The sequence below is a fragment of the Pseudomonas sp. PDM28 genome (assembly GCF_019219115.1).
GTDB lineage: Bacteria > Pseudomonadota > Gammaproteobacteria > Pseudomonadales > Pseudomonadaceae > Aquipseudomonas > Aquipseudomonas laurylsulfatiphila.
Genome location: NZ_JAHUWG010000010.1, coordinates 113790 through 229132, shown reverse-complemented (window position 1 = coordinate 229132; position 115343 = coordinate 113790). Strand labels below are relative to the sequence as shown.

At 58.2% G+C, this 115343-nt stretch carries 99 protein-coding genes and 6 pseudogenes (2 of these 105 cut by a window edge); 51 read left to right on the top strand and 54 right to left on the bottom strand.

The window, feature by feature from the left end; all coding sequences use genetic code 11:
- The 5 genes from KW841_RS23110 to KW841_RS23090 all read left to right on the top strand — a co-directional run.
- Positions 1 to 529 carry the 3' portion of a LuxR C-terminal-related transcriptional regulator gene (locus KW841_RS23110; RefSeq protein WP_218479920.1) on the top strand. The gene continues 1685 nt to the left of window position 1, outside the view, so the window shows 529 of its 2214 coding nt (coding positions 1686-2214); its start codon lies off the left edge, out of view; the stop codon is at positions 527 to 529.
- 131 nt (positions 530 to 660) lie between these two features.
- On the top strand, positions 661 to 2013 hold the full coding sequence (locus KW841_RS23105) for a coniferyl aldehyde dehydrogenase (protein WP_218479919.1): 1353 nt from the start codon (positions 661 to 663) through the stop codon (positions 2011 to 2013).
- Between the two features lie 28 nt (positions 2014 to 2041).
- A complete protein-coding gene (locus KW841_RS23100; protein ID WP_218479918.1) occupies positions 2042 to 3124 on the top strand; it encodes a Zn-dependent alcohol dehydrogenase in 1083 nt (360 codons plus the stop codon).
- A gap of 158 nt (positions 3125 to 3282) precedes the next feature.
- Complete coding sequence (locus KW841_RS23095; RefSeq protein WP_218479917.1) at positions 3283 to 4476, top strand: acyl-CoA dehydrogenase family protein; 1194 nt, start codon at positions 3283 to 3285, stop codon at positions 4474 to 4476.
- Between the two features lie 12 nt (positions 4477 to 4488).
- Complete coding sequence (locus KW841_RS23090) at positions 4489 to 5631, top strand: acyl-CoA dehydrogenase family protein (protein ID WP_218479916.1); 1143 nt, start codon at positions 4489 to 4491, stop codon at positions 5629 to 5631.
- Between the two features lie 38 nt (positions 5632 to 5669).
- On the opposite strand, the gene KW841_RS23085 is transcribed toward KW841_RS23090, so the two are convergent.
- The 3 genes from KW841_RS23085 to KW841_RS23075 form a co-directional block, all read right to left on the bottom strand.
- On the bottom strand, positions 5670 to 6284 hold the full coding sequence (locus KW841_RS23085; RefSeq protein WP_218479915.1) for a dihydrofolate reductase family protein: 615 nt from the start codon (positions 6282 to 6284) through the stop codon (positions 5670 to 5672).
- An 87-nt stretch (positions 6285 to 6371) separates the two neighbouring features.
- The gene (locus tag KW841_RS23080) at positions 6372 to 6806 is read right to left on the bottom strand and encodes an MAPEG family protein (protein ID WP_218479914.1); all 435 of its coding nucleotides are present in this window, start codon (positions 6804 to 6806) and stop codon (positions 6372 to 6374) included.
- Between the two features lie 78 nt (positions 6807 to 6884).
- Positions 6885 to 7838, bottom strand: coding sequence for a diiron oxygenase (locus KW841_RS23075; protein ID WP_218479913.1), 954 nt, complete (start codon positions 7836 to 7838; stop codon positions 6885 to 6887).
- A gap of 199 nt (positions 7839 to 8037) precedes the next feature.
- On the opposite strand from KW841_RS23075, the gene KW841_RS23070 reads away from it, so the two are divergent.
- The 9 genes from KW841_RS23070 (at position 8038) to KW841_RS23030 (ending at position 16878) form a co-directional block, all read left to right on the top strand.
- Positions 8038 to 8994 carry an AraC family transcriptional regulator gene (locus KW841_RS23070; protein WP_218479912.1) on the top strand — a complete coding sequence of 319 codons (957 nt, stop codon included), beginning with the start codon at positions 8038 to 8040 and terminating at the stop codon, positions 8992 to 8994.
- Positions 8995 to 9268: 274 nt separating this feature from the next.
- The gene (locus KW841_RS23065; protein ID WP_218479911.1) at positions 9269 to 10045 is read left to right on the top strand and encodes a transporter substrate-binding domain-containing protein; all 777 of its coding nucleotides are present in this window, start codon (positions 9269 to 9271) and stop codon (positions 10043 to 10045) included.
- A gap of 64 nt (positions 10046 to 10109) precedes the next feature.
- A complete protein-coding gene (locus KW841_RS23060; RefSeq protein ID WP_218479910.1) occupies positions 10110 to 10787 on the top strand; it encodes an amino acid ABC transporter permease in 678 nt (225 codons plus the stop codon).
- Positions 10784 to 11518: an amino acid ABC transporter ATP-binding protein gene (locus KW841_RS23055; RefSeq protein ID WP_305729910.1), complete on the top strand. Its 735-nt coding sequence runs from the start codon at positions 10784 to 10786 to the stop codon at positions 11516 to 11518. The genes KW841_RS23060 and KW841_RS23055 overlap by 4 nt, the downstream gene beginning before the upstream one ends.
- Positions 11519 to 11538: 20 nt before the next feature.
- Positions 11539 to 12774 carry a cysteine desulfurase-like protein gene (locus KW841_RS23050; RefSeq protein ID WP_218479909.1) on the top strand — a complete coding sequence of 412 codons (1236 nt, stop codon included), beginning with the start codon at positions 11539 to 11541 and terminating at the stop codon, positions 12772 to 12774.
- A 36-nt stretch (positions 12775 to 12810) separates the two neighbouring features.
- Positions 12811 to 13680, top strand: a complete 870-nt coding sequence (locus tag KW841_RS23045; protein ID WP_218479908.1) for a MurR/RpiR family transcriptional regulator — start codon at positions 12811 to 12813, stop codon at positions 13678 to 13680.
- A gap of 54 nt (positions 13681 to 13734) precedes the next feature.
- On the top strand, positions 13735 to 14631 hold the full coding sequence (locus KW841_RS23040; protein ID WP_218479907.1) for an allantoinase PuuE: 897 nt from the start codon (positions 13735 to 13737) through the stop codon (positions 14629 to 14631).
- A gap of 67 nt (positions 14632 to 14698) precedes the next feature.
- Positions 14699 to 16135, top strand: a complete 1437-nt coding sequence (gene hydA / locus KW841_RS23035; RefSeq protein ID WP_218479906.1) for a dihydropyrimidinase — start codon at positions 14699 to 14701, stop codon at positions 16133 to 16135.
- A complete protein-coding gene (locus KW841_RS23030) occupies positions 16132 to 16878 on the top strand; it encodes a fumarylacetoacetate hydrolase family protein (RefSeq protein WP_218479905.1) in 747 nt (248 codons plus the stop codon). The genes hydA and KW841_RS23030 overlap by 4 nt, the downstream gene beginning before the upstream one ends.
- Before the next feature lie 356 nt (positions 16879 to 17234).
- On the opposite strand, the gene KW841_RS29815 is transcribed toward KW841_RS23030, so the two are convergent.
- Positions 17235 to 17648, bottom strand: a complete 414-nt coding sequence (locus tag KW841_RS29815) for a hypothetical protein (RefSeq protein WP_256357928.1) — start codon at positions 17646 to 17648, stop codon at positions 17235 to 17237.
- 316 nt (positions 17649 to 17964) lie between these two features.
- Here KW841_RS29815 and KW841_RS23025 point away from each other — a divergent pair, with 316 nt between their 5' ends.
- Positions 17965 to 18729, top strand: coding sequence for a tetratricopeptide repeat protein (locus KW841_RS23025; protein WP_218479904.1), 765 nt, complete (start codon positions 17965 to 17967; stop codon positions 18727 to 18729).
- A gap of 178 nt (positions 18730 to 18907) precedes the next feature.
- Here KW841_RS23025 and KW841_RS23020 read toward each other — a convergent pair whose 3' ends face one another.
- The 5 genes from KW841_RS23020 to KW841_RS23000 form a co-directional block, all read right to left on the bottom strand.
- Positions 18908 to 19477, bottom strand: a complete 570-nt coding sequence (locus KW841_RS23020) for a hypothetical protein (protein WP_218479903.1) — start codon at positions 19475 to 19477, stop codon at positions 18908 to 18910.
- A 391-nt stretch (positions 19478 to 19868) separates the two neighbouring features.
- Entirely contained in the window at positions 19869 to 20246 is a 378-nt protein-coding gene (locus tag KW841_RS23015; protein WP_218479902.1) for a cytochrome c, read from the bottom strand.
- A gap of 161 nt (positions 20247 to 20407) precedes the next feature.
- A complete protein-coding gene (locus KW841_RS23010) occupies positions 20408 to 21520 on the bottom strand; it encodes a GlxA family transcriptional regulator (RefSeq protein WP_371319530.1) in 1113 nt (370 codons plus the stop codon).
- Between the two features lie 109 nt (positions 21521 to 21629).
- Positions 21630 to 23030, bottom strand: a complete 1401-nt coding sequence (gene gabP, locus KW841_RS23005; RefSeq protein ID WP_007974243.1) for a GABA permease — start codon at positions 23028 to 23030, stop codon at positions 21630 to 21632.
- A 467-nt stretch (positions 23031 to 23497) separates the two neighbouring features.
- Complete coding sequence (locus tag KW841_RS23000) at positions 23498 to 24667, bottom strand: PAS domain-containing sensor histidine kinase (RefSeq protein WP_218479900.1); 1170 nt, start codon at positions 24665 to 24667, stop codon at positions 23498 to 23500.
- A 537-nt stretch (positions 24668 to 25204) separates the two neighbouring features.
- Between KW841_RS23000 and KW841_RS22995 the strand changes: the two genes are divergently transcribed.
- Positions 25205 to 25507, top strand: a complete 303-nt coding sequence (locus tag KW841_RS22995; RefSeq protein WP_218479899.1) for a hypothetical protein — start codon at positions 25205 to 25207, stop codon at positions 25505 to 25507.
- A gap of 766 nt (positions 25508 to 26273) precedes the next feature.
- Here KW841_RS22995 and KW841_RS22990 read toward each other — a convergent pair.
- The 4 genes from KW841_RS22990 to KW841_RS22975 form a co-directional block, all read right to left on the bottom strand.
- Positions 26274 to 27296, bottom strand: a complete 1023-nt coding sequence (locus tag KW841_RS22990; protein WP_218479898.1) for a transketolase family protein — start codon at positions 27294 to 27296, stop codon at positions 26274 to 26276.
- A complete protein-coding gene (locus KW841_RS22985; RefSeq protein WP_218479897.1) occupies positions 27293 to 28141 on the bottom strand; it encodes a transketolase in 849 nt (282 codons plus the stop codon). The genes KW841_RS22990 and KW841_RS22985 overlap by 4 nt, the downstream gene beginning before the upstream one ends.
- An 18-nt stretch (positions 28142 to 28159) precedes the next feature.
- On the bottom strand, positions 28160 to 29458 hold the full coding sequence (locus tag KW841_RS22980; RefSeq protein WP_218479896.1) for an MFS transporter: 1299 nt from the start codon (positions 29456 to 29458) through the stop codon (positions 28160 to 28162).
- A 101-nt stretch (positions 29459 to 29559) separates the two neighbouring features.
- Positions 29560 to 30309, bottom strand: a complete 750-nt coding sequence (locus KW841_RS22975; RefSeq protein WP_218479895.1) for an SDR family NAD(P)-dependent oxidoreductase — start codon at positions 30307 to 30309, stop codon at positions 29560 to 29562.
- Positions 30310 to 30507: 198 nt separating this feature from the next.
- Between KW841_RS22975 and KW841_RS22970 the strand changes: the two genes are divergently transcribed.
- The 3 genes from KW841_RS22970 (at position 30508) to KW841_RS22960 (ending at position 33637) form a co-directional block, all read left to right on the top strand.
- On the top strand, positions 30508 to 31422 hold the full coding sequence (locus KW841_RS22970) for a LysR substrate-binding domain-containing protein (protein WP_218479894.1): 915 nt from the start codon (positions 30508 to 30510) through the stop codon (positions 31420 to 31422).
- Between the two features lie 119 nt (positions 31423 to 31541).
- Positions 31542 to 32168 (top strand): TetR/AcrR family transcriptional regulator, encoded by a 627-nt coding sequence (locus tag KW841_RS22965; protein WP_218479893.1) that lies wholly within the window; start codon positions 31542 to 31544, stop codon positions 32166 to 32168.
- 197 nt (positions 32169 to 32365) lie between these two features.
- Positions 32366 to 33637, top strand: a complete 1272-nt coding sequence (locus KW841_RS22960) for an OmpP1/FadL family transporter (RefSeq protein WP_218479892.1) — start codon at positions 32366 to 32368, stop codon at positions 33635 to 33637.
- Positions 33638 to 33772: 135 nt separating this feature from the next.
- Here the strand turns inward: KW841_RS22960 and KW841_RS22955 are convergent, their stop codons facing one another.
- Complete coding sequence (locus tag KW841_RS22955) at positions 33773 to 35233, bottom strand: efflux transporter outer membrane subunit (RefSeq protein WP_218479891.1); 1461 nt, start codon at positions 35231 to 35233, stop codon at positions 33773 to 33775.
- A gap of 171 nt (positions 35234 to 35404) precedes the next feature.
- Between KW841_RS22955 and KW841_RS22950 the strand changes: the two genes are divergently transcribed.
- From KW841_RS22950 to KW841_RS29810, 3 genes and pseudogenes are all read left to right on the top strand, one after another.
- On the top strand, positions 35405 to 36514 hold the full coding sequence (locus tag KW841_RS22950) for an efflux RND transporter periplasmic adaptor subunit (RefSeq protein WP_218479890.1): 1110 nt from the start codon (positions 35405 to 35407) through the stop codon (positions 36512 to 36514).
- Positions 36511 to 39600, top strand: coding sequence for an efflux RND transporter permease subunit (locus tag KW841_RS22945; RefSeq protein ID WP_218479889.1), 3090 nt, complete (start codon positions 36511 to 36513; stop codon positions 39598 to 39600). The genes KW841_RS22950 and KW841_RS22945 overlap by 4 nt, the downstream gene beginning before the upstream one ends.
- 27 nt (positions 39601 to 39627) lie before the next feature.
- Positions 39628 to 39825, top strand: a pseudogene (locus KW841_RS29810) (hypothetical protein); the annotation flags it as partial.
- Positions 39826 to 39934: 109 nt separating this feature from the next.
- On the opposite strand, the gene KW841_RS22940 reads toward KW841_RS29810, so the two are convergent.
- Complete coding sequence (locus KW841_RS22940) at positions 39935 to 40342, bottom strand: helix-turn-helix domain-containing protein (RefSeq protein ID WP_218479888.1); 408 nt, start codon at positions 40340 to 40342, stop codon at positions 39935 to 39937.
- 86 nt (positions 40343 to 40428) lie between these two features.
- Here KW841_RS22940 and KW841_RS22935 point away from each other — a divergent pair, with 86 nt between their 5' ends.
- Positions 40429 to 41283 carry an SDR family oxidoreductase gene (locus KW841_RS22935; protein WP_218479887.1) on the top strand — a complete coding sequence of 285 codons (855 nt, stop codon included), beginning with the start codon at positions 40429 to 40431 and terminating at the stop codon, positions 41281 to 41283.
- Between the two features lie 85 nt (positions 41284 to 41368).
- Here KW841_RS22935 and KW841_RS29805 read toward each other — a convergent pair.
- Both KW841_RS29805 and msrA read right to left on the bottom strand, forming a co-directional pair.
- A pseudogene (locus KW841_RS29805) lies at positions 41369 to 41518 on the bottom strand (hypothetical protein); the annotation flags it as partial.
- A gap of 186 nt (positions 41519 to 41704) precedes the next feature.
- Positions 41705 to 42211, bottom strand: a complete 507-nt coding sequence (msrA, locus tag KW841_RS22930) for a peptide-methionine (S)-S-oxide reductase MsrA (RefSeq protein ID WP_218479886.1) — start codon at positions 42209 to 42211, stop codon at positions 41705 to 41707.
- A gap of 371 nt (positions 42212 to 42582) precedes the next feature.
- On the opposite strand from msrA, the gene KW841_RS22925 reads away from it, so the two are divergent.
- Genes KW841_RS22925 through KW841_RS22910 form a run of 4 tightly spaced genes read left to right on the top strand, consistent with a single transcriptional unit; the run spans position 42583 to position 46824 of the window.
- Positions 42583 to 43734: an efflux RND transporter periplasmic adaptor subunit gene (locus KW841_RS22925; protein ID WP_218479885.1), complete on the top strand. Its 1152-nt coding sequence runs from the start codon at positions 42583 to 42585 to the stop codon at positions 43732 to 43734.
- A complete protein-coding gene (locus KW841_RS22920) occupies positions 43731 to 44417 on the top strand; it encodes an ABC transporter ATP-binding protein (RefSeq protein ID WP_218479884.1) in 687 nt (228 codons plus the stop codon). The genes KW841_RS22925 and KW841_RS22920 overlap by 4 nt, the downstream gene beginning before the upstream one ends.
- A complete protein-coding gene (locus KW841_RS22915; RefSeq protein WP_218479883.1) occupies positions 44417 to 45628 on the top strand; it encodes an ABC transporter permease in 1212 nt (403 codons plus the stop codon). Before KW841_RS22920 ends, KW841_RS22915 begins: the two co-directional genes overlap by 1 nt.
- Entirely contained in the window at positions 45628 to 46824 is a 1197-nt protein-coding gene (locus KW841_RS22910) for an ABC transporter permease (protein ID WP_218479882.1), read from the top strand. Before KW841_RS22915 ends, KW841_RS22910 begins: the two co-directional genes overlap by 1 nt.
- A 413-nt stretch (positions 46825 to 47237) precedes the next feature.
- Here KW841_RS22910 and KW841_RS22905 read toward each other — a convergent pair.
- Positions 47238 to 47510 (bottom strand): annotated as a pseudogene (locus KW841_RS22905) (tyrosine-type recombinase/integrase); the annotation flags it as partial.
- Between the two features lie 335 nt (positions 47511 to 47845).
- Between KW841_RS22905 and KW841_RS22900 the strand changes: the two are divergent.
- Entirely contained in the window at positions 47846 to 49360 is a 1515-nt protein-coding gene (locus KW841_RS22900; protein WP_218479881.1) for a DUF1254 domain-containing protein, read from the top strand.
- Between the two features lie 22 nt (positions 49361 to 49382).
- A complete protein-coding gene (locus KW841_RS22895) occupies positions 49383 to 50921 on the top strand; it encodes a DUF1254 domain-containing protein (RefSeq protein ID WP_218479880.1) in 1539 nt (512 codons plus the stop codon).
- Between the two features lie 158 nt (positions 50922 to 51079).
- Here the strand turns inward: KW841_RS22895 and KW841_RS22890 are convergent, their stop codons facing one another.
- Positions 51080 to 51634 (bottom strand): YdeI/OmpD-associated family protein, encoded by a 555-nt coding sequence (locus tag KW841_RS22890; protein WP_218479879.1) that lies wholly within the window; start codon positions 51632 to 51634, stop codon positions 51080 to 51082.
- An 811-nt stretch (positions 51635 to 52445) separates the two neighbouring features.
- Between KW841_RS22890 and KW841_RS22885 the strand changes: the two genes are divergently transcribed.
- On the top strand, positions 52446 to 56261 hold the full coding sequence (locus KW841_RS22885; RefSeq protein WP_218479878.1) for an S-layer family protein: 3816 nt from the start codon (positions 52446 to 52448) through the stop codon (positions 56259 to 56261).
- Positions 56262 to 56443: 182 nt separating this feature from the next.
- Here KW841_RS22885 and KW841_RS22880 read toward each other — a convergent pair whose 3' ends face one another.
- The 19 genes from KW841_RS22880 to KW841_RS22785 all read right to left on the bottom strand — a co-directional run bounded on the left by KW841_RS22880 (position 56444) and on the right by KW841_RS22785 (position 75345).
- A complete protein-coding gene (locus KW841_RS22880; protein ID WP_218479877.1) occupies positions 56444 to 56899 on the bottom strand; it encodes a GNAT family N-acetyltransferase in 456 nt (151 codons plus the stop codon).
- A gap of 122 nt (positions 56900 to 57021) precedes the next feature.
- Entirely contained in the window at positions 57022 to 57609 is a 588-nt protein-coding gene (locus KW841_RS22875) for an SMI1/KNR4 family protein (protein ID WP_218479876.1), read from the bottom strand.
- 225 nt (positions 57610 to 57834) lie between these two features.
- Positions 57835 to 58167, bottom strand: coding sequence for a hypothetical protein (locus KW841_RS22870; protein WP_218479875.1), 333 nt, complete (start codon positions 58165 to 58167; stop codon positions 57835 to 57837).
- Positions 58168 to 58223: 56 nt separating this feature from the next.
- Positions 58224 to 58592 (bottom strand): hypothetical protein, encoded by a 369-nt coding sequence (locus KW841_RS22865; protein ID WP_116582206.1) that lies wholly within the window; start codon positions 58590 to 58592, stop codon positions 58224 to 58226.
- A 33-nt stretch (positions 58593 to 58625) separates the two neighbouring features.
- Positions 58626 to 59207: a hypothetical protein gene (locus KW841_RS22860; protein ID WP_218479874.1), complete on the bottom strand. Its 582-nt coding sequence runs from the start codon at positions 59205 to 59207 to the stop codon at positions 58626 to 58628.
- 40 nt (positions 59208 to 59247) lie between these two features.
- Positions 59248 to 59748, bottom strand: coding sequence for an SMI1/KNR4 family protein (locus KW841_RS22855; protein WP_218479873.1), 501 nt, complete (start codon positions 59746 to 59748; stop codon positions 59248 to 59250).
- Positions 59749 to 59786: 38 nt separating this feature from the next.
- Positions 59787 to 61379, bottom strand: a complete 1593-nt coding sequence (locus tag KW841_RS22850) for a J domain-containing protein (RefSeq protein ID WP_218479872.1) — start codon at positions 61377 to 61379, stop codon at positions 59787 to 59789.
- Between the two features lie 3 nt (positions 61380 to 61382).
- Positions 61383 to 63080: a molecular chaperone HscC gene (locus KW841_RS22845; protein WP_218479871.1), complete on the bottom strand. Its 1698-nt coding sequence runs from the start codon at positions 63078 to 63080 to the stop codon at positions 61383 to 61385.
- A 567-nt stretch (positions 63081 to 63647) separates the two neighbouring features.
- The gene (locus tag KW841_RS22835; RefSeq protein WP_256357927.1) at positions 63648 to 64679 is read right to left on the bottom strand and encodes a serine hydrolase; all 1032 of its coding nucleotides are present in this window, start codon (positions 64677 to 64679) and stop codon (positions 63648 to 63650) included.
- Between the two features lie 417 nt (positions 64680 to 65096).
- On the bottom strand, positions 65097 to 65723 hold the full coding sequence (locus tag KW841_RS22830) for a TetR/AcrR family transcriptional regulator (RefSeq protein WP_218479870.1): 627 nt from the start codon (positions 65721 to 65723) through the stop codon (positions 65097 to 65099).
- A 69-nt stretch (positions 65724 to 65792) separates the two neighbouring features.
- Positions 65793 to 67127, bottom strand: a complete 1335-nt coding sequence (locus KW841_RS22825; protein ID WP_218479869.1) for an OprD family porin — start codon at positions 67125 to 67127, stop codon at positions 65793 to 65795.
- A gap of 152 nt (positions 67128 to 67279) precedes the next feature.
- Positions 67280 to 68599: an MFS transporter gene (locus tag KW841_RS22820; protein ID WP_218480017.1), complete on the bottom strand. Its 1320-nt coding sequence runs from the start codon at positions 68597 to 68599 to the stop codon at positions 67280 to 67282.
- Between the two features lie 47 nt (positions 68600 to 68646).
- A complete protein-coding gene (locus tag KW841_RS22815; RefSeq protein ID WP_218479868.1) occupies positions 68647 to 69594 on the bottom strand; it encodes a LysR family transcriptional regulator in 948 nt (315 codons plus the stop codon).
- 26 nt (positions 69595 to 69620) lie between these two features.
- Positions 69621 to 71045: an FAD-binding oxidoreductase gene (locus tag KW841_RS22810; RefSeq protein ID WP_218479867.1), complete on the bottom strand. Its 1425-nt coding sequence runs from the start codon at positions 71043 to 71045 to the stop codon at positions 69621 to 69623.
- 503 nt (positions 71046 to 71548) lie between these two features.
- Positions 71549 to 71848, bottom strand: coding sequence for a hypothetical protein (locus tag KW841_RS29800; protein ID WP_256357926.1), 300 nt, complete (start codon positions 71846 to 71848; stop codon positions 71549 to 71551).
- Between the two features lie 73 nt (positions 71849 to 71921).
- Positions 71922 to 72815, bottom strand: a complete 894-nt coding sequence (gene puuE / locus KW841_RS22800) for an allantoinase PuuE (protein ID WP_218479865.1) — start codon at positions 72813 to 72815, stop codon at positions 71922 to 71924.
- On the bottom strand, positions 72815 to 73687 hold the full coding sequence (locus KW841_RS22795) for a GNAT family N-acetyltransferase (RefSeq protein WP_218479864.1): 873 nt from the start codon (positions 73685 to 73687) through the stop codon (positions 72815 to 72817). Before KW841_RS22795 ends, puuE begins: the two co-directional genes overlap by 1 nt.
- A gap of 113 nt (positions 73688 to 73800) precedes the next feature.
- Positions 73801 to 74253 carry a thiol-disulfide oxidoreductase DCC family protein gene (locus KW841_RS22790; protein WP_218479863.1) on the bottom strand — a complete coding sequence of 151 codons (453 nt, stop codon included), beginning with the start codon at positions 74251 to 74253 and terminating at the stop codon, positions 73801 to 73803.
- Positions 74254 to 74364: 111 nt separating this feature from the next.
- The gene (locus tag KW841_RS22785) at positions 74365 to 75345 is read right to left on the bottom strand and encodes a LysR family transcriptional regulator (protein WP_218479862.1); all 981 of its coding nucleotides are present in this window, start codon (positions 75343 to 75345) and stop codon (positions 74365 to 74367) included.
- Positions 75346 to 75458: 113 nt separating this feature from the next.
- On the opposite strand from KW841_RS22785, the gene KW841_RS22780 reads away from it, so the two are divergent.
- From KW841_RS22780 to KW841_RS22765, 4 genes are all read left to right on the top strand, one after another.
- Entirely contained in the window at positions 75459 to 75818 is a 360-nt protein-coding gene (locus KW841_RS22780) for a cupin domain-containing protein (protein ID WP_218479861.1), read from the top strand.
- Between the two features lie 158 nt (positions 75819 to 75976).
- Positions 75977 to 77764 carry a choline dehydrogenase gene (locus KW841_RS22775; protein ID WP_218479860.1) on the top strand — a complete coding sequence of 596 codons (1788 nt, stop codon included), beginning with the start codon at positions 75977 to 75979 and terminating at the stop codon, positions 77762 to 77764.
- A gap of 176 nt (positions 77765 to 77940) precedes the next feature.
- Positions 77941 to 79404: a cytosine permease gene (locus tag KW841_RS22770; protein WP_218479859.1), complete on the top strand. Its 1464-nt coding sequence runs from the start codon at positions 77941 to 77943 to the stop codon at positions 79402 to 79404.
- 64 nt (positions 79405 to 79468) lie between these two features.
- Positions 79469 to 80581, top strand: a complete 1113-nt coding sequence (locus KW841_RS22765) for a class II histone deacetylase (protein ID WP_116582171.1) — start codon at positions 79469 to 79471, stop codon at positions 80579 to 80581.
- 87 nt (positions 80582 to 80668) lie between these two features.
- Here the strand turns inward: KW841_RS22765 and KW841_RS22760 are convergent, their stop codons facing one another.
- A complete protein-coding gene (locus KW841_RS22760; protein WP_218479858.1) occupies positions 80669 to 81586 on the bottom strand; it encodes a LysR family transcriptional regulator in 918 nt (305 codons plus the stop codon).
- 65 nt (positions 81587 to 81651) lie between these two features.
- Between KW841_RS22760 and KW841_RS22755 the strand changes: the two genes are divergently transcribed.
- Positions 81652 to 82269, top strand: coding sequence for a LysE family translocator (locus tag KW841_RS22755; RefSeq protein WP_218479857.1), 618 nt, complete (start codon positions 81652 to 81654; stop codon positions 82267 to 82269).
- Between the two features lie 76 nt (positions 82270 to 82345).
- Complete coding sequence (locus tag KW841_RS30135) at positions 82346 to 82633, top strand: MerR family transcriptional regulator (protein ID WP_371319534.1); 288 nt, start codon at positions 82346 to 82348, stop codon at positions 82631 to 82633.
- Here KW841_RS30135 and KW841_RS22750 read toward each other — a convergent pair.
- From KW841_RS22750 to KW841_RS22710, 9 genes and pseudogenes are all read right to left on the bottom strand, one after another.
- The gene (locus KW841_RS22750; protein WP_218479856.1) at positions 82619 to 82996 is read right to left on the bottom strand and encodes a cytochrome c; all 378 of its coding nucleotides are present in this window, start codon (positions 82994 to 82996) and stop codon (positions 82619 to 82621) included. The genes KW841_RS30135 and KW841_RS22750 overlap by 15 nt on opposite strands.
- A 116-nt stretch (positions 82997 to 83112) precedes the next feature.
- Positions 83113 to 83199, bottom strand: a pseudogene (locus KW841_RS22745) (isochorismatase family protein); the annotation flags it as partial.
- Positions 83200 to 83238: 39 nt separating this feature from the next.
- Positions 83239 to 83643, bottom strand: a complete 405-nt coding sequence (locus KW841_RS22740) for a DUF6632 domain-containing protein (RefSeq protein ID WP_218479855.1) — start codon at positions 83641 to 83643, stop codon at positions 83239 to 83241.
- A gap of 285 nt (positions 83644 to 83928) precedes the next feature.
- A complete protein-coding gene (locus KW841_RS22735; protein WP_218479854.1) occupies positions 83929 to 85062 on the bottom strand; it encodes an aminotransferase class V-fold PLP-dependent enzyme in 1134 nt (377 codons plus the stop codon).
- 335 nt (positions 85063 to 85397) lie between these two features.
- Entirely contained in the window at positions 85398 to 85805 is a 408-nt protein-coding gene (locus KW841_RS22730) for a hypothetical protein (protein WP_218479853.1), read from the bottom strand.
- Positions 85806 to 85876: 71 nt separating this feature from the next.
- Positions 85877 to 86218 carry a transcription initiation protein gene (locus KW841_RS22725; protein ID WP_218479852.1) on the bottom strand — a complete coding sequence of 114 codons (342 nt, stop codon included), beginning with the start codon at positions 86216 to 86218 and terminating at the stop codon, positions 85877 to 85879.
- Between the two features lie 249 nt (positions 86219 to 86467).
- Positions 86468 to 90883, bottom strand: coding sequence for a response regulator (locus tag KW841_RS22720; protein ID WP_218479851.1), 4416 nt, complete (start codon positions 90881 to 90883; stop codon positions 86468 to 86470).
- Between the two features lie 38 nt (positions 90884 to 90921).
- Complete coding sequence (locus KW841_RS22715) at positions 90922 to 92076, bottom strand: two-component system response regulator (protein ID WP_218479850.1); 1155 nt, start codon at positions 92074 to 92076, stop codon at positions 90922 to 90924.
- Between the two features lie 275 nt (positions 92077 to 92351).
- Positions 92352 to 93158 (bottom strand): lytic transglycosylase domain-containing protein, encoded by an 807-nt coding sequence (locus KW841_RS22710; RefSeq protein ID WP_218479849.1) that lies wholly within the window; start codon positions 93156 to 93158, stop codon positions 92352 to 92354.
- Positions 93159 to 93534: 376 nt separating this feature from the next.
- Between KW841_RS22710 and KW841_RS22705 the strand changes: the two genes are divergently transcribed.
- A complete protein-coding gene (locus KW841_RS22705; RefSeq protein WP_371319528.1) occupies positions 93535 to 95100 on the top strand; it encodes an arylsulfatase in 1566 nt (521 codons plus the stop codon).
- Positions 95101 to 95604: 504 nt separating this feature from the next.
- Entirely contained in the window at positions 95605 to 96003 is a 399-nt protein-coding gene (locus KW841_RS22700) for a DUF5329 domain-containing protein (protein WP_218479847.1), read from the top strand.
- A 53-nt stretch (positions 96004 to 96056) separates the two neighbouring features.
- Here the strand turns inward: KW841_RS22700 and KW841_RS22695 are convergent, their stop codons facing one another.
- A complete protein-coding gene (locus tag KW841_RS22695) occupies positions 96057 to 97091 on the bottom strand; it encodes a sensor domain-containing diguanylate cyclase (RefSeq protein ID WP_218479846.1) in 1035 nt (344 codons plus the stop codon).
- A 352-nt stretch (positions 97092 to 97443) separates the two neighbouring features.
- Entirely contained in the window at positions 97444 to 97803 is a 360-nt protein-coding gene (locus KW841_RS22690) for a hypothetical protein (protein ID WP_032829424.1), read from the bottom strand.
- 99 nt (positions 97804 to 97902) lie between these two features.
- Between KW841_RS22690 and KW841_RS22685 the strand changes: the two are divergent.
- Positions 97903 to 99329: pseudogene (locus KW841_RS22685) on the top strand (IS1182 family transposase).
- 310 nt (positions 99330 to 99639) lie between these two features.
- On the opposite strand, the gene KW841_RS22680 reads toward KW841_RS22685, so the two are convergent.
- The gene (locus KW841_RS22680; protein ID WP_218479845.1) at positions 99640 to 100524 is read right to left on the bottom strand and encodes a LysR family transcriptional regulator; all 885 of its coding nucleotides are present in this window, start codon (positions 100522 to 100524) and stop codon (positions 99640 to 99642) included.
- Positions 100525 to 100664: 140 nt separating this feature from the next.
- Between KW841_RS22680 and KW841_RS22675 the strand changes: the two genes are divergently transcribed.
- From KW841_RS22675 to KW841_RS22635, 9 genes are all read left to right on the top strand, one after another.
- Positions 100665 to 102428: an IlvD/Edd family dehydratase gene (locus KW841_RS22675; RefSeq protein WP_218479844.1), complete on the top strand. Its 1764-nt coding sequence runs from the start codon at positions 100665 to 100667 to the stop codon at positions 102426 to 102428.
- Between the two features lie 20 nt (positions 102429 to 102448).
- Positions 102449 to 103369: an NAD(P)-dependent oxidoreductase gene (locus tag KW841_RS22670; protein WP_256357924.1), complete on the top strand. Its 921-nt coding sequence runs from the start codon at positions 102449 to 102451 to the stop codon at positions 103367 to 103369.
- A 27-nt stretch (positions 103370 to 103396) separates the two neighbouring features.
- The gene (locus tag KW841_RS22665) at positions 103397 to 104434 is read left to right on the top strand and encodes an isocitrate/isopropylmalate family dehydrogenase (RefSeq protein ID WP_218479843.1); all 1038 of its coding nucleotides are present in this window, start codon (positions 103397 to 103399) and stop codon (positions 104432 to 104434) included.
- Positions 104435 to 104447: 13 nt separating this feature from the next.
- Complete coding sequence (locus tag KW841_RS22660) at positions 104448 to 105233, top strand: fumarylacetoacetate hydrolase family protein (protein WP_218480015.1); 786 nt, start codon at positions 104448 to 104450, stop codon at positions 105231 to 105233.
- Positions 105234 to 105377: 144 nt separating this feature from the next.
- A complete protein-coding gene (locus KW841_RS22655) occupies positions 105378 to 107018 on the top strand; it encodes an acetolactate synthase large subunit (RefSeq protein WP_218479842.1) in 1641 nt (546 codons plus the stop codon).
- Positions 107019 to 107077: 59 nt separating this feature from the next.
- Complete coding sequence (gene gabD / locus KW841_RS22650; RefSeq protein ID WP_218479841.1) at positions 107078 to 108526, top strand: NADP-dependent succinate-semialdehyde dehydrogenase; 1449 nt, start codon at positions 107078 to 107080, stop codon at positions 108524 to 108526.
- 203 nt (positions 108527 to 108729) lie between these two features.
- The gene (locus tag KW841_RS22645; protein WP_218479840.1) at positions 108730 to 110046 is read left to right on the top strand and encodes a CitMHS family transporter; all 1317 of its coding nucleotides are present in this window, start codon (positions 108730 to 108732) and stop codon (positions 110044 to 110046) included.
- Positions 110047 to 110132: 86 nt separating this feature from the next.
- Positions 110133 to 110837: a TerC family protein gene (locus KW841_RS22640; RefSeq protein ID WP_218479839.1), complete on the top strand. Its 705-nt coding sequence runs from the start codon at positions 110133 to 110135 to the stop codon at positions 110835 to 110837.
- A gap of 45 nt (positions 110838 to 110882) precedes the next feature.
- On the top strand, positions 110883 to 111422 hold the full coding sequence (locus KW841_RS22635; protein WP_218479838.1) for a peroxiredoxin: 540 nt from the start codon (positions 110883 to 110885) through the stop codon (positions 111420 to 111422).
- 293 nt (positions 111423 to 111715) lie between these two features.
- Here the strand turns inward: KW841_RS22635 and KW841_RS22630 are convergent, their stop codons facing one another.
- Positions 111716 to 112294: a VOC family protein gene (locus KW841_RS22630; protein WP_218479837.1), complete on the bottom strand. Its 579-nt coding sequence runs from the start codon at positions 112292 to 112294 to the stop codon at positions 111716 to 111718.
- Between the two features lie 57 nt (positions 112295 to 112351).
- Complete coding sequence (locus KW841_RS22625; RefSeq protein ID WP_218479836.1) at positions 112352 to 113104, bottom strand: SDR family NAD(P)-dependent oxidoreductase; 753 nt, start codon at positions 113102 to 113104, stop codon at positions 112352 to 112354.
- A 109-nt stretch (positions 113105 to 113213) separates the two neighbouring features.
- Between KW841_RS22625 and KW841_RS22620 the strand changes: the two genes are divergently transcribed.
- The 3 genes and pseudogenes from KW841_RS22620 to KW841_RS22610 form a co-directional block, all read left to right on the top strand.
- Positions 113214 to 114128 carry a LysR family transcriptional regulator gene (locus KW841_RS22620; RefSeq protein WP_218479835.1) on the top strand — a complete coding sequence of 305 codons (915 nt, stop codon included), beginning with the start codon at positions 113214 to 113216 and terminating at the stop codon, positions 114126 to 114128.
- A gap of 144 nt (positions 114129 to 114272) precedes the next feature.
- Positions 114273 to 114890, top strand: a complete 618-nt coding sequence (locus KW841_RS29790; RefSeq protein WP_256357922.1) for a nuclear transport factor 2 family protein — start codon at positions 114273 to 114275, stop codon at positions 114888 to 114890.
- A pseudogene (locus KW841_RS22610) lies at positions 114797 to 115015 on the top strand (transposase domain-containing protein); the annotation flags it as partial. The gene KW841_RS29790 and the pseudogene KW841_RS22610, both read left to right, overlap by 94 nt.
- Before the next feature lie 126 nt (positions 115016 to 115141).
- On the opposite strand, the gene KW841_RS22605 reads toward KW841_RS22610, so the two are convergent.
- A protein-coding gene (locus tag KW841_RS22605) for a MerR family transcriptional regulator (protein WP_095968131.1) crosses the window boundary here: on the bottom strand, positions 115142 to 115343 show its 3' portion. It continues 188 nt past the right edge of the window; only the last 202 of its 390 coding nucleotides appear in the window; its start codon lies beyond the right edge, outside the window — the gene reads right to left on this strand; it ends in the stop codon at positions 115142 to 115144.

The window sequence follows — 115343 nt, the reverse complement described above, 5'->3', positions numbered from 1 at the left end:
CCTGCGCGGCGAGCTGCTGTTGCAACAAGGGCATTGCAGCGAAGCCGAAGTGGTGATCCGGGCGGGGTTGCTACAGGTCCGCGATTGCTGCGCCCCCTTTGTGCTCAATGCCTATCTGCTGCTCGCGGAGATTGCCTCGCGCAACCACGACCCACAAAAGGCTCATTTGCTGTTGCATGAGGCCGAGCGGCGCATGCAGTGGGGCAAGATCGACAACGCCTTGTATCAGGCATCGATTGCCCGGCAGAAAAACCGCATTCTGGCCCGTGAACAGCCAGCGGAAACCGGCCATCCCTCTGTCACTCGTCTCTCTACGGGTGTGCCGGATTACCAGGACGACTTGACCCCTCGCGAGGTGTCGGTGCTTAAGTTGCTGGCCGAGGGCATGTCGGTACGCGAAGTGGGCAGCCGCTTGTTCATCTCGGAAAACACCGTGAAAACCCACGCCAAGAACATCAACGTCAAGCTCGGCGCCTGCCGTCGCACCCAGGCCATCAACAGCGCCAAGGCCATGGGCATCCTCGCCTGAATTCATCGCCGTCGCGCCACCCACCTGATCCGGGTGGCGGCGCGGCGCCCGCGATGATCAACCATGCAGCCAGACCCTGTGCATTGCCGCCCGGCCGTGGCCGCGCCCTGACAAAAACAAGAGAGGTAGTGATGAGCGCCATCGAGAGTTCGACGAGCTGTGACATCCGCACGATCCTGGAAAAACAACGCGCGGCCTTCCAGGACCGCGAACCCTATACCCTTGAAGAGCGCTGTGAGTTGCTCGACCGGGCCATTGGTTTGCTGGTCAATCACGAACAGGACATCATCGAGGCCCTGACCGCCGATTTCGGCCATCGCAGCCCGGGTTTCTCCAAGGGCAGTGAAGTGTTGTCGCCACTGGCGACACTGCAGCAGACCAAAGCCGAACTGGCCGAATGGATGCGCCCGGAACAACGTCGGGCCCGCGCCGGCGAAGCCTGGGTGCAATACCAGCCGCTGGGTGTCGTGGGCATCGTCACGGCCTGGAACGTGCCGGGTTACATGGTGTTCAGCGGGCTGGCCGGCGCATTGGCGGCGGGCAACCGGGTGATGATCAAGCCGTCGGAGTTCACCCCGCATACGTCGGCGCTGATCGCGCGGCTGATCCGCTCGGTCTACGCCGAGGACGAAGTGGCGGTGGTGCTGGGTGGTGCGGACGTCGGGCAGGCGTTCTGCGGCCAGCCGTTCGACCATTTGCTGTTCACCGGTGCCACCAGCATCGGCAAGCACGTGCTACGGGCTGCGGCGGAAAACCTGGTGCCGGTGACCCTGGAACTGGGCGGCAAGTCGCCAACGATCATCTCGCGTTCGGCAAACTTCAACGAAGCGGTGGCCAAGGTCGTGATCGGCAAGCTGCTCAATGCCGGTCAGTTGTGCGTGGCTCCGGACTACGTGTTTGTCCCGCAAGAGTCGGTAGAGGCTTTCATCGCCGTGGCCAAAGCCGTGGTGGCGAAGTTCTTCCCGACGCTCAAGGACAACCCCGACTACACCTCCATCATCAACACCCGTCATTTCGAGCGCTTGCAGGGTTACCTGAGCGAGGCCCGCGCCGCTGGCGTCGAGCTGATCGAACTGAATGCCGGCGCTGAAGACTTCAGCCAGTCGCCGCTGAACAAGATCGTACCGACGCTGCTGCGCAATCCCGGCGACGACCTGCAGGTGATGCAGGACGAAATCTTCGGTCCGCTACTGCCGATCAAACCCTACGAAACCCTCAGCGAAGTCATCGCCCGGATCAATGCGCGGCCGCGTCCGCTGGCCTTGTACTACTTCGGCAACGATGCCGCCGAAGAAGCCCTGGTGCTGACCCGTACCTGTTCCGGCGGCGTGACCCTCAACGGCGTGATGAGCCATGCCAGCACCGAAGGCCTGCCCTTCGGCGGCGTCGGCCAGAGCGGCATGGGGGCCTATCACGGCATCGACGGTTTCCGCACCTTCAGCCATGCCAAAGCCGTTTTGCGTACAGCGGCCAACCCGGCCTGAACCCCACATCATTGTCGAGAGAACTGTCATGAAAGCTGCCGTATTCCATCAGGTTGGAGCCCCGCTGGTCATTGAAGAAGTGGGCATCAGCAAACCGGGCCCGCGTGAAGTATTGATCCGCACCAAAGCCGTGGGGGTGTGCCACTCGGACCTGCACGTCATCGACGGCTCGTTTCCGTATCCCGGCCCGATGGTGTTGGGCCATGAAGCCGCCGGCGTGGTCGAGCAGGTCGGCTCCGAAGTGCGTTCGGTTAAGCCGGGCGACCATGTGGTCACCTGCCTGACGGTGTTCTGCGGCCATTGCGAGCACTGCGTGACCGGCCATCTGGCGCGTTGCGTTTCTCCGGAAACCAAGCGCGACAAGGATGAAGAACCACGCCTGACCTACGTGCAGAAACCGATGCCGCAATTCGTCAACCTGTCCGGGTTCGCCGAGCAGATGCTGGTGCACGAAAACGCCTGTGTGGCGATCCGCCGCGACATGCCGTTGGACCGCGCCGCATTGCTCGGTTGCGCGGTGACCACCGGCACCGGCGCGGTGTTCAACACTGCCAAGGTGCGGCCGGGCGAGACCGTGGCCGTGATCGGTTGCGGTGGCATCGGCCTGGCGGCCATCAATGGCGCGGCACTGGCCGGGGCAGGGCGGATCATCGCCATTGACATGCTCGACTCGAAGCTGGAACTGGCCAAACAGTTCGGCGCCACTGACCTGATCAACGGCCGGGACGGCGATGCTGCCAAGCAAGTGATGGAACTGACCCGTGGCGGTGTGCACCACGCCTTCGAATGCATCGGCCTCAAGCAGACCGCCGAGCAAGCCTTTGCCATGTTGGCGCGCGGCGGTACTGCCACCGTGATCGGCATGCTCAAGCCCGGCCTGAAAATCGAGCTGGACCCGCTGCAACTGCTGCATGAACGCCGTATCCAGGGTTCGTTGATGGGTTCCAACCGCTTCCCGGTCGACATGCCGCGCCTGGTCGATTTCTACATGGCCGGCAAGCTCAAGCTCGATGAAATGATTTCCCAGCGCATCCGTCTGGACCAGATCAACGAGGCGTTCGATGAGCTGCGTCGCGGTGAATTGGCGCGTTCGGTGATTGTTTTCGACTGATAAGCCCCGTTATTTCCTTGTAGGAGCGAGCTTGCTCGCGAAAAACCCGAGAACGCCGCGGGGAGTCAGGAAGCCAGCGTTATCGTTGGCGACCATCGCGAGCAAGCTCGCTCCTACAAGGGGTTGTGGGTAAGCCCCAATGCTTTTGGAGTGGATGGATGGACATTGATTTCACTGCGTACGAGCGCGCGTTTCGCGAGGACGTGCGCGCATTTCTTCGTGATCACCTACCCGTTGAATTCGCCGAGCGGATTGCCCTGGGCAAGCGCCTGAGCAAAGCGCATCAGGTGCAATGGATGCGCACACTCAACCGGCAAGGCTGGCTCGCACCGGGCTGGCCTGTCGAGTTCGGTGGTACCGGTTGGAGCGATGTGCAAAAGCATATCTTTGACGAGGAATGCTTTGCGGCCGGGGCGCCGAAAGTATCTTCCTTCGGTTTGAAAATGGTTGCCCCGGTGATCATCAAGTTCGGCACCGCCGAGCAGAAAGCACACTTCCTGCCGCGGATTCTTTCCTGTGAAGACTGGTGGTGCCAGGGTTACTCCGAACCGGGTGCCGGTTCTGATCTGTCGTCCTTGAAAACCCGTGCGGTGCGCGAGGGCGATGACTATGTGGTCAACGGCCAGAAAACCTGGACCACGCTGGCGCATTTCGCCGACTGGATGTTCTGCCTGGTGCGCACCGACCCCGAGGCGCGTCAGCAACGGGGTATTTCGTTCCTGCTGATCGACATGAAAACCCCCGGCATCACCGTGCGGCCGATCATCACCCTGGACGGCGAGCACGAAGTCAACGAAGTGTTTTTCGACAACGTGCGGGTGCCGGTGGCGAATCGGGTCGGGCAGGAGAATGAGGGTTGGACCTGCGCCAAGTACCTGTTGACCCACGAGCGCACCAGCATCGGCGGGATTGCGCAGAACAAGGCATTGCTCACCCGGCTCAAGCGCATTGCCAGCCAGGAAGTCCGCGATGGCCGGCCACTGATCGACGACCCGCTGTTCCGCACGCAGATCGCTGAAGTCGAGATGCAGTTGATGGCGGCCGAAATGAGCAACCTGCGAATCCTGGCGGCGACACAAAACGGCGAAGTACCCGGTGCCGAAAGCTCGTTCCTGAAGATCAAGGGCACCGAGATCCGGCAGGCGATTACCTACCTGATCAGCAAGGCCGTGGGGCCGTACGCATTGCCGTTCATTGAGGATGAGCTGGGTTACGGCAGCGAACCCTTGCTGTACACCGACTACAGCAGCGCGGCCACCTACCAGTACCTGGATGCGCGCAAGGCCTCGATTTATGGCGGCGCCAACGAAATCCAGAAGAACATCATCGCGAAAATGATCCTCGAACTGTAAGGCGCCCCGATCATGGATTTCAAACTGACAGAAGAGCAACTGATGCTGCAGGAAACCGCCGCGCGCCTGGTGCGTGACGTGTATGGTTTTGAGCATCGCGAGCAATACCGCCAGAGCAGACACGGCTTCAGCGAACCGTTCATGCAGCAACTGGGCGACCTCGGCCTCTGCGCCGTGCCCTTTGCCGAGGCTTATGGCGGCTATGGTGGCAGCGGTGTGGAGAACATGCTGATCATGACCGAGCTGGGCCGTGGCCTGTGCCTGGAGCCTTTCCTGCATTCGGTGATTTTCGCCGGTGGCCTGGTCGACCAGTTGGGCACCGCCGCCCAGAAAGACACGCTGTTGCCGCAGGTCGGCAGCGCCAGCCTGCAACTGGCCGTCGCCCTCGATGAGCCGCAGAGTCACTACCAGTTGCACGACGTTCAGACGACCGCTGAGGCGGTCAGCGGCGGCTGGAAGCTCAATGGCCGCAAGTCGGTGATCATCGGCGGTCAGAGCGCCGGGCTGATTCTTGTCTCGGCGCGCACCAGTCACGGGGTTCGGGACGAGCAGGGCATCACTGTGTTTCTGGTCGACCCGCAAGACAGCGGCGTCGGTCGACGCGATTTCGCCACCATTGACGGGCGGATGGCCTGTGAGCTGTACCTGGACGACGTGTTCGTCAAAAGCAGCGCGGTACTCGGCGCAGTGGGGCAGGCCTTGCCGGCGCTGCGTTATCAGCAGGGCCGTTGCATCGCCGCGCAATGCGCCGAGGCCGTCGGCAGCATGGAAGCGGCGTGCGCGTTGACCCTCGACTACCTGAAAACCCGCCAGCAGTTCGGTCAGCCCATTGGCAAGTTCCAGGTGCTGCAACACCGTATGGTGGACATGCGCATCGAGCTGGACCAGGCCGCGTCCATGACACTGCTCGCGGCCTGCGTGGCCGATCAGGCGGACAGTGACGAACGCAGCCGCATCCTGGCAGCCGCCAAGTTCATCGTCAGTCGCGCCAGCCGCTTTGTCGCTGATCAGGGTATCCAGTTGCACGGCGGCATCGGCCTGACCTGGGAATACATGCTGTCGCACCACGCCAGGCATTTGCTGATGGTGGCGCGTCAGTTTGGCGATGACGATCACCATTTGCAGGCTTACGCGAAGTTGCTGCAGGTGGCGTGAGGCATACCCCAACCGCGAGGCTATCGCCGCCCGCCACGTTAGAGCGTACCTGTGCGCACCTCGCCGCTGCGGGTATAGCGGGCGATCAGCACCCCTCCGGGCGAGCTGATCGAGTTCAGCAAGGTGAAGGCCGCCGGCTGTGCGTTGTCGTCGAACAGGCGCTTGCCGCGTCCCAGCAGGATGGGGTGAATCATCAGCCGCAACTCGTCCACCAGGCCGGCGGCGAGCAGTTGGCGCACCAGGTCGCCACTGCCTTGGGTCAGTAGACGAGGACCGTCCTGGCGCTTGAGCGCGCTGATCGCGTCGACCAGGTTGCCCTGCAGCGCATGACTGTTGTGCCATTTCAGCGAATCGCCGCGATGGGTGGCCACGTGCTTGGGCACGCCGTTGAACAGGTCGGCAATGGTGTGGTGGGGGGAGTCGGCCGAAGCGTGCGGCCAATAGCCAGCGAAGATGTCGTAGGTCCGACGCCCCAGCAGCAACTCGAACGGCTGCGAGAACAGGTCCTGTACGGCCTGGCCGGTTGTCTGGTCGGCGTAGGGCACGATCCAGCCACCGAAGCGGAATCCGCCACTGGTGTCCTCTTCAGGCCCGCCGGGCGCTTGCATGACGCCGTCCAGGCTGACGAACGCGGCAACGGTCAGTGTGCGCATGTTTTTCTCCTGATTCGTCCTGGTGAAGGAGGTTGGACAGGGGCGTCTGCGATCAGTCGAGACGTTCCCTGCCGAATGGTCGAACCTCTATTCGAGTATGCCTGCGCCGTAACCAGCGGCGATGACAATGAGTGCGAGAAAACAGATCAATTGTAGGCAAAAGAACGTAAACCGAACCGCCACGAAGCTGTCGGTCTGCACATGGGATACGTGAACCAGAGACTGACACACACGAGCGATCAGGATGATGATGGACAAGTAGCTCACTCCAGGGCCGTCGATACCAAGGGCTGAAATCACAAACACGATGACGCCAAAGACCGGCAGGTTTTCCACGCAGTTGGCGTGTGCTCTTGTCCCGCGCCGATACCAATCCTCGCCCTCGAGCTGATCGCTCCGGAAAGAAGCGATCGGAACATTCGAGAACAGGATTCTGACCCAGCGATAGACCCCGACGGTTGCCATCAACAACAGTAAAGTCCAGGTCGAAAACCCAAGCAGCATCCACATCGGAATCGTCATGGCTGCCATCCTCAATCATTGTCAGCACAGTCATCCCACTGTCGCGCGACCGACACGCGGTCGGTCGCTCCCTGTCGATCAATGGCCCATGATGGGTGCCAGTGCAGTCTGGACCCTGGACATCTGTGCCGGCGTTGTCATGCGCGCAAGCAGCCGGCCAAAGTGTGGATGCTGCACGCCCGAGACAATGTATTGCCAGCGGTAGGCGCTCAGCACGCAGGCCTTGATTTGCGCGGTCTCATCGACACTGAACGATCGTGAAGCATTGCCCATGAAGTAGTCGGCATCGGCTGCCGATTGTGCCTGCAGGATCGTGTCGACGGCCGCCACCAGGGCAATCAGATCGTTCACGGCCTGGTCGCGCTCGGCCGGGGAGATTTTCGCGTGCTCCGCCTCCCATTCCAGTTCATCGAGTACGACGTGGCGGCTTTCATCCTTCCAGTGAAACTTGAAGACGTCCCTGAACAGTGGGCACAACTCCTCGCGCGGGGCGATGCTCTGCACGTAGTGCGTCTGCACGAACAGCTCGATATGACAGGTCAGCGCCAGTACCGCCCAGGTGCTGGCCGCCAGGACCGCGCGCGCCACATCGTTCGGATCGGCAACCTGACGGTATCCCGCCGGCAATCGTGTGCCCATCATCGTCTCGATGCGCCGGAACAGTTCCTGATGCTTGATCTCGTCGTTGGAAAAACGCACCAGCGCTTCGAGTGCGAGCTGATCGTCAAATACATGGGCCCGACCCTGATCGAGCATCTTGGCACTGATAAAACGCTCGACCAGGCCAAAAATATACGCATAGGTTCGGCCCTGAATCTGGCTGAGCAGGCGCGCCTCGTCTGCGCCGAGGAAGGTCAGGCGGTCGATATGCGATAAGCCGTCGGGCAAGAATTTGCGCGAGAAGTCGAAGCTGCGGTCCTGCAGCAAGTCGCGATCGATCTGCCATTCCGCTTTCTTCGAGGATCTGACAAGTTGCGCATAACGGGCGGCGTTGCCCGAGTCCGGGCGGGGTAGGGTAGCGGCGGTGTTCATACGGATCTCCGGCTGGCGTGGTCGAGTTGGAATGGGCCAATTACGCTTAACGCGGGAGTCAATGAAAATCGGTGAAGCGTCTGGGGATGGTCTCGATCACTGAGTCCGCGTTGGTGCTAATCTAGGCCTCGCCGTTCAGGCGGCGAATGACCAGTGCGCCTGATTACATGCTCGGGACTCCGGAAAGGAGGGCTGGCAATTGCTGGATGCGCTATCTGATGTATTGCGTGTGATTCGGCTGTCTGGAGGGGTCTTCCTCGAGGCAGAGTTCACTGCGCCCTGGTGTCTGAGCGGAAGAATCTCCGCCGACGATTGCAAACCGTTCCTGGCTGCCCCTCGACATATCATTGCCTCGCATTTTGTCGCGGCGGGGCACATGCAATTGCGAGTCGACGAGGGTGCCACCCTCGACGTGCGGGCAGGCGAACTCATTCTGCTGCCGCGCAATGACGTTCATACCTTTGGCAGTGATCTAGGCGTTGCGCCCATGTCGGCGCGCGAAGTCATTCAGCCGCCGGAAGTCGGCGGAATATCACGAATCAAGTGCGGCGGGGGCGGCGAGGCCACACAGTTACTGTGCGGATTCCTCGGCTCTGAAACACCGTTCAGCCCGTTGCTTTCGTCGCTGCCATCCTTGTTGAAGCTGGATGTGCGCGCGACGGCTTCGGGCGCCTGGATTGAAAGCTCATTCCGTTTCGCCGTCAGTGAGATCGCGGCGGGACGCGTCGGCTCGACCACGGTCATCGCCAAGCTCTCCGAACTGCTGTTCGTCGAAGCCGTCAGCCAGTATGTCGCGAACCTCCCCCCTGAACGGCGCGGGTGGCTGGCGGGCCTGCGAGATCCGCATATCGGGCGCGCCCTGGCGCTGCTCCATGCCCGTCCAACCGAGGGCTGGACGGCAGAAGCCCTGGCGCTTGAAGTGGGCATGTCGCGCTCGGTATTCGCGGAGCGATTCACGGCATTGGTCGGACAGCCACCGATGCAATACCTGACGCTCTGGCGCATGCACGTGGCGGCTCAACACCTGCGCGAAGGTCGCGGTAACGTGGCGCAAATCGGCTTTGCAGTGGGCTATGAATCCGAAGCGGCGTTCAGTCGCGCATTCAAACGCCAGTTCGGCACATCACCCGGCACCTGGCGCAGACAATCGGCATGAGAAGGGGTGGTGCCTGAGGACAGTCTGATCGAGCCAGGCGGAGAATGTCTCTTCGTGGCTGATTGCGGCCTGCTGCGCGTGGCAACATTGGTCGGTTCTGACCGTAACTAGTCCTTTTGACGTGACGTGTAAGGAAAACTGTGTATGGTCGTGGAGCAAAATATTCACAGACGATCGGTATTGAAATAAATAATCCGTTGCTTTACTCTCGATCCCACGTTGTACGAGATCAACCGCTGTTAGCACCTAAAAAAACAAACAATCGGGAGCAAACATGAAAGCGAAAGTGATGTTGGGAGTGTTCATGACCGCCGCAGTTGTACTGCCAGCATGGTCAGCTGACTGGACTGTAGGTGCTAACGTTGGCAACGTGCCCTGGGAGTTTCAGGACGCCAAAGGTGAATTCGTCGGATTCGAAGTCGATGTTGTAAAAGAAGTGGCAAAACGCGCCGGGAAAACCGTCGAGTTCATCAATATTCCTTTCAACGGCCTGTTCAGTGCCGTGCAATCAAAACGTGTCGAGATTGCTATTTCGTCGATCACCATCACCCCTAAACGCCTGGAATCGGTGGCCTTCGCACAGCCATACTTCGACAGCGATCAGTCCCTGACCTCACTGACTACGTCCAAGGTCAAGAGCCTGACCGACATGAATGGCAAAGTGGTTGGCGTCGATACCGGCTCGACCGGCGACATGTGGATCGGCCAACACAAGGACGAGTACAAGTTCGCCGATGTCTCGCGCTACGAAGGACTTTCGCCAGCCATGCTCGACCTTGCCTCTGGGCGAATCGATGGCTACCTCAGCGACATTCCCGCCGTGCTGTATTACATCAAGGACAAGCCGCAGTATTCCATCGTTGCGCGTGTTCCCACGGGTGAACGTTACTCGCTGATGCACGCCAAAGGCTGGGCGATGAGCGATCAGGTCAACGACATCATCAGCAAGATGAAAGAAGACGGCACTCTTGGAACCATCCACAAACAGTGGTTTGGCACCGAAGCCGATAAGGACTCGAGCACCATGAAGGTAGCCGCTGTCCTCAAGTAAGCCCTGACGATGCTGCATGTAAGTGGCGACGCCTGTTCGCCACTTGTATTGACCGAGGTATCCCATGGATCTTTTGCAGACATTTTTTAATTGGAATGTGCTCGTCGAGTCGCTTCCACTGATGATTCGCGGGCTAGGCGTGACCATTTTGCTGGGGGTGGTAAGTATCGCCCTGGGCCTGGTGGGTGGGCTTTTTCTGGCGTTGTTGCGGTTGTACTCCTACGCACCTGTTCGAGCGCTCGCACGTATCTACATCGATATCATGCGTTCCATTCCATTGCTGGTTTTGCTCGTCCTCATCTATTACGCGTTGCCTTTTGTCGGCATTCGACTGTCGTCTTTTGCGGCGGCTGCCAGTGCGCTCTCGCTGGTCTCATGCGCTTACAGCGCAGAGATTTTTCGTTCGGGCATCGAAGCCATTCCCCGTGGTCAGTTCGAAGCTTCGGCCTCTCAGGGCATGAGTTTTTTCAGCACCATGCGTGACGTCGTGTTGCCACAGGCCATCCGCATCGTAATGCCCCCCATGACGAGCAATTGCATCAACGTCATGAAAGACACGGCGCTCGCCTCTGTGGTAGCGATGCCTGACTTGCTGAAGCAGGCGACCCAGGCGCAGGCATTGGCTGCCAACCCGACACCGCTGGTTGGGGCCGCCTTGTTGTACCTGTTGCTGTTGTTGCCGCTGGTGCAAATGGTCAGCTGGGTTGAACGTCGTAACGCCTCTGGAGGTAAAACCGCATGAGCACGTTGATCGACATCGAAAAGCTCGACAAGTACTACGGCAAATTCAAAGCGTTGAGTGATATCAACCTGCAGGTCGAAGAAGGTGAAGTGGTGGTCATTCTTGGCCCGTCCGGCTCGGGTAAATCGACCTTGATCCGTTGCATCAACCTGCTTGAGAACTACCAGCAAGGCCATATCCGCGTGGCCAGCGAGCGTGTTGAAAACGGTCCGCGACTGGCCGCCATCCGCAGCGAAGTGGGTATGGTGTTTCAGAGTTTCAACCTCTATCCGCACCTCAGTGTTCTCGACAATGTGTCGTTGGCGCCGATCAGGGTGCGCGGCCTGAGTAGGCGTGATGCGCATGCACGGGCCAAGGAGTTATTGGTGAAGGTCGGCATGGGCGATCACGCGCACAAATACCCGAGCCAATTGTCTGGCGGCCAACAGCAGCGTGTTGCCATTGCCCGCACCATGGCTATGGAACCTCGCGCGATTCTGTTCGATGAACCAACGTCGGCGCTGGATCCGGAAATGGTTGGCGAGGTACTCGATGTCATGCAGAACCTCGCTCGGTCCGGCGTCACGATGGTCGTGGTCACTCATGAAATGGGCTTCGCCCGTCGGGTCGCCGATCGGGTGATCTTCATGGAAAGCGGACGCATTGTTGAGCAGAACATCCCGGAGCCTTTTTTTACCGCACCTCAGGAACCCCGCACGAAAGCGTTCCTGCAGGCCATCTTGCACCACTGAATCAGGCTGGAGAAAGTAGAGTGAATCCTCTCGATATCGATTACGTTCGCAAGCAATTTCCAGGTCTGGCCGGTGGTTATGCCTATATGGATAACGCTGGAGGCTCGATGGTGTTGAGTACTGTGGCTGAGCGGGTTTGTGATTACCTGCTGAACAACAGTGTGCAACTGGGTGCTTCCTATCAACCTTCCGTTGTCGCAGGCGAGCGAGTGATGCAGGCGCGTCACTCGGTCATGCAGTTGATCAACGCCGAGCATCCCGAAGAAGTGATCATGGGCGGCTCGACTACCCACTTGTTGCAAATACTGTGTCGCGCCATCGCACCGTCAATTGTCCAGGGCGATGAAATCATCGTCACCAATTGCGATCACGAGGCCAACATCGGCCCATGGGTCAAGCTTTGCGAAAGCCGTGGCGCAACCTTGCGCGTGTGGCAGGTCAACCGCGACAGCTGTGAGCTGGAGCTGGATGACCTGCAGGTCTTGCTCAATGACAAAACACGCTATGTTGCGATGACCCACACCTCGAACATTCTCGGCTCGGTCAATCCAGTCGCCGAGGTTGCGCGGCGTGTCCATGCAGTGGGCGCCAAGCTGTGCGTGGACGCCGTCGCTTATGCGCCACACCGTCTGGTTGATGTTCAGGCGAGCGGCGCCGATTTCTACGTCTACAGCTTCTACAAAACCTTCGGTCCGCACTTTGCTGTGCTCTGGGGACGTCGTTATCTGTTGCTGGAGTTGCCGAGCCTTAACCATTTCTTTATCGGTCAGGATGTGGTGCCTTACAAATTGCAGCCGGGCAACGTCAACTATGAGTTGTCCTTCGGTTGCATTGGCATCACCGACTACCTGCTCGACATCAGCACCCGGCTTGGCGCGCAAGGTAGCGAGCGCGAGTGCATGCAGGCTGCGTTCGATGCTTTTGAGGTGCAGGAAGATTTGCTCGCTGAGCGTCTGCTGGCATTTTTGCGCCAGCGTGATGGCGTTCGTATCATTGGCAAAGCGCATACCCGCAATCGAGTGCCAACGATCAGTTTCGTGGTTGACGGTGTTCAGTCCGAGGCCATTGTGCGCAGGGTCGATGAGCACCGGATCGGCATTCGATTTGGTGACTTTTATGCGCGGCGACTTATTGAAGCCCTTGGGCTTGATCAGTTTGGCGGGGTGGTGCGGGTGTCGTTGGCGCACTACAACACGCTGGAAGAAGTCGATCGCCTCATCACTGCACTGGATCAAGCAATCAATGCGTTGCGTTGACCGGCATACACACTTCTAATTTTACGAGCCTTCATTATGGCCTTACCTGAAACCCTCGCAGAGCTGCGTGACTGTATCGCGGCCCAGCACGAACAACTGACCGGTCGTCTGCGCGATGCTGCCCGATTCCTGATCGACAACCCGCATGAGATCGCACTCAATACGGTAGCCGAACTGGGTAAGCGCTCAAGCATTGCGCCTTCAGCCTATATTCGGCTGGCTCAGGCCCTTGGCTTTGCAGGTTTCAAAGATTTGCAGCGGCTGTTTCGCGCACCGTTGCAGCAGGCTGCCGACACCCAAAGCGAGCGCATTCGGCACTACGGCGGCGAGACGTTGCTGGAGGACCCAAGTGACGTCGGCGCTATTCTGCGTGAGTTCAGCCAGGCCAACATCGTTTCCCTGGAGCACTTGGCTGAAGGGGGTGAACAGGCCAATATCGAAGCCGCCATCGCCCATCTGCAAGTCGCTCGTACCACCTTCGTCATTGGTATGCGTCGCGCCTTTCCGGTTGCCGCCTATCTGAGCTACGCGTTGAGTCGTGTGGGCCGGCGAACCGTGCACATCAGCGGTGCTGGCGGCACGTTGCCAGAGCAGGTCAGCGCGATTGCCGATGATGATTTGTTGATAGCCGTCAGCTTTCCGCCGTACGCCAACGACACCATTGAGGCGTGTCGTCAGTCACGGGCCGCAGGCGTGACGCTGGTGGCAATCACTGACAGCGTTCTGAGCCCTATCGGGCAGATGGCCCATACGGTGATTGAGGTCAACGACGCCGAATTACTGGGCTTTCGCTCGCTCACGGCTTCGTTCTGTATTGCGCAAACCCTGGCCATGGGGCTGGCCTTCAGCGAGTGGCAATCGGACAGTACCTTTAGTCATGACCGGCTGAAAGAGATCGACTGCTAAGTCGCAACTTTCGCCACGTACTTATTTAACCCGTCACTTCAGGAGAATATCCCGATGGTTTCACCTGCACGCGATTTAGTGGGTTACGCAAGACAACGCCCGCAAGGCACTTGGCCGAATGGCGCACGTTTGGCCATCAGCCTGGTGATCAACTACGAAGAAGGCTCCGAACGCTCGCTCGCCATGGGCGACCCGGACCAGGAATCAATGACCGAATGGGGTAGCTATTCAATACCCGACGGCACACGCAATCTGGCGATGGAGTCGATGTATGAGTACGGTTCTCGCGTCGGGATCTGGCGAATCCTGGATATTCTCGACCAGCAATCGGTTCGTGCGACTTTTCATGCTTGCGCGGTAGCCTTTGAGCAGAATCCTGATGTTGCACGTGCTGCTGTTGCAGGTGGTCATGAGATTTGCAGTCACGGGTATCGCTGGGAGGAAGTGTTTCGCCTGACTGAAGAACAAGAGCGTGAACACATGCGTTTAGCCATCGAGTCATTCGAACGCACCTGCGGCAAGCGTCCCGTTGGCTGGTATTGCCGGTATGGCGCCAGCGTCAATACCCGTCGCCTGGTTGCTGAGGAGGGCGGTTTTCTCTACGACTCCGATGCCTACAACGATGATGTTCCCTACTATGTCGAGGTTGAGGGTAAGCGTCACCTCGTGGTGCCTTACACCGCTGACGTGAACGATTTCCGCTACTGGAACTCTCCGGGACTGTCGCAGGCATCGGACTTTTTCGAGTACATGAAAGAAAGCTTTGAGGTCCTTTATGAGGAGTCGGCTGAAGGACCACGCATGATGTCGATTGGACTGCACCCACGTATGGTGGGCCGTCCGGGGCGGGTAAGGGCGATCAAGCAATTCATCGAGTATGCCAAGCAACACGGCGGTGTCTGGTTTGCTACGCGCGAAGAAATCGCCCGTGCCTGGCTTGAACGAACTTGATTGCGTGGCGATCACGCCGGAACTCTTTTACCACAATGGCGCCGGTTAGTTCTGGAAGAGGCCTGATATGCAACCTTTTGATACGGTGATTCGCAACGCCCGCGTGGTCACTGCCGCGGACACGTTCACCAGCGATATCGGTATTCGTGATGGGCGCATCGTCTCCCTTGGCCTGGACCTGCCGCAAGGTCACCAGGAAATCGACGCGGCAGGCCGGCATGTCACCCCCGGTGGCATCGACAGCCATGTTCACCTCGACCAGCCGACTGGCGACGGCTCGGTGATGGCCGATGACTTCTTAAGCGGCACAGTCTCGGCGGCCTGCGGCGGCACCACTACCGTCATCCCGTTCGCCTGCCAGCAGAAGGGCGAAAGCCTGCGCTCTGCCGTCGATGACTACCATCGTCGGGTGGGTAACAAGCCGGTGATCGATTATGCCTTCCACCTGATCGTCACCGACCCCACACCGCAAGTGCTGCGTGAAGAACTGCCGGCCTTGATTGCGGAAGGCTATACATCGTTCAAGATCTACATGACCTACGATGCGCTGAAGCTGGGCGACCGGGAGATTCTCGAGACGTTGTCGGTCGCGCGCCGTGAGGGCGCTATGGTGATGCTCCACGCCGAGAACAGCGATTGCATCGCCTGGCTTACCGAGCGACTCCTGGCGGCCGGGCTGACTGCGCCGCGCTACCACAACGCGTCGCGGCCGATGCTGGTGGAGCGCGAAGCAACCCATCGTGCCATCGCCCTTGCCGAGTTGGTGGACGTGCCGATCCTGATCGTGCACGTGTCGGGTCGCGAGGCCGTGGAGCAGATTCGCTGGGCCCAGAGCCTGGGGTTGAAGGTGTACGCCGAAACCTGCCCGCAGTACCTGTTCCTGACCGCCGACTCGCTGGGGTGTGACGACAGCTTCGAAGGTGCCAAGTGCATCTGCAGCCCGCCGCCGCGCGATGCCGTAAACCAGCAGGTGATCTGGGATGGGCTGGAAAACGGCTCGTTCGAGATTTTCTCGTCAGACCACGCACCCTTTCGCTTCGATGGCCCGAATGGCAAGAAGGCCCACGGTGAAGTGGTGTCGTTCGACCAGATCGCCAACGGCATTCCCGGTGTCGAAACCCGCATGGCACTGCTCTGGTCCGAAGGCGTGCGCAGTGGGCGCATCACCCCGCAAAGTTTTGTTGCGCTGACCTCCACTAATGCCGCCAGGATGTATGGGCTGTATCCGCGCAAGGGCAGCATCGCTATTGGTGCTGATGCCGACCTGGTGATCTGGAACGAAGGTGAACCGGTGCACCTGTGCAACGAAATGCTGCACCACAACGTCGATTACACACCTTACGCCGGCATGACGCTGAGCGCCTGGCCGGCCATGACCCTGTCTCGCGGTGAGGTGGTCTGGGACGGCGAACCGCGCGGTGAGGCTGGTCGCGGCCGGTTTCTGCCGTGCGAGCGCCCGGCGCCCGCGCAACTGCGCCGACGCAAGACTGAGTTGGCATTGTGAGTGCGGTCGCACAGGTGGCCGCCACCCTGATTCGTGGTTGGCGTGAGGGGCGCCAACAACCGTTGCCAACCCTGGAACTGGCTAGCGAAGCTGAAGCCTATGCCGTGCAGCACCAGGTAGCGGATGCCCTCGGCTGGTTCGCCCCCGGGGCGCCAGCGGCCTGGAAACTGGGCGGCGCTCCGGGAGGGCTGATCAGCGCCGCCGGGGTACCGGCAATGGCGATACACCCGTCGGGTTGGCAGGTTCCGCCGGGCGATGCCTTCGGTTTCGGGATCGAGGGAGAACTGATCGTGCGTCTGTCGCGCGACCTCGACCAGCACACTGACCTGGCCATGGCCTATGCGGCGGTCGATGTGTGGATGCCGGGCATCGAACTGTGTGGCACGCGCTGGCTGCAGGGCGATCAGGCCACGCCACTGCTTCGGCTGGCCGACCAGCAACTCAACCGCGCGCTGGTACTCGGTGCCCCGCAAACGTGGGGGGAAATGCCGGATTGGTCAAGACAACAGGTGACGTTGCGGGTGGCAGGGGAGCCTGAAGTCGTCAGGGTTGGCAGCCATCCATTCGGTGATCCGCTGAGTTCGTTGCCGTGGCTGGCGCGTCACGCTGCAGCACTGGGCAGCCCCTTGCGAGCCGGTGACCTGGTGGCAAGTGGTAGCTGGACCGGTATCTACTGGGCGTCGGCCGGGGTGCAAGTGGAAGTTGAGTTTGCCGGGATAGGACGGGTTGCCTTGTCGACTTGATGCGTTTCAAAGGCTTGCTGATTTCCAGTTTACGGAGCCAGCCGGCGCATTGCCCCTGCTTAAAAGGCGTGGGCTTTTGAGGATTGCCTCTGGGCATTCCCTCGGGTCCATCTCCCAACGTTGGCTTGCGAGTTGGAAGCGTTCAGCAAGACACCACGCTGTTAGAGATACGCCAGCGGCCATTCCAATCAATCGGATCCTCGTTCGCCGTCATAGCCAACAGGGGCGGGCGCCTGTACGGATTAGCTGAACATTGAACGTTCGTGTTTACAGCCATTTGTGAAGGGCAGCTAATGGCCCGATTGCGGCCTGTCACGAAGGACTGCTTGCGCCCCGGATTGCTCCGGGGCTTCGCACTAGCGACGATAGTAGCGGCGATCGTCCTCGTAACGGTACCGCATGGCCCGATCGTGGTGGCGCTCCCAATCACGACGGCGCTCGGCTTCTCGGCGGGCTTGCTCTCTACGCCACTGATCTCTACGCCACTGGTCCCTGCGCCAGTCGTCTCGGCGCCAATCGTCTCTACGATCGTGCCAACGGCCGTCATGCCAGTATCGGTCGTCATGGGCAAGCAACGGCCCTGGCTGCTTGCCGGCCATGCTGGCCAAGGTCGGCCAAGGGTTGCCGGCGGCCTGGACGGGCGTCTGGATGGCTGGGGCTTGAGTTGCAAAAGCAGGGGTTGAGTCCTTCATCTGTGTGGCGGATGCCGAGCCCACTGCCGCGAACGCGAACAGGCCGAACAGCACCATCCGTGGGACATGGAATTTCATGAGCGAAGACAACCTCTGATGGACAATCGGACGTGTGGCCATCTGGCGGCGGCTAGCCTGCGGGGGGCGTGCTTACCGAGCGGATGTGCCTATCCACATAGACCGGTAAATAGGGAAAAGTTCTAGGGGGCCATTGCTTAAATAGCCAACGCTCTCAGTCGTGGGCCGATAACAAACAGAAGCGGTGGCGACGGCCGTTGCAGCAGGAACTTCAGGGTGTTGGCCAGGTCTATAGCCGCCCTGTATCGGAAGTGCCGAGCAGCGCTGTGGTCTGTATTACGGCAGTGCCGTCCGAGTTCAGTCGAGTCCGCCCCCGATGCCAAACAAGAGTTTTCCGCCGGTCCTCATCCTGGTGTTCTGCGCTGTCGCCTCGTTCAGTGCTGTCGCTGCCGAGCGAAGAGCGCCCGCGCAAAGCAACAATGCATCAACCACCCTGATCGAAACAGCCTCGCGGCAATATGAAAACGGCCAGCTGGACCAGGCCGCCGCCACGCTGGAGCGTGCCCTGCACATCCAGCCGAACAATCCTGCGACGCTGCATTATCTTGGTGTGTTGCGTCTTCAGCAGGGGCAGTACCAGCAGGCTGAAACCCTGGCGGCGCGCTCGAACATGCGGGTTGGTAACAACGTCCAGTTGCGCAACCGCAACTTCCAATTGATCCAGGCGGCGCAGCAAGCCCAGTCTTCGGGTACCCCACCCAATGCCAAGGAGGACGTGGTCGCCGTACAGAAGGGGCTGGAAGAAGAGACCCAAAGGCGCCGCGAAGCGCAAGTGGCGGTTGTTGAGCAATCCACTGCGGACACCGGGCGTGACGCCGGCAACTTCACTACTGCTGAGGCAAATCGGGTTTCGGATGTACCGACGGCGGGAAGAGTAGGGGCCGAAGGTCAATTGCAAATGGCTAGTATCGGGTCAGAGAGGGCGTACGCCGAGGTCGAGATTCCCCGCGGCCATATGCCGCCTCCGGGTAAATGCCGAATCTGGTTTCCTGATCGTCCGCCGGGGCATCAGCCTAAACCCGGTAAATGCAAGAAGTTGCGATATCGGGTTCCCTCAGGGGCCTACCTGGTACGCGGGTGAGCCTCTTTTTTGGCCGACTGCTGCCTGTCACGAAGGGCTTCTTTGGAGCCATTGTGTCTGCCAGCGATTCCAGTGGCCTGGAACGGACGAAACCACGACTTCAAGCGTGGATGCCTGGGTGGGCTCCTGTGTCGAGGGAGGTGTCATGCTATCCACGCTTGAGTTTGTGCTACACCCACTATGAAACCGTAGGCTCCTCACCACGCATCGTGCCCGCCGTGCTGGCGACCACAAGCGCCACGGCGCAAGCCAGCAAGGCGAATGCCGTGAAAACCCCCATCACATGCAAGCACGGCATGACATGATTCCAGGCTCGAGCCACCCCCAGGAAAGCGGCGAACAGCCAGCCACTCATGGAGAACGCCCCCAAGAGTGCAAGGCGACCGCGGTCGGAACCCGGTAACAAGACGAAGGGGGCTTTTTGCAACAACGGGAAACCGACGCGATGCAACAGACCGCCGTTCAGGGTCAGCAGCGCGACAACCGCCACCTTGGCCCAGAGCTTCTGATTGAGCAAGTACGCAGTGCCCTCGAGGAGATACCCCTGAAGGACCAACAGCAGACCACTGCCCCAAAGGGCCAGTAACGCGAGAGTGGCGATTTTCCTGGTTTCTTCCAGATACTCAAGCTTCGCCTGATCCAGCGCTTCCTTGCGCCAACTCCAAAGCTTGTGATCGGCGAGCAATACCCTGCCGAGGGCAATACAACTGGCGAGCAGATGAACGTACACGAGGAGCATTTTAAGCATTATTTTTATTGACCTTATTGTATGGACAATGCACTCCCTGCGTCCTGAGCTTGAATATTAATGATACGTATTCTTGCTTGTAACAACAAGTTTCAAAGCCTTCTGGTCAGCATTTTTGGTGCTTGCCAGTACATACCGATTGGATCCAGTCGGCTATCTGCAGGTTCAGGTGTTCGGTTCTAACCGAGAAAGGCCGCTCCTGGCCGTTATTTATCTGTCACGACCGCAGCCGATTGCTGCCGGATGCGAAGAGTCGCCCGAACTTGTATTAATCTGGGATTGGTCATCAGCGATGTGACCGCGAGAGGTCGACGGGCTCACTGGCATTGCCCCATAAGCCCTCAAGCCTGAAATGACTCTTGGACTTCTGTACCAACTTCTCAGCTCAAACTCATCGAGTTTTTGAAATCACACCGCTCATGTATTGATTTATATCGCGAAGATCCTTAATCCTCCAGGAGTATGACGATAGCTTTACACCATTCTCTTGCAAAGTTCTTGGAATCAAGTCTCCATTTGGACGAAGTATTATCGATGACACAATAACGCCCGGATAATCATTTAATCGTTTTTTGAAAATGGAGGTTGTAAGGTCAGGTGTTGGGGGATTGCTTTTATTAACCAGTGGCCCTGTTCCTTTGAGATCTGTTCCGTGGCACATGATACATCTCTGTGAGTAGAGATTTTTCCCGTTAACATAATCCGCGAAGGACAGTGATATTTGAATGAGCGATAAAATTCCTAGCGTAGCGATGAATAATGTTTTCATAGTTTTTATCTTCCTTGATGGGATCAGCGTCGATTGGACGCGATCAGGTGCGCGGGAAAGATATCAGCCATCGTGTCGGCACACATACAGTCATTTCTGATGCCCGTTGAATCTCCTGCGTGATCCTATTGAGGAAACTCGGATGCGACTGGGGCGGCCGATCAGTACGACTCCGCCAAACCAGAACGATCCATCATTCGAACACTGGCAAAGGTCGATTCGTTTCGTGCCTGGTCGAGTGCTGTCGGCGGTTTGGTCAATGACGGCTGCGTCGTTGCAGGCGTTGCCAATTTGCGATTCATTTCCGAGCCGGAACGCTCCTCACTGGGTGGAACACCAAAGTACTCGCGATAGCATTTGGAAAAATGGGGTGTCGACACGAAACCGCATACATACGCCAACTCAATGATCGACAATGATGTTTGCTTGAGCAGTTGTCGCGCTCGAACAAGACGTAGCCTCAAGTAATAGCGTGACGGCGTACATTGAAGGTATTTCTGAAATAGCCGCTCCAGCTGTCGACGTGACAGGTCAACGAATTCTGCAAGGTTATCCAGGTCGATCGGTTCCTCGAGATTGGCCTCCATCAACGCGACGATTTCCTGCAGCTTGGGCTGATGAGTTCCCAGTACATGCCTGAGGGGAACGCGCTGATGGTCCTGTTCATTGCGTATGCGCTCGTAGACAAACATCTCGGAGATGGCGGCGGATAATTCTCGACCATGATCGCGACCGATCAGGTGCAGCATCATGTCCATGGGGGCCGTTCCGCCGGAGCTTGTAAAGCGGTTTCGGTCGAGGGTGAACAGGCTCGCGCTGATGCTGACTCGCGGGAAGGCTTCCTGCATGGCCGCCAGAAATTCCCAATGCACGCTGCACTCGTAGCCGTCGAGCAGCCCGGCTTTTGCGAGCGCCCAGCTACCGGTGCACACACCTCCCAACCGCCTGGATTGACGCGCCAGGGCTTGCAGCCAGGTAATGTGCTCGCGGGTAATCACGCTCTGGATTCCAATACCGCCGCACACGATTACAGTGTCCGCCACCAATGGATTTTTCCATGAAGCATCCGGAGTGATTTGCACGCCGTCACTGGCCCAGACAGGCTCTCCACCGGGGCTGAACGTATGCCAGCGATATAGCTCTCGCCCCGACAACTGATTGGCCATGCGCAGTGGCTCTACTGCGGACGCCAGGGAAATGAGTGTGAATTTGTCCAGCAGCAGAAAACCGACGGATTGAGTCTTACCGTCGGACACGGTGGAGTTCGATGACATCGTGGTCATGTCCTCACAAAAAGCGATGACGGCCTGAGATACAGGAGCGGGTAATACCCCCAGTCCTGGCGTAGGGGGTATCAGGTTCGGCGCAACTACCTCTCGGGCTTTATCCCACCGATGTCACCCTCGCAGCCTGCGCAGGGTGACGCGATGTCACCAGGCCGATAAAGGAGATCGCCAGCGCCAGGCCAATGGTCGTGCTCACTTCGGTACGGTGATCAGGGGAGGCCATCATCACGGCCAGCGCCGCGCAGATGAACAGGATCACCAACCAGGTGAGCCAGGGAAACAGCCACATGCGAAAGGTCAGCTCGACGTTCTGCCGACGCAACATCCGGCGCATGCGCAGCTGCGACACCGCAATGGCCAGGTACACCACCAAGGCAATCGCGCCGGAACTGGCCAGCAGGAACTCGAACAACCCGGCGGGCATGAAGTAGCTCCACACGGTGATCGCCGCGCCCAACACGGTGCTGGCAATGACTGCTGCCCGCGGCACGCCTTCGGAGGAGGTCGCTTTCAGTGCCTTCGGTGCATCGCCGCGACGGCCCAGCGAATAAAGCATGCGCGAGGCAATGTAGATCGAGGAGTTCATGCAACTGGCCACGGCGATCAGCACCACCACGTCCACCATGAACTTGGCGTGGGGAATGTTCATGATTTCCAGCGCCCGCTGGTAGGAGCCTACCGAAGCCAACAGCGGGTCATTCCAGGGCACCACGGAGATGACCACGAAAATCGACAGCAGGTAAAACACCCCGATGCGCCAGATCACCGAACGGGTGGCCTTGGCAATGTTCTGCGAGGGATTGTCGGATTCGGCGGCGGCGATGGTGACCGCCTCGGTACCGATGAAACTGAACATGATGGTGATGAAGGCGCCGACTACCGCCGACAACCCGTTTGGAGCAAACCCGCCGTGCTCGGCCATCAGGCCGCTCAATCCGCTGACTTCCCGATCGGGAACCCAGCCCATCAACACGGCAAAACCCACGCCGATGAAACCGATGATCGCCACGACCTTGGCCATGGCGAACCAGAACTCGAATTCGCCGTACTTGGACACGCTGAACAGGTTGGTCACCACCAGTGCAATGATCGACACCAGGGCGAACAGCCAGGCATCGATCTGCGGAAACCACTGGTTCAATACATGACCGGCGGCCAGCGCTTCGATAGGGATCACCAGCACCCAGAACCACCAGTAGAGCCAACCGACGGTGAAGCCAGCCCAACGGCCGATGGCCTGGTCGGCATAGGTGGAGAAAGAGCCGGTGTCCGGGTTGGCCACCGCCATTTCACCGAGCATGCGCATGACCAGGACGACGAGCAGGCCAGAGAATAGATAGGCCAGAAGGACCGCCGGGCCAGCCGCCGCAATGGCGTGTCCTGAGCCAACGAACAAACCGGCGCCGATAATACCGGCGATTGACAGCATTGTTACGTGACGAGGCTTGAAGCCCTGCGCCAATTGGCCACTCGAATCCTTGGAGCTCGGGCTAATCATTGGTTTTTTTTCTCTGCCGATCGACATTTAAGCGGATGGATAGGGCAACAGATCATCATTGCTGCCTGCCGGGCTTCCTGAAAGAAGCACCCTTCAAACGCTGCAGTTCTTATCAAACCCATCATCGTGACGTGGTTGTTTCGATGAAAAGGTGCGCCACCTTACCCGGCTTGTCCGATGATTCAGTTATCTGATCACGCCACATCCGTGTCTGATATCGACACAGGAAGTCATTGTGTTCACGATGAAAACCAACGAGTCACTACGCGGCCAAGGGTGATCATCTCGGTTCATTGAGAGTGCTTTTAATCAGGTAGCGAGACTCGTTGCCTATAAGGAATAAAATCACCGCTCCTCAAGAACCTCTATTTGGGTTGACTGACTTCCTCGGGGCGTGAAGCGGCCAGTCACGCCTGGCTATCGTCGGCTAGTAATGGAAGGGGGGTGAAGGGCAATCCAGGTAAATATCAGGTGCGAGGAATGGTTACAGTGAATGTTGTACCAGTAGTGGGAGTAGAAGTTACAGCCACTTCGCCGCAGTGCGCCTTAACGATCTCCCGAACGATGAACAGACCCAACCCGACACTTCTGAGTTCGGCATTGTCATGACTGCCTCGGATCATCGGCTCAAACAAATCCCCAAGCAACGCCTCAGGTATAGGGGTGCCGAAGTTGTGCACGGTTATAACGAGAACTTGATCTTCAAAGCGTGTGGAAACGGTGACTTCGCTATCGCTGGCACCGTAGGCGACTGCATTGGCGACCAGATTGCCGATGAGCTGATAAAGCCGATCGCTGTCTGCAGAGAAAGCACCTTGCCCATACCGCAGATGGGTCAACGTATGCCCGGGAAAAGCCAGGCACAACTCGTCCAGGCAATCGCCCACCAGTTCGTGTAAATCGACGGGTTTGGGCAGGACCGAGATACCTCGCCCCACCTGAGCCAGGGTGAAATCCAGCAGATCGGCCACCAGGCGCAGCGCACGCTCGGCCGAATGGGTGATGTGGCCAAGTATCTGGACCTGTTTGGCATCCATCTCTCGGCGGCCCAGCAGTTCCGTGGCCATTTTTATGGCCGACAACGGGTTGCGCAGGTCATGACTGACAATCCCGATCAGTTGCTCGGCGAACAGGGCCCTGTCTTCAGCCGCAGCGTACGTGATACGCAACTTGTCCTGGGTCATGTCCTGTACGCGTTGGTCCTTGAGGTGTTTCGCCAAATGCCTTTCGGCAAGCATTCGGGCATTGAGCAGTTCGCGCTCGTACCTTTGGCTATCCGCGGCCTTGAATAGCGTCATTTCATGAAATATGCCAGCAGAATGCTCACAGCTGACGGCGCTAAGCATCATTGGAATGGAGTGTCCGTTGTGGTGAACGAGATCGAACTTCACGTCAGCAACGACGCCCTGAATCTGCATGAGGGGCGCCCAGTACATCTTGTGGAACGTCCTTCCCTCGAGGCTCATCAAGTCCTGGATGTGACGCCCGAGCAGCTCTTTTCGCCGCAAGCCTAACCAGCGGCAGAACGTGAGGTTGACCCGTGCGATCTCGCCATTTTCTGCGGTCAGCAGCAATCCACAGTCAGCTTCGTCGAAGAGAACGTCAGAACCGGGCTGCGAATTTTCATCTTCGGACATTTGTATTCACTGACCAATGGGGCCGATATCTGGAAAATTATAGACACGGCTTGCGCAAAGGCCCTCAGAACTTACCTCTTTCAGGCCTCGATATTTTTTTAGGCGTTCACTGGTTTGGAGGTCACGGTCCCTTGTGGGAGCTGGCTTGCCAGCGATGGTCGTTAACGATAACGCGTACCGCTCAACGCATGTCCTGGTCCTGAGATTGATTTGTTGAACTCGGGCTGAAAGCACTCATCTAACCTATGCGTGGGAATATTTCCCGCGAAGTGATACTGACTGGTGTTGAAGGATCATGCGCAAACCGCAGTTGCTCGTTAAAGCTGCAGATTGATGACCGTGTCGGTTGGCTGGCCGCCCAAATGGGCGGCCGGGAACTTACTGGATATTGCGTTCGATACGGACATGACTACGCAACTCCAACCGGAGGTTGGAACATGCAGCTCAATAAATGTTTATTGGCTCTGGCAATTGGCGCAGTCCTGTCGGCATCGACTGTATTGGTGCCCGATTACATCGGCAGTTTCTCCAGCGTGTATGCCAAAGAAGGTGGCAGCGACGGTGGTCAGGGTGGCCAAGGAAAGGGTGGCGATCATGGAGCAGGAGGCGATGGAAAGGGTGGTGATCATGGAGCAGGAGGCGATGGCAAGGGTGGTGATCATGGAGCAGGAGGCGATGGAAAGGGTGGCGATCATGGAGCAGGAGGTGATGGAAAGGGTGGCGATCATGGAGCAGGAGGCGATGGAAAGGGTGGTGATCATGGTGCGGCAGGCGATCATGATGCGGCAGGCGATGATGGTGCAGCAGGCGATCATGATGCGGCAGGCGATGATGGTGTAGCAGGCAATGGCAATGCGCATGACAACGACGCAGACAACAATGGCGCAGACGCTGCCGTGAACGACGCAGATGCAGTCCGGGACGCTGCCAAAGCTGATGCGGATGCAGTCCGGGATTCGGCAATAGCCACTGCAAATGCAACCAGGGACGCCGCCAGAACTCAGGCGGATGCAGCCAGGGACGTAGCAAGAGCTGCTGGCGTAGCGGGCGCGGATGCCACAAGGGATGCTGCCAGGGCCGCTGCGGATGCAGCCAGGGACGCCGGCAAGGCAGGCGCAGATGCAGCCAGAGATGCTGCCAAAGCTGCTGCAGATGCAGCCCGGGACGCCAAAGTTTACGCAATTTGCCAGAGAGTCGAGCAAAGTCCGGCCGAAAGATGCCAGAGAGGCTGGCAAAGTTGAGGCGAAAAACGCCCGAGAGAATGTGGCAGACGCCCGAGACGTCCCGGATATACACGCGCCTGAGGTAAGCAAATAGGCTTGCGTGTTCCGTAATCAACACGGCAGGCCTACCGGTAGAAAACGTCTCGCAAGCTTGAGGGGCGTATCGGCAATGAGTCGCAAGCCCTTAAGCGTCGCGGGGCTTGCAGCTTTCTTTCGAAATCTGTCGCACAGTCCGAAACACCGACTGCTTTTGGCCGGCGTTTGCCGCCGCGCCGCTTGCTTCCAAGAGCATTCATAAGGGGATGGCAAGAAACGACTCGAGGCGAACATCCTGAAACCTCACTATGGAGCGCCTATCCATAAGCGCTCCTGTCAGTCAGCGGTCAAAGCCAGGCTTTGATTTGAGCGCAGACTGCCTGAGTCGAAATGCCATAGCGATCATGTAACGTCGGCAGGGCACCGGCATCGAGGAATGCATCGGGCAATGCGATCTGCCTGAAGGTTGGCGTCACCCCATTGCGCAGCAGCACCCCGGCAACGGCCTCGCCGAGACCGCCAATAATCGAACTGTTCTCTGCTGTGACCACCAGTCGACCTGACTTTCTTGCCTCGGCGAGAATGGTTTGTTCATCCAGTGGTTTGATCGTCGGAACGTGCAGCACGGCAACATCGACGCCGTCCGCTTGCAGTTCTTTGGCCGCTTCCAGTGCACGCATGGTCATCAGGCCGGTGGAGATGATCAACACATCGTTACCGGTGCGCAGGGTCTTGGCCTTGCCGATCTCGAATTTATAGCCGTACTCATCCAGCACCAGCGGTACATTGCCGCGCAGCAGGCGCATGTACACCGGCCCTTGATGCGCGGCAATGGCGGGCACGGCCTGCTCGATTTCCAGGGCGTCGCAGGGATCGACGATCATCAGGTTGGGCATGGCCCGGAAGATCGTCAGGTCGTCCGTGGCCTGGTGGCTGGGTCCATAGCCGGTGGTGAGGCCGGGCAGGCCGCAGACGATCTTGACGTTGAGGTTTTCCTCGGCGATCGCCATGCAGATGAAGTCATAGGCGCGGCGCGAAGCGAACACCGCGTAGGTGGTGGCAAAGGGTACGAAGCCTTCACGGGCCATCCCCGCGGCTGCGCTCATCAGCAGTTGCTCAGCCATGCCCATTTGATAGAAACGGTCGGGATGTGCCTTGGCGAAGATGTGCAGGTCGGTGTACTTGGACAGGTCGGCGGACAGACCGACGATGTCCTGGCGCTGATCAGCCAGCGCCGCGAGCGCATGACCGAAAGGCGCAGATTTCGTGGCTTGGCCTTCCGAGGCAATCGACGCGATCATCGCCGAGGTGGTCAGGCGTTTTTTGATCGGTTCGGCAGTCGAAGTCGGAGTGTTGGCGGCGTTGCTCATTGGTTATTTCCTTCTTCAAGATTGATCAGTGCCAGATCCCATTCGTGTTCTTCCACGCGGATGAAGTGTGTCTTCTCGCGGGTTTCGAGGAAGGGCACGCCTTTGCCCATTTTGGTGTCGCAGATGATCACCCTCGGCTGAGTGCCGGGATGATTGCGGGCGGCATCGAACGCGGTCACCAGCGCCTCCAGATCATTGCCATCGACGCGCTGAGTGAACCAGCCAAAGGCTTGCCAGCGATCGACGATGGGTTCGAACGACAGGATCTCGCTGGAGTAACCGTCGGCTTGCTGGTTGTTGACGTCGACGATGGCGATCAGGTTGTCGAGCTTCCAGTGCGAAGCCGACATCACGGCTTCCCAGGTCGAGCCTTCGTTCAACTCGCCATCGGACAGCAGGTTGTAGACGAAGGAGGGTGAGCCTTTGCGCTTGAGGCCCAGGCAGGCACCGACCGCGATGCCCAGACCCTGACCCAGCGAGCCGCCGGTGATTTCCATGCCCGGGGTGTAGGCGGCCATGCCTGACATCGGCAGGCGGCTGTCGTCCGCACCGTAGGTTTCCAGCTCATCGAGCGGGATGATTTCGGCTTCGATCAGGGCCGCATACAGCGCAATCGCGTAGTGACCGATCGACAGGTAGAAGCGATCGCGGCCCTCCCATTGCGGGTCTTCAGGCCGATAGTCCAGGGCATGGAAGTAGGACACGGCCAGCAGGTCGGCGGCACCGAGGGCTTGGCCGACATAGCCTTGCCCCTGAACTTGCCCCATGCGCAACGCGTGGCGGCGAATGTTATGGGCACGTTCTGTCAGTGTTTTGGGTGTAACGAGTGAAGGATTGGCAGTCATGGTGAAAGCTCCAATAAATCAACGATTGACCGAGGCGGCGGGAATGCGCAGCACCAGCGTGGCGCCGAACACCAGTACGCCGGTGATCAGGTACATGCCGATAGCGCTGGAACCGGTCTGTGTAGTGATCCAGCCGATCAGGTAAGGCGAGCAGAACCCGGCGAGGTTGGCGAAGCTGTTGATTGCCGCAATGCCCGCGGCGGCGGAAACGCCCCCGAGCAATGTGGTGGGCAGCATCCAGAACAGCGACGTCGCGGACAGGATTCCGGACGCGGCCAGGCACAGGCTCAGGATGGACAGGACGATATTGCCGCCCAGCAATGCGGCGAGGGCCAGGCCGAGTGCGCCGGCAATCATCGGGGCGATCAGGTGCCAGCGTCGCTCGCGGTGTTTGTCGCCACTGCGACCGACCAGCAGCATTGCCACGATGGCGCAGAGGTAGGGCAGGCTGGTCAGGAAACCGATGTGCAGCGGATCGGAAACCCCGGCATTGCGTACCAGTGTCGGTAGCCAGAAGGTGATCGCGTACTGGCCCATTACAACGCAGAAGTAGATGCCTGCGAGCAACCACAGACGACGGTCGCGAATAAACTCGCCCACCGACGCATGGGTGATTTTCTGCTGGTCATCCTCGGCCAGCTCGCGGCGGATCAGTGCTTTTTCGTCGTCATCGAGCCAGGTGGCCTGGTGTACGCCATCCTTGAGATAGCTCAGTACCAGCAAGCCGATAAGAACGGTGGGCACAGCTTCGAGCACGAACATCCACTGCCAGCCGGCCCAGCCATGCATGCCGGCGAAGTGATTCATGATCCAGCCGGAGATCGGGCCACCGACCATCCCCGACAGCGGAATGGCGATAAACCACAACACGGTCATGCGCGCACGCCGATAGGACGGAAACCAGTAGGTCAGATACAGCAACAGCCCCGGTGCCAGGCCTGCTTCAGCAATGCCAAGCAGAAAGCGCAAGGCATAGAATTGCCACGCGGTTTCGACGAAGGCGAACAGGGCGGAGACGATGCCCCAGGTGATCATGATGCGGGCGATCCAGACCCGCGCACCGACCTTGTGCAGGATGATGTTGCTGGGAACTTCGCAGAGGAAATAGCCGATGAAGAACATGCCCGCGCCCAGTCCGTAAACCGTTTCGCTGAGGGCCAGATCGTTCATCATTTGCAGTTTGGCAAAACCGACGTTGACCCGATCCAGATAGGCACACAGGTAGCACAGCATCAGAAAGGGCATCAGGCGCCACGCGGTTTTACGGTAGGCGTTGGAGCGCACGGTCGAAACCGCTTCGAGCGACAGGGTAGTCATGATGGTCTGATCTCTTGTTTTTATTGACCGCCAGGCAATCAAGCCCGGCTGCATCGTCGATCCAGAGCCGCACGGGCCGCACAGGCCCGCTCAGGTGTATTTCAGTGAATCAGCATGCCGCCGTTCACATCCAACGTGATGCCGGTCAGGTAAGAGGATAGGTCGCTGGCCAGGAACAAGGCGGCGTTGGCGACATCCTGGGCCTCACCCAGACGGCCCAACGGGATGCCGTCGATGATCGCGTGACGGCGTTCGTCCTGCATCAGGCCACCGGTGATGTCGGTGTGGATCAAACCGGGGGCGATGGAGTTGACGCGAACCTTGTCCGGCCCCAGTTCCCGCGCCATGGCCTTGGCCAGGCCCAGCACGCCGGCCTTGGCGGCACTGTAATGCGGGCCACCGAAAATGCCGCCGCCGCGTTGAGCGGAGACCGACGACATGCACACGATGCTGCCGCCCGACTGCTGGCGCATCATCGGAATCACCGCCTGTGACATCAGCAGGGTGCCGCGCAGGCTGACGTCCAGCACCTTGTCGTAATCGGAGGGGCGGATATCCAGGGTCTTGAGGGGCTGGGTGATGCCGGCGTTATTGACCAGAATGTCAATGCGGCCGAAGCGTTCGATGATGGTGGCGACAGCCCGTTGAACCTGCGATTCGTCAGCAACGTTGGCGGCGAGGCCCAGATGCCCCTCACCCAGGGAGGCCGCAGCATCCCGTGCAGCGGATTCATCCAGGTCGAGTATCACGACGCTAGCGCCTTGTTGCGCGAAGGTGGTCGCTGTTGCGCGGCCAATGCCACGTGCGGAGGCTGCACCGGTGATGATCGCGACTTTGCCTTTGAGAAGCATGGAAGAGTACCTCTGATTGTTTTTATTGGGTCGATCCACGAAGAACCGATGACTCAGCTTGTTCTCCAGGCGGACCCTGAGCAATAACGCGAATGTCACTCGATGCTGAAAAAAATTCAGCACTCGCCAACCAACTCTTCCAATGTTTGAATAGCTGAACGCCCGGCCCAAGCCACTTGCAGCGGAAAAACAATAATCATGAGTTCACCTGGCGATGCACCTCCGATCCTTCCACCACTGAAAGCCATTCAGGCCTTCGAACAGACGGCACGCTTCGGCAACGTCGCCCGCGCCGCCGAACTGCTCGACCTGACGCCCTCGGCAGTCAGTCACCAGTTGGCCAAACTCGAGGCAATGATCGGGCGGCAGCTGTTTCTCAGAACGGCCAGGGGCGTGACATTGACGCCAGTCGGCGAGCAGTACCTCACTGAGGTTTCCGGCATCCTGCACAGTCTGGCGGTGGCGACAGAGCGCGCCACCAGCGATGTCAGCCTCGATTGCCTGCGACTGCACTCGTCGCCCAGTTTCGGCTTGTTGTGGCTGATGCCGCGCCTGGAGCAATTTCGCCAGAGTCATCCCGATATCCAGCTCAACCTCTCGTGCTCCTACGAGTCGCTGCACTTCAGTCGCGACAAGATCGATGTGGACATCCGCCACGGCATGCCCAATTGGCCCAGCTACGAAGTACGGACGATCCGCAATGAAAAGATTGCCGTGCTGGCGTCCCCGAAGCTGCTGGAAAAACGCCCCATCCGGGCGGTCGCGGATTTACTGGACTGCAATCTGATCCTGTCGGAGGCCACGTTGATCAAGTGGCCGCAGCTGTTTGCTCAACATGGTCTGTCGCGACCTGAAAGACCCTACACACTCAGCTTTGACCGCTCCTACATGACATTGGAGGCGGCCAGCCACGGTCTAGGATTTGCATTGGAAAGCACGCTGCTTGCGCAGGACTATCTGGCGCGTGGCGAGCTGGTCGAGGTAGCGCCTGAGTTGAGCGCCCCAATCACTGCACACCACCTGGTTTTCCCCAGAGCCCATGCAAATTTTCCCAGGGTGAGAAGATTTCTGGAATGGATGCAGAATGAATTAGGGCATGACCTCAATTACTGACCCTGATGTCATGACGCCCTGCACGCCCACTTCTAAAAAACGTTAGGCGGCGGTATTGTGACCATATTCCTGTGGAGTCACGAGTTGTCAGTCTACGATAGGATGAGTAAGCTGCTGTCATGAATCAGCCATCAATACCTACCTCCTCGCCGAGCACTCGTGGCCCAGCGGAGCACGACATTCGAGACCAGATTGTCGCTGCTGCCAATGAGCACTTCAGTCAGTATGGCTACGGTAAAACCACGGTTTCCGACCTGGCGAAGGCCATCGGTTTTTCCAAAGCGTACATCTATAAATTCTTTGATTCCAAGCAGGCGATCGGCGAAGCGATCTGCTCAAACTGTTTGGGGCAGATTGTTGCGGCAGTCGAACAGGCTGTTAATGCAGACGCGATTTCACCAACCGAGCGTTTCCGCAGACTGGTAAAAACCGTCATTGCCACGGGTGTGGACCTCTTCTTCAATGATCGCAAGCTCTACGACATCGCGGCATTTTCCGCTTCGGAGGGCTGGAACAGTGCCCAGGTTTATGAAGCACAGATCAAGCGCTTTATCTTTGAGATCGTGCGTCAAGGGCGAGAAATTGGAGAGTTCGAGCGCAAAACCCCGCTGGACGAAACCGTAGAGTCGATCAATCTGGCGCTGCGACCTTTCGTCAACCCTCTGCTGCTGCAACACAATCTGGACTTTATTGAAGAAGCGCCCACGCTGACCACCAACCTCATCTTGCGCAGCCTCATGCCTTGACGCTTCACTGATCAAAATATTGGTGATTTGCGTCAGGCGACATCCCCTTCATTGCGTTTTCTGTTCCCGGTACATGAGTGCCGGGAAGACGTTCAATTTTTGCCGTTAGTGACTATTGACCGAAATGGTCACAAGGATAATATGGGGCGCTGTAGTTCTCGATGTTCTCTTTCAGTGACACCCATAGAGTCCAGACAATGAAAAAAATAAAACTCAAGAGCCCCGTTGGCCTGGCAGTCGTGCTTGCGTCCTCCAATGTGCTTGCCGGTGGCTTCGCGCTCAACGAACAAAGCATCAGCGGGATGGGATCCGGTTTTGCCGGTCGATCTTCATCTGCGCAAGACGCCAGTACCCTCTTCGGCAATCCGGCGGGCATGGCGCGGCTTAAACGAGAGCAGGCCAACGTGGGGGCGGCCACGCTGTTCGCCAAATCTGATATCAGCCAGACTCGCAGTACGTTTGGAGGGACGGAAGAGGGCGACATGGTGCCCACGACTACCGTACCAATGGGGTATTACGTCAAACCCATCGATGACCATTGGGCATTCGGCGTCGGGTTTTATGTGCCTTTTGGGTTGATCACCGACTACGGCAGTGGTTTTGCCGGACGCTATTACGCCAACAAGAGCGAAGTCACCACACTGACTTTCCAACCGACCATCAGCTACGCCTTTAACGAAAATATTTCGATCGGATTCGGTCCGACCATTAACCGTATCGGCGGTGAGATATCGGGGATGGTGCCCAATCCACTAAGCCCGGGACGTAATGACGGGAAGCTCAAAAGCACTGGCGATGACACCGCACTTGGATTCAACGCCGGTGTGCTGGTGCAGGCGACAGATCAGACCCGCCTGGGGCTGACCTATCACTCCAAGGTCAGTTACCACCTGGATGCCAAAACCAAGGTCACCGATGGCATCTTCAGCTTGCTGGGTGTCAGCGGCCGTAGTTATGACGCATCGCTGGATGTGGACACGCCGGAGTCGGTGGACTTTTCGGTGACGCACCAACTCAATAACGACTGGACGCTCTATGTGGGCAGTACCTGGACGCGCTGGAGCCGCTTCAAGGAGCTGACGATTGAGAACAGCGGCTTGCCGCCTTTGCTGAGCGGCCAATTGGGGACTATTACCGAAGAACAGAACTGGCATGACACGTGGGCTCACGCTATTGGTGCGGCCTATCAATTGAATAATCAATGGGTGCTTCGTGGCGGGTTTTCGGTTGATCAGTCACCCACCAACAACACCAATCGCGGGCCCCGGATTCCTACGGGCGACCGAAAGGTTGTCAGCTTCGGTGCCGGCTGGACGCCCGTGGAAAATGTCACGATCGACCTCGCTTATTCCTACCTTTGGGAGGAGCGCGTAGAGGTCAATGACACCTCGGCAACGAGAGGTGCATACAGTGCCAAATACAAGAACAGTGCGAGCGGGCTCGGTACTTCTGTCAGCTACCGTTTCTAGCTGAGCGTTGTTACATCACAAATGTCGGGTCGGGAGTGCGTGCTGCCTCCCGAGTCCAGACGCTCAAGGACTTGTTTATCAGGCCATTTCTCAGAGAGAAAGTTTGAAGCCTGGACAGTGCACCTCTGGCGAGCTTCATCGCGATGCAACAGGCAAGGTTTCAGGAGGTTGCCAGCCGCCTCCGAGCGCCTTGAATGCCGCAACCGCGGCCCGTGCCGATTCCGTCCGTGCCTGCGCTCGGGCATCGGAGGCCTGCAGCATCGTTTCGTCGGCGTGCAGAACATCAATCAGACTGGCTGTGCCTTTTTCGTAGGCAATGAACGACGATTGGCGAGCCTGTGTCAGAGAGGCCTCGCCTCCAGCGAGAGTGGTTGCCTGAGTGTCGCGATTCACCAGAGCGGAGAAGGCATTCTCGACATCCTCAGTGGCGCGTAAAACCGACTGGCGGTAAGCGGCCAGCACTTCGGCTTCTTGTCCCTTGGCTTGATCGATTTGAGCGTTTATGCGGCCAAAGTCAAAAAGCCTCCAGCGCAGCCCCAGTACACCCGCCGACTGATTGGCGCCGCCAGTGAAAAGGTTGCCGCCGGATACAGCTGTGGCACTACCCAGCAATGCGCTGAGCGAGAATTTCGGGTAGTACTCGGCAATCGCCACGCCGATGCGCGCATTCGAGGCTGCCAAGCGGCGTTCAGCCACGATCAGATCTGGCCTGCGGCGCAGCAGATCGGCCGGTGTTCCCCAGACCTTGATCTGCGGCACAAGAGGAATGCTCCCCGTATCTGCCAGTTGCGTGCGGTGAGTGCCGGGCGGTGTGCCGAGCATGACATCCAGTGCATTCATGGCAGCATCCAGGCCAGTCTGGAGCACTGGTACTGTCGCCTGGACTTGCGCTAACTCTCCCTCAGTCTGCTGAACCTGGTAGTTGGCGGCGAGGCCCTTGCCGTAGAGCAAGCGGACTTTCTCCAGCAGTCCCTGCCGGGTTTTGACTTGTCGCTTGGCAATGTCCAGCCGGGCCTGCAATCCTCGGATAGTGATGTAGATATCGGCCGTCTGTGCTGCAACCGCCAATCGCGTGGCGGTCGCGCCTGCCTCGGAGGCCTGGTACTCGGCGAGTGCGGCTTCGCGTCCGCGTCTCAGGCCGCCAAAGACATCTATCTCCCAGCCAGCATTGAGATTGAGCTCGTAAGAACTTCCGTACCGATCATAGCCAGGCATCGAGTTCAAAACCTGGCCGAGTGGCGTCTCGATTGATTGGTAGGAGCGCGCGGCCTGGCCATCGATGCTCCCCGAGGGCAACAAGGCGGCATTTGCGGCACTCAATCCTGCCCGTGTCTGTGTGACTCGCGCTGCCGCTTGCGCCAGATCCAGGTTCTGTTCAAGAGCCTTGGAGACGAAGTCGGTCAGCACGGGATCTCCAAAACTATCCCACCAGCTCACGAGACTGGTCGGCACGGTTGCAGGCCTGTGCTCGACAGCTGGTTGACCCAGATAACGATCGGAAAGAGGGAGGCTCGGTCGTTGATAGTCCGGACCGACCGCACAGCCGGCCATCAAACTGGCGGTCACCAAAAGAGCGATAGGGTGTAGAGGAGGCATTTGGGGTCCTTCAATGAGGATTGCTTGTGACCATATTAAATAAAGGTCACATTCTGTCAATCAGTGAGGTCTATTGTTTCTCGATCGTTGTCAGTTATTTTGTGACCATTGACAGGTATGGTCACTGCGCCGAAAATACTGGACATGTCCTATTGCTGAGTAAGGGAACCCATGCGCCGGCTTCTACCTGTCCCGATTGCCGTTTGTCTGTTGCCTCTCGTCTTGACGGCGTGTGGCGACTCATCCGTCGTTGATGATCCACGCACGCATGCACCTTTGGTGAGGTCCGCTGCGGTTCAGGGGGCGTCCGAGGCTTCACGATCTTTCACTGGCATCGTGGTCGCCCGCGTTCAGGCTGACCTGGGCTTTCGGGTCTCGGGCAAGATACTTGAGCGCCTGGTTGACACTGGCCAGACGGTCAAGCGGGGGCAGCCGCTCATGCGCCTCGACCCGATCGATCTCGGGTTGCAGGCGCGGGCACAGCAAGAGTCGGTCATGGCCGCTCGGGCGCGAGCCAGACAAACAGCGGATGACGAGGCTCGATATCGCGACCTGGTCGCCGCCGGAGCCATCTCTGCCTCGGCATACGATCAGGTCAAAGCTGCGGCTGATACCGCAAAAGCACAGCTCAGTGCGGCGCAAGCGCAGGCGGACGTCGCTCGCAATGAGTCGGGTTATGCCGTGTTGTTTGCTGATTCCGACGCAGTAGTGGTGGAGACGCTTGCCGAGCCAGGACAAGTCGTCAGCCCGGGGCAGCCTGTGGTTCGACTGGCGCGAGCAGGGCAGCGCGAAGCCATTGTGCACTTGCCCGAAACGCTGCGTCCGGCGGCAGGTTCCACCGCGCAGGCAACGCTTTATGGCAACGCCACGGATGCAGTGACAGCCAGGCTGAGGTTGCTTTCCGATTCGGCCGATCGCATGACGCGCACCTTTGAGGCGCGGTATGTGCTCGAGGGCGCGCTGGCCAATGCGCCGTTAGGTTCCACTGTCACTCTGCGGATCGCCGAAGGCAGCGCAAATGGTCAGGTGTTACAAGTGCCGCTGGCTGCTGTCCATGACCCGGGCAAAGGTGCCGGCGTCTGGATTGTTGCGGGCAACCCCGCGAAGGTGACTTGGAGACCTGTGCGTATTTTGAGCGTGGACGATGATGCAGCGCGAGTTGCAGGTGATCTCAAGGTCGGTGAGCAAGTTGTCGCGTTAGGTGCACATCTGCTGCGTGAGGGTGAAGAGGTGACGCTGGCTCGACAGGGTGACGTCGAAGTTGCCGGGAGCCATCCATGAGCCAGGGGCGCTTCAATCTTTCGGCGCTCGCCGTTCGCGAGCGTTCGATCACGGTGTTCCTGATCTTCCTGATCGGTGTCGCAGGGATCCTGGCGTTTTTCCAACTGGGGCGTGCGGAAGACCCGCCGTTTACGGTCAAGCAGCTGACGGTCATCACGGCGTGGCCGGGCGCTACGGCGCAGGAGATGCAGGACCAGGTCGCCGAGCCACTGGAAAAACGCCTGCAAGAATTGAAATGGTACGACCGCACGGAAACCTACACCCGTCCGGGTCTCGCCTTCACCGTGGTGACACTGCTCGATCGCACTCCGCCCTCCCAAGTGCAGGAGGAGTTCTATCAGGCACGCAAAAAGCTCGACGATGAGGCGATCAAACTTCCGGCGGGTGTGATTGGCCCGATGGTCAACGACGAGTTTTCAGATGTGACCTTTGCGCTTTTTGCCTTGAAAGCCAAAGGCGAGCCGCAGCGATTGCTGGTACGTGATGCGGAATCGCTGCGCCAGCGCCTGTTGCATGTGCCGGGTGTGAAAAAGGTCAACATCATTGGTGAGCAGAGCGAACGCATCTTTGTCTCCTTCTCCCATGATCGGTTGGCCACGCTGGGTGTGTCCCCCCAGGATATTTTTGCCGCGCTGAATAATCAGAACGTGCTCACGCCAGCCGGCTCCATTGAAACCAAGGGGCCGGAAGTCTTCCTTCGTCTTGACGGTGCCTTCGACAAGATGCAGAAAATTCGTGACACACCGCTTGCGATTCAGGGGCGAACCTTGAAGCTCTCGGACGTGGCGACGGTCGAGCGTGGTTACGAAGATCCGGCGACCTTCCTGGTGCGTAATAACGGTGAGGAAGCGCTGTTACTGGGTGTCGTGATGCGCGAGGGCTGGAACGGTCTTGATCTGGGCAAGGCACTGGACGTGGAGACGACCAGGATCAATGAAGGCATGCCGCTGGGCATGACGCTTACCAAGGTCACCGATCAGTCTGTGAATATCAGTTCGGCCGTCGACGAATTCATGATCAAGTTCTTCGTCGCCTTGCTGGTTGTGATGCTGGTGTGCTTTCTCAGCATGGGCTGGCATGTCGGTATTGTCGTGGCGGCGGCGGTGCCGCTGACCCTGGCCGTGGTGTTTGTGGTGATGGCGGCCACGGGCAAGAACTTTGACCGTATTACCCTCGGGTCGCTGATTCTGGCACTGGGGCTGCTGGTGGACGACGCCATCATTGCGATCGAGATGATGGTGGTGAAAATGGAGGAAGGCTACGACCGCATCAAAGCGTCCGCCTATGCCTGGAGTCATACGGCCGCACCGATGCTTTCCGGCACCCTGGTGACCGCTATCGGCTTTTTGCCCAACGGCTTCGCACAGTCGACAGCCGGCGAGTACACCAGCAACATGTTCTGGATCGTGGGCATTGCCCTGATTGCCTCATGGGTGGTTGCGGTGGCCTTTACCCCCTATCTGGGTGTGAAGATGTTGCCGAAGATCGAAAAGGTCGAAGGGGGGCAGGCGGCCATTTACAACACCGCCAACTACAACCGTTTCCGCCGGATTTTGACGCGCGTCATCGCCCACAAATGGCTGGTGGCCGGTACTGTTATCGCAACGTTTGTCCTGGCGATTGTCGGCATGAGCCTGGTCAAGAAGCAGTTCTTCCCCACCTCGGATCGACCTGAAGTGTTGGTCGAAGTGCAAATGCCCTATGGAACCTCAATCGAACAGACCAGCCTCACCACCGCCAAAGTTGAGGCCTGGCTGCAAAAGCAGGATGAAGCAAAAATCGTCACGGCCTATATCGGACAAGGTGCGCCGCGTTTCTACCTGGCCATGGCGCCGGAGCTCCCTGATCCGTCATTCGCCAAGATTGTGGTGTTGACGAAGAGTCAGGAGGCACGGGAGGCCCTCAAGTTCCGTATTCGCGAGGCCGTCGCTGAAGGGCTTGCCCCGCAAGCGCGTGTCAGGGTTACGCAGTTGGTATTTGGTCCATATTCACCTTTTCCTGTCGCCTATCGAGTGATGGGGACTGACCCGTCGACATTGCGCGAGATCGCCGCTCAGGTACAGGCAGTGATGCAGGCGAGCCCCTTGATGCGAACCGTCAACACTGACTGGGGGCCGCTGACACCAACGCTGCATTTCACCCTGGATCAGGACCGCTTGCAGGCGGTGGGGCTGACCTCCAGTGCTGTCGCACAGCAGTTGCAGTTCCTGCTGGCGGGGGTGCCGATCACGGCCGTTCGTGAAGGCATTCGTTCGGTGCAAGTGATCGGACGTGCTGCGGGCGATATCCGGCTCGACCCTGCAAAAATAGAAGGCTTTACGCTAGTGGGCACGGCGGGCCAGCGGATTCCGCTGTCCCAGGTAGGGGCAGTGGACGTGCGCATGGAGGATCCTGTCCTTCGGCGTCGTGACCGCACGCCGACCATTACTGTACGTGGCGACATTGCCGAAGGCTTGCAGCCACCGGACGTCTCAAGCGTGATCATGAAGGAACTGCAACCGGTGATCGGCAAGTTGCCGGATGGCTATCGTATCGAGCAGTCGGGGGCTATCGAGGAGTCGGGCAAGGCCGGTCAGGCGATACTGCCGCTGTTGCCGATCATGATTGCCGTCACGCTGCTGATCATCATCCTGCAGGTGCGTTCGGTCTCGGCGATGATCATGGTGTTCCTCACCTCGCCACTCGGGCTGATTGGTGTGGTCCCGACACTGCTGGTCTTCCAGCAGCCGTTTGGTATCAATGCGTTGGTGGGGCTGATCGCCCTGTCGGGCATTCTGATGCGTAATACGCTGATTCTGATTGGGCAAATCCATCACAATGCACAAGAGGGACTGGATCCGTTCCATGCAGTGATCGAAGCCACAGTACAGCGCGCTCGCCCGGTGCTGCTCACAGCGCTGGCGGCCATCCTGGCGTTCATTCCGCTGACGCACTCCGTCTTCTGGGGAACCCTGGCCTACACACTGATCGGAGGTACGTTCGTCGGAACCATCGTGACACTGGTATTCCTGCCGGCGATGTATTCCATCTGGTTCAAGATCAGTCATGTCAGTCAGAGGCAAACTGAAACAGCAGAAGTGACCTAAGCGCTCGGATCTACTTAAAGAGAGGGCTTCACCGTATTGGCGCTTCGCGATCAGGTCGTGCCCCCAACGCTTATTCTTGTGAATCCCGATGACGCGGCAACCGGGCTCGACCTGGTCGCCCTGAAGCCCCGGAAGATGGCACTAACGCATGTGCTTTCGAATGGGTTCGGATTTGGTGGGAGGAGTTGGTATCGGAGGTCTGGCGTTGCGCAAACGATTGAATAGATGCGCAAAGGATCCAAAAAAGACTGAGTAGAAAACGCAAACTTCAGAAACGACAAAGCCCTGAATAGCCAGGGTTTTGTCGCACCCATGATTGAGCACCATGGTCAACTCAGATCCTTTCTGCAACCGCGTTTTCTCTCCTGAACTGCATAATCTCGTGCAGATTATCTTCAATCCAGTCGACCATTGCCTCAACCTTGGTCGCTGCAGCGTTCCCCAGGGGCGTCAACGTGTACTCCACATAGGGGGGGACAATCGGTCGGGAGAGCCGATGGACAAGCCCATCGCTCTCCAGCCCCTGGAGTGTCTGCGAAAGCATTTTCTCGCTTACTCCACCGATTTTTCGACGTAGTTCACTAAAGCGATGCGTGCCCCCCAAGAGAACAACCAGCACCAGAACCCCCCAGCGGCTGGTCATATGTTTGAGGACCTCCCGGGAAGGGCAATCAGCTTGCATAAGTTCGCCGCGACGTATTTTTTCGGAAAAAGGGCGAGGGATATCATCCTGGGTGTTCACGGCACTTACCTTTTTGTACGTACTTACTATTAGTTAGCCTTGGCCGTAGGATGACCACTCCTTCATTTAGAATCAAGGTACTTCTTATGATTGCCGTCACAGGTGCTACCGGCCAATTGGGTCGACTTGTTATCGATGCGCTGCTTAAAACCGTCAACCCACGCGAAATCGTCGCGTTGGTACGCGATCCACTCAAAGATCGGGATCTCAGTACCAAAGGCGTTGTCGTTCGCAAAGCAGATTACAACCAGCCTGAAACCCTCCGTAGCGCCCTTGTCGGTATTCAGCGACTACTGCTGATTTCGTCAAGCGAAGTCGGTCAGCGTAAGGCACAGCATCGTGCCGTCATTGAGGCGGCCAAATCTTCGGGCGTACAACTTCTGGCGTACACGAGCCTGCTGCATGCAGACAGCTCGACACTGGGCCTGGCAGTCGAGCACCGGGATACAGAGCAGGCTCTCGCAGAATCCGGGTTGAATTACGTACTGCTGCGTAATGGTTGGTACAGCGAGAACTACACAGCCAGCGTGCCGCCGGCTGTCGAGCACGGATCTATTCTGGGTAGTGCGCAACTAGGCCGAATCTCCTCCGCAGCCCGAGAAGATTATGCTGACGCAGCAGCCGTAGTGCTGACCGGTGAAGGTCAGGCAGGCAAGGTATACGAGTTGGCAGGTGATGAGAGTTACTCGTTATCAGAACTGGCCGTGGAAGTAGGCAAACAATCCGGTAAAACCGTCGTTTACAACGATCTTCCACAAGAGCAATACAAAGCGGCACTTATTGGAATGGGCCTACCAGAGGGGTTCGCCGTGCTGCTCGCTGATTCTGATGCCGCCGCAGCTAAAGGTGATCTGTTTGATGACTCTCGCCAACTGAGTCAGTTGTTGGGCCGTCCAACGACGCCGATTGCTCAATCCGTCAGCGCGGCGCTTAAGCACTAATATCGTTTTAACCTGCAACAGCTTTGCTTGATGCGTTCAAGCCGCATCGAGTAAAGCTGCCCACGCTCAATAAGTAGCGAGGCAGCTAAATAGCCACCCTCGAAAAATAGGCGAGCACATGAAGGCTCATCTCGGTACTTACCCTTGGCAGAGTTTTAGTCAGGAATTGGGTGGCTCCCATCCAATATTTGAGTGGTCCGTAAGGTTGCTCAACTGTCTGTCGGCGAACCCTCATCGCAGAGAAAAGATTGAGGTTGCGACAAAGCACTACGAACTGACGACAGACGCTGCGAATGGCTTTGCCGTTGTCTTTGCGAAAGCCGGCGATGGTTTTGAAGTCAGGAGCCAATCCAAAGCTGCCCTTCGCGAAAGGCAGCTAGCGGTCAGAATCGGTCTCCTCTGCGCCTCATGAACTCGACTTTCAGGCGCGCTTGGGGAGCTTCCAGTTCGGGCGGATGAAGTGGCATGTGTAGCCATTCGGTATGCGTTCGAGGTAATCCTGGTGCTCTGGTTCCGCTTCCCAAAAAGGCCCGGCCGGTTCTATTTCGGTGACTACTCGGCCTGGCCAAAGGTGTGAAGCATCGACGTCGGCAGCGGTGTCCTCGGCAATGTCGCGTTGCTGTTCATCGAGGTAGTAGATCGCCGAACGATAGCTGGGGCCCTGGTCATTACCCTGACGGTTGGGCGTGCTGGGGTCGTGTATCTGGAAGAAGAACTCAAGGATCTGCCGGTAGCTGATCACGGCAGGGTCGAAGACGATCTCGATGGCTTCGGCGTGGTTGCCATGGTTGCGATAGGTGGCATTCGGCACATCGCCGCCGGTATAACCGACCCGCGTGTGCAGCACACCGGGATAGCGCCGCAGCAGATCCTGCATGCCCCAGAAGCAGCCGCCGGCGAGAATGGCAGTTTCGGTTTGTCTGGTCATGGTCTGTCCTTCCTCTCGGGGACGTTGTGTATAGCCACTGTTATGAGGGCGTGTTGGCCAATTCCAAGGTTTCGCGCAAACAGGACTGGAATGACCGCTCCTGGCCGCTTGAAGACATTCGGGTATAGGCAAAGCGTGGCACAGTTTGCGGAGATATTTCGACGTCGCAGCGTCGCAGCGTCGCGGCGGCAAGGGTTTCTATTGAGTTGGCATGATTGGCGAATAGTCGATGCGAGAGAAATAAATCTCATTCGCCATTTATCTGGCGCTCGTCTGACGCTCGTCTGAAAAGCGTCGGATAAATGACGTTTCGCGTTGTTCTTTTACCCTCCTGACCTAGGCTCAAGCCATGTGGGGAGGAGGTGAAGTCCATGCGCAGATTATTGATTGGCTCGTCGATGCTGGTCTGTCTGGTGGTGCTGGGCGGCTGGTTGAGTCGACCACAGCCGTTGCCGGTCAGGCTGCTGGAGGTTGAGCGCGGGCCGGTGGAGACGCTGGTGGCCAACACCCGCGCGGGTACGCTGAAGTCCTGTCGGCGCTCGCATCTGTCCTTCAATGTCGGCGGCCAGGTTGCCGAGTTGCTGATCGCCGAGGGCCAGCGGGTCCAGGCGGGTCAGGTGCTCATGCGCTTGCGGCAGGACGAGCAGCAGGCCCGGTTGCAGGAGGCCGAGGCGCGGCTGGAGGCCCAACGCAACGCCCGCGAACAGCGCTGCCAGCAGGCTCATCTGGACCGGCGCGACCTCGATCGCCTGGGCCAGTTGGCCGACCGCAAGCTGGTTGCCGCCGATCGCCTCGATCAGGCCGAGACCAAGGCTAACCTGGCGAAGCTGATGTGCAATGCCAGTAACGTGCTGATCCGCGAGGCCGACGCCAGCCTGCAGTTGCAGCGTTCACTGCTGGAGCAGACGACCCTGCGTGCGCCATTCGCCGGCATAGTCGCAGAAATCAACGGCGAACTCGGCGAGTTCGTCACCCCTTCGCCGCCGGGCATTCCCACGCCGCCGGCAGTCGACCTGATCGACGACAGCTGCCTGTATGTCGAGGCGCCGATCGATGAAGTGGACGCTGCCCGGGTTCGCCCCGGAACCGCGGTGCGGATCACCCTGGATGCCTTCCGTGGCCAGCAATTCGCTGGCCGCGTCAGCCGCATCGCGCCCTATGTGCGTGAACTGGAGAAGCAGGCGCGCACCGTTGATGTCGAGGTGCGCTTCGACCAGCCGCCGGCCAATCTGGTCCTGCTCACCGGCTATAGCGCCGATGTCGAGATCCTCCTGGAGCAGCGCGAACGTGCTTTGCGCATCCCCACCGAGACCCTGCTGGAGGGGCAGCGCGTGCTGCGCTATGACCCCAGCGCCCGGGTGTTGCGCGAGGTGGCGGTGCAAACCGGGTTGAGCAATTGGCGCTGGACCGAGGTGCTCGCAGGGCTGGACGAGAACGCGCGCATAGTCGCCAGCCTCGAGCAGGAAGGGCTCAAGGACACCGTGTCGGTGATCCCGGTGGATGCGACGGAGACCAGGCAATGATCCGCCTGCGCGGCGGCAGCCGCAGCTTCCAGTTGGGCGAGCAGCAGGTGATGGGGCTGGACGGCCTGGATCTGGACATCGCCGCCGGTGACTACATGGCGGTGATGGGCCCGTCGGGCTCGGGCAAGTCGACCCTGCTGAACATCCTCGGTTTACTTGATGCGCCGAGCGCCGGCGAGTACTGGCTGCAGGGCGAGGCCACGGCGACGCTGAGCGAGGCGCGGCGCGCCCAATTGCGCAGCCAACTGATAGGTTTCGTGTTCCAGTCCTACCACCTGATCGCACGGCTGACGGTGCTGGAAAACATCGAGCTGCCGATGGTCCTCGCCGGCATCGGCACGGCGCAACGGCACAAGCGCAGCAGCCAATTGGTGGAGCGCCTGGGGCTGGGCGATCGCATTGCCCACCGCCCGGGCGAGCTGTCCGGCGGTCAACGCCAGCGCGTCGCCATTGCCCGGGCGATGGTCATGCAACCGGCGCTGTTGTTGGCCGACGAGCCCACCGGCAATCTCGATAGCCAGGCCGGCGCCGAAGTCTTCAGCCTGCTGGAGGAGCTCAACGACGAGGGGTTGACCCTGATAGTGGTGACTCACGACGTCAGCCTGGGCGCCCGCGCGCAGCGCCAGTTGCACATGCGTGACGGGCGGATCCACAGTGCTGCGTCGCAGCAGGCGCTGGCCTGATGCGCGCCGCCGATGCCCTGGCCTTCTGGCTCGGCGCCTTGCGTGGGCATCGCTCGCGCAGCCTGATGCTGCTGCTGGCCATCGCTATCGGGGTGGTGGCGGTCAATCTGCTCACCGGTCTCGGTGCGGGCGCGCGGGCCTTCGTCCTGAACGAGTTCTCGGTGCTCGGGCGCGACATCCTGATCGTTTTCCCGGGCCGCAAGGAAACCACCGGGCGCATGCCGCCGCTCACCGGCCTGACGCCGCACGAGTTGACCTTGCAGGACGTACAGGTCATCACCCGGTTGCCGGGCATCCGCCGGGTGGCGCCGATGCAGGCCGGGCAGATGGAGGTGATAGTCGGTAACCGCAATCGTGAGGTGCTGACCCTGGGCACCACCCGGGACTTCTTCGCCATTCGCCAACTGACGGTCGTTCAGGGCCAGCCCCTGCCGGCGCTGGACCCTGAGCAGGCCGAGGCCGTCTGCGTGATCGGCGGCAAACTCCGGCGCGAGCTATTCGGTGCGCGCCCGGCCCTGGGTGAATGGTTGCGCGCCGGCGACCGGCGCTTCCGGGTGGTCGGTATCCTCAGTGAGCGGGGCGAATCCCTGGGGATGGATTTCGCCGAAATGTTGATCATCCCGGTGGCCAGTGCCCAGGCCTTGTTCAATCGCGAGGGGTTGTTGCGGGTGTTTGTCGAGGTGCGTGGACCTAGCTTTCTCGAGCGCAGCAAGCGGCAGATACTCGCCGCGCTCAAGGAGCGCCACGAGGGTGAGGAAGACATCACCCTGATCAGCCAGGACAGCCTGCTCAGCGCCTTCGACGAGATACTCACGGTGCTGACCCTGGCGGTGGCCGGGATTGCCGCGATCAGCCTGCTGGTGGCAGGCATCCTGATCATGAACGTGACCTGGATTGCAGTGAGCCAGCGCAGCGCCGAGATCGGCCTGCTCAAAGCCATCGGTGTGACGGCGGCGCAGCTGCGCCTGTTGTTCCTCGGCGAGTCGGCGCTGCTCGCCCTGGCGGGGGCGCTGGCGGGGCTGCTGCTGGCCGAAACCTTGCTCTGGCTGGGGCGCCTGGCGTTCGATCTGCCGCTCTATGCGCCCTGGTGGGCGCGCGCTAGCGCGGTGCTGCTGGCACTCGTCACGGCGCTGCTGTTCGCCTGGCTGCCGGCCGCTCGGGCCTCGGCGCTGGAGCCGGTGGCGGCGCTACGCCCGCCGGGAGCGCACTGATGCGCTGGCAAGATGGTTTCCGGCTGACCAGCTCGGCGCTGATCTGTCGCCCCTTGCGCAGCCTGCTGACCCTGCTCGGGATAGCGATCGGGATAGCCGCCGTGGCGCTGCTCACGGCCATAGGCGAAGGCGTGCGCGGCTATGTGCTGGAGAACTTCTCGCAGTTTGGTACGCGGATCATCACCGTGCGCCCGGGCAAGACCCAGACCAGCGGCCTCGGCGGTCTGCTCGGCAGCGTACGGCCACTGACCATCAGTGATACCGACGCCCTGCGGCGCTTGCCGCATGTCGAGGCGGCGGTGCCGATCATTCCGGGCAGCGGTGATATCCAGTTCGGTCAACTGAGCCGGCGCAGCGACATTCTCGGTGGCGGCCATCAGCTGGCGCAGGCCTGGCGCATGCAGCTGAGCCTGGGCGAGTTCCTGCCCGTGGCCCGTGACGGTCGTTCGCCGCCCTATGTGGTGCTCGGCCATCAGCTGCGTGTCGAGCTGTTCGGTGCACGCAATCCGCTGGGCGAGTTGGTCCGCGTCGGCGGCGTGCGTTTCCGGGTGATCGGCGTGATGGCGCAGAAGGGCCAGTTGCTCGGCTTCAACCTCGACGATATCGCCTACATCCCGGTGGATTGGGCCGAAAGCCTGTTCAACCGCACCGGGGTGGTCAAAGTCCATGTGGTGTTCGGCGCCGGCACCACTTCGCGGGCGTTGAGTCAGCAGATTCGCCAGGTGCTCGGCGAACGGCACGGCGAGGAGGACTTCAGCCTGAGCACCCAGGACGACATGCTGCGCGGCTTCAACCGCGTTCTCGGCACCCTGAGCCTGGCCATCGGTGCCTTGGGGGGCATTTCCCTGTTGGTCGGCGCCGTCGGCATTCTTACCATCATGACCACCACTGTGGGCGAGCGTACGGCGGAAATCGGCCTGTTGCGGGCGATTGGTGCCAGTCCGCGGCAAGTGCTCGGGCTGTTTCTCGCCGAAGCGACGCTGCTGTCCCTGGCTGGTGGTTTGCTGGGCTTGCTGTTGATGGGCCTGCTGCTCGGGCTACTGCACCTGGCCATGCCGAGCCTGCCCTTGGCGCTGCAGCCGCTGTTTCTGCTGCTGGCACTGCTGCTGGCGGCGGTGCTCGGCATTCTCGCCGGCCTGGCGCCGGCACTGCGGGCGGCCCGCCTGCATCCGGTGGCGGCTCTGCGCAGTGAATAGCGGCCAGGCCAATGAGCCTGACGGGTTGGCTGTACGCTGGGTGACGATAACGAAAACGCCGGCGCTGGGCCTAATGCCGATCAGTTAAGCCCCGGACATTGTGGGAGCGAGCTTGCTCGCGATGGCAGACGGTCAGGCACCCCTTGTTTGACTGTCCAGCCGTCATCGCGAGCAAGCTCGCTCCCACAAGGTTTGCGGTGATCAAACGCTTAACTGACTGGCATTAGGCGCTGGGCCGGTGATTTTAATGGGGTGGCGGCGGCAAAAACCGAGTGCAAAACTCCGGCAGCAAGTCCTCGGAATTCAGAGTGTCCGTAGAGGATACATTCCTACGGGTTTACGTTGATCATTGTTTCGGGTGATCGCTTAGGGTCGGATAGCGACGGTCAAGCATCGACCGTCACTATGGATAATCAGACTTCCGTTTGTTCCGCCATTTCCAGGGCATCATCGACCTCGATTCCCAGGTATCTGACAGTGCTTTCAAGCTTCGTATGACCAAGCAGTAGTTGAACTGCTCTCAGGTTCTTCGTCCTGCGATAGATCAACGAAGCCTTGGTTCTCCTTAGCGTGTGGGTTCCGTACATGGTTGGATCAAGGCCAATGGCTGTCACCCAAGCTTTAACTATTCGAACGTATTGCCTAGTGGAAAGATGGTCCGAGGCGTGCAACGGGCTCGGGAACACGTTGAGGGGAGAACAAGGATGGATCAGTCACAATGGCTGGTGGTCGCTATTCGACCCACAGCTGCCCCTCGAAATCTTGAGCGATAGCGCCGAAAGCAGTCAGTCAACGAATGAGGGGGCAGTTGAGCCATAGACAGGCCCGAGGCGAACGGTAGCGGCTGCACCCGTGGTGCGCTGGCCGAGCAGCCCAAGCGGTCTAATTTTGGGCTGCTACAATCAAACGGCGTGCCGCCGCGGTGCTGTCGCAGGGGTCCAGTCGCCACAAAGTTTGACCCCTTCTTTTCCGCATGTTTTTCGGCATCCATTCACGTATTCACGGAGTTTGGAGGTTGAACATGTCGACTGAATCTTGCGCTGCCAGCCGAGGAAATTATCGGGTCAAGGAAACTGATCGTCGATCCTTAACCGTTTTACTGGGCGTCGGGGCAGCCTTCCTGATGCTGGCGGGTAACGCTCAGGCGCAGCAGGTGGCGATCCCTACAACCGCCAGCGAAGTTCCCGGCCCGGCGAGCGGCACCGCCATGACCACGGCCTACGTGCAATCGGTGGGGCGCATGGCCTACCTGTGGGGCTGGCCGCTGGTCAACATGGCCAACCGCGGCAACGCTTTTTCAAAGGCCCCCGAACCCGGCTTGATGGGCGGCGTGATACCGATCGCATTCAACCGGAACGCAATGTTGACCGGGTACATCAGCCCGGACCAGACCTTCATCGCTTGCCCCAATCAGGATGTCGCGTACGGCGCCGGCTTCATGACGCTGGACAAAGAGCCCATCGTCTTCCAGGTCCCGGATTTCGGTGATCGTTTCTGGGTCTACGCCCACTATGACGCGCGCACCGACGAATTTTCCGAGATCGGTAAGGCCTACGGCACCAAACCCGGCTTCTACATGATGGTCGGCCCAAACTGGAAGGGCGAAACTCCAGCCGGCATTACGGCAGTGGTGCGCTCCTCCACGTCGCTGGCCTTTGTCGTTCCGCGTATCTTCATCGATGACAGCGCTGAGGACCAAAAAGCCGTCCAGCCGGTGATCAGCCAGATCGTCTACTACCCGTTGTCGGAGTTCGACGGCAAGATGAAATCCAAGGACTGGAGCAAGCTACCGCATTTCCCCACGCCGAAGACCACCGGCAAAGGGGAGGCCTCGTGGGTGAACCCGCAAACCTTCTTCGACGAACTACCTGCGGTGATGAAAAGCGTGCCGCCGCTGCCAGGCGAGGAAGCCCTCTACAACTGGATCGGCAGTGTGCTGGACGCAGCCGCCAAGGACCCGGAAATCATGCAGACGCTCAAGGCAACCGCTGTCGCGGCTGAGCACGAGATGATTTCGCCGTTCCTGCGGTGGAGCAACAACGGTCGTGCCGCCGGCAATGGTTGGAATTCGCCGGTGAACAATGCCCAATGGGGAACCGACTACCTCAACCGGACCGCCTCCGCCAAGTCGAACATGTACGACAACCGCCCGGAAGAGACGAAATACATCTACACGGACAACGATAGCCAGGGCGAGCAACTCAACGGAAACAACACCTATGCCATCACCTTTGGCAAGGGCCAGCTGCCACCGGTCAAGGGCTTCTGGTCGCTCACGCTATACAACGACGTCCACCTGTTTCATCCCAACGCGCTAAAGCGCAATTCGCTGGGCACGAAGAACAAGAATCTCAAATACAACCCGGACGGGTCGCTGACGCTCTATGCCGGCGCTATGACACCCGGCAAGGACAAGGAAAGCAATTGGCTGCCGGCCCCCAGCGGCCCATTCTCGCTCTACATCCGTGCCTATTGGGCCGACAAAGCCATACTCGACGGCACGTGGCAGCCACCGGCCATCGCGACGGTGAAGTGATCTAACGGCAGAGGACGCAACCATGAATCCGAAGAACTCGATCGCCGCTGCGCTCGTGAGCGCGTTAGTCATGAGCGAATTGGCAACGCAGGCCTGCGCTCAGGAAGCCAGCTTCAATAAACTCGCCGACCTGCCGTTCACGCAAGGCCGACCCACACAGGAGGCCGCGCAGATACTACGCGACGAATTGCTTTTTCAACGGGCGACGCAGACGTATCTCTGGGCGCTGCCTTTGATCAACACCCTCGGCATGCAGGTGGGCTCGGAAAAGACATTCGGCGCCGGCTACAACGTCTTGCCGATCTGGAAGCGCAGACTTGATGCCAAGACCCTGGTGACGACCCCCAACTCCGATGTCCTCTACGCGATGAGCTACATCGACTTGGGAAGGGATGGACCGATGGTGATGGAAGCGCCGCCTGAGTTGCAAGGCATCCTGCTGGATGTCTGGCAGCGTCCCATCCCGGTCGATGGTGGCAAGTTCTTCGGTGACGTTGGTCTGTTTGGACCGGATGAGGGAAAGGGCGGCAAGTTTCTCCTCTTGCCACCCGGCTACAAGGGCGAAGTGCCGGACGGCTATTACGTGTACCGCTCTGCCACAAACAATGTCTTTGTCTTTCTGCGCGGGTTCTATAAAGACCCGAAGAATCTGACGCCGGCGGTTACGCATCTTGAACAGACAAAGATATATCCACTGAACGGCGCGGCCGGGGCGAAACCGATGACATACCCAGATGCCTCCGGCGTCCCGGTCAACATGCTGCCGAGCAGCGACGGCAATGCCTTCGATCAGCTCAAGCTGCTTGTGGACAGTGAAGGCGCCAACCTCGCCGGTCCCGATTGGCTCGGCATGCTGGCGGCGATCGGCATCGTCAAGGGGCAACCGTTCAATCCTGATGCGAGAACACGCGAGATCCTCGATCGGGCCGCCAGGACCGGCTACGAAATGAGCCGTGTCATTGGCTTTTCGGACAAGGCGAATGGTCTCTCGTATAGAGTCTATCCAGACCGCCAGTGGCTTAATCCTTTCGCCGACGGTACTCCCGCGAATCCGGGCGGGTCGAAGAATGACAGTTGGGAAAATGTCGCCGGAGCCTATCCGTACCTGGCCCTCGATGCTCGAATCTGGATGTTCACCAACTACTACTCGATAAGCCCGGGAATGATGTCCCAAACCCCAGGCAAGGGTGCCAAATACATGATCAGTTTCACCGACAGCGGGGGCACGCCCTTGTCGGGTGACACCAGCTATCACCTGAGCCTGCCGGCCAACATTCCTGCCGCTTTGTTCTGGTCGGTGACGCTTTACGATGCCGCCAATGCCTCCGGTCTCGACAACGGCCAGCCGTTCCCCTCGCTCGGTTCGCGTGACAAGCCGGTGCAGAACGCCGACGGCAGCACCGACCTCTACCTCGGACCCAAAGTACCCGAAGGCAAGCAAGCCAACTGGCTCGCCACTGTGCCAGGCAAAGGTTATTTCGCCATCATCCGACTCTACGGCCCGAAGGAAGCCGCCATCGATAAAAGCTGGAAGCCCGGTGACATCGAGAAGGTGAAGTGACGTTGGCCTGCCGATCTCGGGAGGTAAACATAATGCGGATGAGATCACCAACGAGGGAGGCCTTAAGCCGAGACCCTTGAGCGGCAATTTCTGGCCGATTTCTGCCCGTCGCGAAGGGCCACAACGCATTGTCAGGCGCATTCCACGGAATGCTCCATTTAAAGAATTTCACCCTCGGGCGCACGGAAGGCCTTGCTGTAGTAGCCGGATTGGTCGAAACAGCAAACCTGCTTCTTGCCGGATGCAAGCATATCGCAAGCATCACCAATTCGTTTTGCGCGCGTCTTAAGTTGCTTGGCTGAAGTAATCCAATGTATCCAGTCTACTCGTGCGATGGTCGTCGTATTGTTCCAAACCTTACGAGCCTCAGGAGTGGCTTCCAGAGCCTCCTGAAAATCGGCTGGGATGTCTGGCTCGGGTTCTTTCTTCACAGGGGTTAGCTCTAGTGTAACGACATCCCCAACGGCCATGCCTGCGGCTTCGAGTAACTCTCTACTGACCTGCAGCCAATGGCTCAGCTGACCATCCGGCTCAAGGGTCGCCTGGAAAGGGTGCCCATTGATTGTGCCTTCAACTGTCGTCCTTCCTCGCCTCGGAAGCTGTTCACTCGCGTCTCTTGGCAGTACTACGAACGCCCACGACGCATCATTACCCGGCTTAGCCGGACGAAGAAGCTTTGCTTCAAATCGGGATTTCACATCGATTGTTGTCATCGCAACTCCTCCAACTCATACGCCTGACTACTCTCTCGCGGCGTCACCTTCGGATTTAAACGCGACTTAGCCCTGAGAAAAACGCGACATTGATGATGCCAAGCCCAGCCACGGTAAAGATCAGTACAGAAGGCCGACGCTACCTATTAGCCACTAGTCTGTCCAGTGACTGCTTCTGGCCGATTCTGTTGAAAAAGTCGGCCATAGTTTCCTCGGCAGAAAAGTACGCGCGTGAGATTAAAATCTTTACTTTGAGCAGAGGAATCGGGGCTCAGATTTTGCGTTGCGACGTGCTAAAAAAGCGTTTTCAGCGGTCAGCATGGGGCCAGCCTGAAAAAACCGACTTTTTCAACAGAATCGGCCGATCGGTGCCTGTCGCGAAAGGCCGCAGTCGACTGATGCAGTCATTCGTGATCGTCAAGCGGACACCCTTGTTTCCCCCTGAATCCTTCTCGCATTTTGTCTGCGGGCTATGCCTTGCGTATGCCAAGTAACGACCGCTGTCGAGAACTGGTAATGCCACTGGAGTCCATTTTGGGAAGTATGTCACCCACTGTTCTGTCCTGATCTGCTTGCCCGAGTGAGTGAGGCGACGACCGGACAAGCGAAGTGGCAAATGGCTATATACAATGAGTGCCACTATCTGTGCGGCCGGGCAGTAGAAGGTTGCAAGCGGGCTCGCTACGGCGACACCGATGACGAATTTCGATGACCTGCCCGGCGGTTTCGCCTCGCCTGTTACTGGTGACAAATAACAACTCCGTCGCGTGGGTTGCCATCTGCGGCCCCGAATAAAGGAAAAAAATCCCACATGGCCGTGATAACAGGCACTACGAGCAACGATGTTCTATTGGGGACAAGTGAGGCCGACAGCATTACCGGCCTGGCGGGGGATGACATTCTCGACGGGGGTGCGGGTCAGGATACGGTTATCTATACGGGCAACGCTGGCGACTACCGCTTTGGGTGGAGCAACGGCCAACTGACGGTCACCGACCTGAATGTCGTTGGTGGCGATGAGGGTACCGATTACCTGCGCAATATCGAGAGCCTGCAATTCGCCGACAGGATTCTGAGCGTCAAGGCTGGCGGTGAAAGCCGGGTCAGTACGCTTGCGCCGATGACTCAGGACAGTATCTCCATTACCGGGCTGGCCGACGGTGGATGGCTGGTGTCCCTAGAGTCCAGTGATCCAGTCAATGGGAACGATATTTTAATCCAACGATACAGTGCAGCAGGCGAGAAGGTGGGCGATGAGATTACAGTCGCCCCTTCGCAATACGCTCAGGGATATTCCGATATCGCAGGGCTGGCTGACGGTGGCTGGGTGGTTACCTGGTACACCTATCTGAGGGAACTCGACAGTGGCGACATCTATGCCCGGCGTTTCAGCGAGGCTGGTGATCCCATGGGCGATCAATGGCGCGTCAATACCCACACGACCGAGAGCCAGAACAGCCCGGCTGTTACAGCATTGGGTGATGGTGGTTGGGTGGTGGTATGGATGTCGCGGGACGTCGCTGGCAATAACTTCACGATCGAGGCCCAACGCTATGACGCAGCGGGCATGGCTGTGGGGGGGGAAACCCAGGTCAACACGACGACCGGGGATAATCAGATCGTACACTACAGCTCTGACGTGACAGCCCTGAAGGACGGTGGCTGGCTGGTGACCTGGCATGCGACTCACCCAGGCGAAAGCCGCTTCGATATCTATGCCCAGCGTTACGATGCAACAGGTAACAGGGTAGGCAGCGAAACGCAGGTAAACACCAATACGCTGAATGACCAGTACATTCCTGCGGTAACGGCCTTGAACGATGGTGGCTGGCTGGTGAGCTGGTCATCCTTCAGCGTACCTGCCAATGGTAGCGATATCTACTTCCAGCGCTATAACGCCAATGGTGAGGCGGTCGGCGGTGAAACCCTCGTCATAAACAGCCCTCACTATGCCACTCAGTCACAGAGTTTCTCCGATGTAACGGCATTGGCTGATGGCGGCTGGGTGGTGACCTGGGAAGCGGGTGGCGAACAGGATGGCAGTGTGATGGCTATCTATGCCCAGCGCTACAACGCAGCGGGCCAAGCTGTCGGTGGCGAAACGCTGGTCAACACCACCACCGACGGCTCACAGGTTTCCGCCAAGGTCACGTCTCTGGCAGACGGCGGCTGGGCAGTGACCTGGATGTCCATAGGACAGTCCAGTCATGTCAATGACGGCGTCCATGTCCAGCGCTTCAGTGCGGATGGAACCGCGGTACGGCTGGAGGTCACTGGCGGGAGCGCTGATGACACGCTGAACGGTCAGGGCAACATGCTGCTGGCCGGGGGCACTGGCAATGATACTTATGCAGTGGGCGACAGCCTGATTCAACTTCGTGAAGAGCTGGGTGCCGGCACTGACACGGTCAAGTCGGCTGTGAGCTGGGTGCTGGGGGCCAACCTGGAAAACCTGACGCTTACAGGGACTTCAACGATCAATGGCACCGGTAACGGCCTCGCCAACACGCTGACCGGTAACGCCGCCGCCAATACGCTCAATGGCGGTGCCGGCGCCGATGTGATGAGCGGCGGCCTGGGCAATGACATTTACTACGTCGACCATGCCAGCGACGTGGTCAGCGAAACCTTCGCCAGCGGCGGCGTCGACACTGTCATTTCCAGCGTCAGCCGCATCCTCGGCAACTACCAGGAGAACCTGACCCTCACGGGCAGCGCGGCGCTCACAGGCACCGGTAACGATCTCGCCAACACGCTGACCGGTAACGCCGCCACCAACCACCTCTACGGCGGTGCCGGCAATGACTTTTTGAATGGCGGCGCAGGCGTCGACAGGATGACGGGTGATGAAGGTTCTGACATCTACTACGTCGACAACGCGGCTGACGTCGTGGTTGAAACCAATGCCACGGTCAGCACCGGCGGCAGCGACACGGTCTACAGTTTTCTCAACGCCTACACCCTCGGTGCCAATGTCGAGAGCGGGCGCGTCCTCGCCACCGGGATCGCCGGCCTGACGGGTAACGGCCTCGACAACACCCTCTATGCCGGGGTCGGCAACAACGTCCTCAATGGTGGCACCGGCGTCGACACCGCCTCCTACCTCTATGCCACCGGCGCAATCACCGTCAGCCTGGCCGTGACCACGGCCCAGGCCACCGGCGGATCAGGCGCCGACACTCTGATTGCTATCGAAAACCTCACCGGCTCCAACTACATCGACAGGCTGACGGGCAACGCCGCCGCCAACCTGCTGAGCGGTGGTGCCGAAAACGATACGCTCGACGGTGGTGCGGGCAATGACGTTTTGAATGGAGGCACTGGCGCCGACGGGATGACGGGCGGTGATGGCTCCGACATCTACTATGTCGACAACGCCAGCGACGTCGTGGTTGAAACCAATGCCACGGCCAGCACCGGCGGCAGCGACATGGTCTACAGCTCTCTCGGCGCCTACACGCTCAGCGACAATGTCGAGACCGGTCGCCTCCTCGCCACCGGGGTCGCCGCCCTGACGGGCAACGCCCTCAACAACATCCTCTATGCCGGGGCTGGCAACAACGTCCTCGATGGCGGCACCGGCGTCGACACGGCGTTCTGGCTCTATGCCGGCAGTGCCGTCAGCGTCAGCCTCGCCGTGACCACGGCCCAGGCCACCGGCGGCTCGGGCTTAGACACCCTGATCGCCATCGAAAACCTCACCGGCTCCAACTACAACGACACGCTCACGGGCAACGCCGCGGCTAACGTGCTGAACGGTGGCAGCGGTAACGATACCATCGACGGTGGGGCGGGCAATGACGTTCTGGATGGCGGCGCAGGCGTTGACAGGATGACGGGCGGCGATGGGTCTGACCTCTACTACGTCGACAACAGTGGCGACGTCGTTACCGAAACCAATGTAACGGCCAGCACAGGCGGCAGCGACACGGTCTACAGTTTTCTCAGCGCCTACACCCTCGGCGCCAATGTCGAATACGGTCGGGTCCTCGCCACCGGGGACGCTGCCTTGTCAGGCAACAGCCTCAACAACACCCTCTATGCCGGGGCCGGCAACAACGTGCTCAATGGCAGCACCGGCGTCGACACCGCCTCCTACCTCTATGCCGGCAGCGCCGTCACCGCCAGCCTGGCCTTGACCACGGCCCAGGCCACCGGCGGCTCAGGCACCGACACCCTGCTGGGCATGGAAAACCTCACCGGTTCCAACTACAACGACAAGCTCACGGGCAACGCCGCCGCCAACCAACTAAACGGCGGCGTCGGCAATGACATCCTGATCGGCGGGATGGGCAAGGATGTTCTCACCGGCGGCGCCGGCAACGACATCTTCGATTTCAATGCCCTCACTGAAACGGGGCTGACCAGTTCCACCTGGGACATCATCAGCGACTTCGTCCGCGGAGCCGACAAGATTGACCTGTCGACGCTCGATGCCAACACGGCGACAGCCACCAATGAAGCCTTCACCTCGATCATCGGCAGTACCGCAGCCTTCAGTGCGGGCGGCCAGTTGAAAGTTTCAGCGGGCGTGCTCTACGGCAATACCGATGCCGACAGCGCCGCCGAGTTCGCCATCCAGATAGTCGGTCTCAACAGCGCGACCACAGCGGACTTTATACTTTAACTGGCGAATCTGGCATCTGACAGGGTGGCGCGTAGCGAACCACCCTTGATTTTCCAGACACATCTGACTGTTTCCTTTTGGCCGATTTCGACCTGTCGCCACCGGCAGCTACTGGTCGATTTCCCGGCGTCTCGACAGGCGGAAACCGACCCAAAGCAGCCATCTGAATACCGACAGTAAAGCTACTGAGCCAATGTCTTCGACATGATGATCGTACGCTCGGACTCGTGAAATACATCTCGGACTTTTTTAAAGCCAAGCGAAGCATAAAAGCCTTCAGCAGTGATGGAAGAGGGGATGCGCAGCTCGTTGATTCCTCCGGCTACGGCGATTGATTGAATTCTTGTCATCAGCTGACGGCCGATGCCCCTCCCTTGATAGGCAGGTTCGACAAACACACTTCGCACAACGTCCTGTTCAAGGCTGGCCGTTGCAACGACATGACTTCCGAATGTTGCTACGAACACCTGACGTTGCATCAACAAACGAAGGATCGCCTGTGGAGAAAAGCTTTGCTCCACTTGATTGATAACTTCGGATGAATAGTCCTGAGCATTAGACCCTCGCAGGGTGCCAATGATGACCCGACTGATAGCTGGGGCATCCGCATTCATTGCATTCCGAATTAGGTAATCCATTCAACTTTTCCTTCCATGTGATTACTTGAGCGTAGTGAGATGCAGTGTTGGCCGCTAGCACGAAGGGCGCTTCTGGCCGATTGCGGTCTGTAGTGATGGACAGCAATCGACCAACGCTGACGTTATTCATCCCCGTAGATAAACGAGTAGTGGTCATCGATCAGCTGTTGCAGGTAGTAATCGAAGCTCTGTGCAATGACTTTGTAGCTGTCGGGGTCGTGCAGAAATCGCATGACCTGACCCACCGTTCCACCGGGCGCTGGGTTGAAGTCGATATACAGTCTTGAGGTTCCCCCATTGTTCATGCAGTGGGAGAAGCACAGCCGTTTGTTCATGGGCAATGTGCTGTCGATGAGCGGGTCGATCAGGTCGGGTTCCTGATCCAGGTAGCTCTCATATATCTGCGCAATGCTCCGGGTGTGAGCGTGGGCGCCCTCAAGTATCTGCCGTACCGACCTGAGGTAATAGGGGTACTCGAACACATCCGAGCCGAGCATCAGTACCATGACGGTGCCGTCGTGGTAATCCCTGAAGTGTGTGCCGTCAATCTGGCTGAGCAGTTGCAGCAGGCTTGCCGGGCACAACGGATATTGCTCTGTGAGCTGCTGCAAGTCTGTCGCCGAAGCGCCATGTGCCAGTTTCAGTTGATCGAGGTTTTCAGCCGGCAACACAAGGCGTAGACCGGCAAGGTAGGTATCTACGAGGGACATGACAGTCGTCCTTGCTATAGCGGTGAGATCGGACTCAATACGCTTGGTTTTTCGTTCAATGGTTGTCTCGATAGGCACCCAATGTAGAGCACTGGCGGCATCTGAAGAGGTAGGCGACCTAGTCCAAGCAGCTCGGCATGGCCTGCCTTGCCGATGAACTCGCCTGCGTCATTGCAATGGGTAAACCGCTACTCAAGGTCAACATCGGGCGTCTCGCTGTACGGGTCATGAGTCCTCGCCAGGCTTGAGCACAATGAACGCATCGTTCTGGTAATAGTATTTAAACGCCATGAAGTAATCATCCAGTGTGGCTTGGACCCGTTGTTGGTTCGTGTTGGAAATAACATCCTCGATCATGGCCGTTTCCAGAGTTTCGACCCAGCCTTCATTGTGCACCTGTGGTGGCAGGTGTTCATTCGAGTTGGCGGGGAAGTCCCGACTGTCCAGTGAGAACGCGCCAAGTGTGTCCAGCGTCCACCCGGTATTGGGCAGGTAGAACCAGGCATTGGGCATGTGCTCGATCTGCTGTAGAACTTCGCGGATGCTGTAAGTCTTCATAGGGTCCTCATGACGGGCTGCTCAATGATGTCGTCCGGCGCCGGTGATGGGCGGGACTAGCCCACAACTTCCTTGATCAGGGCATCCATGGATGAAAAGGCCAGCCCATCCGTGATGGATGGGCATCCCGAATCCAGCAGATAAAAACGTTCTATCGCAGATCTGTCCACCAGTATCAGCCGGCCGCCCGAGTCATCACCGATCAACAGATATCCTGGAAAGTACTCGGCTATTTCGTATGTCTGTTGACGCTCGGCTATTTCATCCGTCGAATAAATTTTTACGAGGTCTTCGATCATTGCACCGTCGCAGGACCACCAGAATCTGGTTATCCATGAATCTGGGTTGATGGATAGCTGCTGCGCTGTACAGGTGATCTTTTCAACGTCTGCAGGTGGGTTTTTTTCTGTGTAACGCACGTTCATTCGGATGCACCAGATGAAAGATTTTTAGCATGCTCATTCAAAAAAGAACTTCATGAATCCGTTCACGTCTGCACCTGCAACGGTGCCCACAACTTCCCTGACTCTGTGCAGGAAGGCGGGTTTGTAGTTCTGCTCTTCATCGATTGTTTCGTCGTTGAATTCCTGCACTTGCACGGCGATGCCCGCCTGCAAGGCACCCATCAACGCCAGAATGTCTGTCGCTACCTTGAACGACCTTTTCTGAATCGAGCCGAAGATCGGTGAATGCTCATCGCAGCGATCAAAAACCAGCACATCGCCATTTCGATCGGCAAAGACCGTAAAGCTGTCTTTCCATCCCCATGCCGGATCTTCCTTTTCCGTGGTATGCCAGCCTTGTTGCGCTTTTGCCAAGTTCTGGTGGCCGTAAAGCTGCAAGCTGAAGTCCGCGCCGATCATCGGTCGGGCAGAGAAGTCTATCCGTTCGAAATAATCGCGCATTACGCCGCTTTTCGGGACTTCTGCGATGGCAGAAACATTGGCTGGGGTCTCGTTGAATTTCAGGTGGCCAAGGGAGCCTGGCCACGTATTGAACTGGGCTACAAAACTTTCAAACACCTTCAACCGGTGATCCATACGGTTATCCTGCGATTCGTTTACCGGGGCCTGTGATGCATCAAGAGGCTTCGACTCGGCTGTCAAACGGTTCGAAATCCCGCTCGGTAAAGGATTCCGTCAGAACATTCGAACTGCACAGCCATTCAATCGCTTCCACCAGTCCGTGGCCGGCAACCAATGCGGCTTCGCTGTGTCGCGGCAACACATAAATGCGCTCAGGATCCTCGGGGTGAATAATGAGTTCGTCACCGTCGTAGGTATCACCAATGATGATGCACTGCAGGGCCTTTTCCTTGGGCATCAGTTCTTTGTCATCATCCCAGAACCAGAATTGGTTAATGCGTTCCAGCCAGTTAGCCTGACTGTTTTCACCGTGCAGTATCTGATGTGGCGGGTATATCCGGATGTACACACCACCGAGAATGCCTTCGCCAAACTGCGTCACGTATTCACGGTAACCGGTGGGAAATTGACTACCCAGCACATGTTGCGCTTGATCGACTTCGGCGTCTGTCGACAGCACCCTGGGCTCGCCTATGACGTTGATGTTTTCGAACATTCCATTTCCCCTGATTTGATGAATTGACTGCACGATATTTAGCGCAATCGACCTTGAGTGAGCAGGGTGCCGGGCATGCGCAGTTGCACGTAGCCAATGACAATCACCATCGATACGCAAAACACCCATTGCAGCCAACTGAGCCCGGCAATCCGATAGATCGCCTGCAGTGGCCTTCGCCAACGGTACTGGCGGTCCGCCGGAACTGCACTGGCGGGCTGCCGCAGGCCGATCGCCCCGTTGACCAAATAAGTCGCCAGCCCCAGCACCCCAAGCCAGTTCCAGATCACAATGGCAAGTGCCAACAACGGGCCGCCATTGCGAATCACCAGGTAACGGCGATCCGCGGTCAGTTTGTGTCGTACACACCATTCACTGGCACGCTGGTCGAGGTCATGCAGCGATTGCGTCAAGATGGTCCAATGGCTGAGCAGCCATTTGCCGACCTGTGCCGCCAACACACCACCCAGTGCATAGAGTGGCAGCATGAGCAGCGTCACCATGAGTCCGGAGCCGGGCAGGTTGTTCAGTGCAAGGGTCAGGGTCAAGACGCAGGCTGCACGTTTCACGCCATGGGGCGGGTCCTTGTGACCGATGAGTGTCTTCCAGAACCAAGGATCATGGTTGGGGAACATCCCCAGCAGGTCGGGGAAACGAGTGGCAAAGGTCTCTGCCAGTTGTTCGCAGGCCTGCCAGTCAGCCTCAACGAAACCTGTGGCCAGCTCCGCCTGCTGCGCCGGTTGGGTCGACAGCAGGAACAGCGTGGCGGCATTGGCGCGCGAACTGGGGTGTTGCTGACGTTGCTGCATCAAGGAACGCAGTTCGCCGAGCCAGGTTTGCTGCTCGCAGCGCCTGTGCAGCGCTTGCCACTGGTCCTGGGCAATGGGCACCACCGCCGCTTCAACATCCCAGGTAAACAATCGACACACTCGTTGAAACAGCAGCGGTGACCAGTCTTCGGTATTCAAGAACAGATTCAGGACATGCACCTGCAATGCCTGACGACGTGCGAAATCACCAAGCCAGGCTTGTTGGCTGTGGTGTTCCAGGCAATCGAAGAAGTTCTGTTCCTCGCCGGTTGCCAACTGCTGGTCGAGCTTGTGGTAAAGCGCTGCCGTCAGGGCGCGGGCAAGACAATGCTGCTCAAATTCACTGGCGGGGATCCGCTGCCAGGGCGTCAACCATTGGCGCTGTTCGATGCCCCATGTCAGAAGGTGCCGATGCGCTTCAGGATCGTTCACGCAACGTTGGAACAACAGCCGTTCGAACTCGGCGTCGCAGCCTCTGTTCGATGCTTCGTTCCAGTATTGATCAACCGCCCGGTCTTCAAATCCGCCCAGTAGTCCGACGGCCTGCTCATGCAGGGACCGCGTGGGCTTCAGGCCCGGGTGGGTCCGGTTCTCTGCAGTGGGCCGAACTGTAGAGTCAGCGACATCCCGATCAACCTCGCTCCAGCCTTCGCGCAGGATGTGCAAGGCTTGCTCATAGGCTTCACGCAGTTGCTGGAAGGCGCCGGGATCCTCGTCCGGACGCGTGACCTTTAGCAGTTTGGCGTATTGGCGCTTTATGCTGCGCTCGTCGGATCGGGCGGGTAGGTCAAGGACCTCCCAGCAATCGAAATCAGACGCCATGGCTCAGTATCCGGCACCGGTTTCGAGCAGGCTGATGCGCCCGCTCAGATCATGGCGAGCCTGGCGAATCAGGCGCTCGTCCTGGCTTGCCAGTGCTTGTTGAAACAGGTTGGCCCAATGATCGATCTGCTCACGAAGCTCGCCCAGGCTTTCTTGGTACAAACGCTCCAGGCGGGCGATCAGCACCGTGTTGATCTGCTGTTCGCGGGGATGCACCTTGAGCTCGGCCAGCGCTTGCAGACGCTCGGCAATGTCTTCGCTGCTGAGCACACCCGGGTTGTTTTCGATGACCAGTGCATGCTGTTCACCGGTCATGGGAATGCGCACCTGACACTCAAGAATGCCGTTGATGTCGTAGGTGAAGCGCACGTCCAGTTCGACAACGCCACCGGTGTTCACCGGGACCGGGATCTCCAGTTCACCCAAGGCGATGTTGTCATGCACCAGACGACTCTCACCCTGGTAGATCTTCACCAGTACGCTTTCCTGCAGTTCATGGACGGTACACACGGTCTTTACCCTGCTTACGGGGACCGTACTGTTGCGCTCAATGATCGGCAGGTAGTGCCCTTCCTCATAGTGTTGGCCCACCCATACCGAGGTTGAAATACCCAGGGTGTAGGAGCAGACGTCGGTCAACACCACCTCTTCCAGGGCGGCACTGCGGGACTTCAGCGCGGCTTGAATGGCTGCGCCGTGAGCCACGGCTTCGTCAGGGTTGACGTGGATGGACGGGAAGCGGCCAAACAGCCCCGCGGCCAGCTTGCGCACCAGCGGCATGCGTGTGGTGCCACCCACCAGCAGCACTTCATCGAGCTCGTTGATACGGATTCTGGCATCGCGCAGGGCGCGCTCAATCGGATGGCGCAGGCGTTCGAGCAAGGGCGCGAACAATGTGGCCATCTCGTCCTGTGAAAACACATGCTTCCATTGCTGCCCATCCACCCGCAAAACAAATTCGCTCGCCGTTTCCTGTCCCAGCGCCTGGCGGACTCGCTCGGCTTCGCGGCGCAGCGCGTGGGCAATGGATTGTGTCGGTGCAAATCCTGGCTGGTCGCGCTGGGTCTGGATAAAACGCTCGACCAGCACCTGGTCGAAATCCTCACCGCCCAGATAGTTGTCGCCAGCGCTGGCCCGTACCTCCATGACACCGTCGAACAGTTCCAGGACTGACACATCGAAGGTGCCGCCGCCCAGGTCGAAGACCAGGAACGTGGTTTCCTTGCCGTGCTGAGGCAAACCGTAGGCCAGTGCGGCAGCGGTCGGTTCGTTGATGAGCTTGTCGACTTTCAGTCCGGCCAGTTCGCCAGCGATACGGGTTGCCTTGCGCTGCGCATCACTGAAGTACGCGGGGACGCTGATGACCGCCTCGGTCACCGGTTCGCCGTAGGCACGCTCGACGTCTTCCTTCAGGCTCCTGAGTACCAGCGCCGACAGTTCTTCAGGGCGCAACGACTTCGTACCCAATTGCACGGCGTGTGCACTGCCCATATAGCGCTTGAACAAGGCGGCGGTCATGGTGGAATGGGTGTGCAAGCGCTCGCGGGCAGCTTGGCCGACCAGAATGCGGCCTTCATCGTCCAGTCCCACCACCGATGGGGTCAGCACCTGACCCAGTGCGTTAGGAACCAGAACACTAACGCCGTTATGCCAGACAGCCACCAGGCTGTTGGTGGTACCCAAGTCGATTCCGACAATCATCAATGCGTTCCTTTTCCCTGGCGTGACTTCATGAACCTGTTCTTCCTTGAACCGCAGAGACAGATCGTAGTCGATGTGCGATCACTTTTTCCAATGAAGGTTCAATGCTCGCACGTTCGATGCACGAACCGGACCGCGATGCATGACACCTTGCAACCCTTTGAGTACTCAGTATCCGCTGATGAGGCTAAAGAGGCTGACAAGCCAAAACCAATACGTTGTGCCAATATTGAATCTGGACGCGGTTTTTTAAACGAAGGAATGAAAATGGCTGAAATCAGCAAGGTGTCTGCCGAGTTGGCAGAGGAGATCAAAGTGTTGAGCCAACAGGGGCTCGACTTACTGAGCCTTACTCAGGATCATGCTTCGGCTGATGTGGTTGCGGCGATTACGGAGCGGGTGCGTAATTGCAAAGCGAGTGGCACAACGCTGCCCGAGGGCGACATATTTGCGCTTGGAGCGTTGCTCGGCAGCCAATACGTAAAAGGGCAAGGCTGGCACTGGGGCGATGTCGTTTGGGATTTTGATGAGACCACTGCGGCTGTCGGAGTGCTGAACCACGACAACTCATTGTTCATCAACCCTATTGGCTGGATGGCTGAAGTGATGGAGTCCAAGGGCGGCGTCGGCTTCATGCTCAACTACAACATGGTCAGCGCGCACCAGGTTCCGGTATGCGAACCTGATAGCGCCACAGGCCTTTACTGACTGCTTGGCCCCTGCCGCAAGGACTTGTCGCAGTTGATCAACAACCAGGGCTTCGACAGCGCCTTCACTGGTGCCTGCATCAAAAACAGCGCAACAGGCCGATACGGCGCCATCGCAGATACGGTAGACGGCAATGACGCTGCCAGGCCCGCAGCCTGAGTGACCTTGCAGCGTATAGCCACCTTCGATCGAACCCTGCATCAAGCCAAGGCCATAACCCGGGGTAATCCAGGGTCGTCCTGGAATCGAGCCACCCAATGCTTTTGCTGTCTGCATTGCCTGGAGCAAGTCCGGGGGGAGGACATGTCCCGCGAGAAGGCGGTCGAGCAATAGCGCTGCTTGCGAAATCGGTCCAATCAGCAAGCCGTGATAAACCCAGGCGGGGTCATAATTTGATGGGTTTGCGACATGAGAGTCCTGTAAGTCTGCTCGCGTCCTGGCGAAGCGAACGCTCGACAGGCCCAAGGGCATCAAAACGCGTCGACCCACTGCTTCTTCAAGCGTGAGATCCGTCAGCCGTTCAATGAGCCTGCCGATGAGCAAATAACCAACGTTCGAGTAACGCCAGCCTGTTCCGGGGCTATATCGAAGCCGGGCACCATCAAGGCGTCGCATCATTTCATCTGCCGACCAGGCTGCCTCATTGTTGGCGACGGCGGCGTGATAATCCGCCAGTTCGCCATAATCGGCGAGGCCTGCCTCATGCCTCAGCAGCTGGCGCAACGTGAAAGGTTGATCAAGGATCGGATCGTCCAGTCCGACCAGCCCGTCACGCACCATTGAAAGGGCAGTCACGGCCAAGACTGTTTTCGTGAAGCTCCACCATGGGGCGAAAAGATCTGATGGAGCGCACGCCAGTGGCTGACCATTTAATACGAGTGAGCTCAGCATTGACTTCCCTGAATGGTTGAGCGGATCGGCAGGTCGACAAGATATCTCATCCGCCCTTGTTAGCCCTGATGGGTTATACCCCGTCCTCTCTCACCAACAGTTTCTCCGCTTCGCGAAGCTCAACCCGGGCTTTGATAACGATTGGGTCGACGCGAACCACTCTGGACAGCTGGTGGAGCGAATCACCAGCTACGGGTTGTATGCGGAATAGAAACTCATCGCTTTCTTGGAATGGGTTACCCGCCCAGAACGTGAAGTCAAGTGGCAACCCTGGCTGCGCGGTAACGGTGCAGAGGTTTCGTTTCGCCCAATGACGATCATTGATGGGGTCGGGGACAATATGCCAAAGAAGAAACTCAAAGAATGGGTCGGCAGATTTCTGAGGGCGACGGACATGGCATTTTTCTCCCGCGTGATTTAATTAAAGGCTGGACATTCCCGGTCAGTGAGCAGTGACCGAAGCACCATCCGCTGGACGTCCTTGATGAGTACCTCCGTCCGGAAATCATTACTGAGCGGCCCCAGCACCACGCCATCAAGCATGGCCCGCACGGCGGCCACCGTGATGTTCAGGTCATCGACCTGGAACCGTCTGCCAGCAATACCCAGCGCAATAATGTCTTTCAAAAGCTGCGCCTGTTTGGCACGCAATCCCTCAATTTTCGCCTTTCGAGCGGGCTCCAGGCAGTAGCTCTCGCGCGTGGACAGTATGTGCCACTGGCGCCGTGGCAACGCGAACCGCAAGTAAGCGCCGAGGTAGTTCCCTAAAGCAGACCTTGGATCGAAGCGGGCGAGAGGTGTTTTGCTGACGCAGTGGAGCAGGTGATACTCATGTTCCTCAATGAATTCGAACAGAAGGCATTGTTTGCTTTCGATGTAGTGATAAAGCGAACCCGCCTGTAACCCAGCGTGCTCGGCAAGCTGACGCAAGCTCACGGCCTGATACCCCTCATTGACGAACATGCGCAGGGCAACACTGCGGATAGCCTCCAGCCTGGACGCAGATGCGTTACTGACATGAGTGTTTGTAGTCTTGGTCATCATGAATACCGTTGCCCGGCCCCTAACAGGGCGGCCGGGGCTGTCGTATGGAAGCCCTTGATGGGTTCGAATTCAAAACAAGGGAAGCGTGTAGGACATCACTAGTCGCGTCTGATCCTGGGCGCCGTCACTCGGTACACCACTTCGAAGCATCGCGTTTTTCAAGCCCAATCCCACCCCCTTGAAGCTGCCGCTTTGAATGACGTAATCGACAATGATGTCGCGCTCCCACTCTTGAGCATCCTGTGCACCGTACTGGATGATATGGGTGCCACGGTAGTAGCCAACGGACGCTGTCAGGCCGGGCAATCCAGAAGCAACGAAGTTGTAGGAATACATGCCGAACACGGTATCTTCTCCCGCCCGCAGGAAGCTCGAGACGAATCTGTCCGTAGGCAGATAAGTACTGGAACCGGCGGCACCTTCGCCCGTGCTGGCCTGGTTCAATTGGGTGAAGTTGCTGCCCGAAGACACCCTCTGATAGCCACCTGTGAGCGAATGGCCGCCCACGTTGTAGGTGAATATCGCCGCCCAGGTGTCATTGTCTATTCGGCCCGGGGTATCACCAAAGCCGCTGAGTGTGTAACCGGCGGCGCGTCCCTGGGCACTATCGTTTTTACCCTCGGCCCGGGTTCGGAAGTAGCGCAAATCGGTTTTGAATGTTTGCCCTTCAACAATGGGGAACGTGTGTGTCAAGCCAAGAAAGTCTTGATCGTAGTAATTTTCGAGTTTGGCATGGTAATACTGTAGAAGAAGCGGTTTGCTCAATTGATAGTCTGCTCCGGCGAAAGTGAAATTGTTGCTTTCACGCCGCCCTCCAGCGACTGCCAGCCCCGAACGGTTAGTCGAAGCTCGCCCGGTGGCTTCGTTGATGCGCCCGCCAACCAGAGTCAAGCTGTCCAGAGGTTTGGAGGTCAACATTGCGCCTTCGAACATTTGCGGGAGCAGTCGGCCGTCGTTCGCTACCAGGATCGGCAGTTTGGGTAGCAGCGTTCCGACCTTGAGTTCGGTGTGTGAAAATTTGGCCTTGGCGGTGACACCCAGCCGGCTGAACTCATGAACAGCATTCCCATCGCTGTCATCGGGAAACATGGAGCTGCCTCGATGATTGCCTGCCCCTCCGTCCAGGCGTACGCCCAGGGTACCGAGTGCATCCAGCCCGAAGCCTAATGTGCCATCGGTGTAGCCTGACTTGAGATCCAGCATGAAACCATTGCCCCACTCGCGTATTTTGCTTTGGCCTTGAGGACCTGGCTGATTTCTATAGTCGTTATTGAAGTAGAAATTGCGCACGTTCAGGTTTCCCTGGCTGTCCGCCAGGAAGTCAGCGAAAGCAGTGCCCGGGCCGGCCAACAAGCAGCCAATGGCGGACAGCATTAAAGGATTTACAGGGGATATTTTTGTCATTGTTATGTACTCCTGTTGTTTTTTTAATTGTTGTTTTGTAGGCGCGCAGGTTTTTTCGAGACGAGTTCAGCCTGGCCCTGACAGTTTCATCAGGGCGTACTGGGGCCTCAGCGCGTGAGCTTTACGATTGACTCGGAAGTTCTGTCAGCTATTTAAACTGTCTGGGCGACAGGTGTCGGGCGCAGGTGGTAAACGAGCAAGCCGAGCACACCACCGACCACCAGTATCGAGGCCATGATGTACATCGCCGCATGGGTATTGCCGGTCACTTGAGTCAACCAACCCACGACAATTGTGCTGAAGAAACCGGCAATATTGCCCAGCGAGTTGATCAGCGCGACGCCCGTCGCGGCGGCTGCACCGCCAACCACGGCGCTGGGCATGCCCCAGAAAACCGGCAGGCTGCTGACCATCGCGGCCGTGCCTATGGTCAGGCCAATCATGCCGAGCAACAGGTTGTCTCCAAAATAGGTGCCGAAGGCTATGCCCAGTGCGCCGATGCAGGCGCAAATTGCCAAATGCCAGCGGTACTCCCCACGCCGGTCGGAACTACGCCCTACCAACACCATAGTGATTGCAGCTGCCGCGTAGGGGATGGCACTGAGCACACCGATAACCGCCGGTTGCTGCACGCCGCTGTTACGGATGATGGTCGGAAGCCAGAAGCTGATCACGTACTGGCCCAGCACCAGGCAGAAATACACGGCGCCGAGCAGCCAGATCTGCGGATTGACCAAGCCGTCGCGCAGGCGATGGCTTTGTTTCTGCGAAGCCTCACGATCGATGGCCGCCTGCATGCCCTGGCGTTCTTCAGGCGTCAGCCAATGAGCATCAGCGATTCTGTCGCGCAGCAGGAAAAATACCGCCGCCCCCAGGGCTACTGCAGGCAGCCCTTCAATGACAAACAGCCACTGCCAGCCTGCGTAACCCGCTACGCCGTTGAGGTTTTGCAGGATAAAACCCGAGATAAGAGCGCCGAGCATGCTCGAGACGGGCAGGGCTGTGATGAACATGGCCGTCATCACCCCGCGTCGATGGCTGGGGAACCAGGTGGTGAGATAGAAGATGATGCCGGGAAAGAATCCCGCCTCGGCAATACCAATCAGCAAACGCAGTGCGTAGAAGGCTAGGGGTGTCTCGATGAACATCATCGCCGCCGACAAAAGCCCCCATGTCACCATGATGCGAGCGATCCAGCGGCGAGCGCCAAAGCGGTGGAGGGCAATGTTGCTGGGGATTTCGAACATCAGGTAGCCGACGAAGAAAATACCCGCGCCCAAGCCATAAACGGCGTCACTGAATTTTAGATCGTCGAGCATCTGCAACTTGGCGAAACCGACGTTGACCCGGTCCAGATAAGCGACCAGATAACAGACGATCAACAGCGGGATGATCCGCCAGGCCGTCTTGCGGTAGGCTGATTTCAATGCGTGGTCGGGCATCACGCCCGCAGGGAGTGGAGGTTGGTTCATGTCTAGCCTCTTTATTGTTGTTGTCGAAGCGAAGATGAAACTCTTGTTCAGGTAGCAGGCAGTAAGCGTGTCGAAGGCCATTCGCCTGATCGGCACATATCGTGTACCACCTGGCTTATCAGCTGCGCGATCAGGGTCCGCAGGTTGCTCGCGGGTCGCGTTCCGCAGGTGCAGATACCTAGCGTCCGGAATACCCCAGGCGCAACAAAGGGGTGGGCTACCAAACGCCCTTCAGCCACTTCCCGCACCGCCAGATTGAGCGGCATGATGGTCGGTCCAATGCCAGCCTCGACGGCACTTTTGAGGATGTAGACCGAGTTGACTTCCATGGCCACTGCGGCGGGCGCTCGCTGTTGCTGTTCCAGGGCCTGATCGACGACGGCCCGGGTGCTGTGGCTGTGGGCCTTGCTGGGAAAGACCAGCGGCCGTGTCACGGCTTGGGCCAGAGTCACCTCGCCGGGAGGCGGCGCCTCAGGGTCATTGGCGCGATGGATCAGATAGAGGTCCTCTTCAATCAGCGGCGTGAAGCTCACTTCCGCAGGCAATCCCGTTGGCGTGAACAGCGCGATGTCGACACTGCCACGGATCAACTGGTCGACCAGGTTGCCGGTCAACTCTTCATTCAATTGCAGCTCCACCTGGGGGTAGATCCGGCCCACTGCCTGCAGCAGCGGCAGGGCAATGATCGGCGAAACGCTCTGCGGCAGCGCCACGACGATGGAACCCGTCAATACGCCATGCCCCGGCAGGACCGCCGCCTTGGCGTCGCGCAATTGCTTGAGAATGCCCAGGGCATACTCGTAGAACACCTGGCCCGCCTCGTTGATGGCGATGCCGCTATTGCTGCGATGGAACAGCGTCACACCCAATTCGTCCTCCAACGCGCACATCTGCTTGCTCAACGCCGATTGCGCGATGAGCACCTTGCGGGCCGCCCCTGAAAGGCTGCCCGCATCAGCAACGGCCAGGAAGTATTTGAGCTGGCGGATTTCCATAAGCGTACCTCTTGCAAATCTGGGGTTTACGCCGCCGGTGTACCGCGGGCAAAAATCTTCCCGGGGTTCATCAATTGCTGTGGGTCCATCGCTGCCTTGATGGCCGCCATGGTGTCTACCGTATTCTGGCCAAATTCCGACAGCATGAATGATTGCTTGGTCAGGCCGACGCCGTGTTCTCCGGTGCATGAACCGTTCATGGCGATGGCGCGTTCGGCCAGACGGTGAGCGACGATGGTTGCCCGTTCCAATTGTGCCGGGTCGTCCGGGTCGATCAGGATCACCGCATGAAAGTTTCCATCGCCAACGTGGCCGAATATGGGGGCCAGCAAGTCGTGCTCCTGCAGGTCGATGGCAGTCGCCTCGATGCATTCGGCCAGTCGCGAGATAGGGACAACCGCATCGGTCGTGACCGAGCGGCAACCTGGGCGCAGCGCCAGTGCGGCGAAGTAGGCATCATGCCGTGCCTGCCACAGCCGGCTGCGGTCTTCAGGGTGCATTGCCCATTCAAAGTCCTGTCCACCCTGTTCGTCGGCAAGCATGCGTAGCATTTCCACCTGTTCCTTGACGCTGGACTCGGAGCCATGCAGTTCGAAGAACAGGGAAGGGGCTTCTTGTAGCGTGGTCTTGCTGTAGGCATTGAGCGCGCGAACCGTCAGTGCGTCGATCAGTTCAATACGCGCCATCGGTATGCCCAACTGGATGGCCTGGATAACCGTGCGCACCGCGTGATCGACACTGGGAAAATTGCACACTGCCGCGGAAATGGCCTCCGGGATCGGGTGCAGTTTCACTGTCAGCTCGGCAACGGTGGCCAAGGTGCCGCCGGAGCCCACCAACAGGTGAGTCAGGTCATAGCCAGCCGACGACTTGCGTGCCCGGCCTCCGGTCTGCAGCACACGGCCATCGGCAAGTACGGCAGTCATGGCCAAGACGTTTTCGCGCATCGTTCCGTAGCGCACCGCGTTGGTGCCCGAAGCTCGGGTGGCCGCCATGCCGCCCAATGAAGCATCGGCACCCGGGTCGATAGGGAAGAACAAGCCGGTCCCGTGCAAGGCGGCATTCAACTGTTTGCGGGTTACCCCTGGTTGTACCGTGACATCCATGTCGTCGATGCGCACTTCGATGATCTGGTTCATGCCCGACAAATCTATGCAGATGCCGCCGTGTACCGCATGCAGCCAACCCTCCAGAGAGCTGCCGCTGCCGTAGGGGATGATCGGCACTCGATGGGTGTGGCAGGCCTTCTGCACGCTGACGATTTCTGCAAGGCTGTTCACAAAGGCCACCGCTTGCGGCGGCATAGGATCAAGGGCGGAAATGTCACTGCCGTGATGCTCACGAACACTCGCTGAAGAACTGAACCTGACACCGAGCAGGGCAGTCAGTTCTTCGAGCAGCGCTGATGGCAGTGAGTTGAAATCGAACGTATTGATCGCAGGGCCTTGCATGCAGGGATCTCCTGTTGTTTTTGTTCATGCCAAGCGACATTGGAGAACGAGGCATTCGGCACGGTGGGGAGTTGGCTATATCTTAGCCGCATGGACTGGCTTGCGGTTATTCAGAATAGAGATGGCCATATCCCTGTGAAAGATGGAGCCACCAACGATTCTACGGGGCGGTTCGCTGCCAGGGCGGCGCCTTTTTCCGGCATAAGGAAAACCGATACCTGCTTAATGACTTCACAGACGACGCTCGGCAAGCGCTTGCTTTAAGGTCGACACTACCGACTTGGCGGTAGTAGCGGCGATTGAGTCGCTATAGCCGCCATACTAATAAATCAAAGGAATTGAACAGGGTCATGCGTTTCGATGACACCGGGTTCTCCCGCCGTTCGCTGCTCAAAAAAGCTCTCGTGCTGACAGCCAGCGCCGCGCTCAGCATGTCGATCCTCAGACCGCCTCAAGCAGTGGTCAGCAGAGCGCAGCCAAGTTTATGGCTCCCGGCAGTCAGTTTACGCACGAGCAAATTGTTGCCACAAATCGTGCCATGACAGCCTGAGTAGTTTTCTTCCTATGTCATGCACCTGCACGTCAAATCCCCAGGGGATATCGACGATTAAGGTGTTTGACACTTCCAGCGGACAGGTTGATCTGTTGTTTACTACCGGCTTTTCTGAATGATTGATTTGGTTGGAATCGGAATAAATTGAAACGTCCATCCCATTGCTTTTGGCCGATTTCTGCCTGTTGCGACCGGCTGAAACCGCCCCAAAACGCACATCAGTGGCAGGCAACGCCTCGGCGATGTTCAAGGAGAGCAGGGTGCCTGATGCAGAACGGACGATATTGATAAACCGGCGTGGCTCAGGCCGTTGCGAACCCCACTCAGGCGGGGAACCGGGCGATCCAGTGCCTGGCAATCTCTTCGCGCCGGCAGATCCACACCGCGTCGTGGCCTTGCACGTAATCGAGAAAGCGCGCCAGTGCCATCGCACGACCAGGGTGGCCACTGATCCGCCCATGCAGGCCGACGCTCATCATCTTCGGGTGTTGCGCGCCTTCCTGCCACAGCAGGTCGAACGCATCCTTGAGCAGCTGGAAGAAGTCTTCACCGCAGGCGAAACCGTTTGGCAGCAGATAGCGGGCGTCGTTGTTGACCAGTGTGTAGGGGATCACCAGGTGGGCGGGCGAGCCCGGGAGCCAGTAGGGCAGGTCATCGTTGTAGGCGTCCGAGCTGTAGAGAAACCCGCCTTCCTCACGCAACAGGCGACGGGTGTTCTGGCTGACCCTTCCTGTGTACCAACCGACGGGGCGTTTGCCGCAGGCCTGCTCGATCACGTCGAGGGTGAGGCGGATATGGCGCCGCTCCTGGTCTTCAGGCATGTCGCGATAGTCCAGCCAACGGTAGCCATGCCCGGCAATCTCATGCCCGGCAGCGCTGAGCGCCTGGCCAATTGCCGGAGTGAGTTCCAGTGCCCGGCCGACGGCGAAGGCGGTCAGCGGCAGGCCTCGGGCGCGGAACAGTTCCAGAATGCGCCACACACCTGCGCGCGATCCGTATTCGTACATGCCCTCGACGCTCAAGTCCGGTTCCCCCACACGCGGCGGGCGGCCCGGTAGCTCGTGAAGCCAGGCCTCCGACTGGGGATCGCCATTGAGCAGGCAGGATTCCGCGCCTTCTTCGATATTGAGTACGAACTGGACCGCGACGCGCGCCTCACCGGGCCATCGCGGGTGGGGTGGACGGCCGCCATAACCGATGAGGTCGCGGGCGGACATCAGCCCAACTCGAAGGTGGTGACGCCGAACACACGCTCGTGGGCGATCGCCGGAGGAGGGCCGAGGTACATGCGTGCGCAGCCGAACACCTCGGTCATGCCCTGTTGGCGCACGAGCGCCATGGCGTCGGGGTTGTTCTCCGGGGCATCGAGAAACAGCGGGCCACCCTGCGCAAAGTCCGCCAGGCGTGCGTAGAGGGCATTGGCCGCCAGGGCGTCATCGGCGAACAAGGGGCCGATCTTGCAGCCTTCCCGGCATAGCCTTATCACGCCATAGCCGCTCAGCCTGCCCTCGCGCCGGCAACCCACGGCGAGAGCATCGGCCTGGGCTATCCACCCGCTCAGGAAAGTGACGCGCGGGGCGGGGAAGCAGGTGCGGTCGTAATCGACCACCTGATCGAACGGAAAGGCGGCCAACGGGACGATGTCCTGGTCGTCTGCCTGGGTGGTCGTCGGGCGCTCGGTGATCTCGGCACGAAAACGCAGGTTGCGATGGGAGAAGACGAAACCACCCTTGGCGTAGTAGTCCTGCATCGCGAAGACGCCGTCCATGCCGATGCTCGCGCCCGGGCGCAGGCGGGCGAGGAGTCGCTCGCGGCGTGCGTGCCAGAGGGTATTGCCCAGGCCCTGGCTGCGATACTCAGGCCGGACGATGAAAAAACCCATGAAACCGAATTCGCCATGGTAGGAGGTGATGGCACCGCCGCCGATCAATTCGCCGTCCCGGGACGCCGCGATGAAGGCGGCAGGGTCCGTGGCCCAGAACAGCTCGGCATCGTGAAGGCCGGGGTTCCAGCCCTCACGGGCAGCCCACTCGACAAGTTCGTCCAGCTCGGGACGGGTCATGTTGCGTATGACCAGCTCATTCGACACCGTGAAATTCTCCTCAGTCGCTAATCGGGCGTGTGGTCCATCCCCGCCCGGAACCCTTTCGGTATAGCTTCAAGCCGTGTATTGATCCAGCGCGTGATGTCGCCTCAAGGCGTTCACCGGGGCGCTTTCAAAAAGCGTTGTTCATGATCCGGATCCGGCAACAGGCAGGTGTCGTATTTGCCGAAGAGCCGATAACGGTTGAGCGCAATGCGGTCGTAGGCCCAATCCCGAAGTGGGCGAGGGATGATGCGCAACAGGTTCACGGGGCGCCAGATTGCGGGTAACTGGGCAAAGATTTCGAAAAATGCTTGGGAACGCTCCCAGTAGAATCGGTCACGGATCACCGCCATGCTGTGGAATTGATCCAAGGGCAGACCTGCCCAGGCGAGCAGCGCCTGTCCTTCGGGTGACTGAACCGCCGCCAACCGCACGCGCCGCTGGCGGTCATGGCGAATCACGAACCTCACCCAGCCATTGCACAGCTTGCAGACACCGTCGAACAACACCACCGTCTCTCCGGGTTTGAGCAGCGGCGCGGGGGAGGGGAGGATTTTCGAGGCTGGCATGAGCGTGGGTCCAAGGGCGCCTGGGTATCGCGGATCATAACCGCGTGCCGGCGGTGAAGTCTGTGCGCGACGATCCAGTAACGGTGGGTTCCGTAATGGGGGGCAGCACGTTCAGCCGACAGGGGCGCTTTGGTCGACAGCATCGGTGCGCTCCACTACTCGAATGCCTTTTTCCGCGAGCGCTTGCCGCACTGTCACTTGGTAGGCATCTATTGCACCGCGTAGCCAGGTCTCAAATTTTTGGCTAGCCGGTGAGTTCGGTCTTGCCTTGGGTTTGAACAGACTGTAGTTCTGCGCGCTGACCAGGCCCAGCGGGTAGGGAACGATCAGCTCGCCTGTTTGGATGGCGGGCAATGCAAGGAAGCTGTCGCCGATGGTCAGACCGCCACCTGATGCGGCGACCGATAGGCACAGGGTGGTTTCGTTGAACACTGTCTGCTGGCGACGCGGGCCGCCAGGATCCAGCCCGGTCAGGGTACACCACTCGTCCCAGACATCGTAATTGGCATCGATCAGGTAAGGCGCTTCGCAAGGCTTGTGGCCCTCACCTAAATAGGTTTCTGCAAAGCTGCGGGTGCAGACCAGAACGTCGATCCAGCGGCACAGCTCAGTCTCTTCCAGCCCTCCGCCCGCCCTGGCTCCATGCATACCATAGAAAATTCGGAAGTCGAAATCCTCATCGAGGCGGAAGCTAAAGTTGTTTTCGGCGGTGATTTCTACGGATATCCCGGGATTGGCAACCAGAAACTTCCCAACCTGGCCGGCCAGCCAGCTTGACGCGAAGTCACGGCAGACCAACACCCGTAGATGTTCTCCCCGCCGTGCCCGGCGGCTGATGGTATCGGTGGTCAGCTGAATCAACTCGAAGGCTTGTTGCAGGGCCGCAAACAGCTCGCGGCCCGCCGAAGTCAGGCGGATCACATTGCCCGTGCGCTGGAGCAGGGCGCAGCCCATGTCGCTCTCCAACTGCGTAACCTGTTTTGACACTGCTGGACGCGTTACATGCAGCTCTTCCGCAGCGGACGAAATGCTATTGAGTCGGGCAACGGCCTCGAAGGCGCGAAGCGCGGTTAGCGACTGATGTTTTCTCAAAGGGGGCGCTCCGTAACCTGAAGTGACTCAGGCTGAAATCTTGTCACTTGCCCGTATAGGAGCCTGACTTTAGCTTTGACGTCAATTCCAACACGCAATTCCGAGGTTTCATAATGCTCCTACCAATCCGTTTTTCTTCGACTGGCCCAAGTGACTGGCAGCAATTGCCGAACGAGGCTCTGGAACATGCCGAGCTGATCGAAGGCCAGCCGATGGGCCTGGATCATGCCTACTTCTGCCGTAGCGAGCCACCGGTGAAGTCGGGTATCTGGCGTTGCGAACCTTACACCGAGCGTTACGAGAACTATCCGGCTGATGAGTTCATGGTGGTACTGGAGGGGGAGGTCACTCTCGAAGCAGACGGTTTCTGCGAAACCTATACCCAAGGTGATTCCTTTCTGGTGCCCAAGGGGTTTCGTGGTGTGTGGCGTCAGCCAGTTCCGATGCTGAAGTTTTATGTGATTGTCGGTTAGCCAGCTGAAGAGTTGGGTGTGAGTCATAACAACCAATCGCAAAGCGCAAACTGAGCAATCGCTCCTTTAAACCAACCCGGACCCTGAACCTGGCGCGGACATTGCCGAGCGGGGTGAATGGGTCTGCCTCCAGCATTACGTCTGTGGGAATCATTACCATGTCGACTCTAAAGCAAACATCGTTATCCAACCCGCAAGACGAAGGGCGCTATGACTACATCATCGTCGGTGCCGGCGCAGCCGGTTGCGTTATGGCCAATCGCCTTGGTGAAGACCCGGACTTGCGGATATTGGTGATCGAGGCGGGTGGCAGCGATGCCTCGCTCTTCGTGTCGATGCCGGCCGCACTGTCGATCCCGATGAACACCAAACGCTTCAACTGGGGCATGAAGACCGAGCCGGAGCCTGGCCTGGATGGGCGGCAAGTGAACCTGCCCCGTGGCAAAGGGCTGGGTGGCTCATCGTCGATCAACGGCATGTGTTGGGTTCGCGGAAACCCCATGGATTATGAACTATGGGAGGCGCTGGGTGCCGATGGCTGGCGCTGGTCCAACGTGCTCCCTTACTTCCAGCGTCTGGAAAACGTCGAGGGCGGAGGCTCTCTGCGCGGGGTCAATGGGCCCATGCACATCAAGCGGGGGCCGGAAACCAATCCACTCTATCGGGCCTTCGTCAAAGCCGGAAACGAGGCCGGCTACGCTTTAAGTGACAACATGAACAATCGGCAGCACGAAGGCTTCGGGCCGATGGAAATGAACGTTTGCGACGGGCGCCGCATGAGCGCTGCCCGGGCCTATCTGCGGCCTGCCATCGCCCGGGGGAACGTACGTGTAATCAAGGGCGGCCTGGTTGATCGAGTGATGTTCGATGGCCGACGAGCAACCGGTGTTTTGTTTTCGGTAGCGGGCAAGCCTGCGCGAGCCATGGCCACGCGGGAAGTCATCCTGTCAGCTGGGGCCATCATGTCTCCGGTGATTCTCAAGCGCTCGGGCGTGGGACCTGCGAGGGAGCTCGCGCAGCAGGGTATTGCAGTGATCCATGACTCACCCGAAGTGGGCGAAAACCTGATGGATCATATGGAGCTCTACCTTCAGATGGAGTGCACCCAGCCGGTTAGCCTGTTTCCCACCCAGAGCCTTCTGGGCAAGGCCAGGATCGGTATCGAGTGGCTCGCTACCCGGCGCGGGCCTGGTGCGACCAACCACTTCGAGAGCGGCGGTCATATTCGCAGCCGGGCGGGCATCGTTTATCCCGACATCCAGTTTCACTTCCTGCCGCTGGCCATCTCCTATGACGGACAGACACTCGCCGCCGGGCACGGCTTCCAGGTGCATGTCGGCACAAAGCGTTCGAAGAGCCGCGGTTGGGTCAGGCTGCGTGACGCCCGTCCGGAAAGTTTGCCGCGAGTACGCTTCAACTACATGACCCATAGCGATGATTGGACGGAGTTCAGGGCCTGCGTTCGCCTGACGCGGGAAATCTTCGCTCAGCCGGCCTTCGCCCCTTATCGGGGTCGAGAACTGGCCCCGGGCGCGGCAGTGCAGGACGATGCCGCCATAGATGCCTTTCTCAAGCAGAAGTTGGAAAGCGCCTACCATCCCTGCGGCACTTGTCGTATGGGCAGCGACGAAGCTGCGGTGACATTCCCCGACGGTCGGGTGCGTGGCGTGGAGGCGCTGCGGGTGGTAGATGCCTCGCTGATGCCCGCTGCCACAGCTGGCGACTTGCAGGCACCAACACTGATGCTGGCCGAGCGGCTGTCCGATCTGATCCGTGGCCGTCACCTGCCGGAGGCGCAGGGCGCCGAGTTACTGGCAGATCCGCAATGGGCCACCCGGCAACGCGGCCCCAATATCACCCGAGACTATTCCGGCGAGCGAAATCGGCTAGCGGCCGCGTTATTGGAAAATGCCAAGGGACAACAGCTGCCGATGGTGGCGGGTTGAGTCACAGCGTTACCGGGCAACGAAGCTACGCATAATCGAGCTTTCGTTCTGCTTTCAGCTGTACAGGTAATAAAAGTTACTGCGATTGACCAGCAATTGGAGGGTGCCCCGGAAAGTTTGATGAATGAAGCCTCAGTGATTCAGCCCCGATCAATCTCAATTAGGAAAACAAGAAAATGGGAACGACATCAAACGGGAAAACAGCCACGGTGACGCCTGTCATTCAGCAGGGCCGACTCGATGGTGCGGAACGGCGCTCTGTAGATTTCGTACCGGTGGCGGAGCGCCATGGCACGGTGCGACATCTAGGTGCGGTCTGGTTAGTTGCCAACATCAATCTGACCGCAATGGCTACCGGCGTTACCACACTGGCGCTTGGCGGTTCACTGTTCTGGACTCTGGTTGCCACCGTGTTCGGTTCACTGTTCGGAACCCTTTTCATGGCTCTGCATTCTTCGCAGGGGCCTCACCTGGGTCTACCGCAGTTAGTTCAGTCCAGAGCACAGTTCGGATTTTTAGGGGCCGCGATCACGGTGTGGGTCTTCGCCTTTGTGAACTACTTCAACTACAACGTCGCCGACGCGATCCTCGCAGGATCGAGTCTGCATTTCCTCCTCGGGATTCCAACTTCCTGGGGGTTCCCAATTGCGGTATTGATCGCCGGCACCTTGGCGCTGTATGGCTACCGGTGGATCCATCGGGTTAACCGATTCCTGGTCGCACCGCTGGCCTTGACGGTCGTGATACTCACCTTTGCTGCGGTGGCGCGGGGCGGGATTCCTTCGGGTGCTTTCACTCCGGGGCCCATTCAATGGCATTCGTTCGCGACCACCTTCGTAATCGTCGCAGGTTTCCAGCTTGGTTGGGCGCCATACGTATCGGACTACTCCCGCTACCTCCCACCCACCGTTTCCACTCGATCGTCGTTCCTGTGGACCTATCTGCCTTCAGCGATATCAGCGCTATGGGTGATCGGCCTTGGCTCCTTGCTCGCGGCAGCGACCCCCGGCGTCTCCGTCATCATGGCGATCGCGCAAGGCGGCGACGCCCTGATGGCGGGAGGTGGTCGAATAGCCGTCGCATTGTTGTTCATCGGTCTTCTGGTGGTGATGGCGCTCAACGCTTACGGAGGCAGCTTGACCCTGATCTCGATCGTCGACTGTTTCCGTCGGGTCCGGCCATCGTTGTTTTTGAGGGGCATCACAATCGTCGCGATGACCCTGTCCGTAGGCTTTGTCGCGGCAATGGTCGGGGAGGAACAATTCAATGTTTTCTACGGCAACGTATTGGTATTTCTGGCCTATCTGTTCACACCATGGACTGCAATAAACCTGGTGGACTTTTATATCGTTCGCAAGGGGTGTTATTCGATCCGCGAACTCTTCAATCCGGCCGGTATTTACGGGCGGTGGGGATGGCAAGGAAACGTCGCCTATATCGGAGCACTGGTGATGATGGTGCCGTTTTTTGTCACCGAGCCTTTCACTGGATGGATAGCTCACCGGATGGGTGATATCGACATCTCGATGTTTGTAGGTCTTGTAGTCGCAAGCCTCCTCTATTTGCTCACATCTCGGACTCTTGATTTGAGCTACGAGCGAAGCCTGGTGGAAAAAGAAGGAATAGATGGCGAGCTATGAAGGCAGTCCGATGTTTCGGGCAAAGAATTTATCCCTATCGACACGAAAAAGTAGAGTTAGAACCATGACGACAACCGGCTGGATTTGGGACGAAAGATTTATGACTCATGACACGCGGGCTTGGAGCCTACCGTGGCAGGAACCCATCGACCATCCTGAGAAGGGCGATACCAAGCGACGCTTCGCAAGCCTCGTCAAGCGAAGCGGCCTCGATCAATACCTTGTTCCGTTAGCATTCAGCCCGGCCTCGGAGTCCGATCTATTGCGGGTACACACTCCGGAGTATGTCGACCGAATCCTGAACCCGACCGGTCCTGTCTGGAGCGATGCAGGCGACGGTGAAACGCCCGTCGGACCAGGGTCGGCAGACATTGCCAGACTTGCAGCAGGCGCTGTCATCTCGGCGTTCAATGCAGTCGTATCGGGTACTGTGACGAACGCCTACGCGCTCATTCGACCGCCAGGACATCATGCAATTGCCAGTCAGGGGATGGGCTATTGCATATTCCACAACACCGCGGTCGGAATCCGCCATCTGCAGCAAACAGGAGCGGTGAAACGAGTCGCGGTCATCGACTGGGATGTTCATCATGGTAACGGGACCGAGACCCTTTTTTATGACGATCCGTCAGTGCTGACGATCTCTCTTCACCAGGACGACCTTTACCCCATCGGACGCGGAAAGGTACAAGACATCGGAACGGGTCCCGGACTGGGTGCCAACTTGAATATTCCACTACCCGCAGGGTCGGGCCGAGGGGCCTACCTGGGCGCATTCGAGCGTGTCGTAATGCCTGCGGTCCGCCGTTTTCAACCGGATCTCATCGTGATTGCGAGCGGATTTGACTCCGCTGCGATGGACCCCTTTGGCCGCCAACTCCTGTACTCCGGGGCATATCGCGAGCTGACGACTCAGGTAATGAATCTGGCAGAAGAAGTGTGCAAATCGCGGGTCGTCGCTGTGCATGAGGGGGGCTACGATCCGTTGATGGGACCATTCTGCGGTCTCGCTGTGGTTGAAACACTTGCAGGGCGGCGAACCGCAGTCGAGGACCCATGGATGAACACAGTCGCGAATCTTCCGGAACAAGCCTTGTTGCCGCACCATGACGCAGCGATACGAGCGTGTGAACAACTTCTCACGGGAGTACCTGATGGGTCCAAGAGCGCGCAATAACGGGGAATTTCAATAGCCTTCCACCGAAGGGGCAAGCCATTTGGCGATGAGGCGCCAGTGCTGACAAGCGCTGCGCCTCGACAGGACTCAGCCCACTGCCTGCAACCAGTTAAGTAAATCCATTTCCAGGCTGCCTGGCTGAGGGGGGGTGGGAGATAACAGGCAATAGCGTGTGCCGTCTTCAATAAATCCTAATGGCGCGGCTAACACGCCGCTCTGGATATCGTCGCGCACTAAGTGCCATGGGCCAATGGCCACCCCGAGGCCTGCGACAGCCGCCTGGATGCTGAAATAAAAGTGCTCAAAAGATTGCATCTCCATGGCGGGAGCGGGCAGTCCTTTTGCAGTAGCCCACTCCTGCCAAGCTGTAGGTCGGCTATTAGTTTGAAGCAGCGGGGCCGAGGAACGCAGGCATTTCCTGCTTTTGCCAAACCATTGATCTACCTTTTCCGGCCGGCATACAGGGCCGATCTTCTCAGGGAATAGGGTCTCGGCATGATAGTCGGAGGGGCGAGGAAAATCGTCCCGCCGAATGGCCAAGTCGATGCCATGGTCGAATGAAAAGATGCCGCCGCCGGCCACTAAATGAATGTCCAGCCCCCGATGTTGTGTTTGGAAGTCGTTCCAGCGAGGAATCAACCATCGCATTAAAAGCGTTGGCTCGCAGGACAGGACAAGCTGGCGGGTACGACGGGCGTCGGTGCGTATCTCGCGAACTGCCTGGTTCATCAATCCAAGCCCTTCACTAACTGCTTTCGCCAGGCGTTTGCCGGCGTCAGTTAAAAAAACCCTTCGGTTACGCCTCTCGAACAGGTCAACGCCCAGATCCTCTTCAAGCAAACGCACTGCTCGACTTATGGCACCTGGTGTCAGGTGCAGTTCGTCAGCCGCGCGGGCGAAGTTTTCGAACCGTCCGGCGGATTCGAAGCAACGCAACGCGAGCAGAGAAGGCAGGCGAGCCTCGGTGATTAGTGATTTGAAGTCACTATGTTCATCAGAAATCATCGTTATTACCAAAGAGCAGGATCTGTAAACATCGCTTTCTACTACCAGTAATTGAAGGGTGTCGCATGAGCGAATGGATAGCAGTAATCACCATTACAATACTCGCATGCATCAGTCCTGGGCCAGATTTCGCCATGGTTTCTCGCAACGGATTGCTACTGTCTCGACGGGCGGGCGTCCTCACAGCTGCAGGAATTGGTATGGGGGTGCTTGTCCACGTCTGCTATACGCTGCTCGGACTAGGGTTAGTGCTTCAACAAACGCCTTGGTTGTTCAATGCACTGAAGCTGGCTGGAGCTGCGTATCTCGTCTATCTAGGCATCCAGATGCTTCGTTCCAAGCCGGCTATCGAACAGCTGGACGCACCGCCGCCCGCCATGTCCGATCTGGCAGCTCTGCGGACGGGATTTCTCACGAACGCGTTGAATCCGAAAACATCGATCTTCATCGTCAGTCTGTTCATGGGTGTTATACAACCGGACACCGCCCTGACAATGCAAATTGCATATGGGCTGTTTATCGCTGGGGCGCACGCAGTGTGGTTCAGCCTCGTCGCGCTTTGCTTCTCAGCGGGAATGGTGCGCGAAAAATTGGTGGCTGCACGACTATGGATTGACCGAGTTTTTGGCGGCCTGCTCGTGAGCTTCGGGATATTACTGACAATCGCTCAGCGTTCAGCCTGAGTTGAATTAGCCCTTGCGCAGGGCCTTTGAAGCACACCGCCTGTTCGAGGTGTTTCTCGACCTGACTCTTTTGTGTATGAGTCTTTACTTGGGCAGTTTGAATGACCGCTATTCGGGGTGCACTGCCAAAGCCATTCGTTTGTATGAGCAGATGGACCTGCTGAGCCTGCAGCGCCGTGGCAGTTATCGGTTGTACACGGCCCATCGCCTGACGCTGGTGCAGATGATCCGCACGGGCCAGGCGGTGGGGTTCAAGCCGGGACGGCGGAGCCTGAAATGGACAAGGCAGGGTAGGGGTTGCCCCAAGGGACAGAGTCAAGCGCGGGCGTCAGGGCCCGGCACTTCAAGATCATCGTTTTTGTGAAATCACACCACCCATGTATTGATTCAAATCGCGCAGGTCTTTAACGCTCCATGCGTTCGGCGATAGCTTTACACCATTCTTACGCAAGGTTCCTGGAATCAAGTCGCCATTTGGGCGGAGTATTATCGAAGAGACAATCACGCCCGGATAATCATTCAATCGCTTTTTGAAAGCGGACGTTGTCAGATCAGGCGTAGGTGGATTGCTTTTATTGGCCAGTGGTCCTGTTGCCTTGAGATCTGTTCCGTGGCACATGCTGCATCGCTGTAGATAGAGATTTTTTCCATTGGCATTATCCGCGAAGGCCAGTGAAGTTTGAGTCAGCGATAAAATTCCCAGCGAAGCGATGAACAGTATTTTCATTGTTTTTTATCTTCCTTGATGGGCTCAGCGTCGATCGGACGCGAACTGGTGCGCGGGAAAGATATCAGCCGTCGCGTCGGCCCCCAAGCAGTCTGGTCGCCCCTTGGCTTGGGTCGATCGGCGATGAGTACTGCATCGAAACCCAAATCGCGGGCAGCACGGCAAGTACTGTCTACGCAGTATCGAGTTTTCATTCCTGTCACGTGAGCACACCCGGGATGAAAGTCGTTTCATGCCCGTTCTCAGGCCCGATTGTGTGTCCCGGGCCGAGCGGCCAATTGCGAGCGGGGCGTCAAGATGGCCAAGGCAACCGTCACGATGAAGAGCGCCGGCACGTCACCTGCCAAGTGCCCCATTTGCCCCGGCTGGGTGACCGTCTGGACGGCCATGATTGCTGCGTGTACGGCGCTGGACCACACGGTGAACCAGATCAGGCTCAGATGGGCTAATGGATCACGTGCGGCCAGGATCAAGAACACGCCAAGTGTGGCGTAGATGCCAACGATCATCATCGGGTAGTCCGAATGACCGACGTGCCAGGCCCAGCCGGACGGCCAGAACAGCATAAGTGGGTAGAGAGCAAGGCAGGCGAGGCCAGCCAAAACCAGGACGACACGCAAATACCTGAGGCGATCGACTAAGGTCATGGCGGACTCCTCATTGGGCCTGACTCTAATTTGACCCCAAGTGGGGTAATAACGCCTTCACGGGCTTGGTGGATAACAATCTGCTCAATCAGTTCCGGCAGTAGACCAAGCATAGGCCTCGTTGCTTGGTGGTGCACGTGTGCCCCTGTAGGAGCTGCCGGAGGCTGCGATCTTTTGATCTTGCTTTTGCGATCTGGAGATTGCTGAGGATCAAAAGATCGCAGCCTTCGGCAGCTCCTACAGATATTTCGTTATCTGTGTTCCCCCGGGATTCCGTGAAGAACCTTAGTTAACCATCACCTCGTCCAGCGCCTGCTCGAGGGTGCTGACCGTGCGCTCGATATTGTGCAGCTTTTCGAGTCCGAAGAGGCCGATGCGGAAGGTCTGGAAGTCGGCCGGTTCGTCGCATTGCAACGGCACTCCGGCGGCGATTTGCAGGCCGTGGTCGGCAAATTTCCTGCCGCTCTTGATGTCGGCATCGTCGGTGTAGCTCACCACTACGCCAGGGGCTTGAAAGCCGGCTGCAGCCACGCTTTTGAAACCTTTGCCGGTCAACATTGCGCGCACCCGATCGCCCAGCGCCTGTTGTTCGTCGCGGACCTTGTCGAAACCGTAGGCTTGCGTCTCTTTCATCACTTCGTTGAATCGCGTGAGGGAATCGCTGGGCATGGTCGCATGGTAGGCATGTCCGCCCTGTTCGTAGGCCTGCATGATCTGCAGCCACTTTTTCAGGTCGCAGGCGAAGCTGCTGCTTTGCGTCTGCTCGATTCGGCCAAGGGCCAGGGAACTGAACATCACCAGGGCGCAGCAAGGGGAGGCGCTCCAGCCTTTCTGCGGTGCGCTGATCAGCAGGTCGACTGCGCATTTGTGCATATCAACCCAAATGGTGCCTGAGGCGATGCAGTCCAGCACGAACAGGCCACCCACCGCATGCACGGCGTCGCCCACGGCCCGCAGGTACTCGTCGGGCAGGATAATCCCCGATGAGGTTTCAACGTGGGGGGCGAAGACTATCTGCGGCCTCGAAGCCGCAATGGCTGCCAGCACTTCGTCCAGAGGGGGTGGGGCGTAGGCCGCCTGGCGACCCGTGTCGACCGGTCGGGCTTTCAGCACCGTGGTGGCCGCCGGGATGTTGCCCATCTCAAGGATCTGGCTCCAGCGATAACTGAACCAGCCATTGCGTATCACCAGGCATGGCTGGTCGGTGGCAAACTGTCGCGCCACCGCTTCCATGCCGAATGTGCCGCTGCCCGGGACCACCGCAACAGCCTGGGCGTTGTAGACCTGTTTCAGAGTCGTGGAAATGTTCTTCATCACGCCTTGAAATGACTGCGACATGTGGTTGAGCGAGCGGTCGGTGTAGACCACCGAGTACTCGACCAGCCCCTCGGGATCGATACTGGGATAGAGCTTTGACATGGGGTGACTCCTTTGACAGAGATCTCAGTGGTATCGACCCTGCCCTAAGCCTTGGCAAATGACAAGATTGCTCGGGATTGAATGGCGACTTCTGTCGAGCGGTTGGCATCATCAGGTCGATTGCTAGGCGTGGCAATGCTCGCAGGTGGCTGCTGAGTTATGGGAGAGTGGGTCTTGAAGGTTCCTGCTTCCTCAGGGCGTGAAGCGGACATCCGGCCATCCCTCAAAGACGTATTCCAGGCACCGTCCGGGAAGGGGAAGTCCAATGCGTGCAGAGATCAGGACCGGCATTGGTCTCGCTGCGGGGGAGCGCCAATAGCTCTCGCCTGCAGTCCTTAAAATAGCCTGGTGATTTCATTCAGGATCCGATCCTGGGTTTGAGTACTTGGCCTGTGGCGGTAAGCTACTGCAAGAAAGGCAACGCCTTCGTAGTCGCAGCGAATCGAAAAAGTCATGCCTTCACGCAACCCATAGACTGATCTTTCTCCTGCTTCAACAAAATATCTGGCTTTTGTAAGAGCCACTCTGGCGTGCTGCAGGCAACCCGTTTGGCTAAGTGAGTGTTGTAGCCAACTGGTTGTGATTCGCACAGACGACGTCTCGCTGTCATCGACAGGTGGTCGAGTAATTTCTTTAGTCGCTGCAGTCATGTTCTCGTCGCTGGTGCAAGCGGTCAGCCCCATTGAGATAACACCCAGTAGAAAACCAAGACGAACGCTTGAATGCTTGAGTGGATTTCGCATGGTGGGGCGTACCTGTGATGATCTGCAATGAATGAAGTGTCAGGCCGCTCTTGCCGGTTTCAGTGCTGCCCTCAGGACTGCGGGTCGAACCCGAAGACGCGCAGTTCCTGGTCGCAGCGACAGGCCTTGGCGATGCGCGCTGCCCACGCTATGGCCTCATCGCGCGAAGGCAGTTCCAGCACGGTGAAGCCGCCGTCGAGCTTGGGCGCCCAAGGATAGCCGCCCATTGCAACCGCGCCGTCGGCAGAGACCAGTACGGGCGGTACGTCGTTGTCGATTCCGCCGCCGAAGACGTAGACACCGGCGTTTTTCGCCTCATCAATCACAGCGTGTGAGTCGCGGCGCACCGCTTCCCATTCGCCATCGGGCACTACCATCGCCGCGCTTGGAAAAGAGATCAGGTATTTGGCCACTGTGCTTCTTCCGGGAATTGATGGCGGTCGTGATGCCTGCGGGCGGCCTGCACCGTCCAATGGGCTCGCTGGCTGCTCGGGCAAGCGTTTAAAGGCTAGCGCATTGGGCCTCCGCAAGGCTGCCGCTCGTCGGCGACAACTCCTGGCCGAAAGCTGCACGTTGCGAGGGACTGAAAACGACCCTGGCAGCCAGTCATTTGGCGCCTGCAATAGGTGATTGATACAAAATCCAGAATGGCGAAGTGACGGTCATTCGGGGGGCAGGGCGGAGCGTTCGATTTCGCCTTGCAGCAATGCCAGTGCCCGATCGAAGTCGAAGCGCTCAAGCTGCTGCGCTACCCGGCTCAGACGCCTGGCCAATGCATCATCGAGGGACAGGCGCCGTAACTCTTCAAGCGCCTCGATGGCGGCGGTGTCACTCTCGGCCAATAATTGCCTGAGCCGGGTGAGCCGGCCACTGACTTCCGCCTCGTGCTGCGGCGGCTGCGCCCCTGAAGCCGTTTTTTCCTCGGGCAAAAGCGCCAGCGCGCTCAAAACGGGTATCAAACACCGACTGACCTCGGTCAAGTGAGCTTGCACGCCATCGCTCGGCTCGCCAGCCCGGCACGCTTGTTCCAGCTGGGCTGCAGCCTGTGCCAGCGCCCTGGCGCCGATGTTCCCCGCGTTACCACGCAACGTGTGAGCCATTCGAACAGCCGCCGTCGGATCGGCATCGGTGATTGCCGTTTTGAACTGTTCGACGAAGTTCTTCTGGGTCTCATGGAATGTGCGCAACAGTCGCAAGTAAAGGGCAGTCTTGCCCGAGCAGGCAGCCAGCCCGGCGACCTGATCGATACCTGCAAGCTCGGTGGGCAACTGTCCTGATGTCTCGGCAACGCTCGTCTCCCGCGCCCGGCCGCCACGCCCGGGGCGTGGCTTGATCCACCTGGCCAGCGTGGCGAACATGCTGTCTATATCCAATGGCTTGGACAGGTGGTCATTCATGCCGCAGGCCAGGGCGCGTTCGCGGTCCCCGGTCATGGCGTCGGCGGTCATGGCGATGATCGGCAATGCCGCGAAGTTCGATTGCTGGCGAATCCTGCGGGTCGCGGTATAGCCGTCCATCACCGGCATCTGGCAGTCCATCAGCACACCGTCGAAATCGTCGTCCCGGGCCAACCAGTCGAGTGCCTGTTGGCCATCGAATGCCAGCTCGAGCTCGATGCCTGCCTCTTGCAACAAGTCGCACGCCAGCTCCCTGTTCAGTTCGTTGTCCTCCACCAGCAGCAGGCGCGCACCCTTCAGGCGTGCCACGTTGTCAGCGCTCTGCTCGGTGCGCTCATGGGCGCGGGTAGCGGTTTGGGGCACTTTGCCGAACACTGTGCCTATGGCTTCGAGCAAGGTGGACGGCGTGACCGGCTTGGTCAGCACCACCGGCAGATGTACGTCCTGGTGCCTGGCCTGTTCAAGTAACTCCTCGCGATCCAGGGCGGTGACCATGATGACTGACGGTGTGCGTGCCAGGTTGGCGGAGCGCATCTGGCGGACCGTCTCCACCCCATCCATGCCCGGCATCCGCCAGTCCATCAGGACCAGGTCGAACGGCAACGAATCTTTCTCGGCCTGTGCCAGCATGCGCAGGGCCATGCGACCACTTTCGGCGACGTCCACTTCGACACCGAAACTGTGCGCCATGCCCGAAAGAATTTCCCGGGCACTGGCGTTGTCATCGACCACCAGCACGCGGATGCCCAGCAGCTCATCGGCGGTGAACATGCGCCGCGCAGTCGCCGCTGCCTGCAGGCCCAGACTTACGCAAAAGTGAAACGTCGAACCGCTGCCCAGTGTACTTTCGACCCAGATGCGGCCTCCCATCATCTCCACCAGACGCTTGGAAATCGCCAGGCCCAGGCCGGTCCCTCCATACTTGCGAGTGGTGGAACTATCGGCCTGGATGAAAGACTGAAAAATTCTCCGGCATTGCTCTTCGCTCATGCCGATGCCCGTGTCGCGCACCCAGAAATGCAGCTCGACCTTGCCCTCGTCACTCCCGACGCGTTCGATGCCCAGCACGATTTCACCCTGTTCGGTGAACTTCGTCGCGTTGTTGCCCAGGTTGGCCAGGACCTGGCCCAGCCGCAGCGGGTCGCCAATCAGTGCAGTCGGCAGATCGGCTACCGTGCTGTAGAGCAGTTCCAGGCCTTTATCCTCGGCTCTCAGGCCCACCACGTTGGTGAAATTCTCCAGCACGTCTTCCAGGCGGAACGGAATAAGCTCCAGGTCCATCCTGCCGGCTTCGATCTTGGAGAAATCGAGGATGTCGTTGATGATCCCCAGCAGGTTCTCCGCCGAGCGATGCACCTTCACAATGTAGTTGCGTTGCCGGTTATCGAGGTCGGTGCGCAGCGCCAGGTGACTCATGCCGATAATGGCATTCATCGGCGTGCGGATTTCATGGCTCATGTTGGCGAGGAATTCGCTCTTGGCCCGTGTCGCCTCTTCGGCGATCTCCCGGGCGTGCTGCACTTGCGCCTCGGCGGCCTTGCGGTCGGTGATGTCGTAATACCAACTGGCGCTGATGTTGCGCTCACCGAGTGTCAGGGGGACGGCCGAGAGCAAGACCTCGAAACGCTTTCCTCCATCGCGCTGCAGGCTGGCCTCGAAGTTTAAAACCGCGCCCTTGGCGGCTGCGGCCAGGAAACGGTCGTGTGCCTGTGCGTCGCACCAGAAGTGACTTTCTTCGATCTCGCCAAGTTGCTCGCGGCTGACGCCGAACAGACCCTCCAGCTCCGGGTTGCAGTAACTCAGGCGGCCATCATCGCCACGGATCAGCATGGCCACCGGACTGCTGTCCAGTACCGCACGCAACTGCGTTTCGCTGGATTTGAGCGCCGCTTGCATCTGCCGCCGCTCGCTGACATCGCGAACCGAGGCGCAGATACAGGTGCCACGCCCCTCCAGAAGCGGCAAGTGCGACAGGCCGATCTCCACGGCAAACAGGCTGCCATCCTTGCGAAGGCCCTTGAGGTCGTCCATGTTCGCGCCCATCTGCCGGGTGTTGCCATGGGCGATGAAGCCATTGCGCAACGCCACATGCCGACCGCGCGCCGCATCAGGCACCAGCCGCTCGATGGTCTCGCCCACCAACTCACCTGTGGCATAACCGAACAGCGTGTCCAGCTGCGGGTTGGTGATCAGGATTTCGCCCTCGGCATTGATGACGATCATGCCGTCCGGTGCCGCCTCGAGGATCGCGCGGTACCAGGCCTTGGTGGCACGCAAGGCAGTCTGTTGTGCCTCCAGCTCCTTCGATTGCAGCTCCAGGCGCAAGGCCTGCTGACCCATTTCATCGGCCTGGCGCCGGGTCTCGCTCAGCAAGGATTGCACAGCCAGATGACGCTCCATCACCGCCATGGCTCCGGCCAAGCGTGGCATGGCCTCCTGCAACAGCGACTGTTCACGGGCCCCCAGCGCTTGATGACCCGCCAGTTCGAGCACGCCGAGCAGACGCTCACCACGCAAAACCGGCTGCACCAGCAGATAGCTGGCCGGCACTTCACCCAATTGCGAATGCAACCGTCCGAGCGGCTGCGTCAACCCCTGCAATTCGCGGGGCGCACGATCCAGCGCGCATTGTCCTAGAAGGCCGGCTCCCAGAGCCACCGTCGGCGCCGGCGGGTAATCGGGATCGGTCGCGTAACCGCCAATCAATTGCAGGCTTTCATCCTGCTCTTGCACGCTATAGAGCACGCCTCGGCAGATGCCGAGCATGCTCGCCATATGCCGCAAAAAGACCTGGGCAAGTTCCCGTGGCGTTTCCGCTTGTGGCAAGTCGGCCTGGAGTTGCTCCGTTTGTGCCTTGACCCAGCGTTGGCGTTCCAATTGTTGCGACTCGGTCTGCAGCGTCGCGATGGCACGCGCCAGATCACCGGTTTCATTTTGCAGGTCGGTATGGGGAATCGTCCCGTCCAGTCGGCCGGCGGTCAGCTCGTCAACGGCGGCGCGAACCCGGTAAAGGGGCAGGCGAATCGAACGGCTGATCAACCAGCCCATCAACCACGCCAGTGCCAGGCCGCCCAGCAGCAATTGATAAGTGAGCCGGGTGCTGCGCCCGGCAAAGTCTGCGATCTGTTTGGCCGTGTCATGAATGGAGGCCTGTTTGATTCGCGCCATCTGCTTGAGCAAGTTGTCTCCTCGCTCATCCACCCCCTGGAACCCGACGCTATTGATCATCCGCAAGGCTTGCGCTTGATCCCCTGCACTGGCCAGCTCCAGTGCTGCCTCACCGTCGTGCAGCAAACGCTTCAACAAAACTTCGAACGTGGCGAATCGCTCCTGGTTTTCCTCGCGCCAGAGGGTCGGTTGTGTTTGCAGCAGCGCCTCTTGAAGATGTTGTCGAGCCTCGCGAAATTGCTCGACGCCCTTGCTACGATCCTCTGCGTTGTTGCCGCCGACGGCATGCTGCAATCCCTGCATGAGATGCGACATCTGCACCCGTGCTTCCTGCAAGGGTTCAATACCTGCTAACTCATGCTGGTACAGCCTCTGCATATCCGCTTTCAACAAATCCTGGGTACGCAGGCTCTGCACGCCGAGCACCAGAACCAGCGCCCCTAACGTCGCGAAGCCGAGAATCAGCTTGATACGAAGAGGCAGGCGTTCAAGTTGAGCGAGTACTCGGGTCATGGCAATTCCCGTTGATGAAAAACCGGCGCGTTGACCGTTCAGGGTTTCTGGAGAGTGCGTTGCAGGTCGATCAGCATGGCCATGTCCTGGTCGCTATCCGCAAAGCGCTCGGCAATGAGATGGAATTGCTCGGCGTTGGCAAGGAAGGCATCACAGACGTCTGGGTCGAAGTGGCTAGCGCGCCCCTGCCGAATGATCTCCACGGCCTGTTCGTGCGGCATTCCCGCCTTGTACACACGACGACTGATCAGCGCGTCATAGACATCCGCCACCGCCATCAATCGGGCACTCATCGGGATTTCTTCGCCAACCAGTCCCTGCGGGTAGCCGCTGCCATCCCACTTTTCCTGGTGGCTGTAGGCGATTTCCTTGGCCATGCGCAGAAAGTCCACCGAAAGGCCCAACTGATCCTCGGCACGCTGGATGGCATCGCGCCCCAGAGTGGTGTGGGTTTTCATGATTTCAAATTCTTCCGGGGTGAAGCGCCCCGGTTTAAGCAGGATGTGATCAGGAATACCGATCTTGCCGATATCGTGCAGCGGTGCCGACCTGAACAGCTGGCGGATGCTGTCATCGTTCAGGAACGGGTTGAAACGCGGATGATCGCGCAGCAGTTCAGCCAGCAGCCTGACGTAGTGTTGGGTACGACGGATGTGGTTGCCCGTCTCGTTGTCGCGGGTCTCGGCCAGCGAAGCCATGGCCTGGATAGTGACATCCTGAATGGCTACCACTTCACGGGTGCGGCGTTGGACTTCCTGCTCGAGAAAATCGTTCTGATCGCGAAGGAAGTCAGCCGCGGCCTTGATCTTCAGTTGGGTCTGCACCCGGGCCAGGACCAATGGCGGACTGATCGGCTTGGTGATGTAGTCGACCGCGCCCAGCTCCAGGCCCTGGATTTCGTTTTCCAATGACGCCAGGGCAGTGAGAAAAATGATTGGAATCTGGCGGGTGCGCGGATCTTGCTGCAGTTGCCGGGCCACGTCATGACCCGACAACCCCGGCATCATGATGTCGAGCAGGATCAGGTCCGGCAGCGGATTACTTTGTAGCACGCGCAACGCCGCTTCGCCGCTGTTGGCGGCCTTGACCCGATACCTGTCCTTGAGCAGGTCGGTCATCAGCATCAAGTTGTCTGGCGTGTCATCGACCACCAGAACGGTGGCTGCAGGATAAACATCCTGTTCAATACCCATGTCTTTTGGCTCCGCTGCCCTATGAAGGACCGCGCAAAGTCCCTCCATTGCAGACAAGCGTAGCTCTATTCATCGCAATTGCTGATGGAGAATCAAGGCCGCTCAAAAGTCGCCCTCGGACAACACGGAATTGCGAAACCCCGGTGAACGATTCAGCCAATCTGTTGCATCAACCGGTTGAATCCACAGCCGATAGCGACCGGTGATCGTGAAAGTTCGTTTGAGCCATTTTCCACCCGGCGTATTACCTATTGCGGGTTATGTGCCTTACGCTACTAGCGATGGTTGCGATAGCGTTCGGTCAAGGACTGCACGAGGGTGACGTAGGATTGCGTCTCGGCGTAGGGAGGCACCCCGTTGTACTCGACCACGGACGCTTCGCCGGCGTTGTAGCCTGCCAACGCCAGCACCTGGTTGCCGTTGAAACGCTTGAGCAGCCAGGCCAGGTAGCGCACGCCGCCACGAATGTTCTGTCGTGCGTCGAACGGATCGTCCACGGCGAAACGCGCGGCGGTGGCGGGCATCAACTGCATCAGCCCCTGGGCGCCGGCTTCGGAAATGGCGTAGGGGCGAAACGCCGATTCGGCATGTATCACGGCGCGGACCAGCGCCCGATCGACACCATATAGACCTGAAGCGGCTTCGATCTCCCGCCGATAGGATTGGGTGTCCAGGCGCAGTGAGGCGACCTTGAAATCCTTCGGCGCCCTGCACAGGTAGCAGCCTTTGATGAAATAGAGATCAATGACATTGACCCGTGCGGAAATCCCGACGGGGCGCCGGCTCACATATTGACGAACACCCCTGTGGAGGAAGGTGAATACCCTAACCCGCACCGCGTCTGAGTTGTCGTCCCGCACAACCCGTGGCAGGGCCATTGCCTTGGCGCCGACACCGGCGCCCGCCATGCCATTGAGGCGAGTGCAGCGGGCGCTGGCGATGGCTTGGCTGCTGTAGCTGATGGCTCCGTCCCTGGCTTGGCACTTGTACATGGCGCTGGCGCACAGTGGAGCGACCAGCAAGGTCAGCTCGATGCAGCCAAGAAGGCTCTTGCGAGCCCATCGCCATGCTCTGCAACTCATCACATCGCTCCGCGCCGCAGACGCCGATCAGCCCAGGGGCGGCTGGCCCGGGCGCTGCCGTTGGAGGGCCTGTTCCGGGTGACCCGCCTTTTGATCTGATAGTTATACGCCTTGTAACCGGCCTTGGAACTTGCGTTGACGTACGGGCTGCTTGCAACCCATAGCGGCCTGTCACCACAAAGTAGATTGCGATCAGCCCCCGCGATAGGCCGTCATCAACCAGAGTCATATCACCGGGCATGAATACAATTTGTCCGATGGTGCTACCGATCATCGTCCGGTTGTGAACAACAGTGGCAATCAATCAGTGCGATCAAGCCCAGGTCGGGCTGTTTCGCTGCTCTGTTGCCACAGTTCGTTGATCGGAGAACAAGAAATGCTGTGTGCTCGACAATGCTTGCTACGCATTGCGTTGGTGGCTGTCCCGCTGTTTGGGGGGATGGCGTTGGCCAATGCGGCACCTCAACCGAATATCCTGGTGATCTTTGGCGACGATATCGGCGTCAGCAATATCAGCGCCTACAACCAGGGTTTGATGGGTTACGAGACGCCCAGCATCGACCGTATCGCCAGGGAGGGCACTCTGTTCACCCATGCCTACGGGGAGCAAACCTGCACTGCCGGGCGCGCTGCGTTCGTCCTCGGCGAACATCCGTTTCGCACCGGGCTGCTGACGGTCGGTATGCCAGGCTCGCCCCATGGTATTCCGGACTGGGCGCCGACCCTCGGCGATGCCATGAAGCAACAGGGCTATGCCACCGCACAGTTCGGCAAGAACCACCTTGGTGATCGCGACGAACACCTGCCGACCAAGCATGGTTTTGACGAATTTTTCGGCAATCTTTATCACATGAATGCCGAGGAAGAACCGGAAACCTACTACTACCCGAAGGACCCTGAGTTCCGGAAGAAATACGGCCCGCGCGGGGTGATCCACTCCTACGCCGACGGCAAGATCGAAGACACCGGACCACTGACCAGAAAGCGCATGGAGACCATCGACGATGAGTTTGTGCAGTCCGCCGAAAATTTCATGGATAAATCCCATGCGGCAAAAAAACCGTTTTTCGTCTGGTTCAACAGCACGCGAATGCACGTCTGGACTCACCTGAAGGAAGGTTCGGATGGCAGGACAGGGATCGGCCTTTATCCTGACGGCATGGTCGAACATGACGAACAGGTCGGCCAGTTGCTGAAGAAGCTCGACGATCTCGGTATCGCCGATAACACCATCGTGATCTACACCACCGACAACGGGTCCCAGAAGGCAACCTGGCCCGAATCAGGCAGCTCGCCGTTTCACGGCGAGAAAGGGTCATCGTTCGAGGGCGGCCATCGGGTACCGCTGCTGGTCAAGTGGCCGGGTGTCCTCAAGCCGGGCAGTCACAGCAACACGCTGATTGCGCATAACGACTGGATGCCAACCCTGGCCACTGCGGCGGGCCTGCCCAATCTTGCGGAGAGCCTGGCCAAGGGCATGACGCTCAATGGCAAACCATTCAGGGTGCATCTCGATGGTTATGACTTCTTGCCGTTCTTCAAAGGTGAAGTGAAGGAGAGCCCCCGTGAGGAGTACTTCTATTTCGGCATGGGCGGTGAGTTGAATGCACTGCGTTGGCGTGACTGGAAGGTGAGTTTCGCCAACGTCGAAGGCGGTGTCGCGTCAGGTTCGCGCAAGGTCAGCAACATGCCCATCATCACCAATCTGAAAGCTGATCCTTACGAAACGGCGCCCTACGAGTCACGCATGTATGCGCGCTGGATGGGGGATCAGGCCTGGCTGTTCGTGCCGGTACAGGACAAGGTGCAGAAGTTTCTCGCCACGCTGTCGCAGTATCCGTTCCAGGAAGGCGTCAATCTCAATCCTGCGAACATCAACTACCAGTCGCTCAAGGCAGCGAAGGTCATGCAGCAGGTGCAGCAGCTTAAACCGGCCCAGTAAATCTCATTTGCGGGCGGTTGATTCCGTCCGCTGTTTCGCCAAGCGACGAGCGCAAGACATGGCCCGACTGCAACTTGCATTTCCCGATGATCAGTATGTGTTCACCACGCAAATGACCGTCAGGGTCACCGACATCAACACAGCAAAACACCTGTCAAACCCTTTCAACGCTTCTAACGTGCAACGCGTGCGCGAGGTCACTAACCCACCCAGGATAACGATAGCAAGGTGCCCTTCGATTTCATCAGACGTTTACAGGCAGTACAACTCAAGGACTATCATCGGGGCTGCATGGTATGGACGATTCATTCTGGAGCAGGTTCGGGCTCGAACTGATTTTACGGACGTTCATCGTATTTTTGGGCTTTGCGATATACAGCGCACGAGACTTGCCGGTGCAGCAACAAAAACACATCGACGAAGGGTTTCGCAAAGCCCTTGGCACATAGGTGGTAGCTGCTGGAGGTAGCTACATTCATTCCACTTTCAGCGCGAGGATGAATCATGCGTATGTGGATAGGAGCGGCGACCAGGCCCATCAGCCAGTTCATGATGGCAACTGGTATCAGCCTTATCGCAATCGTAACCAATGTGCAGGCTCAAGCCACACCTCAAGCCACTCAAGAGATAAGGGGCTTGCTGGACTTTGTCGAGCATAGTGAATGTCAGTTTGTGCGTAACGGGGACGAATTCTCTGGTCCCCGGGCTCGGGCGCATCTGGAGAAGAAGCTGAATTATCTCGAAGGCAAGAATATGGTGAACAGCGCAGAAGACTTCATCGATCTTGCTGCCACTAGAAGCAGTATGAGTGGCCGAGCCTATGAGGTGCGATGTCCAGAAGGCGCACAACCGGCGGGCACCTGGCTGAAGAGGGAACTACGGAGGCAACGGCAGCTTCATTGATTTTTGCCGCTCCTGCGTGAACTTGGTTCGCCTGTTCGCCGAAGCGCTTTTTCCTACAACCGTTGACGGTTTCGCTGCTGTTTCACCTTATACATCTCGCGGTCTGCCAGTTTTGTGGCCTCGTCCACTGTCATGCTGCCCGGTATCACTGCCACGACCCCGACACTCGCGCCGGTATAGTGAATATCACCCAGTCCGTGGCCCAGTTCATATCGCCCTATCGTCGCTTTGGAAAGGCGATCCTGAAGTTGTTCGGCGGCGTCTTGCATGTCTTTTTCCAGGTTCGAGTGTTCGGATGGTGTGCCCAAGGCAATCACGATGAACTCATCACCTCCAGTACGTCCGATGATGTCGCTGGTTCTGAGGCCATGCTGCAATTGGGCGACCACACCGCGCAGTAGCTGGTCTCCTGCCAGGTGGCCGCGGGTATCGTTGATGAACTTGAAACCATCCAGATCGATGACCCCCATCAGGATGTACTTGTTCTCCCGCTGGGCCAGGGCGAACAGTCGCGCGGCATCGTTTAGAATGGCACGGCGGTTGGACAGGCCGGTCAGTGGATCTGTCAGGGCCAGCTTGGCCAACTCGGCGTTGGCAGCCTGGAGTCGCTCAACAAGCAGCCCACGCTCAAGGGAGTATCCCAGCAACCCTGAGAGCAGCAACAGCAAGGGTTCCGCTTCAGGGGAGCGGGCCACCTGATCCGAGCTGGCGGCACATACCGTCCCCAGCACTTGTCCATCCTGGGATGTGATGGGCGCGCTCACGTAAGTTCTGATGCCCAAGGCCGTAGCGGCCTCCGAGTCGCTCCAACATTCGGCAACGTTATCCGAGTACATTCGGTTCTCGTCCAGCGCCCGCTTGCACAGAGTATCTGTCCAAGGCACGACCAGCCCTTCAGGAATCACCATGTCACCGACGTTGCGTGCGAATTCGACACGCTGGACACCTTCGTCAGTATCAATGGTCGTCAGATAGGTCGACTCCATACCGGTTACCTTGCTGAGCAAAGCCAGCAAGGGACGCGTAAGCTGCTCCAGGGTCTTGGCTTTTGGGATGGTCTCGGAGAGAAGGGAAAGAATCTGATCCATTTGGACGTGCCGATAGTTAGGTGGTGTTTCAATTATCGACTAATCGGCAGATTACTGAACAGTGAAGGGCTTCACCAATCTGACAGAGACTGCCAGCGCGCTCACTCCTTGAGACGGACCTGAAATTTTCGCAGGCGCGCGATTTCCGCAAGTATTGATGGGCTGGTGCTCGCGAAAGAGACTGGATCACGGTGGCCTGATCCTGCCAGTCATACTCACTTCAGGCCACTCTGTAGTTGCGGTCGGATTGCTCTCGAGCGAACCAAGGAGCGACTGCTTCTGGCCCAGAGTGTGTAAAAACGAAAGCCGTCAAAGTCGGAAGCGAATAAATCAACATTGCTGCCACAGTTAGCTAGTAGTACCCAAGCGTTTGCAATGTTCTGGCAAGGTTTAGGACAGGTTGTAATTTTTCATCAAGTAACGTCCACCACTCGTGCTCAACCCATTCACCAGTCTCTATCTGGTGCATGGGTGGCATCCAATCTTTATGTCGATCGAAAACATCCGGGATGGCTCGCGCTAGGGCTGATAGTTCATTTTGGGTAAAACCCTCTTTTTGAAGCTCAACGGCCTTCGCCAACGCCAGACGATAATCTTCAACGTAAGTCATCGCTGGAGTGGAACTAGCGACCCGTATCAGTTCGGGCAGTGCTGACTCTAGTTCCTTAAGCTGACTCAATCTGTCCGCGTTCGTGTAACGGTATTCAGCCATTGTGATTCCCTACTATCTGTTGGCAAGCTCCATCAAGATGCTCTCTTGAACCTGCGCGACCACCTATAATTTCCTCGGAAATCATCGCAAGGATCGCCTATGAAGCGCTTTATTCAAGGTGAACATCGAGGCCAAAGTACTTTACTTCCCGAGAGCCTCGATGACTATGCCGGCGATACCAACCCGGTGCGCGTAGTCGACGTCTTCGTCGATGAACTCGACCTGTCAAACTGGGTTTTGAAGGCGTTATTCCAGCCGACACTGGCCGACCTGCTTACCACCCCACGATTTTGCTGAAGATCTATATCTACGGCTATCTCAACCGCATCCAGTCGAGCCGGCGCCTGGAACAAGAAGCCCAACGCAACGTCGAACTGATGTGGCTAACCGGGCGTTTGATGCCCGATTTCAAGACCATCGCCAACTTCCGAAAAGACAATAGCAAAGCCCTCCGAGGCGTCTGCCGCCAGTTTGTTGTGCTCTGTCAGCAGTTGGGATTGTTCGGAGAAAATCTGGTCGCCATCGATGGCAGCAAATTCAAGGCAGTCAACAATCGCGACCGTAATTTCACCAGCGCCAAACTGAAGCGGCGAATGGAAGAAATTGAATCGAGCATCAACCGTTACCTGGAAGCACTCGATACTGCCGATCGGCAAGAACCAAACTCCTCTGAGCCCAAGACTGCGCGGCTGGAAGAGAAAATCGCCAAGATGAAGGCGCAAATGAAAGAGCTTCAAACGATCGAAATCCAGCTCAACGAATCACCGGACAAACAGGTCTCACTGACCGATCCAGACGCCCGCTCCATGATGACGCGCGGTACGGGAATCGTCGGCTATAACGTGCAGACGGCGGTCGATACTCAACACCATTTGATCGTTGCGCATGAGGTCACCAACGTCGGTTCCGACCGCGATCAACTCATCTCGATGGCCAAGCAGGCCCGCGAGGCGATGGCTTCAGAAACACTATCGGTAGTGGCTGACCGAGGTTACTTCAAAAGCGAACAAATCTTGGCTTGTCACGATGCCGGCATCACTGCCTATGTGCCCAAGCCAATGACCTCGGGAGCAAAGGCTGGCGGGCGTTTCAATAACGATGTCTTCATCTATGACACGCCCAAAAACGAGTACATTTGTCCGGCTGGTGAGACACTCATTTGGCGCTACTCCAACGTTGAAAAAGGCCTGAAGTTGCACCGTTACTGGAGTTCGAACTGCCAGGGCTGTGCGTTGAAATCGCAATGCACACCGAGCACGGAACGACGAGTTCGACGCTGGGAGCATGAAGCTGTATTGGAGGAAATGCAGCTCCGGCTGAGCAACGTGCCGGAGATGATGCGAGTCCGAAAACGGACAGTTGAGCATCCCTTCGGGACGCTGAAACAATGGATGGGTGCGACGCACTTCCTGACCCGAAAGCTCGCCGGGGTGAGTGCGGAGATGAGCTTGAACGTGCTTGCCTACAACTTGAAACGGGTCATGAACAACATCGGTGCTAACCGTTTGATGAAGGCGCTGTCCTAAAAAGGCCAATTTTTGACCTTCCCAGAAGATATAAAAACAGCGTTGACGGGTTCTAGGTCGCGACTAATGCGAGCCGCGGCATTGACTGCGTAATCGCTCAGTCAACGAACGTCGATGATCGAAAGCGATAAGGTCATGAGCGTTTTTACACACTCTGGACCCAAAGCTGCCGGTCAGTATCGGCAGATTAGCCGATAGCTATACTTCGAGAAATTATAGATCCGGCTATAGGCGGTCATGTGGGTGGCTGCTTGGATATGCTTACCGATGAGTCGATTTGGTAATTATCTTGTTTGCCTGCATCTCAAACTTACGTTCTGTTGAAGAAACCAGCAGTCTGGGCAAAATCGACGAAACGCTTGTTCGCCAGGGAAAGGTATTCGTTCGCTCGCCAACATAACCTGAAGCTCATTGTCTGGGCTGGTTTGAACGGCACTCCAACGATCCCCGGCTCGCGTTCCTGTACTGAGCGCAGGAGCGTGGATATCCCCATTCCGTCGAACGTCGCTTTTGTCACAAGGGATACAAAGTTGCTTTGCAGTGCAATCCGATAGCTGATGCCAGAGGCCTTGCAGAAGGCATCGAGCAGATGGCGTTGAAGGAATGTCTGATCGAACACCACCATCTCTTCGCCTTGCAACTGATGGGCTTCGAGGTGAGGCTCAGTAGCCAGTGCATGATCCTCCCTCATGCACAACACCATCTCGTCGTTGCCAAGCAGCACCGATTCCCATGCGCTTCCCACTCGCCGAGATTCGAGCAACGCTACGTCGATTTCGCGATTTTCGAGGCGCTGGCTAATCGCGTCCGCGCTGCCTTCTATGACGGTCATCACGATTCCGGGGTACTCACGCCGAAAGGCGCTGAGCAGATCCGGGACATAGTTGATCCCGAACATCGGTGGTACGCCCAACTTTATTTCGCCACTGTGCAGTTGAGCCATGTCACGCAGTTCCTGGCGTGCCATGTCCAGCTCCAACAGCGCCAGTTCGACACGGCCCAGAAAGCATTGCCCTTCAGCCGTGACCGTAATTTGTCGTGGCGCACGGTTGAAAAGGATGACGTCCAACTCTTCCTCAAGGCGAGTCACGGCCATGCTCAATGCAGGCTGGGCGATATGAAGCGTGTGTGCCGCCTTGGTAAAGCTGCCTTGACGGGCTATTTCGACACAGCATCTGAGCGCTTTCAAATTCACTTCCGGGCACTCCATTTTCTGAGTTCGCATCACACTTTGTGATGAAACTGATCATAACAATATATTTCACATGATGAGTAAGCGTTCCTAGTATGGCGACACAGCATTCCCGTTCCCTACGCAACCCGGAATATGACGCCATGCCTTTTGACGATGATTTGCCTTCCAATGCCCCGAAAGATTCGAGTGAAACTTCAGGCCTTCGCCGAGGCCTCACCAACTATGGAGACAAAGGTTTTTCGCTGTTTCTACGAAAAGCGTTTATCAAAGGATCGGGTTACACCGACGGTGCGCTTGAGAAACCCGTCATAGGCATCGCCTCCACCGGTAGTGCGTACAACCCCTGTCACGGAAACATGCCCCAACTGGTGGAAGCGCTGAAGCGTGGTATCCAGCACGCTGGTGGCTTGCCAATGGAATTTCCAACGATCTCGATCGGTGAAAGTTTTTCGGCGCCCACCAGCATGTACCTGCGCAATCTGATGTCGATGGACACTGAGGAAATGCTTCGGGCTCAACCTATGGATGCAGTCGTCCTGGTCGGTGGCTGTGACAAAACCGTTCCAGCGCAGTTGATGGGCGCCGCCTCCGCCGGTATCCCCGCCATCCAGTTGATTACCGGTTCAATGCTCACGGGCAGTCACCGGGGTGAGCGCGTCGGGGCGTGCACAGACTGCCGACGCTACTGGGGTAAATTCCGTGCCGGCGAGATAGACGGCGTTGAAATCGCCGACGTTAATAGCCGACTGGTCGCGAGCGTGGGGACCTGCTCTGTCATGGGCACCGCCAGCACAATGGCCTGTATCGCTGAAGCACTGGGCATGACCGTGCCGGGTTGCGCGACACCCCCAGCCGTTACCTCGGATCGCATGCGCATTGCTGAAGAAACCGGCACTTGCATCGTCGACATGGCTCGCCAACGCCGAACCATCGACAAGATCCTGACCCCGGCTGCTTTCGAGAATGCCATGCGTGTGCTGTTGGCCATTGGTGGATCCACCAACGGTATTGTCCACCTCACTGCCATTGCCGGACGCATGGGACTGGAAGTGGATTTGGTCGCCTTGGACCGGATGAGCCGTGAGACGCCAGTACTGGTGGATCTCAAGCCTTCTGGCACCCAGTACATGGAGGATTTTCACGATGCCGGCGGCATGACCACGCTGCTGCGTGAACTAAAACCCTTACTCAACCTTGAAGCGCTGACCGTTACCGGGCGGACCTTGGGCGAAGAACTCGAACGAGGCGAACCGGCCTTCAATCAAAATGTAGTGCGCCCATTTCTGCAGCCCATCTATCCCCAGGGAGGCATTGCAGTACTTCGAGGCAACCTGGCGCCTGGCGGTGCAATCATCAAGCAATCGGCGGCTGACGCAGGTTTGATGGAGCATGAAGGCCGTGCCGTGGTTTTCGAGAATATGGAGGACCTCGCTGCCCGCATCGACAGCGATGAACTGGACGTCACTCCCGAGGATGTCCTGGTACTCAAGAACATTGGCCCCAAGGGCGGACCGGGCATGCCAGAGGCGGGCTATATACCTATCCCGCAAAAACTGGCCAAAGCCGGCGTGAAGGACATCATCAGAATTTCCGATGGCCGCATGAGCGGTACGGCATTCGGCACCATCGTTCTTCACGTCACCCCCGAAGCGGCAGTCGGCGGTCCGCTCGCCTATGTCCAGAACGGGGACCGCATTCGCCTCAGTCTGTCGAATCGGGAGATTTCGGTGCTGATCTCGGATGAGGAAATGCGCCGCCGTTCCGAAGCCAGGCCGGTCGTGATACCGACCGGCGATCGTGGTTACCACAAGTTGTTCCTGCAAACGGTCACTCAAGCTGACACCGGTGTGGATTTTGATTTCTTGCAGGCCTCGACCCTCAATGGCGCTGTTCCGCGTACATGATCGAATCAGGGAAATTCAACATGAAAATGGCATTCATCGGGCTCGGCCAAATGGGCAGGCCCATGGCAATCAACCTGCTGCGTCATCACCCCGGCTTATTGGTCAATACGGCCAGTGGCCGGGCCTACACCGAGTTGGAACGGCTGGGAGCGATTGCGACTGACGATCGCTGCGCCCTGGCCGATTGCGACCTGGTGTTTTTGTCACTGCCCGATGATGAAGTGGTCGATCACTTCCTGTTTGGTAACGAAGGTATCGCGCAATGGATGCGTCCCGGCAGCATCGTCGTCGATACCAGCACGATCAGTTATGCGCTAACCGTGAGCATCGAAGCGAAATTGGCCGCACTGGGTATCCACTTTCTGGACGCCCCGGTTTCCGGCATGGCTTCCCGCGCCGTTGACGGGACATTGACTGCCATGTGTGGCGGGAACGAGCAGGTATTCAACGAGGTCGCTCCTTACCTGGAAAAAATGGCCTCCAATATTCTCTACATGGGCGCGGCGGGTGCGGGTCAACTCGCCAAGCTCATCAATCAACTGTTGTTCGATATTAACTGCGCGGCGATTGCTGAAATCTTGCCGATGGCCGTCAAGCTTGGCCTTAACGCAGAGAAAGTGGCTGCGATCGTGAACAGCGGAACTGGGCGTAGTTACGCCTCGGAGTTTTTCGTGCCGCATATTCTGGCTGGCCGGTTCAGCAGTGGATATCCGCTTAAACATGCCTACAAGGATCTCATCAGTGGCGCCGGGTTGAGCGCGAAGATGGGCATTCCGCTACCGGTGCTATCCGCCGCCACGGCGACCTACCAGACCGCCGTCCTCCAAGGCCATGGCGACAGTGACAAGGGCGCGATGATCAAAGTGTATGAGCGGCTGCTGGGCGTGGAGTTTCGCGCTGCAGCCCCGTCAGCAGATGGCTCCACCGCTCATCTTCAGTAACCCGGCACTTTCTAAAGAGAAACCATCGTGGAATATTCATCTTCAAACAAAATTCCGGCAACGCTGATTCCAGGTGATGGTATCGGGCCGGAAGTGGTCGAGGCGGTTGTTCGGGTTCTGGACGCGCTGGGAAGCCCTTTCGATTGGGATGTCCAAGTGGCGGGGATGGCCGGAGTCGCAGCCGTGGGCGATCCACTGCCGAACGCGACCCTGGACAGTATCCGTGCACGCAAGCTGGTGCTCAAAGGTCCGCTGACGACGCCTGTCGGCGAAGGTTTCCGCTCATCCAATGTGCGACTGCGCGAAACGTTTGAATTGTTCGGCAATGTCCGTCCTGCCAAGACGCTGATCCCGGGACGATATGAGGACATCGATCTGGTACTCATTCGGGAGAACCTGGCGGGTTTCTACGTCGCCAATGAGTATTACATCCCGGTGGGTAACGATCCTCGGGCGATCGCCGTTTCCAGTGGCATCAACACCCGTGAAGGCTGCGAGCGCATTGCGCGGTTTGCCTTTGAGTACGCCATAAAAAATGGCCGTAAGAAAATCACGGTCGTGCACAAGGCCAACATCCTCAAGAAGCTGACGGGGTTGTTCCTTGAAGCCGCTCGGGAAGTCGCAAAGGAGTACGAAGGACGGGTCGAGATAGAGGACATGATCGTGGATGCCTGCGCCATGCAACTGGTGCTCAACCCTTGGCGTTTCGACATGTTGCTTTGCACCAATTTGTTTGGCGACATTCTCTCCGACCAGTTGGCAGGTCTGGTGGGCGGTCTGGGCATGGCGCCTGGCTCCAACTTTGGCACCGATACCGCGATTTTCGAAGCTGTCCATGGTTCTGCACCGGATATCGCCGGCATGGGTATCGCCAACCCGATTTCGTTGATGCTGGCCGCGGCCATGATGCTGACTCATGTTGGCCTGGAACAAGACGCACAGCGGCTGCGTGTCGCCATCGACGAAACCTTGAATATCGACAATGTACGGACTCGGGACCTGAAAGGTCAGGCCTCCACACTCGAATTTGCTGACGCCGTCTGCCTACGACTGCGCGCTCAATAATCAGGAGATCAATATGCCAACTTCTCTTTTTGATCCAAACGCTACCGCAGCGGTTTTGTTGAAGGCGTGGCGCAGTGGCGAGCTGTTGAACCTGCTGCCTGCTGAAGTCAAACCGGAAACGCTTGAACAGGGTTATGACGCACAGGACGAGCTATTCAAATTGGCCGGCGGTACTCAGGCGGGCTGGAAACTTGGCGTGGGCAGCCCCGCTGCGATGCGCGCCGCGAAATTGTCACGGCCTCTGGTAGGACAGCTCGAAGGAGCGCGTCTGCATGGGACTGGCATTCACCTGCAACTGCCTGCCGATACCCCGGTGACGATCGAGTGCGAAATTGCTTTTGTCCTGGATCGGGACCTGCCTCCTGTGATTGGCAGAACGGTCAACGCTGAGGACATCCGCTCCACTTGCGTGACCTTTGAGGTGGTGCGCTCGCGCTTCATCGACCGCAAAACAGTCGGTTGGCCAAGCTTTGCTGCGGATAACGTCGGTTTTGAAGCGCTGGTCGTAGGCAAGTCGATTTGCGAAGGCATCGACCTGCACGCCATGCGCGAACTGGCGGAAACGGCCGTCGTCAATCTGGACGGTTTACCCAGGGCAAAGGGTCTGTTTGGTGACACGGCTACAGATCCTCTGAGTTCGCTGGCTGCCCTCTACCAGCATGCCGCCGAGCGGGGCGTGACCCTGCGTGCCGGTCACCTGGTGTCGACTGGAGCCATGTGCGAGCCCTTCGATATCAAAGGGCCCGGTCATGTCCTGTCGGTGAGTTACTTCAATAAAGAGCTGACGTTCTCCCTGTGAAACTTAGGACGCATCAGTCATAGCGCAAGCCACTGCATTGACGGCGAAACTTGTCCAGGCCGTTACCTGGCTGGATAAGCGCCGCCGATCGATGCTCGTCATTAGAACGTGGTTGTTCACTGAATTATCGAAGAGCGTAAAAAAATGAAAGCTGCTGAGCTGGTTGTGCGCTGTCTGGAAAACGAGGGTGTTGAATATGTATTCGGCATCCCCGGCGAAGAAAACCTCGACCTACTGGACTCGCTGTCTCGTTCGCCGATCAAGCTGATTCTGACGCGCCACGAGCAGCCCGCTGGCTTCATGGCCGCCACTTACGGTCGTCTCACGGGCAAGACCGGTGTCTGCCTCTCGACGCTTGGCCCGGGTGCCACCAACCTGGTAACCGCCGGAGCCTATGCCTATCTGGGAGGCATGCCGATGCTGATGATCACAGGTCAGAAGCCTATCAAAAAATCAAAGCAGGGCCGTTTCCAGATTCTCGACGTCTGCGGGATGATGGCGCCCCTGACCAAGTACACCCATCAACTGGCTTCCGCCGATAACATTCCGTCGCGTATCCGTGAAGCTATCCGGCTGGCCGAAGAAGAAAAGCCAGGATCGGTGCACCTGGAGCTGCCTGAAGATATCGCCGCCGAAGACACCGACAGCACGCCCATTGCGCCAAGCCTCAGCCGTCGCCCGGTGGCCGAAGCGAAATCGATCCGTGCCGCGGTTGCCAAGTTGCAAGTCGCACGCAGTCCGGTGTTGGTCATCGGCGCCGGGGCTAACCGCAAGTCGACTGCCCGGGTGTTGCTTCAACTGATAGCGAAAACCGGCATTCCGTTCGTAACGACGCAGTTGGGAAAGGGGGTCGTCGACGAACGCCACCCGCGTTTTTTGGGCAATGCGGCGTTGTCGGCCAATGACTTCGTCCACCGTGCGCTGGAGTCGGCTGATCTCATCGTCAACATCGGCCATGACGTGATTGAAAAGCCGCCTTTTTTTATGGTTCGCGGTGGCACCGAAGTGATCCATGTCAGTTTCCGGTCCGCCGAAGTCGATCCTGTGTATTTCCCTCAGATCGAGGTGGTGGGGGATATTGCCAATGCGATCTGGGAGATAAACGAAGCACTTGTCCCCCAGCCGACCTGGGATTTCAAACGGCTGCTGGCTATTCGCGAAGCCAACGAGGCCCACGTCGCCGAAGGCGCCACCGACGATCGTTTTCCGGTTTACCCGCAGCGACTGGTCGCGGACCTGCGCCACGTCATGCCGGCCAACGGCATCGTTGCCTTGGACAATGGTATCTACAAAATCTGGTTTGCCCGCAACTACAAGGCCTACATGCCGAACACCGTATTGCTGGATAACGCATTGGCAACCATGGGAGCCGGTCTACCTTCGGCGATGGCGGCACGCCTCGTCTATCCCCAGATTCCGATTGTTGCGGTGTGTGGCGATGGTGGATTCATGATGAACAGCCAGGAGCTTGAAACCGCCGTGCGTTTGAAGATGAATCTGGTGGTCATCATCCTGCGCGACGACGCTTACGGAATGATTCGCTGGAAGCAGGCACAGATGGGGTTTGAGGATTTTGGTCTGGACTACGGAAACCCGGACTTCGTGCTCTACGCCCAAAGCTACGGTGCCTTTGGCCACCGGGTTAACAGCGCAGCCGGTTTCGCGCCGTTGGTACAGCACTGCCTGGAGACCCCCGGTGTGCATGTGATCGACTGCCCGGTCGACTATTCGGAGAACGACCACATCCTGCATCAGGAGATCAAGGCGTTGAGTGCGGCGGTATGAAATCGCTCCTCGTAACGCAAACCTCAGGGACTTCGGCCCTCCAACAAGAAGAGAACGTCATGCAGCTCAAAGATGCTTCCCTGTTTCGACAACAAGCCTATGTGGACGGCATCTGGATCAATGCCGACAACGGCGCCACGTTTGCCGTGGACAATCCAGCCAATGGAAAGACGCTTGGTACGGTTCCCGGGTTGGGGCGTATCGAGACTCAACGCGCCATTGATGCGGCCCAACGCGCATTGCAAGGTTGGCGTTCGCTGACCGCAAAAGAGCGCTCAATCAAGTTGCGTCGCTGGTACGAACTGGTGCTTGAGAACCAGGATGACTTGGCCCTGCTCATGACCCTTGAGCAGGGAAAACCGCTACTGGAGGCCAAGGGCGAGATTATCTATGCCGCTTCGTTTCTAGAGTGGTTTGCCGAAGAGGCCAAGCGGGTCTATGGCGATACGATTCCAGGACATCAGGCCGACAAACGCCTCCTTGTCATCAAACAGCCGATCGGTGTCACCGCCGCGATTACCCCGTGGAATTTTCCAGCGGCGATGATTACCCGCAAAGCGGGGCCGGCGCTGGCGGCCGGATGTACGATGGTGGTCAAGCCTGCCAGTCAGACACCGTTCACGGCACTGGCCCTGGCCGAATTGGCGGAGCGCGCTGGCATCCCCAAAGGTGTGCTCAACGTTGTCACGGGTTCGGCTACTGAGATTGGTGCCGAGCTGACTGAAAACTCCATCGTGCGCAAGATTTCCTTTACTGGCTCTACTGAAATTGGCTCCAGGTTGATGGCGCAGAGCGCACCGACGTTGAAGAAGTTGTCCCTTGAGTTGGGGGGAAATGCGCCCTTCATCGTCTTCGATGACGCTGATTTGGACAAAGCCGTGGAAGGCGCCATTGCTTCGAAGTATCGCAATGCGGGGCAGACATGTGTCTGCGTTAACCGACTGTATGTGCAGGACAGCGTTTACGATGCGTTCTGCGAAAAACTAAGGGTTGCCGTCGCGAAACTGAGGGTCGGCAACGGTCTGGACGAAGGCGTAAGCGTCGGCCCTTTGATTGATGCCAAGGCCGTCGCGAAGATCAAAGAGCACATTGATGACGCTGTGAGCAAAGGCGCCCGGATCGTTGCGGGTGGACAGGCCCATTCCAAGGGTGGCGGCTATTTTTTACCGACCATTTTGGTGGATGTCCCTAATAGCGCAAAGGTCGCCAGGGAAGAGACTTTTGGCCCACTTGCGCCGCTGTTTCGCTTTATGGATGAAGCGGAGGTCGTCGACTTGGCGAATGATACTGAATTTGGCCTGGCTTCCTACTTCTATGCCCATGACCTGTCTCGTGTGTTTCGCGTTGCCGAAGCGCTGGAGTACGGCATGGTCGGCATTAACACCGGGCTTATCTCAAACGAGGTCGCACCCTTCGGTGGAGTAAAAGCCTCCGGGCTGGGTCGTGAGGGCTCCAAGTACGGGATCGAGGAGTACCTAGAGATCAAATACATTTGCTTGAGCATTTGAACAAGCAGCCTGCTCACTTGATGACACTGAACTGCATAAAACAAACATAACGACATGCGAGGTTTTCCCATGATCCACGTCTTGCCATCCAGCGCGGCACCTCCGCCATAGCCTGACCCGCTTCCCCCCAGAAACCGTCTTCAGAACGGCCAGATGTGGCCGCTGGGGACTCTGTGCGCCTAATAAAAAAAGAGAGTCCGGCCATGTTGGCAATCCTCGGCTTTTCAATGGTTATCTGCTTCATGTACCTGATCATGACGAAGCGCCTGTCGGCGCTAATTGCCTTGATCATCGTTCCTATCGTTTTTGCCGTTCTGGGAGGTCACTACACAGGACTGGGATCAATGATGCTGGATGGGGTAAAGACATTGGCCCCTACAGGTGTCATGTTGACGTTCTCAATCCTTTATTTCGGCATCATGATCGACGCCGGGCTATTTGATTCGCTCGTTCGCAATATTCTCAAGTTGGTGAAAGGTGATCCGCTGAAAGTGTTAGTGGGTACCGCGATACTTACCATGCTCGTATCTCTGGATGGCGACAGCTCCACAACGTACATGATCGCATGTGCAGCATTTTTGCCACTTTACCAGCGCCTTGGCATGAATGTTCTGGGGCTCACTTGCATCCTTAGTATCGCCACCGGAATCATGAATATTACACCGTGGGGAGGCCCTACAGCACGTGCCGCCGCCGCGCTACATGTGGACGCGCTGGAGATATTTCTCTCGATGATCCCAGCCATGCTAATTGCCGCGGCGACCCTGGTTTTTACCGCCATCGTTATTGGCCGCCGCGAGTGTGCTCGACTTGGCGTTATTCATCTGGAGGATTTTCATAACGGCTCATTGGCCTTGGGGCATGGATCGGCAGAAGAGTGTGAGAAACTCCGGCGCCCCAAAATGTTCTGGCCCAATTTGATTGTTACGTTGGTATTGATTGCCTGTCTGGTCGTGGGTGCAATGCCTATTCAGATATTGTTTATGGTGGGATTCGCTATCGCGATAGTGATCAACTACCCAAGGATTGAACAACAGAGGGAGCGTATTGCCGCTCATGCGTCAAATGTATTGGCGGTGACTGCGCTTATATTCGCGGCGGGCATATTTACGGGGATTCTGTCGGGTACAGGCATGGTCGATGCCATGGCTAAAAGCTTGCTGAGCATCATCCCTGACAGCTTTGGTCCTTTTCTTGCGGTGTTCACCGCGCTGATCAGCATGCCTTTGACGTTCTTCATGTCCAACGATGCGTTTTACTTCGGCATCCTGCCTGTGATCGCCCACACCGCCGCTCAATATGGCATTACGCCTTTGGAGATTGCCCGTGCCTCCATAGTGGGTCAACCCGTGCATTTGTTGAGCCCGTTGGTTCCTGCTCTCTATCTGCTGGTTTCCTTGGCGAAAGTCGATTTGGGTGACCACCAGCGCTTTGCACTGAAGTGGGCAATTCTTTCCAGTTTGAGCCTGTTGGCTGGCGGACTTCTATTCGGCGCCTTTCCGCTTTACCACTTGAGTTAGAAGTCGATCCGACGCCCGAAGCGATCCGCTCCAAGAACTTGAGTTTAAAAATCTATGCTCGCTGCGCCGCAGCCGGGGGTTTCCAGTTGATTGAGTTTTTGAATTTGCCAGGTACTTGGCTGGCGATCGGGCAAATCATAGCCATTGACATTATGTTGGGGGCAGACAATGCCGTGGTTATCGGCATGGCTTGTCGAAATCTCCCCAGGCATCTAAGAAGCAAAGCCGTCATCTCCGGTGTGGCCGGGGCCATTCTGCTGCGCATCGTCATGCTCTTCTTTGCCATACAGTTGTTGGCACTACCGGGCTTGAGAATCGTCGGGGCGATCTTGCTTTTATGGATAGGTATCAAACTGATGAAGGCAGAGGAGGATCACTACGATTCCATCAAAGGGACTGTCTTACTTCTGAAAGCGATAAAAACGATTGTCATTGCCGACGCGGTCATGTCTTTGGACAACGTCTTGGCTATAGCGGGCGCCGCGGGGGGGGATATGTTCATCGTCTCACTTGGAGTATTGATCAGCATCCCCATCATCGTCTGGGGCGGCGGGTTTGTTCTCGATTTGATAGAGCGATTTCCGCACGTGATCCTATTTGGCGCCGGGCTGCTCGGGTGGATAGCTGGCGGCATGGCAAGTTCGGACACTTTGGTGCAACCAAGCATGAGCGTGGATAAAACCCTGTACTACGTTGCTTCAAGCATTGGCGCCGTTTTCGTCGTTTGCGTGGGCTATTTCTATGCCCGAATCAGGCCGAAAACTGAGCAGGAAGGGTTTCCGCCGCTCTGACAAACGCAATAGATCGCCGTTAATAATCAACAATACGAGAGCTTTATGAACAACAACTTGCCTGTCGATCACAGTGCTAACGTTTTAATCGGTCGGCGTCTGCCCGCGATTTCATTGCCATGTACAACGGGCATGGATATCGATTTGACCAACCTTTCAGGATGGTGCGTGATTTTCATCTACCCCCGAACCGGAAATCCCAACGAGACTGCACCTGAGGGGCTTTCTGAAATTCCTGGCGCCAGAGGCTGTACCCCTCAGGCATGCGGGTTCAGAGACAGTCGCGATCAACTGGCGGATTCAGGCTTCTTGAATGTGTTTGGACTTTCTACTCAGGCAAGTGCGTACCAGCAAGAATTCGTACAGCGTATGAGTCTCAACTACTCGTTACTCTCTGACCCCCATTGTAAGTTGGCATCAAGCTTAGGGCTCAAAACCTTTAATGTGGAGGGACAAACATTTTACGCCCGTATTACGCTAATCATTCATGACGGGGTTGTTGTAAAAATACTTGAGGACATTCAGGATCCCGGTGCCAATGCATCCGAGGTGCTTACGTGGGTTGCCCAAAGCGGAGAAGCCTGAGGGGAACTTATTTTCGATTCACCAGACGATGGAAAAGCTGGCATGTAGAGAATATGCCGAGGATGGCCCTAACCGTGATCTGCACTTAGAGACGGGCTACTTTTGGCCGGAAGCGGTCACTCCGTAACGCCCGAAAGTCGTCTACGGCTTAAGTGGCCTTTCTGGTTGTAGCCTTTGGCATTAACAATCCTTCTCAGTCAGCGCATATGACATCGGCTCGAGGGCTATTGCCGTAAGCCGGCATTTATCGTGCTGGTCGTGCTGTTAATCAGAAAACGGCCTACCCTCGGCGGCTACACGGCGGGGTTAGTCCCGACGCTCTCTGGCAGCGATACCAGCTCAATCTGCGTGCCCCACGGCGCTTGGAAGTAGAACCAGCGCACGCCGTCCGGGTTGGTGATGGGCTCGTTGAGAATGGTCACGTTCAGCCGCTTGAGAGTGGCCAGGCTGCCGTCGATGTCGGCGGTGCGCAGGGCCACATGGCTGGCGCCGGCATCGTCGCCATGGGGCTGGGCCTGATTGATCTCGGCGCCTTGGTATTGAAACAACTCCAGCTTGGCGCCACCGTCCATTTGCAGCATCACAAAGCGTTGTAGCTCGCTGGAGCCATGCCAACGAAATTGGCTTTTCCACTGATCCGGAATCTTGCCGGGGCTGATATCAGAGATCACTCGGGCGCCCATCAGCTCGGCGAAAAAGCGGGTGGCGGCGTCGATATCCGGCACATTGAGGCCGACATGGTCGATGGCCGAAGTCTGAAGCGGTGCAGCTGAGTGCATAGCGAGTTTGCTCTGTGGGGTCGTGGTCGCAGCCTGCGTAGGGCCAGTCAGGGTCACGCTGGCGGCCAGCAGTGCCCAATGCAAAGGGTTCATAACCTGTTCCTTTTGGGATGGGTTGGCGGGCGACCGTGGCAGTCGCCCGCTGGGTGGTCAGATTTGTGCCTGGCCGCCGTCAACAAACAGCTCGATACCGTTTACGAAGCTGGCGTCATCGGAGGCCAGGAACAACGCGGCAGCTGCGATTTCATCGGCTTCACCAACGCGCCCCATCGGGATCAGCGAGGCCATGTAGTCGAGCAAACCCTGTTGCTGAGCGGCATCGGGTCCGGCCAGTTCGACCAGACCAGGGGTGCGGGTGGCGCCGGGGCTTAGGGTGTTGATGCGCACTTGGCGGTCTTTCAAATCCAGAATCCAGTTGCGGGCAAATGAGCGCACGGCGGCTTTGGACGCGGCGTAAACGCTAAAAGCGGCGGTGCCCGAGCTGCCCGCCGTGGAGCCGGTGAGAATCACCGAAGCTTTATTGGCCAGCAGCGGCAGCGCCTTTTGCACGGTAAACAGCACGCCTTTTACGTTGCGATTGAAGGTGTCGTCGTACTGCTTCTCGGTGATGTCGCCCATGGGCAGCATGGAGCCGCCACCGGCATTGGCGAACAGTACATCGATTCGGCCGTGGGCCGCGCCAATTTGGCGGTACAGCGCATCGAGTTGGTCGAGGTTGGTTGAGTCCACCTGCACGCCGGTGGCGTTGCCCACATCGGCAACGGCAGCGTCCAGCTCGGCTTGGCGGCGGCCGGTGATGTAAACGTGGGCGCCTTCCTGGGCAAATCGTTTGGCAGTGGCCAGGCCGATGCCAGTGGTGCCGCCGGTAACCAGTGCAATTTTGCCTTCGAGTTTTTTAATCATGGTGTTTCTCCCGTATTTCGTTTGAGTGAGTTGCGGTGTGGGAGAAGCTTATCGACGGAGGTTTACTTTCAAAATAGAATTGTCTGAAACCTATCGTTGCAGAAATGAAATGAGCAAACTTCCAGATTTCGAAGGATTGGCGATGTTTGCCAAGGTGGCCGAAGAAGGCTCGTTCGCCGCAGCCGCGCGCGTGATGAGTGTGTCGGTGCCGACGGTATCGCGGGCTGTGGCGCGGCTGGAGGAACGTCTGGGTGGGCGCTTGTTCAACCGCACCTCGCGGCAACTGGCACTCACCGAATTTGGCGCGAGCATGGCGGCCAAGGCTGGGGAGATTTATCGGCAGGCCGAAGAGGTGGAAAGCGAGGCTCAGGAATTATCGGTAAAGCCCCGCGGCCAAGTGCGCCTGGCAATCCCAATGTCGTTCGGCTTGCGTTGGGTGGCGCCGCTGTTGCCGCAGTTGATCCGGCAGTATCCCGAGCTGTCGATTGACCTGCACCTTTCAGACGCGTCGGTCGACTTGATAGCCGAAGGCTTTGATGCAGCGCTGCGGATTGCCGTGTTGCCGGACTCCTCGCTCGTCGCACGGCGTCTGTGCGCCGTCACCCAATACCTGGTCGCCTCGCCTGCCTATCTAGCGACCCATGGCCACCCTGGCCATCCCCGCGAACTGGCGGCCCGCACGTGCCTGAGTTATGCCTACCGGGCTCGCAGCCAGGTGTGGCGGTTCACCCATAAAGACGGCACCGAAGAAGACGTGGTGCCCAGCGGCCCGTTACGAGTGACTAACTCGGATGCGTTATTGCCGGTGTTATTGGAAGGCCTGGCCATCGCCGAACTGCCGGAATTCATGGCCAGCGAATACCTGGCCGATGGGCGCTTGGTAGTGGTGCTGCCGGACTGGAGCATGACCCGCGGTGGCCTGTATTTCGTCACCCCTTCGGCTCGCACGCGGCCGGTAAAAATCAAAGCGCTTTCGGACTACTTTGCCGAGCATTTAAGCGAGCCGGTGTGGCGGTGGCCGTGAGCGTTCGACGCGGCGTAACCTTTCATTTGTGAAACGATGACTTTCGTTAACGTCTATTTTTGAAAACAGTTCGATCCCTTAACGTGGGTTGACCGGCACCACACAGCGTGCCCATCCAATCATTCGTTTCGGGAGAAAATCGTTATGAAAAATGCCGTGGAATTGCTTCAGCTGTACTTGGATGCCATTCAGACGCCGCACTTGGCAGCGGCGCTGTTCGCCGAGGATGGCGCGCTGGAGTTGCCCTACCTGGAGTCGCTGGGGATCCCCCACAGCGTGGAGGGCCCTGCCGCTATCGAGGGTTTTATTGGCTCATTGCTCGGCAAAGTGCCGGACTTCAAATTCCGCAACGTCCGCTTTCTCATCGATACCCCCGACCAGGCGTTTGCCGAATACAGCGTAGAAGCCCTGGTGCCTGCCACCGGCCGCATCTACCGGCAGATGTACGCCGGCCGCCTGGTGGCCAAAGATGGCAAAATTCAGCTGCTGCGCGAATCCATGGATACGGTGGCCGCTGCCAAAGCGTTCGCACCGGTTGAATCCACAGCCGATTTCGGCCAGTCGCCACCGGCAGCTATTGGTCGATTTTCCGGCATCTCGACATACGGAAATCGACCCAAAGCAGACATCATGTGTCTAGCAAATCCGGAGCAATTCAATGATGTGGAAATCAGATCCGGCCATGGGCTTTCGGGCGTTCAAACTGGCTATTCGTGGGCTCCTTACGCAGCGGCAAACGTGCGGCTGCGATTATGGTTTTGAACCTGTCGGCACGGTTTAACGGCCATGTTCCGTGTGCGTATTTGAAGGGCGTGCTCACGCGACTGCCGATGCAGCGGCCGAGCGAGATTATCGAGTTGCTGCCGCATGGATGGGCGCCCGTTTAACCACCCAAAATTTTCTGGGCGGACGCTTACTATCCAGGGCCTGGCCATAAGGTAATGGAAAATGCGTCAGTGATGGGCTTGAAACTGGAAGCAGGCTGCAGCTTCCGTTATTCAGATGATGACAGTTCAGTTGGAAGAGTTGTTCAGCTGCTGAAGCTCAAGTTGCTTGGCAGCACTGGCTTCGAGGTTTGCACGCTCTTGGTCCAGATACCTATAAATGCTTTGGAAGTTGGCGATTTTCTGTTTGATTTCCGCCATCTTCTTTTCAATCAGCTTAGCGCCGTCAGCACAATCGATCAGCTTGTTGCGCTGCGCATCCAGAATCTCG

Coding starts and splice junctions, on each gene's coding strand:
- KW841_RS22815 (WP_218479868.1), bottom strand. CDS start 69,594: ATGGAAATCCGCCAGCTCAAATACTTCCTGGCCGTTGCTGATGCGGGC.
- KW841_RS22835 (WP_256357927.1), bottom strand. CDS start 64,679: ATGCTGAGCTCACTCGTATTAAATGGTCAGCCACTGGCGTGCGCTCCA.
- KW841_RS22670 (WP_256357924.1), top strand. CDS start 102,449: ATGAAAATGGCATTCATCGGGCTCGGCCAAATGGGCAGGCCCATGGCA.
- KW841_RS23080 (WP_218479914.1), bottom strand. CDS start 6,806: ATGACGATTCCGATGTGGATGCTGCTTGGGTTTTCGACCTGGACTTTA.
- hydA (WP_218479906.1), top strand. CDS start 14,699: ATGCAACCTTTTGATACGGTGATTCGCAACGCCCGCGTGGTCACTGCC.
- KW841_RS22635 (WP_218479838.1), top strand. CDS start 110,883: ATGAACAACAACTTGCCTGTCGATCACAGTGCTAACGTTTTAATCGGT.
- KW841_RS22865 (WP_116582206.1), bottom strand. CDS start 58,592: ATGAACGTGCGTTACACAGAAAAAAACCCACCTGCAGACGTTGAAAAG.
- KW841_RS23060 (WP_218479910.1), top strand. CDS start 10,110: ATGGATCTTTTGCAGACATTTTTTAATTGGAATGTGCTCGTCGAGTCG.
- KW841_RS23085 (WP_218479915.1), bottom strand. CDS start 6,284: ATGCGCACACTGACCGTTGCCGCGTTCGTCAGCCTGGACGGCGTCATG.
- KW841_RS22985 (WP_218479897.1), bottom strand. CDS start 28,141: ATGACTGCCAATCCTTCACTCGTTACACCCAAAACACTGACAGAACGT.
- KW841_RS22675 (WP_218479844.1), top strand. CDS start 100,665: ATGCCTTTTGACGATGATTTGCCTTCCAATGCCCCGAAAGATTCGAGT.
- KW841_RS22790 (WP_218479863.1), bottom strand. CDS start 74,253: ATGCCAGCCTCGAAAATCCTCCCCTCCCCCGCGCCGCTGCTCAAACCC.
- KW841_RS23025 (WP_218479904.1), top strand. CDS start 17,965: ATGCCAAACAAGAGTTTTCCGCCGGTCCTCATCCTGGTGTTCTGCGCT.
- KW841_RS22710 (WP_218479849.1), bottom strand. CDS start 93,158: ATGAGTTGCAGAGCATGGCGATGGGCTCGCAAGAGCCTTCTTGGCTGC.
- KW841_RS22960 (WP_218479892.1), top strand. CDS start 32,366: ATGAAAAAAATAAAACTCAAGAGCCCCGTTGGCCTGGCAGTCGTGCTT.
- KW841_RS22970 (WP_218479894.1), top strand. CDS start 30,508: ATGAGTTCACCTGGCGATGCACCTCCGATCCTTCCACCACTGAAAGCC.
- KW841_RS22990 (WP_218479898.1), bottom strand. CDS start 27,296: ATGAGCAACGCCGCCAACACTCCGACTTCGACTGCCGAACCGATCAAA.
- KW841_RS23040 (WP_218479907.1), top strand. CDS start 13,735: ATGGTTTCACCTGCACGCGATTTAGTGGGTTACGCAAGACAACGCCCG.
- KW841_RS22860 (WP_218479874.1), bottom strand. CDS start 59,207: ATGGATCACCGGTTGAAGGTGTTTGAAAGTTTTGTAGCCCAGTTCAAT.
- KW841_RS22660 (WP_218480015.1), top strand. CDS start 104,448: ATGCCAACTTCTCTTTTTGATCCAAACGCTACCGCAGCGGTTTTGTTG.
- KW841_RS22755 (WP_218479857.1), top strand. CDS start 81,652: ATGAGCGAATGGATAGCAGTAATCACCATTACAATACTCGCATGCATC.
- KW841_RS23010 (WP_371319530.1), bottom strand. CDS start 21,520: ATGTCATCGAACTCCACCGTGTCCGACGGTAAGACTCAATCCGTCGGT.
- KW841_RS22765 (WP_116582171.1), top strand. CDS start 79,469: ATGACGACAACCGGCTGGATTTGGGACGAAAGATTTATGACTCATGAC.
- KW841_RS22845 (WP_218479871.1), bottom strand. CDS start 63,080: ATGATTGTCGGAATCGACTTGGGTACCACCAACAGCCTGGTGGCTGTC.
- puuE (WP_218479865.1), bottom strand. CDS start 72,815: ATGTCCGCCCGCGACCTCATCGGTTATGGCGGCCGTCCACCCCACCCG.
- KW841_RS29790 (WP_256357922.1), top strand. CDS start 114,273: ATGAAAAATGCCGTGGAATTGCTTCAGCTGTACTTGGATGCCATTCAG.
- KW841_RS22735 (WP_218479854.1), bottom strand. CDS start 85,062: ATGTCAAAGCTCTATCCCAGTATCGATCCCGAGGGGCTGGTCGAGTAC.
- KW841_RS22915 (WP_218479883.1), top strand. CDS start 44,417: ATGCGCGCCGCCGATGCCCTGGCCTTCTGGCTCGGCGCCTTGCGTGGG.
- gabD (WP_218479841.1), top strand. CDS start 107,078: ATGCAGCTCAAAGATGCTTCCCTGTTTCGACAACAAGCCTATGTGGAC.
- KW841_RS23045 (WP_218479908.1), top strand. CDS start 12,811: ATGGCCTTACCTGAAACCCTCGCAGAGCTGCGTGACTGTATCGCGGCC.
- KW841_RS22810 (WP_218479867.1), bottom strand. CDS start 71,045: ATGCAAGGCCCTGCGATCAATACGTTCGATTTCAACTCACTGCCATCA.
- KW841_RS30135 (WP_371319534.1), top strand. CDS start 82,346: ATGAGTCTTTACTTGGGCAGTTTGAATGACCGCTATTCGGGGTGCACT.
- KW841_RS23020 (WP_218479903.1), bottom strand. CDS start 19,477: ATGCTTAAAATGCTCCTCGTGTACGTTCATCTGCTCGCCAGTTGTATT.
- KW841_RS22780 (WP_218479861.1), top strand. CDS start 75,459: ATGCTCCTACCAATCCGTTTTTCTTCGACTGGCCCAAGTGACTGGCAG.
- KW841_RS22720 (WP_218479851.1), bottom strand. CDS start 90,883: ATGACCCGAGTACTCGCTCAACTTGAACGCCTGCCTCTTCGTATCAAG.
- KW841_RS22695 (WP_218479846.1), bottom strand. CDS start 97,091: ATGGATCAGATTCTTTCCCTTCTCTCCGAGACCATCCCAAAAGCCAAG.
- KW841_RS22935 (WP_218479887.1), top strand. CDS start 40,429: ATGATTGCCGTCACAGGTGCTACCGGCCAATTGGGTCGACTTGTTATC.
- KW841_RS22895 (WP_218479880.1), top strand. CDS start 49,383: ATGAATCCGAAGAACTCGATCGCCGCTGCGCTCGTGAGCGCGTTAGTC.
- KW841_RS22830 (WP_218479870.1), bottom strand. CDS start 65,723: ATGATGACCAAGACTACAAACACTCATGTCAGTAACGCATCTGCGTCC.
- KW841_RS22910 (WP_218479882.1), top strand. CDS start 45,628: ATGCGCTGGCAAGATGGTTTCCGGCTGACCAGCTCGGCGCTGATCTGT.
- KW841_RS22925 (WP_218479885.1), top strand. CDS start 42,583: ATGCGCAGATTATTGATTGGCTCGTCGATGCTGGTCTGTCTGGTGGTG.
- KW841_RS22620 (WP_218479835.1), top strand. CDS start 113,214: ATGAGCAAACTTCCAGATTTCGAAGGATTGGCGATGTTTGCCAAGGTG.
- KW841_RS23075 (WP_218479913.1), bottom strand. CDS start 7,838: ATGAACACCGCCGCTACCCTACCCCGCCCGGACTCGGGCAACGCCGCC.
- KW841_RS22890 (WP_218479879.1), bottom strand. CDS start 51,634: ATGACAACAATCGATGTGAAATCCCGATTTGAAGCAAAGCTTCTTCGT.
- KW841_RS23015 (WP_218479902.1), bottom strand. CDS start 20,246: ATGAAAACATTATTCATCGCTACGCTAGGAATTTTATCGCTCATTCAA.
- KW841_RS22965 (WP_218479893.1), top strand. CDS start 31,542: ATGAATCAGCCATCAATACCTACCTCCTCGCCGAGCACTCGTGGCCCA.
- KW841_RS23090 (WP_218479916.1), top strand. CDS start 4,489: ATGGATTTCAAACTGACAGAAGAGCAACTGATGCTGCAGGAAACCGCC.
- KW841_RS22645 (WP_218479840.1), top strand. CDS start 108,730: ATGTTGGCAATCCTCGGCTTTTCAATGGTTATCTGCTTCATGTACCTG.
- KW841_RS22975 (WP_218479895.1), bottom strand. CDS start 30,309: ATGCTTCTCAAAGGCAAAGTCGCGATCATCACCGGTGCAGCCTCCGCA.
- KW841_RS23105 (WP_218479919.1), top strand. CDS start 661: ATGAGCGCCATCGAGAGTTCGACGAGCTGTGACATCCGCACGATCCTG.
- KW841_RS23095 (WP_218479917.1), top strand. CDS start 3,283: ATGGACATTGATTTCACTGCGTACGAGCGCGCGTTTCGCGAGGACGTG.
- KW841_RS22750 (WP_218479856.1), bottom strand. CDS start 82,996: ATGAAAATACTGTTCATCGCTTCGCTGGGAATTTTATCGCTGACTCAA.
- KW841_RS29815 (WP_256357928.1), bottom strand. CDS start 17,648: ATGAAATTCCATGTCCCACGGATGGTGCTGTTCGGCCTGTTCGCGTTC.
- KW841_RS22995 (WP_218479899.1), top strand. CDS start 25,205: ATGCCAAAGAAGGTGGCAGCGACGGTGGTCAGGGTGGCCAAGGAAAGG.
- KW841_RS22870 (WP_218479875.1), bottom strand. CDS start 58,167: ATGAAGACTTACAGCATCCGCGAAGTTCTACAGCAGATCGAGCACATG.
- KW841_RS22625 (WP_218479836.1), bottom strand. CDS start 113,104: ATGATTAAAAAACTCGAAGGCAAAATTGCACTGGTTACCGGCGGCACC.
- gabP (WP_007974243.1), bottom strand. CDS start 23,030: ATGATTAGCCCGAGCTCCAAGGATTCGAGTGGCCAATTGGCGCAGGGC.
- KW841_RS22855 (WP_218479873.1), bottom strand. CDS start 59,748: ATGTTCGAAAACATCAACGTCATAGGCGAGCCCAGGGTGCTGTCGACA.
- KW841_RS22775 (WP_218479860.1), top strand. CDS start 75,977: ATGTCGACTCTAAAGCAAACATCGTTATCCAACCCGCAAGACGAAGGG.
- KW841_RS22945 (WP_218479889.1), top strand. CDS start 36,511: ATGAGCCAGGGGCGCTTCAATCTTTCGGCGCTCGCCGTTCGCGAGCGT.
- KW841_RS22770 (WP_218479859.1), top strand. CDS start 77,941: ATGGGAACGACATCAAACGGGAAAACAGCCACGGTGACGCCTGTCATT.
- KW841_RS22630 (WP_218479837.1), bottom strand. CDS start 112,294: ATGAACCCTTTGCATTGGGCACTGCTGGCCGCCAGCGTGACCCTGACT.
- KW841_RS22950 (WP_218479890.1), top strand. CDS start 35,405: ATGCGCCGGCTTCTACCTGTCCCGATTGCCGTTTGTCTGTTGCCTCTC.
- KW841_RS22875 (WP_218479876.1), bottom strand. CDS start 57,609: ATGTCCCTCGTAGATACCTACCTTGCCGGTCTACGCCTTGTGTTGCCG.
- msrA (WP_218479886.1), bottom strand. CDS start 42,211: ATGACCAGACAAACCGAAACTGCCATTCTCGCCGGCGGCTGCTTCTGG.
- KW841_RS22690 (WP_032829424.1), bottom strand. CDS start 97,803: ATGGCTGAATACCGTTACACGAACGCGGACAGATTGAGTCAGCTTAAG.
- KW841_RS22760 (WP_218479858.1), bottom strand. CDS start 81,586: ATGATTTCTGATGAACATAGTGACTTCAAATCACTAATCACCGAGGCT.
- KW841_RS22885 (WP_218479878.1), top strand. CDS start 52,446: ATGGCCGTGATAACAGGCACTACGAGCAACGATGTTCTATTGGGGACA.
- KW841_RS23000 (WP_218479900.1), bottom strand. CDS start 24,667: ATGTCCGAAGATGAAAATTCGCAGCCCGGTTCTGACGTTCTCTTCGAC.
- KW841_RS22730 (WP_218479853.1), bottom strand. CDS start 85,805: ATGCGAAATCCACTCAAGCATTCAAGCGTTCGTCTTGGTTTTCTACTG.
- KW841_RS22850 (WP_218479872.1), bottom strand. CDS start 61,379: ATGGCGTCTGATTTCGATTGCTGGGAGGTCCTTGACCTACCCGCCCGA.
- KW841_RS22825 (WP_218479869.1), bottom strand. CDS start 67,127: ATGACAAAAATATCCCCTGTAAATCCTTTAATGCTGTCCGCCATTGGC.
- KW841_RS22980 (WP_218479896.1), bottom strand. CDS start 29,458: ATGACTACCCTGTCGCTCGAAGCGGTTTCGACCGTGCGCTCCAACGCC.
- KW841_RS22655 (WP_218479842.1), top strand. CDS start 105,378: ATGAAAGCTGCTGAGCTGGTTGTGCGCTGTCTGGAAAACGAGGGTGTT.
- KW841_RS22700 (WP_218479847.1), top strand. CDS start 95,605: ATGCGTATGTGGATAGGAGCGGCGACCAGGCCCATCAGCCAGTTCATG.
- KW841_RS23055 (WP_305729910.1), top strand. CDS start 10,784: ATGAGCACGTTGATCGACATCGAAAAGCTCGACAAGTACTACGGCAAA.
- KW841_RS23065 (WP_218479911.1), top strand. CDS start 9,269: ATGAAAGCGAAAGTGATGTTGGGAGTGTTCATGACCGCCGCAGTTGTA.
- KW841_RS22705 (WP_371319528.1), top strand. CDS start 93,535: ATGCTGTGTGCTCGACAATGCTTGCTACGCATTGCGTTGGTGGCTGTC.
- KW841_RS22880 (WP_218479877.1), bottom strand. CDS start 56,899: ATGGATTACCTAATTCGGAATGCAATGAATGCGGATGCCCCAGCTATC.
- KW841_RS22820 (WP_218480017.1), bottom strand. CDS start 68,599: ATGAACCAACCTCCACTCCCTGCGGGCGTGATGCCCGACCACGCATTG.
- KW841_RS22955 (WP_218479891.1), bottom strand. CDS start 35,233: ATGCCTCCTCTACACCCTATCGCTCTTTTGGTGACCGCCAGTTTGATG.
- KW841_RS22900 (WP_218479881.1), top strand. CDS start 47,846: ATGTCGACTGAATCTTGCGCTGCCAGCCGAGGAAATTATCGGGTCAAG.
- KW841_RS22920 (WP_218479884.1), top strand. CDS start 43,731: ATGATCCGCCTGCGCGGCGGCAGCCGCAGCTTCCAGTTGGGCGAGCAG.
- KW841_RS22740 (WP_218479855.1), bottom strand. CDS start 83,643: ATGACCTTAGTCGATCGCCTCAGGTATTTGCGTGTCGTCCTGGTTTTG.
- KW841_RS22715 (WP_218479850.1), bottom strand. CDS start 92,076: ATGGGTATTGAACAGGATGTTTATCCTGCAGCCACCGTTCTGGTGGTC.
- KW841_RS23100 (WP_218479918.1), top strand. CDS start 2,042: ATGAAAGCTGCCGTATTCCATCAGGTTGGAGCCCCGCTGGTCATTGAA.